Below are 113269 nucleotides of genomic sequence, written 5' to 3'. Positions count from 1 at the left end.
GGGCACGGCGATCACCATCGCGATCAGGTAAAGAGTGGCCTGGAAAAGGAAGGCGTCCATATCGGTCCGGTCAATGAAGGTGCAAGGCCCGGGGCGGGATGCGCGTGCAGCTTAGGCGGGGCGCAGGGGAAATTCCAGCAGCCAACCGGCCTCGCGGCCGGCTGATTTTGCCTCTTTCGACCGGCTGCGTCCGCGGGATCAGCTTTGCTGGATCATCCGCAGCACATGGGTCCGGCCGCCCTTCTGATAGGTCAGCTGCCCCTCGCCGATGCCGGTGACCTGGCCGCCGTCGATCCGGTCGCCGATCTTCACCCGCAACATCCGCCCGTTCGCCAGCCGCACCAGCGCCCGCCGGTTCGACGAGGCGCCATAGACCCCGATCAGGTTGATCTCGCGCAGCGAGATCGCGCCCGAGATGGTGGCCTGCTTGGCGACCGAGGCGGTGGTCGGGATGTTCGGCGCCGCCGCAATGGGTTCGGGCTCGTCCATCTCTTCGGGTTCAACCGGCGCGGGCGCTACGGCCGCCTGCCGGGTTGGGGCGGCGGCAACGGGCGCGGGTTGCGGGGGCGGCGCCGCAGCGGCAATCACCGGCGCGGTGGTGGCGGCCATTGCCAGCGCCGCCTCCACCCCCCGCGAGAAGTCCTGCGGACGGCTGAGCGGCTTGCGAGAGCTGGCGACGGCGCTGGCGGTGGCGCTGGCAAGCGCTTCTTGCAGCGCAGCCTGTTCGGCGGCACGCGCCTCTTCGGCGCTGCGGGCTGCCGCGGCTGCGGCAACCGCGACGGTGCTGGCCGCGCGCGGCTTGAACGCGGCCAGCGCCGGATCGGCGACCAGCGGGGCGGGCAGCGACGCGCCATCTTCGGCGGCGGCGGGCGTGTCGGCCGGTGTCTCGGCGGCGGCCTCCGGCGCGACTGCGGCGGGCACCTCAAGCGAGGCGGGCCGGGGCAGCGGCTTCACACCCGCCAGCGCCGGATCGGGGACAGAGACCGCGGAGCCAGCTTCAGGCGCCGCTGCGCCCTCGGCGACGGCCTCCGCGACCGCCGCCTCGGCCGCTGCCGGGTCGGACTGCGCGGGCGGCACCGCTTCGGCTGCCGCCGCGGCCACGGCCGCGGGCCGCGCGGGCGGCACCAGCGTCGGCGCCCCGGCCACCACGGTCACGCCTTCGGGCGTCAGCGCGCCATCGGGCGTGGCGACGACAAGGCCGTCTTCGCCGAACTGGAAGCCGGTGCCATAAGGCAGCGGCGGCTGCGGCGGCGCGGGCAGCGGGTCGGCCGTCAGGGCGGTGGTGTCGAGCAGCGCCTCGGCACTGCGTTCGGTCACGGCAGGATCGGCGGGGCGGGGCGGCAGGCCCTCCGAGGCGTCGGGCACCGGGCCGCCAGCGGCATCGGCGGGCACCTCGGGTGCGGCGGTGGCGATATCGGCCGCGGCGAGCCCATTGGCCAGCTCACCCGCCGCGCCCACGCCGGCTGCGGCAATCGCGGCAGCAGCGGCGGCATCCGGCGCGGTGCTTCCGGGAACCGGTGCCTCTTGCGGCAACGTCTCTGGCGCGGCCGCCAGATCATCGGCCAGTTGCCCGGCGAGGCCGTCCTCCGGCTCGGTGGGGAGGTCCTCGGGCAGATCGACAGGCAGGTCGACAGGCAGGTCGGTCGGCAGGTCGGTCGGTGCCTCGGCCATCTCGTCGGCGGGCGCCTCCATCGCCTCGAACCCGCCATCGGCGGCGATCTCGGCCTCGGTCATCGCGTCGGCCTCGATGGCATCGACGGTGGGCACGTCCTCAAAATCTGGGGCCACGGCCAGCGACTCGACGGCAGCGGTCCGCGCCGGCGCGGCATCGGCAACCGGCTCCGAGGCCGGGGCCCCGGCGGTGGGCGTGTCCTCCAGCAGGCTCGACCACAGCGCGACCGCCAGCATCAGGAACACCAGCGCCGCCGTCAGCATCAGGCCCAGATAGCGGGGCTTGCCGCGCGCGGGCTTGCCGCGCCGGGCACCGAACACCGTCAGCGCCTCGGCCTCGGAACTGGTGCGGCTGCGCGGCGCGGCGGGGCCGGGGGCCGCCTCGACACGGCGGTTGGCGACACGGGCGTTCTTGGCGGCCTTGGCCATCTTGCCGGCGGCGATCACCGCCTTGCCAAGGCCCGAGGCGTGGGATTTCGCCCGCGTGGCAGGCTCGGTGCGGGCCTCGGCCCGCGGCTCTGCCGCAATCCCAAGCCGCGGCGAGATCACCGAACCGGAGTCGCCCGCCAGCTTGGCCGGGGTGGCTCGGCCGGTCTCGGGCGCCGCGGGGCCAAGGCGCAGACGCGGCCCGGGCATGGCGGGGGCAGGCGACAGCGTCGCCGCCGCGGCAAAGGGGGTGGGCACACCGTCGGCATCCAGCTCGGGCGGCAAGGGGGCAGGCGCGGGCATTGCCGCCTCTGCCTCATCCTCGACGGCAAGGAAGGGGGCTTCCTCGGCATCCTCGGCGCCGGGTTCCCCGGCGGTGGGGGCGAAGGCAGCATCCTCTGCCGCGCCATGAGCGGCCGCGTGTTCATCTTCAAGGCTGATGCCGGCACCGAAGGGTGCGGGCGCCCCGGCTGCGGAGGGCGCTGCGCCCATTTGCGCAGACGCTGCGGGCAGATCCTGTGCCTCGGCGGCCACGCCGGCCAAGGGCCGCTCCGGTTCGTCCTGCGCAGCGACGACCGGCGCGGCAAAGCCGAAGCTGGGCTGGCGCGCAAGGGCCGCCGCGGCCTCGGCCTCGGCCCGCTCGGCGGCCTCACGCTCGCGCCGTTCGGCGCGGGCCCGGCGGCGTTCCTCGCGCGGGTCTGTCGGTTCGGCGGGCGCGACCTCGGGGGCCGGTTCGGCCGCAGCAGCTGCGGGCGGGTCCACCGTCTCGGCCTCGGGCGCCTCGGCCTCGGGCGTCTCGGCCTCAGGTTCGGTCGCCGCCTCAACGATCGGCTCCATCCCTGCGTCGGCGGGCCCGGCCTCGACCGGAGCTTCTGCGGGCATGTCTTCGGCAAGGGGTTCGTCGGCCGCCAGCGGCTCCGCGTCTGCGGCCTCCACGCCGGTCTCTTCAGGCTCAAGGTTCGCCGCGGGCTCGACCTCTGCATCAGGTGCGACTGCGTCAGGCGCGATGTCAGCCTCGGCGCCGCCCGGCAGAACAGCCGCGGCTGCGACGTCAGCCTCGCTGACAGGCGCCTGCGCGACCGTCTCGGCGCTTGTCTCTTCGATCACGGGATCAACTGCGGCAACTATCTCGCTGTCGTCCGTCGCGGGCGCTGCGGCATCGGAAACCGCCTGCTCTGCGGCGGGGGCTTCAGCCGGGGCCGCCTCCTCCACCATCCTCTCGGCCACGCTGGTCGCTGCAAGGCGCGCCAGATCGGCATCCCCGGCAATGCGCACCGGGTCCTGGTCGCGCACCAGCCGCTCGCCCTCGGGGATATAGCTGCGGGCCTTGGCGGTCTGGCCGAAGAACGGCTCGCCGGCAAACGTGCCATCCTCGGGCATCGCCACGAAGGAGACCGGATTGAAGCGATGCTCCTGTGCGAAGGCCTCTGCCTCCTCCAGCGTCTCGCGCGCGACCACGGCCACATTCACCCGCCCGCCGGTGCCCGACCAGTCGAACACCAGATCCTCGGCGGCATAGGGGGTGCGCCCCTCCAGTGCGCGGGCGATCTGCCGGCGGCGGTTGGCGGCATCGGGGCCGGGCGCCTCGACCGCCGTATAGAGGATCTGCGAGGCGGGCAGGATCAGCTTGGTGGTGAAGCCCTGCGGCGCAAGGCCAAGCGCGGTCTTGCGCAGATAGCCAAGCGCCGCCGGCACATCGGGATCGTCCAGCGCCACGGCCCCGACCAGCAGCCAGCCGCGGGATGTGCGGTGCAGCAGGCTGATACCGTCGGGCGAAAGGTTCAGGGCAAAAGCTGGTTTCATTCCATGGCTCTGGCTGGGGGCGAGGCCCGGGAAAGGCGGTGCCGCAGGCGTCCCCTGTCCTACAGCAGGTTTTCGCACATGTGAAGGAAAACACCCCCGGCGCGGCTTGCGATGCGCAGCAACACGCCCAATGTGATGCCAGTCAAACCGGAGGACAGAATGCGCATTTTCAACGTGGTTGCGATGGTCGCGGCGCTTGGCGCGGGGGCCGGTGCCCCGGCGCTGGCACAGGCGGATGAGGGTCACATCACCGTGACCGGCAATGGCAGCGCCGAGGCGGTGCCGGACATGGCCTCCGTCAGCCTGGGCGTGGTGACCGAGGCGGCAACGGCGGCCGAGGCGATGGCGGCAAACTCTGCCGCGCTGGCCGAGGTGATGGCCACCCTGACCGGCGCCGGGATCGAGGCACGGGATATCCAGACCAGCGGCCTGAGCCTGAACCCGGCCTATGAGGACAACTACCAGGGCGGCCCCGAGGGCCCGAAGGTCCGCGGCTTCATCGCGCAGAACAACGTGACCGTCCGGGTGCGGGCGCTGGACAGCCTGGGCGGGGTCCTCGACGCTGCCGTGGGGCAGGGCGCGAACAACCTCCATGGCCTGACCTTCGGCCTGCAGGAGCCGGAGCCGAAGATGGACGACGCCCGCCGCGACGCCATCGCCGATGCCCGCCGCAAGGCCGAGCTTTACGCGCTTGCTGCTGGCGTGACGCTTGGCGAGGTGGTCTCGATCTCGGAGCAGGTCGACTACGGCGTGCCGATGCCCGAGATGCGGGCCGCGAGCTTTGCCAAGGATTCCGGCGTGCCGGTGGCCGAGGGCGAGCTGAGCCTCAACGCCTCCGTCACCGTGGTCTATGAGCTCGACGACACAGACGACTGACCGCAGGCGGCCCGCCTTCCATCCGGAGGGCGGGCCGAATCTCTCAGGCCGTCGCGGCCGTCAGCGCCTGGTCCAGATCGGCGATCAGGTCTTCGACAGTCTCGATGCCGATCGACAGCCGCACCACATTGGGCGCCGCGCCCGCCGCCTGCTGCTGTTCCGGCGTCAGCTGCCGGTGGGTGGTGGAGGCGGAATGGATGACCAGGCTGCGCGTGTCGCCGAGGTTCGCCACATGGCTGAACAGCTGCAGCGCATCGACCAGCTTCACGCAAGCCTCGTACCCGCCCTTCACCGCAAAGGTGAACAGCGCCCCGGCCCCCTTCGGGCAGATCTTTTCCACCCGCGCATTCCACGGCGAGGAGGAAAGGCCTGCATAGGTGACGTAGTCCACCCGCGGGTCCTTCTCCAGCCACTCGGCCACCACCTTGGCATTGGCGACGTGCTTCTCCATCCGCAGGCTCAGCGTCTCGATCCCCATCAGCGTGTAATGCGCCGCCTGCGGGTTCATGGTCATGCCCAGATCGCGGAGGCCAATGGCGATGGAGTGGAAGGTGAAGGCCATCCCGCCAAGCGCCTCGTGGAACTTCAGCCCGTGATAGGCAGGCTCGGGCGCCGACAGCGACGGGAACTTGCCCGAGGCCGACCAGTCGAAGGTGCCCGCATCGACGATCGCGCCGCCGGTGACGGTGCCATTGCCGGTCAGGTATTTCGTGGTCGAATGCACCACCAGCGTCGCGCCATGCTCGATGGGGCGGCACAGGTAGGGGCTGGCAAGGGTGTTGTCGACGATCAGCGGGATGCCCGCCTTGCCCGCAATCGCCGCAATCGCCGGCAGGTCGGTGACATAGCCGCCGGGGTTGGAGATCGATTCGCAGAACACCGCGCGGGTGTCATCGTCGATGGCGGCGGCCACCGCCGCCTCGTCATCGAAATCGACGAAGCGCGCCGACCAGCCGAAGCGTTTGAAGGTCTGGCTGAACTGGGTGATCGTGCCGCCGTAAAGGCGAGTGGAGGCGACGATGTTCAGCCCCGGCCCCATCAGCGGGAACAGCGCCATGATCTGCGCCGCGTGTCCGGACGAGCAGCACACCGCCCCGACCCCGCCCTCCAGCGCCGCGATCCGGTTCGCCAGCGCCGACACGGTCGGGTTGGTCAGGCGCGAGTAGATGTAACCCACCTCCTGCAGCCCGAACAGCCGGGCGGCGTGATCCGCATCGCGGAACACATAGGCGGTGGTCTGGTAGATCGGCACCTGCCGCGCGCCGGTGGCCGGATCGGGCGCGGTGCCCGCGTGAACCTGAAGTGTGTCGAAGCCCTGGGTCATGCCGTCTCTCCTCCCGTGATCCGCGCCGCGGACCGTTCCGGGCGGGAGGCTAGGGGAAGCCGCGGCGGCGCGCAACGGCGGGGGAGGAGCGGACAGAGGGCAGTGCCTGTCCGCCGGGTGGGCGAGCGACCTCGGTTCTAGGCACTTTATGGTTCAACATACCCCCCAGAATTTCTAGGGGCTGACGTCGCAAAGCGCCCGCCCGAGGGGGCGGACGGGCGCTGCCCGGCGGCGCCAAGGCGCCTTGATTCCGGGCAAGAAGCGGGGCTCACACCTCCGGCACGCCCTCCAGCGGCGAGGCGCGGCCGAACAGCCGCGGGATCTCCATCTTGGGGCAGCGATCCTCGACCACCGCCAGCCCGGCGGCGCGGGCGGTCTCGGCGGCGCCTTCATGGGCAATGCCAAGCTGCATCCAGATCGTGCGCAGATGCGGCAGCGCGGCCATCGCCTCCTCCACCACGCCCGGCACGGCATCGGCCTTGCGGAAGATGTCCACCATGTCCACCTCGATCTCGGGCGGAATATCGGCCAGCCGCGCCACCACCGTCTCGCCCAGGAAGCTCTTGCCGGCCTGCCCAGGATTGACCGGGATCACCCGGTAGCCTTGTGCGCGCAGGTACTCGGCGACGTAATGCGAGGGGCGCGACGGGTCGGGCGAGAAGCCCACCACCGCGATCACCTTGGTGGATTGCAGGGTGTCGCGCAGGAACGTGTCGGTCGTTGTCATGTTGGCTCCGGCTGATTGCCCGCCAAGAAAAAAGCGCCCGGACGAAAAAGCCCGGGCGCCAGTGGCGGAACGAGGGACAGTGAAGAGAAACACGACAGTTCCGGTGTCGCCTTCCAAGATTAGATGTAGGAGGGGAAATGTGACGTTAAAGACACGCTCGCGGAGTCGTGATCTTTTCCAGCTTGCGCCCCGGTTGCGTCCGCGGGCGCAGGGCGCCGTCAGCGCTCGCGCAGCTTCTTCCACGCCGCATCGGCCTGCGCGATCAGCCCCGGGTCCTGCGTGATCCGGGCCATCGCCTCGCGGCTTTTGGCCAGGTAGAGCTTGCCCTCGCGGATCACGAACAGGTCGGGATTGCCGGGGCGCGGGTCGCCCGCGATCACCGATTCCGGGCAATGCCCGCCATAGCGCGGCGCATAGGCCGAGGGGTTCATCTCGAAGGCGGACAGGTTGTTGCCGGTCGCAAAGAACCACACCGCCCCCCGCCATTTCAGCGCGTGATCGGCAGAGCCGGCCACGGCGCGGCCATCGGCGAAATAAGCTACCGCATCGCGCCCCGCCAGCGCCACGCCCGAGGCTGAGGCGATCTTGCGCTGGTCTGCGAGCGCCGGGCCAGCGGCACCGGCGCCCAGCAAGGCCACCAGCAACAGCACGGCAGGGTGCAGGGCACGGCGAGGCGCGAGGCGGGGACGCGGCAGCATGACAGGGTTTCCGTTCAGGCGTTCAGGGGCAGGCGTTCAGGGGCAATCGGACAGATTCGGCACTGGCAATCGGCAACACCGGCAGAGCCGCGCTGTGCCGGACAGCCCAGAGAATGCCAGCCTGCCCGGGCCGGGGAAAGCCCACGAAAGCACACCTTAGCGTGTGGCCGCCGCGTAAAGCGCAATCGCCGCGGCATTGGACACGTTCAGCGACCCAAAGCCGCCCGTATAGGGGATCTGCGCCAGCCGGTCGCAGGTGGTCCGGGTCTTCTCGCGCAGCCCCGGCCCCTCGGCTCCCAGCACGAGGCCCACCGGGCGGGTGCCGACCTCTGCCAGCGCCTCTGCCAGCGTCACATCGGCCTCGGCCGCGAGCCCGATCAGGACATAGCCCGCCGCCTGCAACTCCTGCATCGCATCGGCCAGGTTGACGACGCGCAGATAGGGCTGACGCTCCAGCGCGCCGCTGGCGGTCTTGGCCAGTGCGCCGGTTTCCGGCGCGGCATGGCGGGCAGGGGCGATCACCGCCCGCGCGCCGAACACCTCGGCCGACCGCAGCACCGCGCCGACGTTATGCGGATCGGTCACCTGATCGAGCAGTACCACCAGCGGGTTGCCGGGCCCGTCGATGCAGACCTCGGACACCGGGCCCCAGCGCAGCGGCTTCACCTCCAGTGCGGCGCCCTGGTGTACGCTGTCGGGCTGCAGCGGCACCTCGACATCGAACTTGCGGGCATCGACGATCTCGGGCTCGATCCCGGCGGCGGTCACCGCCTCGGCCAGCTTGTCATAGGCGTTCTTGGTCAGCACCAGCCGGATGCGTTCCCGCTCCGGATTGGACAGCGCATCGCGCACCGCGTGCAGGCCGAACAGCCACACGGTTTCCGCCGCGGCCGCCCGGCGGGCGCGTTCCTTGTCAATCACCCAGGTGGGTTTCTTCATGGCGCAAGCCCCGTTCCTATAGGCGTTCCTATCGGCGTTCCGACAGCAGCGGACAATGGCCCGTGCAGCCGCCGCTGGCAAGGCCGAGGCGGGCAGGGCCCCGGGAATCCGCGCGAAAATGCTGCTTGACGCCCCCCGGGCCGTTCGGTATCCCCCCGCCAGCGTCGGGCGACGTGCTGCAAGGTGCGGCAGCGGACTGTAACTCCGCCGGGGAGACCCACGCCTGGTTCGATTCCAGGGTCGCCCACCATTTCCCCGGTTCCGACGCATCCCAGCACGCCAAGGCATCGGTCAAGAAACCCGCGTGACGGGCCCGTGACTGCCTTCCCGTCGCCGCCATCTTCTGCCTATACTGCACTGCAGCAGCGCCTCCGCTGCGCGAGTTCAGTTGGCAACCGGGACCCCAGGCAATGGCCGCACGCAAGCCCAAACCGCGCGCCTTCAACGTTCTGGCTGTGGTCCAGCAGGGGCGGCTGGAATATGAATCCGTGGTGCTGGCCGCCAGTTTCCGCGCGCAGAACGCCGATTTCGCCGGCCGCCTGATCCTGGCAGAGCCGCAGCCGGGGCCGCGCTGGAAATCCGATCCCCGCATCTCCGAGCCGGTGCGCAAGCTGTTGATTTCGCTGGGGGCAGAGATCGTCCCCTTCGAGAACCAACAGTTCGGCCAAAGCTATCCCTATGGCAACAAGATCGAGGCTCTGGCGGCTCTGCCTGCGGATGTGCCCTTCGTGTTTTTCGATACCGACACCATCTTCACCGGGCCGCTGGCCGAGGTGGAATTCGATTTCGACCGCCCCTCGGCCTCGATGCGGCGCGAGGGGACCTGGCCCGAGGTGCCGCTGTATGGCCCGGGCTATGGCGAGATCTGGAAGTCGCTCTATGACCGGTTCGGGCTGGACTACGCCAGCTCGCTGGACCTGAGCCAGCCCGACGAATACTGGGCTCGGTATCTGTATTTCAACGCGGGCTGGTTCTTCTACAAGGATCCGGCGGTGTTCGGGCAGCGGTTCCTTGAGTATGCGGTGGCGATCCGGAATGAGCCGACCGACGCGCTGGCCTCGCAATCGCTGGACCCCTGGCTCGACCAGGTGGCGTTGCCGCTGGTGATCCACGGGCTTGGCGGCGGACGCCCGGGGCCGGGGCTGGCCGGGCTGGATGGCGATGTGACCTGCCATTACCGAACCTTTCCCATGCTTTACGCGCGGGAAACCGACCGTGTGGTCGAGGTGCTGGAACAGGTGACGGCGCCGAATGCGGTGAAGAAGGTGCTGAAGGACTGGGAGCCGATCAAGAAGATCGTCTACCAGGGCAAGGGCGCGAAGGTCCGGGCGATGTTCGACCGCGAGGATTTGCCGCGGCGCGAGGCGATGATCCGCAACCGGATCAAGGCCGAGGGGCTGTGGTTCCGCTGAGGGCGGAAACTTGTGAATTATCAGGGCGTTGTGGATGTTTCTTCACGTGGGAAACTGCGACGGCTTCCGTGAGGAAGATAAGAATTTTTGTTTATTAAGAAAGCTCTACGAGCCGTTCTTCACAAGCGCCCGGCCTTTTCGGCAATCCCCGAAACCCCCTCGCGCCGCTCCAGCTCCGCCATCACCTCCGCCAGCGTCACGTCGCGGGCGGCGAGCATGACCAGCAGGTGGTAGAGCACGTCGGCGGCCTCGGCGGTCAGCTTGGCACGGTCGCCCTTCACCGCCTCGATGATCGCCTCCACCGCTTCCTCGCCGAACTTCTCGGCGCATTTTTCCGGGCCTTTATTCAAGAGCTTGGCGGTCCAGGAGCTGTCCGGGTCCGCGCCCTTGCGGGCCTCGATGGTGGCGGCGAGGCGGGTGAGGGCGGTCATGACAGCCTCATCGGGATGCCGGCGGCGGCCATGTGGGCCTTGGCCTCGCGGATGGTGAAATCGCCGAAATGGAAGATCGAGGCGGCGAGGACGGCGGAGGCGTGGCCCTGGGTGACGCCCTCCACCAGGTGATCCAGCGTGCCGACGCCGCCGGAGGCGATGACGGGGATGGAAACTGCATCGGCGATGGCGCGGGTGAGGGGGAGGTTGAAGCCGGCGCGGGTGCCGTCGCGGTCCATGCTGGTCAGCAGGATTTCCCCGGCGCCCTTGGCGGCGACGGTTTGGGCGAACTCTACCGCATTGATTCCGGTGGGTTTTCTACCCCCGTGGGTGAAGATTTCCCATTGCCCGGGGGCGACGGTCTTGGCGTCGATGGCGACGACGATGCATTGGCTGCCGAAATGGTCGGCGGAGCGGGCGACGACGTCGGGATCGGCCACGGCGGCGGAGTTGAAGCTGACCTTGTCGGCGCCCGCCAGCAGCAGGGCGCGCACGTCTTGCGGCGTGCGCACGCCGCCGCCGACGGTCAGCGGCATGAAGCACTGCTCGGCGGTGCGGGTGACAAGGTCATACATTGTCCCGCGATTCTCGTGGGTTGCGTGGATGTCGAGGAAGCACAGCTCATCCGCGCCGGCGGCGTCATAGGCTTTCGCCGCCTCCACCGGGTCGCCGGCGTCGCGCAGGTCCACGAAGTTCACGCCCTTGACCACACGGCCATCGGCGACGTCAAGGCAGGGGATGATGCGGGTTTTCAGCATGGCGCGGCTCCGGGGCTTGCCTGTTCATAGGAGGCCGGGCGGGGCGATGCAAATGGCATGTGGAAAGCGTATGGAAGCTATACAGATGTCATACATACGAATTGCCGTATCGCCGAAGACGGGGGGCGCTGCCCCCCGGCGGCCGTTGGCCGCTCCCCCCGGGATATTTTTGCCAGCAAGAATGGGAGGGGGGAGTGGCTTTTCAGGCGCGGAGTTCGGCGAGGGCCTGGGGCAGGTCGATGGCGCCGTCATAGAGGGCGCGGCCGGAGATGGCGCCGTTGAGCGGGGCACCGCAGTCGCGCAGGGCGATGAGGTCGGCGAGCGAGGAGACCCCGCCCGAGGCGATGACCGGGATATGCACCGCATGGGCGAGGGCCGCCGTGGCGTCGATGTTCGGGCCGCCCATGGCGCCGTCGCGGTCGATATCGGTGTAGATGATCGCGGCGACGCCGGCATCCTCGAAGCTGCGGGCAAGGTCTGTCACGGTCACGTCGGTTTCCTCGGCCCAACCTTTGGTGGCGACGCGCCCGCCGCGGGCGTCGATGCCGACGGCGATCTTGCCGGGGAAGGCGGTGGCCGCCTCGCGCACCAGCGCCGGGTTTTCCACCGCCACGGTGCCGAGGATCACCCGGGACAGGCCCTTGGTCAGCCAGGCCTCGATCGTCGCCATGTCGCGGATGCCGCCGCCGAGCTGGCAGGGAACTGACACACGGGCCAGGATCGCCTCGACCGCGGCGGCGTTGACCGGCTGGCCGGCGAAGGCGCCGTTGAGGTCCACGAGGTGCAGCCATTCGCAGCCTGCCGCCTCGAAGGCGGCGGCCTGGGCGGCGGGATCGTCGGAAAAGACCGTGGCCTTGTCCATCTCGCCCTTCAGCAACCGGACGCATTGACCGTCTTTGAGGTCGATGGCGGGATAGAGGATCATGGCCGTTTCCTTTGGACGGGGTCGTTGCGCGCCTCTTGCCACAGGCGGGGGGTGATTGCAAAGCGCGGCGGCGGGCCGGACGCGAAGGGGCGGCGGAAAGCCACCGGGGCTGCGGAACGCTACGTCATGCTTGCCGGAACCGGGCCGCGGGGATGATGATCGCGGCAAGGATGAGGACATCCGCGTTTCAGGGAGGAGACGTCATGAGAATTCTGGCCATTGCCGCGGCCTTTGCGTTGGGCGCCACCGCGGCCCTTGCCGATCCGGTCGAGGGGGTCTGGCAGACCGAGGTGGATGACGGCGCCTATGCGCATGTCGCCATCGCGCCCTGCGGGGCGAAGCTGTGCGGGACCATTGCGCGCACCTTCAATGCGGGCGGCGAATATGCCTCGCCCAATGTCGGCAAGCCGATTGTCTGGGACATGGTCGCCAAGGGCGACGGCGCCTATGGCGATGGCAAGATCTGGCAGCCGTCGACCGACAAGGTCTACCGCTCGAAGATGGCGCTGTCGGGCAATACGCTGAAGGTGTCGGGCTGCGTCGGGCCGATCTGCAAGGGCCAGACCTGGAGCCGGGCGAACTGATTTGGCGGAGAGCCGCGCCTGCGCGCGGGGTCAGTCCGGGATCAGGTCTGTATAGACGAAGCCGTCGCGGTGGACGGTTTCGCCAAGGGTAACCGGGATCGGGGCCGAGAACATCGGCCCCGCCACCACGGCGGTGTGGAACTCGCCGCGCTCGCCGCAGGGATCGACGGTGGCGGGCAGGTCGGCCAGCAGGCTTGCGTCGAAGCGGCGCCCGGCAAAGCTGGCATCCAGATGCCGCGGGTCGACGGTGACGAGGCGGGCGTCGATGCCGGCGGCGATCATGTCACGGGCGAGGCTGTGGGTCGGGCGGCCCCAGAGCGGGAAGATCGCCTCGACGCCGAGGGGGCGGAGTTTCTCCTCGCGATAGGCGCGCACGTCTTCGAGGAACAGGTCGCCGAAGACCATGTGGCGGACGCCGAGGGCGGCGACCTGATCCATCGCGGCGGCCATGCGGGATTCGTACTCTTCATTCGAGCAGGGCCAGGGCAGCGGCACCTCGATCAGCGGCAGGCCGAGGGCGTCCGCCTGCCGGGCCAGCAGGGCGGCGCGGGTGCCGTGCATGGCGACGCGGTCGAAGGCCTCGTTGGTGGTGGTCAGCACGGCGACGACATCGGCGAGGCCGAGGCGGCGGGCCTCCAGCAGCGCGAAGGCGCAGTCCTTGCCGGAGGACCAGCTGAGGACCGCCTTGGGCGCGGTCATGGCCGCCAGCCGAGGAAGTTGGCGATCAGCCGCAGGCCGGTGGCCTGGCTCTTCTCGGGGTGGAACTGGGTGCCGACGATATTGGCGCGCCCGACGATGGCGGTGATGGGGCCGGCATAGTCGACATGGGCCAAGAGGTCCGCGGGACCCGCCGTGCGGAAGTGGTAGGAGTGGACGAAATAGGCGTGATCGCCGGTTTCGATGCCTGCCAGCACCGGGTGGGGGGTGTCGATGACCAGGTCGTTCCAGCCCATATGCGGCACCTTCAGCGCCGGATCGGCGGGGGCGATGCGCACGACGTCTCCGTCGATCCAGCCGAAGCCGCTGGTGTCCTGGTATTCGCGGCCCGTGGTCGCCAGCATCTGCATGCCGACGCAGATGCCGAGGAAGGGGCGGGCGCGCTGCGTCACTGCCTCATGGATGGCCTCGAAGAGCCCGGTATGGTCGGTCAGCGCCTGGCGGCAGGCCGGGAAGGCGCCGTCGCCGGGCAGGACGATGCGGTCGGCCTTGGCAACCAAGTCGGGGTCGGAGGTGACGATGACGCGGCCGCCGCCGGTTTCCGCCGCCATGCGCTGGAAGGCTTTTTCGGCGGAGTGCAGGTTGCCGGAGTCGTAATCGACGAGGACGGTCAGATTTTGGGGGGCGAGCATGGTGGCTCCTTGTTCGGGCCTAGAGGGTGCCCTTGGTCGAGGGCAGGGCCCCCGCCATTCGCGGATCGGGTTCCACCGCCTCGCGCAGGGCGCGGGCGACGGATTTGAAGGCGGCCTCGGCGATGTGGTGGCTGTTCATGCCATGCAGGCGGTCCACATGCAGGGTGATGCCGGCATGGGTGGAGAAGCCCTGGAAGAACTCGCGCACCAGTTCGGTATCGAAGCGGCCGACGGTGGCGGTGGGGAAATCCACGTTCCACACGAGATAGGCGCGGCCCGAGAGGTCGAGCGCGGTGCGGATCTGGGTATCGTCCATCGCCAGCAGGAAAGAGCCATAGCGGCGGATGCCGCGCTTGTCGCCCAGGGCGGCGGCGAGGGCCTGGCCGAGGGTGATGCCGACATCCTCCACCGTGTGGTGGTCGTCGATATGCAGGTCGCCCTTGGCGGCGATGGTCAGGTCGATCAGCGAGTGGCGGGCGAGCTGGTCCAGCATGTGGTCGAAGAAGCCGATGCCGGTGGCGTTGTTGTAGGCGCCGGTGCCGTCGAGGTTCACGGTGACCGTGACCTCGGTTTCCGCCGTCTTGCGGGTGATCGTTGCCGTCCGCATCGCTGCCTCCATCATGCTGCTGGGGCCTTATAGGCTGCAGGTGCGGGGCTTGGGAAGGGCAGGTGTCACAAATGCAAATGGCCCCGAAGGGCCAAGTCGCATCCGGCATGGGGTTGCCGGATCACTGGAGCGGGCGAGGCGATTCGAACGCCCGACCCTAACCTTGGCAAGGTTATGCTCTACCCCTGAGCTACGCCCGCACTCCGTGGCGCGTCTGATAGCGCCGGGGCGGGCGGGGCGCAACAGGAATTTTGCAGCTAGAGGCGGGTGATGAGGGCGCGGGCGGCGGCGGGGTTGCGGGCCTTGGCGCCGCTGATGACGTAGAGATAGACGTCGCGGGTGCTGGCCCAGTCCCTGGCCTGCGCGGCCCAGGCGTCCAGCGCCTTGGGGGTGTAGCCGAGGGGGTGGGTGTCCTCGGTGCCCATGATCCGGGCGTAGACGAAATCGGCGGTCGGTTCCTCGATCCGCGGGTAGGGGGAGTCGCCGGCGACGACGAGGGCGACGTTGCGGGCCTTGGCGAGGGCGGCGGCCTCGGCGGCGATGCCGGGGTCCTGGAACGACTCGTGGCGCAGTTCGAGCGCGTGGCGGAGGGGAAGGCCGTCGGCGCTGTCGGGCAGCAGGTGGAGGAAGGCGGCGAGATCCTCGGGGTCGAAGCGCTTGTTCGGGGCGAACTGCCAGTTGATCGGGCCGAGCTTGGTGTGCAGGCGGGTGAGGCCGCTGCCCATGAACCGCTGGATGCTCTCGCCCGCCTCGGCCAGACCCTTGCGGTTGGTGGCGTAGCGGGGGGCCTTGAGGGCGAAGACGAAATCCTCGGGCGCCGCGTCATGCCAGTGCTGGAAGGTCTCGGGCGTCTGGGTGCGGTAGAAGGTGCCGTTGACCTCGAGCGAGGTCAGCTGGCGGCTGGCATGGGCGAGCTCGGCCTTCTGCGGCAGGCCCTCGGGGTAGAAGCTGCCGCGCCAGGGCGCGAAGACCCAGCCGCCGATGCCGATGCGGATGTTGCGGGGGGAGGGGGGCTTGCGCTGCGTCATGGCAGGCAAACGTACCGCCGGGGGCAGGGTTCCGGGCGCGGGGGCCGGAAACGAAAAACGGCCCCCGAAGGAGCCGCTTTTTCACCATCGGAACTGGAGCGGGCGAGGCGATTCGAACGCCCGACCCTAACCTTGGCAAGGTTATGCTCTACCCCTGAGCTACGCCCGCACCGGTTCCGGTGACGGCGGATTTAAGGGCTGACGCGCGGGGCTGCAAGCGGAAAATGCGGGGGGAGGGACAGATTGGCGGGCGCTGCATTGGACGACAGGCCGGGGGGCCGTCTGCCCCCCGGACCCCCCGAGGATATTTGCGAAAGGCAAAGGGGAAGGGGTGAGGAAGATCGGCGCCCCGCCTCGGGCCGGTTGCGCGGTGGAAGCAGGGCGCCTTTGCCTTTGCGGTCATCGGCGTCCCCGCCTGTACCGCCTGCACAGGTTGCAGCGGCGAGGTTAATGGATCGTCAATGCGGCTTTGCCTTTTCCAAATATCCTCGGGGGGCGCGGGGGGCAGACGGCCCCCCGCCCTTTCCACAGGCGCCGCGCTGGCGGGTCAGGTCTCGCCGAGTTCCACCAGCAGGTCCTTTGCGTCGATCTGGGCGCCGGGAACCACATGCACCGCCTTCACCGTGGCGGCGCGGTCGGCATGGATGCCGGTTTCCATCTTCATCGCCTCGATGGTGAGGAGCAGATCGCCGGCATTGACCTTTTGCCCAACACTTACCGCAACCGAGGCGACCGAGCCGGGCATCGGGGCGCCGATATGGGCCGGGTCGCCGTCCTGCGCCTTGGGGCGGGCGGCGGTCTTGGCCTTGACCATGCGGTTCGGCACCTTGATGACGCGCGGCTGGCCGTTCAGCTCGAAGAACACCTTCGCCTCGCCCTCGTCGGTGGTTTCCCCCAGCGTCTGCAGGCGGATTTCCAGGGTCTTGCCGGGGTCGATCTCGACCGAGATCTCCTCGCCGGGGGCCATGCCGTAAAGGTAGGCATGGGTCGGCAGGGTCCGCACCGGGCCATAGGCGATGTGGCGTTTCATGTAGTCCATGAACACCTTGGGATACATCAGGTAGCCGTTCAGATCCTCGTCGTCGATGGGAATGCCGCCCAGATCGGCGGACACTTTGGCGCGCACCGCCTCCAGATCCACCGGGGGCAGGTGCTTGCCGGGGCGCGTCGTCGAGGGCGTCTCGCCCTTCAGCACCTTGGCGGTGATGCCGGCGGGCCAGCCACCCGGAGGCTGGCCGAGATTGCCGCGCAGCATGTCCACCACCGAGTCGGGGAAGGCGACATCGGTGGCCGGATCCTCGACCTGGGCGCGGCTGAGGTTCTGGGCGACCATCATCAGCGCCATGTCACCCACGACCTTCGAGGAGGGCGTGACTTTGACGATATCGCCGAACATCCGGTTCACGTCGGCATAGGTCTGAGCGACCTCGTGCCAGCGGTCCTCGAGGCCAAGGCTGCGGGCCTGCGCCTTGAGGTTGGTGAACTGGCCGCCGGGCATTTCGTGCAGCCAGACTTCCGAGGCGGGAGCTTCCAGCCCGCTCTCGAAGGCGCGATACTGATGGCGCACGCCCTCCCAGTAGTTGGAGATCTCGCGGATGGCGCCGATGTCGAGCCCGGTGTCGCGGTCGGTGTTGCGCAGGGCTTCCACGATAGACCCAAGGCAGGGCTGCGAGGTGCCACCCGAGAAGGCGTCCATCGCGGCATCGACCGCGTCCACGCCCGCCTCGGCGGCCGCAAGGATGGTGGCGCCGGCGATGCCGCTGGTGTCATGGGTGTGGAAATGGATCGGCAGGCCGACCTCTTCCTTCAGCGCCTTGATCAGGATGCGGGCGGCGGCGGGCTTCAGCAGGCCCGCCATGTCCTTCAGCCCCAGCACATGGGCACCGGCGTCCTGCAGCTCTCGCGCCATCGACACGTAATACTTGAGGTCATACTTGGCGCGGGCCGGGTCCAGCAGGTCGCCGGTGTAGCAGATCGAGGCCTCGCAGACCTTCTCCGCCTCGAGCACCGCGTCCATGGCGACGCGCATGTTCTCGACCCAGTTCAGGCTGTCGAAGACGCGGAACACATCGACGCCGGTCTTCGCCGCCTGGGCCACGAAGGATTGCACCACGTTGTCGGGGTAGTTGGTATAGCCGACGCCGTTGGAGGCGCGCAGCAGCATCTGGGTCATCACGTTCGGCATCCGCGCGCGCAGGTCGCGCAGGCGCTGCCAGGGGCATTCCTGCAAGAAGCGGTAGGCCACGTCGAAGGTGGCGCCGCCCCAGCATTCGACGCTGAAGAGCTGCGGCAGGTTGGCGGCATAGGCGGGCGCCACGCGGATCATGTCGATCGAGCGCATCCGGGTGGCCAGCAGCGACTGGTGCCCGTCGCGCATCGTGGTGTCGGTGATCAGCAGCTGAGGCTGGGCCGACAGCCAGTCGGCCACGGCCTTGGGGCCCTGGCTGTCCAGCAGGGTGCGGGTGCCGGGGGCGGGGTCGCCGCGCAGCTTGGGCAGCCGCGGCTTGCGCGCCTCGGCGGGCGGTTTCGGGCGGCCGGCGGTCTCGGGATGCCCGTTGACCGTGATATCGGCGATATAGGTGAGGATCTTGGTGGCGCGGTCGGCGCGGGCGCGGAAGTCGAACAGCTCGGGCGTCGTGTCGATGAACTTGGTGGTGTAGGTGTTGCCGAGGAAGGTCGGGTGTTTCAGCAGGTTGATGACGAAGTCGATATTGGTGCTGACACCGCGGATGCGGAACTCGCGCAGGGCGCGGTCCATGCGGGCGATGGCCTGTTCCGGCGTCTGCGCCCAGGCGGTGACCTTGACCAGCAGCGAATCGTAATAGCGGGTGATGACGCCACCTGCATAGGCCGTGCCGCCGTCGAGCCGGATGCCCATGCCGGTGGCGGACCGGTAGGCGGTGATGCGGCCATAGTCGGGGATGAAGTTGTTCTGCGGGTCTTCGGTGGTGACGCGGCATTGCACGGCATGGCCGCGCAGTTGCACATCGGCCTGGCTGGCAATGCCGGTGGCCTCGGCCAGCGTCTTGCCCTCGGCGATCTTGATCTGGGCCTGCACGATGTCGATGCCGGTCACCTCTTCGGTGACGGTATGTTCGACCTGCACCCGCGGGTTCACCTCGATGAAGTAGAACTGCTGGCTGTCCATATCCATCAGGAACTCGACGGTGCCGGCGCATTCATAGCCGACATGGGCGCAGATCCGGCGGCCAAGCTCGCAGACCTCGGCGCGTTGCGCGTCGGTCAGGTAGGGGGCGGGGGCGCGCTCCACCACCTTCTGGTTGCGGCGCTGGACGGTGCAGTCGCGTTCATAGAGGTGGTAGATCTCGCCATGGCTGTCGCCGAGGATCTGCACCTCGACATGGCGGGCGCGCAGGATCATCTTTTCCAGATAGCCCTCGCCATTGCCGAAGGCGGCCTCGGCCTCGCGCCGGCCCTCGCGGACCTTCTCGATCAGCTCATCCGGGCCGTTCACCGGGCGCATCCCGCGCCCGCCGCCGCCCCAGCTGGCCTTGAGCATGAGGGGATAGCCGACCGCCGCCGCCTCGGCCTTGATCAGGTCGAAATCCTCGCCCAGAACTTCCGTCGCCGGGATCACCGGCACGCCGGCCTCGATGGCGACGCGGCGGGCGCTGGCCTTGTCGCCCAAGGCGCGCATGGTTTCCGCCTTGGGGCCGATGAAGGTGATGCCGGCGGCGACGCAAGCCTCGACGAAATCGGGGTTCTCGGACAGCAGGCCATAGCCGGGATGGATGGCGTCGGCGCCGGATTCCTTCGCCACCCGGATGATCTCGGGGATCGAGAGATAGGCCGCGACCGGGCCCATGCCCTCGCCGATCCGGTAGGCCTCATCCGCCTTGAAGCGGTGCAGGCTCAGCTTGTCCTCTTCGGCGTAGACGGCGACGGTCTTCTTGCCAAGCTCATTGGCGGCGCGCAGCACCCGGATGGCGATCTCGCCGCGGTTGGCGATCAGGATCTTCTTGAACTCTGGCATGGTGTCCCTCCGGGCGCTGCAAAAATAGGCGCGGCATCGGCAAACCATCCAAGATGCCGCGGCGCAGCGCAAGAGCCGCCACGGGGCGCATTGCAAGATTTGCTTGGGGTTCAAGGGGGATATGCAAAGCGGGTAGGCGATTTTCCAGCGGTTGCAAGGCGTTGGGCGGCGCGTCGGGGGCGGGACGACGTGTGCGAACATTCCAAGAACTTGACTTTTCCCCGGCGGCGAAGGGCGCTAGAGTGCGCGCATGAGCCGATTTCTAGAGTGCGCGCATGAGCCGATTTGATGAAGATGATGCCTTCGAAGGCGCCGCCGCCGCTGTTCCGCAGAGCCTGTCACAACGGGCGATGGCGGGGGCTGCGGGTGCGCGCGGCACGGCGTATCTGGATGACCTGAACCCCGCGCAGCGCGAGGCGGCCGAGGCGCTGGATGGCCCGCTGCTGATGCTGGCGGGCGCGGGCACCGGCAAGACCAAGACGCTGATGGCGCGGATCGCCAATCTGGTGGCCTCGGGCCGGGCGCGGCCGAACGAGATTCTGGCGGTGACCTTCACCAACAAGGCGGCGCGCGAGATGCGCGAGCGGCTGGCGAAGCAGCCCTTCCACCTGCTGGAGCCCCTGCGCTGGATGGGCACGTTCCACTCGATCAGTGTCAAGATCCTGCGCCGCCATGCGGAACTGGCAAGCCTCAAGTCGAGTTTCACGATTCTGGATACCGATGACCAGATCCGGCTGATGAAGCAGGTCATCAACGCCGCCAATATCGACGAGAAGCGCTGGCCGGCGCGGCAGCTGGCGGGGATCATCGACGGCTGGAAGAACCGCGCGCTGACGCCGGGCAATGTGCCGAATGCCGAGGCCGCCGCCTTCGGCAATCGCGGGACAGAGCTTTACGCCGCCTATCAGGACCGGCTGCGCAGCCTCAATGCCGTCGATTTCGGCGACCTGCTGCTGCATGTGGTGACGATCTTTCAGGCGCATCCCGACGTGCTGGCCCAGTATCAGCGCTGGCTGCGCTACATCCTCGTCGACGAGTATCAGGATACCAACGTCGCACAGTACCTGTGGCTGCGGCTGCTGGCGCAGGGCCACAAGAACATCTGCTGCGTGGGCGATGACGACCAGTCGATCTATGGCTGGCGCGGGGCCGAGGTGGGCAACATCCTGCGGTTCGAGAAGGATTTTCCGGGCGCCAAGGTGATCCGGCTGGAGCAGAACTACCGCTCCACCCCGCATATCCTTGCCGCCGCCTCCTCGGTGATCGCGCAGAATGCCGGGCGGCTTGGCAAGACGCTGTGGACCGAGGAGCAGGCCGGCGAGAAGGTGCGGCTGATCGGCCACTGGGACGGCGAGGAAGAGGCGCGCTGGATCGGGGAAGAGGCCGAGGCGCTGCAGCGGGGCGGGCGACGGATGCGCGCCGTGTCGCTGAACGGGCAGGCGATCCTGGTGCGCGGCAGCAGCCAGATGCGCGCCTTCGAGGACCGGTTCCTGACCATTGGCCTGCCCTACCGCGTGGTCGGCGGGCCGCGATTCTATGAACGGGCCGAGATCCGCAATGCGATGGCCTATTTCCGGCTGGCGGTCTCGCCCGAGGATGATCTGGCCTTCGAGCGGATCGTGAACACGCCCAAGCGGGGGCTGGGCGACAAGGCGCAGCAGGTGATCCAGATGACCGCGCGCGCCGATGGCACCAGCCTGCTGGAGGGCGCGCGCTATGCGGTGGCCGCGGGCAAGCTGGGCGGCAAGGGCGCGGCGGAATTGCGGCGGTTCGTGGAGAATGTGGACCGCTGGCACAAGGCGATCGCAGCCGCGAGCCCGGCCACGGCGCGCAGCCCGGCGGAGGATGACGATGAGCTGATCGAGCTGGAGGTCGCCTCGGTTCCGCCCGCCCATGACCATTCCCATGTGCGGCTGGCCGAGGAGATCCTGGAGGATTCGGGCTACATCGCCATGTGGCAGAACGACAAGACGCCCGAGGCGGCGGGGCGGCTCGAAAACCTCAAGGAACTGGTCAAGGCGCTGGAGCAGTTCGACAATTTGCAGGGGTTCCTCGAGCACGTGGCGCTGATCCTCGACAACTCGTCCGAGGAGGAATCGGAGAAGATCACCATCATGACCCTGCACGCCGCCAAGGGGCTGGAGTTCCCGGTGGTGTTCCTGCCGGGCTGGGAGGACGGGCTGTTCCCCAGCCAGCGCTCGATGGATGAAAGCGGGCAGAAGGGGCTCGAGGAGGAGCGGCGGCTGGCCTATGTCGGCATCACCCGCGCCGAGGAGCTGTGCACGATTTCCTTTGCGGGCAACCGGCAGGTCTATGGCCGCTGGCAAAGCCAGATGCCCTCGCGCTTCATCGACGAATTGCCCGAGGCGGATGTCGAGGTGCTGACGCCGCCGGGGCTCTATGGCGGCGGCTATGGCGCGGCGGCGGGGTTTGGGAGTTCTTCGGGTGGGTCGTCGGTTGAGGCGCGGGCGGCGAAGGCCGATGTCTACAACTCGCCGGGCTGGCGGCGGCTGCAGGACCGGGCGGGCAATCGCCCCGTCAGCCAGCCGAAGGAATCGCGGCATACGGTGATCGACCTTGATGCCGTGTCGGCCTTCGACGTGGGCGACCGGGTGTTCCACCAGAAGTTCGGCTATGGCCATGTGCAGGAGATCGAGGGCGACAAGCTGGCGGTGGCCTTTGCGACCGGCGTCAAGAAGATCGTCGCGGGATTCGTGGTGGCGGCCTCGGAGGCGGATGATGTGCCGTTCTGACCGGAACTGATGCGCCGCCGCCGGGGTTTCTTCCGCTGAAACGGAAGGAGACCGCGATGACATCCAAGACAACGCGTGACCATGACACGATTCGCAATTGGGCCGAGGCGCGGGGCGGGCGGCCGTCCCGCGTCGAGGGCGACCGCGATGGCGGGCTGCTGCGGCTGGATTTCGGCGAGCCCGAAGAGGCGCTGGAAGAGATCAGCTGGGACGAGTTCTTCAGGATCTTCGACGACCGGGATCTGGAATTCATCTATCAGGATCATCTCGCCTCGGGCGAGGAGAGCCGGTTCAACAGGTTCATCCGCACCGATTGACGAGTCGGATGCAGGCGGCGGCGCGGGTTACACCGGCCGCCGCCTTGCCTTGTCCAGCGCATGGACCAAAAGGCCGGCGATCAGCCCCCAGAACGCCGCGCCGATGCCGAAGACCGCCACGCCCGAGGCGGTGACGATCAGCGTGGTGCCGGCGGCGAAGCGGGTCTCCACCGCGGCAAAGGCCGCACTGGCGGCACCGAGGAACGGCGCGATCAGCGCAAGGCCGGCGATGGTGGCGACGAGGGCCGCGGGCATGGCGCCGATCAGCGTGAGGATCACCGGGCCGAACAGGCCAAGCACCACCCAGATTGCGGCATAGACCAGTCCCACCTTCCAGCGCTGCGCGCGGTCGGGATGGACATCCTCGCCCAGGCAGATCGCGGCGGTGATCGCGGCCATGCTGATGGTATGGGCGCCTGCGAGCGCCGTGAGGGCAGAGAGCCCGCCCGTCACCACCAGCGCCGGGCGCACGGGGGGCGTGTAGCCCGCGGCGCGCAGCACGGCGAATCCGGGCAGGTTTTGCGAGGCCATCGTCACCAGATAGAGAGGCAGGCCGAGACCGATCAGGGCGCCGATGTCGAAATCGGGCGCGATGAAGGTCAGGCGCGGCAGGGTGAAGCTGAGGTCGGGCAGCGCCGCTGCGCCGGGCAGGGCGAAGCTGAGGATCAGGCCCGTTGCCAGCGCGGCCAGCACCGCCTGGGCCGGGCTGAACAGGCGCACCGCCAGGAACACCGCGACCACCGGCAGGATCAGCGCCGGGAGGGCGGCGGCATGGCCCGGCACCTTCAGGCAGAAGGGCAGCAGCACCCCCGCCAGCATCGCGGCGGCCACGGCATCGGGCAGCGCCGCGATCATCCGGCCGAGCGGGCGGAGGGCTCCGGTCAGCGCGATCAGCAGCCCGGCGAAGAGGAAGGCGGCAACGGCCTCGGCCATGCTCAGCCCCTGCGAGGCGGCGACGAGGGCCGCGCCGGGGGTGGACCAAGCCAGCACGATGGGCATCCGCGCGCGCAGGCTGAGGAAGGCGGAGCCGGCGGCCTTGGCAAGGCAGATGGCGAAGATCCACGATCCGGTCTGTTCGGGCGTGGCGCCGACGGCCTGCGCGGCGGCCAGCAGCAGCGCGATGGTGCTGCCATAGCCGACGAGAGCTGCGACCAGCGCCGCCGAAAAGAGGGAAATCCGCATGGTGTTCCGTGCTGCCTGTCGCGTGTTGCGGCGGACTATGCGGCGGGGGTCGGGCGGCGGCAAGGGGTGGTCCCCACGGTAGGCGGGGGAAGGGGGGACTGCTGCTTGGCGACCCGTTTGCATCGCTGTCCTTGGCGAAGGCCATCGCCCTCGCCACCCACCGCCGTCTCCACCCACACGGGCGCTGCCCTCATACGGTCTTAGGTTGCCAGCGGCTCTGGTTGACAGGCACCGCACGGGCGGGGCGAGGCAGTGCCTCGCCTTTTTCCGCCCAAACCGCAGCTCACGAAGCAGAAAAACACTAGCTCGCAGTAAACATGCGTTCAACGCCGATCTGGCGAAGGCCATCGCCTTCGCCACGCACCGCACTCCGCAACTTGCGCCGGACGGGCCCCCAAAGGGCCCGGCCAGCGCCCGCCCCGCCTCTGGCGGGCGCTTCTCGCCGGCCAGGTCGGGCGCTGTCCTCATACAGTCTCGCGATGCCGGCGGCTCTGGGAGAACGGTCCCGCACGGGCGGGGGCGAGGCAGTGCCTCGCCTAATCCCGCCCGAACTGAACGGACCAATGGCAGCGAAGGGTTCGCGGCATACACGTCATCAGCGGCATGAGTGCCGGCAGATACTCCGGTGACATCGGGGATCCTCAAAAACGAACGGCGGCGCCCAGGGAGGAGAAGGGGCACCGCCGTTCTTAACGCCGACCCCAGGGAGGAGGAGGGGGCCTTCGTATCCTGTTTGAAGGGAGCAGTGGCGCCTCAAGGAGGAGGAGGAGGCGCCACTGTCCTTCACAACGTCCAGCCCAGGGAGGAGGAGGGGCCGGCCGTATTCTTGGTGAGGGGAGCGGTGGCGCCTCAGGGAGGAGGAGGAAGCGCCACCGTCCTTCACAACGTCCGGCCCAGGGAGGAGGAGGGGCCGGCCGTATTCAGGTGGGCCCGAAGGCCCGAATTTCGTGGACCCCTGCGGGCCCGATCAAGCATTGGCCCCTGCGGGCCGCGGTTCCAGTTTCGAAGAGCGGCGGCCCCAGGGAGGAGGAGGGGGCCGCCGCCTTCATAACGAGGCCCTCAGGGAGGAGGAGGAGAGCCATCGTATGCCGGATGGACCTTTCGGTCCCGTTAACGCTGTGGGCCGTTGGCCCGGTATCTGGTGCGGCGACCCCAGGGAGGAGGAGGGGGTCGCCGCAGATTTCCGAGACTCAGGGAGGAGGAGGAGCCTCAGGAAAGCGAATTACTTCTCGGTGCCGTAGGCAGCTTCGGCCGCCACACGGGTGATCATCGAGCGGTTGATGCCGAGATCGGCCAGCTCGCGGCCCGAGAGGGCCTGCAGTTCGGACAGGGTCTGCCGGAACACCTTGCGGCGCTGCCGTGCGTCCTGCACGTTCTTGAAGAAAGCAGCGATGCGATCGGCGAAGCCGTGCTCGATGCTGCGGATGTCATTTGCGAAAGCCATGTGCTCTGCCTCAGGTTAGTTCAGGTCAGCGCCTCGTTGCGCCGTTGAGATGAAAATGGACCCTATGCTGCAGCTGCACAATCCCCCTCGGACTCAATGCCGCCATGCGGAAAATGCATATCGCTTGCTGACCTAATATTTAGCGCAAACATGGCATCTGCCGCATTTCACAGCGCTTTGAGGACCGGTTTGGGTGGTTTGGCTTGCCCTTGCTGGCAGGGATGCCACAGTGCCCGCCGAAACGTCCCGGAGGCCGTAAAATGACCGTTACCAAAGACACCGTTCTTGCCGCGCTGGCCCGCATCCGCATGCCCTCGGGCCGCGATCTTGTGGCCGAGGATCTGGTGCGCGCGCTGCTGATCGAGAGCGACTCGCGGGGGGATCAGGTCAGATTCGTGCTCGAGGCGCCGACGCCGGAGGCGGCGCGCGGCATGGAATCGGTGCGGGCGGCGGCCGAGGCGGCGGTGCGGGCGCTGCCGGGGGTAGCTCAGGTGTCGGTGGTGCTGACGGCGCATGGGCCGGCGGCGAAACCTGCCGCCCCCAGCCTGAAGATCGGCGGCCACCCCACGCCGCAGGCCCCGGGGCAGACCGGGCCGCAGCGGGTGGCGGGGATCGACCGCATCCTGGCGATTGCCTCGGGCAAGGGCGGGGTCGGCAAATCCACGGTGTCGTCCAACCTCGCGGTGGCGTTGGCGCGGGCGGGGCGGCGGGTCGGGCTGCTGGATGCCGATATATACGGTCCCTCGCAGCCGCGGATGATGGGCGTCTCCGGCCGCCCGGAATCGCCCGATGGCAAGACCATGATCCCGCTGCACGCGCATGGGGTGACGGTGATGTCGATCGGGCTGCTGCTGAAAGAGGATGAAGCGGTGGTGTGGCGCGGGCCGATGCTGATGGGCGCGCTGCAGCAGCTGCTGGGGCAGGTGGCCTGGGGCGAGCTGGATGTGCTGATCGTCGATCTGCCGCCCGGCACGGGGGATGTGCAGCTGACGCTCTGCCAGCGCACGCATCTGACCGGGGCGGTGGTGGTGTCGACCCCGCAGGACGTGGCGCTGCTGGATGCGCGGCGGGCCATCGACATGTTCGCCAAGCTCAAGACCCCGGTGCTGGGGCTGATCGAGAACATGTCTTCTTATATATGCCCCAGCTGCGGGCATGAGGCGCATATCTTCGGGCATGGCGGGGTGCGGGCCGAGGCGACGAAGCTTGGGTTGCCATTCCTGGGGGAGATTCCGCTGAGCCTTGACGTGCGGCTGGCCGGCGATGCGGGCACCCCGATTGCCGCAGGCGAGGGGCCGATTGCCGAGGCCTATGCCACGCTGGCGCAGCGGCTGATCGACGGCGGGATGGCCTGAACCGGGCCTGAAGGCCGCGCCTGCCGGGATTTCATGGGGCGGGCGCAGGCAGTTTGACAGCATCATGGGAAATCATGGGCGGCGGTCGGGGTTCGGCCGCCGTTTCGAATCACTGGCGCGTGAGTCGCTGTGATATTGGCGGAACATTTCGTGATCATTGCGGCGGGCTCGTTGTGCGACCGCCACAGTCCGGAACAGGCTGCATTTTTTTCGGGAATGGGTGGGGCAGGGCGGGACGCCACTTTGGGTTTCACGATGTCTATATGTGGTGCCCGTGGTTCCATTGCTGCGTATATGCGCCCCGTTTCCGGCTGTGGCCTCTCGCGTCAGGGCGGTCCAGTGCCGCGCTCCCTCCAGCCGGTCCCGGATTTACCTGTTGATTACCATGAATTCCCGTGGCATCCCTGTTCACAAGATGAACACGAGTAAGAGGCACCAAGACCTCAAATCGGCGAAAAGAAGTGCAGGTTTCATACAGGCGCTCGAGTTTATCGAAGACCAAAGAGATCCGGCGCGCGGGCGAGCAGACATCCCCCCAGGTGGCGCGCGTAGCCGGACATAACCCAGTGATGGGACGAGGGGCGGCGGATCGGGCAGTGGCAGCAGCCCGGTCCGCCGTTGTCTTTCCGGACCGGGGCGCAGGCGGGGGCCTGATCCTGGCGCGGAAAGCAGAAACGCGGGCGGTGAAGGAAACCTAAGGTGACGGGGTCGTTCCGGGGAGAATTCAGCCAGAAGGTCGACGGAAAGGGCAGGGTGTCCATTCCGGCGGCATTTCGGCGTCACCTCGAAGACGGCGATCCCGAGTTCCGCGCCCGGCGCGAGGCGCTGCGCGAGGATGACAAGCTCAAGGGCGGCGCCCGCTTCGTCATCGTCTATGGCGATACCCGCCGAGAATTCCTGGAATGCTACACGGTCGACGGCATGGCCGCCCTGGAAGCGCGCATCCTTGCCATCCCGCGCGGCACCCCCAGCCGCCGCGCGCTGGAGCGGGTGTTCATCACCCTGTCCACCGTGGCGGAAATTGACGGCGACGGCCGCATCGTGCTGCCGCAAAAGCTGCGCGAGAAGCTGACGCTTGGCGAAGAAGCCGTCTTTGCCGGCACCGCCGACACCTTCCAGATCTGGCAGCCCGAAGCCTATGACCGCGACGTGGCCGAGAAGGCCGAGGAAGAGATCGAGGGCCTGGCCCCCGGTGTCGATATCGCGGCGCTTCTGGACAGGAACTTCTGAACGATGGCCGCCGAATCCCCCGGCACCTCTGGCCCCGACACCCCGGCACCGCATGTTCCCGTCCTGCTGCGCCCGCTGCTGGCGGCGGTGGCGCCGGTCACGGGCACCTGGCTCGACGGCACCTTCGGCGCTGGCGGCTATGCGCGCGGGCTGCTGGAGGCGGGGGCGGAGTGCGTGATCGGCGTCGACCGCGACCCTTCGGTCTTTGCGATGGCGTCGGAGTGGGCGGAGCCTCTGGGCAGCCGGCTGCGGCTGGTGGAAGGCACCTTCTCGGAAATGGACACGCTTGCCGGTGAGCCTCTGGACGGGGTGGTGCTGGATCTGGGCGTGTCGTCGATGCAGCTTGACCAGGCGGAGCGCGGGTTTTCCTTCATGAAGGACGGCCCTCTGGACATGCGGATGAGCAGCACCGGCACCAGCGCCGCAGATCTGGTGAACGAGGCCGAAGAGGCCGTGCTGGCCGACATCATCTATCACTATGGCGAGGACCGCGCGGCGCGGCGCATCGCCAAGGCCATCGTCCGGGCCCGCGAGGCGGCGCCGATCGCGACGACGCGGGCGCTGGTCGCCATCGTCGAATCCTGCCTGCCGCGCCCCAAGCCGGGGCAGAGCCATCCGGCCACCCGCACCTTCCAGGCGATCCGCATCGCGGTGAATGACGAGTTTGGCCAGCTGATCGAAGGGCTCGAGGCTGCGGAGCGCGCGCTGAAACCCGGCGGGCGGCTGGCGGTCGTCACCTTCCACTCGCTGGAGGACCGGGTGGTGAAGCGCTTCTTGCTCGCCCGTTCCGGCGGCGAGGCGCAGGGCAGCCGCTATGCCCCCGAACGGGTGGACGCAGCGCCGGCCTTCAAGCTGCTGACCCGCCGCGCCGTGGCGCCCGATGACGATGAGCTGGCCCAGAACCCCCGCGCCCGGTCGGCCAAGCTGCGCGTCGCGCAGCGCACCGATGCGCCCGCGGGGCGGCCCGACCGCTCATCCCTCGGCCTGCCGCAACCCGTGCTGGACCCCGCCCCCCGCAGGAAAGGCCACTGACATGCGCAGCCTGTTCTATGTTCTCACCGCGCTGGCCGTCATGGGCCTTGCCTTCTGGGCCTACCGCGAGAATTACCGCACCCAGGCCCGCCTGACCGAGATCGACCGCCTGCAATCGGACATCCGCCACCTGCGCGAAAGCCTGAACGTGCTGAAGGCGGAATGGGCGTACCTGAACCGTCCCGACCGGCTGCGCGAACTGGCCGACATCAACTTCCAGCGGCTGGAGCTGCTGCCACTGACGGCCGAGCAGTTCGGCACCGCGGCCCAAGTGGGCTACCCCGCCGAGCCGCTGCCGCCGATCACCGACCCGGTGGAAACCTTCGGGGCGCTTCCCGAAACAGAGGAGACGACGCCGTGATCCGCACCCCGCTGCGCCCGCTGGCCCGCATCCTGTCCGCCCGTGACCGCGGCGAGAATCCCGACGCGATCGAACGCGAGAACCTGCGCCTGCGGCATGAGGCGATGCGCGACAAGTCCCGCCAGCGCGCCGAGGGGCGGCTGCTGGTCATGGGCCTGCTGTTCTTTTCCGCCTTCACCGTCGTCGGCGCCCGCATGGGCCTGCTGGCCGCGACCGACCCGGTAGAGCCGCGGGCGGCCGCCTCCGGCGCCTCGATCCTGGCGCAACGCGCCGATATCGTGGACCGCGAGGGGCGCATCCTCGCCACAAACCTTGTCACCCACTCCCTTTACGCACAGCCGCAAAGCATGGTGGAGCCGGAACGCGCCGCCGTGGAACTCGCCGCGATCTTCCCCGATCTGGACGCCGAGGACCTGAAGGAAGATTTCACCGGTAGCCGCAAGTTCCTGTGGATCAAGAAGAAGATCAGCCCCGAGCAGATGCAGGCGGTGCATGACATCGGCGATCCGGGCCTGCTGTTCGGCCCGCGCGAGATGCGGATCTATCCCAATGGCGCGCTGGCCGCGCATGTTCTGGGCGGCGCCAGCTTTGGCCGCGAGGGCGTGCATTCGGCCGAGGTGATCGGCACGGCGGGGGTGGAGAAGACCTTCGACGGCTGGCTGCGCGACCCCGGCAATGGCGGGCAGCCGCTGCAACTGTCCATCGACCTCGGCATCCAGGCCACCGTCGAGGAGGTCCTCTATGGCGGCATGAAGCTGATGAACGCCAAGGGCGCCACGGCGATCTTGATGGATATCCATTCGGGCGAGGTGGTGGCCATGGCCTCGCTGCCCGATTTCGACCCCAACACCCGTCCGCAGCCCGCGCTGAAGGGCGATCCGTCTGACAGCCCGCTGTTCAACCGCGCGGTGCAGGGCGTCTATGAACTCGGCTCGACCTTCAAGATCTTCGCCATCGCGCAGGCCATGGACCTGGATCTCGTCAATCCCGAGACCCATATCGCCACCAAATCGCCGATGATCTGGGGCAAGCACCGGATCCGCGACTTCAAGGATTACGGCGCCGAGCTGTCGGTGACCGACATCATCGTCAAATCCTCGAACATCGGCACGGCGCGGGTGGCGCTGATGCTGGGGGCCGAACGGCAGAAGGCCTTCCTCGGCACGCTGGGGCTGCTGGAGCCGACGGCGATCGAGATGGTCGAGGCGCCCACCGGCAAGCCCATCCTGCCGCGCAACTGGCCCGAGATCACCACGATGACCGTGTCCTATGGCCACGGGTTGTCGGCCAGCCCGCTGCATCTGGCGGCGGCCTATGCCTCGGTGCTCAACGGCGGCACCAAGGTCACGCCGACGATCCTGAAATCACCGATGCCCGCGCCGGGGCCGCGCGTCGTGTCGGAAGAAACCTCCAGCATCCTGCGATCCATGCTGCGCGCCGTGGTGACCCGCGGCACCGCCAGCTTTGGCGAGGTGCCGGGCTATGCGGTGGGCGGCAAGACCGGCTCTGCCGACAAGCCCAACCCGCAGGGGGGCTATTACAAGGACCGGCTGATCGCGACCTTCGCGTCGGTCTTCCCGTCGCATGATCCCAAATACGTGATGATCATCACGCTGGACGAGCCGTCCGAGAATTCGGGCAGCGAGCCGCGCCGCACCGCGGGCTGGACCGCAGTGCCGGTCGGCGCCGAGATCATCCGCCGGGTTGCGCCGATGCTGGGGCTGCGGCCCGAGGTTGAACCCCCGGCGCAGCATGGGATAACACTCGTCCGCAACTGACGGGGCGCAAGGCGGCGCCGAACTGATGAGGCTCCGATGGCGCATACCACCAAGACCCTGGCCGAACTGGGCCTGACAGCGCAGGGCGGCGCCGATGCCGCCGTCACCGGCCTGTCGGTGGACAGCCGGCAGACGAAGCCGGGGCATCTGTTCGCCGCCCTGCCGGGCAGCCGGGTGCATGGCGCCGAGTTCATCCAATACGCGCTGCGCATGGGCGCCGGCGCGGTGCTGACCGACCGCGCCGGGGCGGCGATGGCCCGCGACGTGCTGGACGCCAGCCCCGCCGCGCTGATCGTGGCCGAGGACCCGCGCGCCGCGCTGGCCGGCGCCGCGGCGCTGTGGTTCGGCGCGCAGCCGGCGACGGTGGTGGCGATCACCGGCACCAGCGGCAAGACCAGCGTCGCCACCTTCACAAGGCAGATCTGGCAGGCGATGGGGGTGCAGGCGATCAACATCGGCACGATGGGGGTTCTGGGCGATTTCCACGCCCCCCTGCAGCACACCACGCCCGAGCCGATCACCCTGCACCGGCTGCTGGCCGAGGCGGCGGCGGCCGGGATTACCCATGCGGCGATGGAGGCCTCCTCGCACGGGCTCGACCAGCGCCGGCTCGACGGGGTGCGGCTGAAGGCGGCGGGCTTCACCAACTTCAGCCAGGACCATCTCGACTATCACGCGGATTTCGCGGAATATTTCGCGGCCAAGGGCGGGCTATTCAGCCGCATCCTGCCCGCGGGCGCCAGTGCCGTGGTCAACACCGCCGACCAGAGCGGCCTGCAGATGATCGCCGACCATATCGAGGGGCGCGGCCACCGGCTGATGCTGACCGGCCCGACCCCTGCCGCCGACCTGCGCATTATCGCGCAGCGCTTCGATGCCACCGGCCAGGATGTGCGCGTCGGCTGGTTGGGCGAGGACCGGCAGCTGCGGCTGAACCTGATCGGCGGCTTCCAGGCGGAAAACGTGCTGCTGGCGGCGGGCCTGTGCATCGGCTCGGGCAGCCCGCATGAGGAGGTGTTCCGCGCGCTGGCGGGCCTTTCCACCGTGCCCGGCCGGATGCAGCATGTCGCCACGCGGCAGAACGGCGCGACGGTGTTCGTGGATTACTCGCACAAGCCCGGCGCGCTGGCTTCCGCGCTGCAATCGCTGCGCCCGCATGTCATGGGCCGCATCGTCTGCGTCTTTGGCGCGGGCGGCGACCGGGACAAGCTCAAGCGTCCGCTGATGGGCGAGGCGGCGGCGCGCCATGCCGATCTGGTCTATGTCACCGATGACAACCCGCGCAGCGAGGAGCCGGCCACGATCCGGGCCGAGGTGATGGCCGGTTGCCCGAACGCGACCGAAGTGGCCGACCGGGCCGAGGCGATCTTGCGGGGGGTGGACGCGCTCGGGTCGGGGGATGCGCTGCTGATCGCCGGCAAGGGGCATGAGACAGGCCAGATCGTCGGCGACACCGTCTACCCGTTCGACGATGCCGAACAGGCCAGCGTCGCCGTCGCCGCGCTGGAGGGCCGGATTTGACCGCCCTCTGGACCTCGGCCGACGCCGCCGCCGCGACCGACGGCCGCGCCACCCAAGCCTTCGCTGCCACCGGAGTCTCCATCGACACCCGCAGCCTGCAACCGGGCGACCTGTTCGTCGCGCTGACTGACGTCCGCGACGGCCATGACTTCGTCCGCGCCGCGCTGGACAAGGGCGCCGCCGCGGCGCTGGTCAGCCGTATCCCGGACGGTTGCAACGAGAGCGACCCGCTGCTGATCGTGCCGGACGTGCTGGAGGGACTCGCGGCTCTTGGCGCGGCGGGGCGGGCGCGGGGGCAGGCCAAGGTCATCGCCGTCACCGGATCGGTCGGCAAGACCTCGACCAAGGAGATGCTGCGCGCAATCTTGACGGCGCAGGGCCGCGTCCATGCCGCCGAGGCCAGCTACAACAACCACTGGGGCGTGCCGCTGACGCTGGCGCGGATGCCGGTGGACGCCGATTTCGCGGTGATCGAGATCGGGATGAACCATCCCGGCGAAATCGCCCCGCTCGCCCACCTTGCCCGCCCGCATGTGGCGATGATCACCACCGTTGCCGCCGCGCATCTGGAGGCGTTCGACAGCATCGAGGCCATCGCCCGGGAAAAAGCCGCGATCTTCGACGGGCTGGAGCCGGGGGGCACTGCGGTGATCCCGCTTGGGCTGCCGGTCAGCGACATCCTTGCCAAGGCCGCCGCCCGCGCCGGGGCGATCCTGACCTTCGGCCCGGTGCCGGGCGCCGATTTCCGGCTGACCCAGGCGCAAATGACCCCCGATGCCACCATCGTGCAGGCAGACCATGCCGGGCTGCCGCTGCTGTTCAAGGTCCGCACCCCGGGTCGCCATTTCGCGCAGAACGGCCTTGCCGCGCTGGCGGTGGCCGAGGCGGTGGGCGCCGACATCGCCATCGCCGCGCTGGACCTTGGCCTCTGGGCGCCGCCGCTTGGCCGCGGCACGCGGGAACGCATCGTGCTCGACATCGTCGATGACCACCTGTCCTTCGAGCTGATCGACGACGCCTTCAACGCCAACCCCGCCTCGATGGCCGCCGCGCTCGACATGCTTGGCGCCGCGCGCCCCACCGACGGCATCGGCCGCAAGTCCGAAGGCCGCCGCATCGCGGTTCTGGGCGACATGCTGGAACTGGGGCCCGACGAGCTGCGGATGCACTCGGACATCGCCCAACACCCGGCGATGGCCGGCATCAAGCTGGTGCATTGCGTCGGCCCGCGGATGAAGACGCTCTACGACCTTCTGCCCCGCGCGCAGCGCGGCGAGTGGCACGAGACCGCCCCGGCGCTGGCTGCCCGCGCGCATCATCTGGCCGATGCCGGCGATGTCGTGCTGGTCAAGGGATCCAAGGGCATCAAAGTCAGCCTCGTGGTTGACGCGCTGCGCAAACTCGGCCAAGCGGTCGCGCACGACAATCGAGGAACCGAATAAATGCTGTATTGGCTGGCGCAGTTCTCGGACGGCGGCGATATCTTCAACCTGTTTCGCTACATCACCTTCCGGGCTGGTGCTGCCTTTTTCACCGCGCTGATCTTCGGCTTCATCTTTGGCCAGCCGCTGATCAACTTCCTGCGCCGCAAGCAGAAGAAGGGCCAGCCGATCCGCGAGGATGGGCCGCAGACGCACTTTGTGAAAGCCGGCACCCCCACGATGGGCGGCCTGCTGATCCTTTCGGCGCTGCTGGTCTCGACCCTGCTCTGGGCGCGGCTCGACAACCCCTATGTCTGGATCGTGCTGCTGGTCACCTATGCCTTCGGCCTGATCGGCTTTGCCGATGACTATGCCAAGGTCACCAAGCAGACCACCGCGGGCCTGTCCTCGCGCACCCGCTTCCTGATCGGCCTTGTCATCGCGGCGCTGGCCGGCGCGGCGGCGGCCTGGTTCCACCCGGACGACCTGACCGGCAAGCTGGCGCTGCCGTTCCTGAATGAAACGATGCTGAACCTTGGCATCTTCTTCGTGCCGTTCTCGATGGTGGTGATCGTCGGGGCCGCCAATGCCGTGAACCTGACCGACGGGCTCGATGGCCTCGCGATCATGCCGGTGATGATCGCCGCCGGCACGCTGGGGGTGATCGCCTATACCGTGGGCCGCGTCGACTTTGCCGAGTATCTCGGCGTCAACTACGTGCCCGGTACTGGCGAATTGCTGATCTTCGTCGCCGCGCTGATCGGCGGGGGGCTTGGCTTCCTGTGGTACAACGCGCCCCCGGCTGCCGTGTTCATGGGCGATACCGGCAGCCTCGCCCTTGGCGGCGCGCTTGGCGCCATTGCCGTGGTGACCAAGCACGAGATCGTTCTGGCCATCGTCGGCGGCCTCTTCGTGGTCGAGGCGCTGAGCGTCATCATCCAGGTGCTCTACTTCAAGCGCACCGGGCGGCGGGTGTTCCTGATGGCCCCGATCCACCACCATTTCGAAAAGAAAGGCTGGGCAGAGCCTCAGATCGTGATCCGCTTCTGGATCATCTCGCTGATCCTGGCGCTGATCGGCCTCGCCACGCTGAAACTGCGCTGATGCGCCCCACTTCTCTGACGGCGCTTGTGGTGGGCGCGCCTCGCGCGGCCGAGGCGATGGCGCGCGCGCTGGCCGCCGAGGGCGCAGCGGTCACGCTCGGCCTGGCCGTCGTCGGCGCGGTGCCGGGGCTGAAATGCCTGCCGATGGACCTGTCCGACCCGGACAGCTGGTTCCCGCCGGTGCTCGCTGCGGGCGGCTTCGATATCGTGGTGATCGTTGCGGAAGCCGGCGCCGATGCCTCGCTGCTGGAGAGGGGCAGCGATCTGGCGCGGCTGATGGAAACCGCGCTCGCCGCGCCGCTGGACCTGATCCGCCTCTGCGTGCCGCGCTGGCAGGCGCAGGACTGGGGCCGCATCGTGGCGCTGCTGCCACCCCCCGATGCCCCCGGCGCCAGCCCCGTCGCTGCCGCCGCGCTGACCGCGCTGGTGCGCACCCTGCCGCGCGACCTGCCGGCGGGAACCAAGATCAACGCCGCCTTCGCGGGCGATATTGCCGGGGCCCTGCGCCTTGCGCTGCTGCCGGGTGATGGCCCGAACGGCACGGTGCTTCCCGCTGCCGTGTAACGCTGCCGGGCCACCGCCTTGCGCAGCCGCCCGGCATGGGGGCATGGTCCCCCAAACCTAAGACAGGGGCGCAAGATGATTCCGGTTCAAGGATATGACGGGCGCAAGGTCGCCGTTCTCGGCCTCGGCCGCTCGGGCCTCGCCGCTGCGCGGGCGCTGCAGGCGGGCGGCGCCGAGCCGGTGCTGTGGGATGACAGCCCCGAGGCCCGCGCCAAGGCCGAAGCCGAGGGCTTCCCCTGCACCGACCTTGGCCGCGATGCGGCCTGGGAAGGTGTGGTGCTGCTGGTCACCTCGCCCGGCATCCCGCACCTTTATCCCGCGCCGAACCGCCATATCGCCCGCGCGATGGCGCTCGGCGTGCCGGTGGACAATGACATCGGCCTGTTCTTCCGCAGTTGGGCGGTGGAGGAGTGGGAGGATTTCGACCTCGTCCCCAAGGTCGTCGCCGTCACCGGGTCGAACGGCAAGTCCACCACCACCGCCCTCATCCACCACATCTTGCAGGTCATCGGCCGCCCGACCCAGATGGCCGGGAATATCGGCCGCGGCGTGCTGGACATGGAGCCTGCGACGGATGGCGAGGTCGTGGTGCTGGAGCTGTCCAGCTACCAGACCGACCTTGCCCGCGCGCTGACGCCCGATGTCGCGGTCTTCACCAACCTCTCGCCCGACCATCTCGACCGGCATGGCGGCTATGGTGGCTACTTCGCCGCCAAGCGCCGGCTTTTTGCCGAGGGCGGGCCCGACCGCGCGGTGATCGGGGTGGATGAGCCCGAGGGCGTCTATCTCGCCAACCAGATGGCCGAGGGCCCGGCCGATGACCGGGTGATCCGCGTCAGCGCCGGGCAGAAGCTGGAGGGGGAGGGCTGGACCGTCTTCGCCCGCAAGGGCTTCCTCGCCGAATGGCGCAAGGGCAAGCAGGTCGCCTCGATAGACCTGCGCGCCATCCAGGGGCTCCCGGGCGCGCACAATCACCAGAACGCCTGCGCCGCCTATGCCGCCTGCCGCAGCCTCGGCCTGCCGCCGCGGCTGATCGAACAGGCGCTGACCAGCTTTGCCGGGCTGCCGCATCGCAGCCAGACCATCGCCACCAAGGCGGGGGTGCGCTTCGTCAATGACAGCAAGGCCACCAATGTCGACAGTGCTGCCAAGGCGCTGCAGGCCTTCCCGCGCATCCGCTGGATCGCGGGCGGGCTGGGGAAAGACGGCGGCATCGCGGGCCTCGTGCCCTTCCTCGGCTCGGTCACCAAGGCCTACCTCATCGGCCACTCCGCCCGCGACTTCGCGCTGGAGATCGGCGCCACCCCGCATGAGATCTGCGAGACCATGGAACAGGCCGTGACCCGCGCCGCCGCCGAGGCTGAACCGGGCGAGACCGTCCTCCTCGCCCCCGCCGCCGCCAGCTTCGACCAATACCCCAATTTCGAGAAACGCGGCGATCATTTCGCGGCGCTGGTGGCGGCGCTGCCGGATGCCGGCTGATCCCGGCACCCCGGGCGGCATCGCCGGCACCTACCACCGGCAGGCCGCCGCCTTCGACGCCAGTCGCGACCGCAGTCTCTATGAATGCCCCTGGCTCGCCCGCCTGACCGAGGGCCTGCCCCCCGGCGCGCCCGTCCTCGACCTCGGCTGCGGCGCTGGTGAGCCCCTCACCGCCTACCTCGCCGCGCAGGGCTTCACCGTCACCGGCCTCGACGCCTCCGCCCCGATGCTGTCCCTGGCACGGGCCCGCGTCCCGCAAGCGCGGTTCATCGAAGGCGACATGCGGGGCCTCGCCCTCGACACCCCCTTCGCCGCCATCCTCGCCTGGGACAGCTTCTTCCACCTCACCCCCGAGGACCAGCGCGCCCTGATCGCGCGCCTCGCCGCGCATCTCGCTCCCGGCGGCCGCCTGCTGTTCACCTGCGGCCCGGATGCCGGCGAGCCCATTGGCACCGTCGGCGGCGAGCCGGTCTACCACGCCAGCCTCTCCCCCGCAGGCTACGCCGCCGCACTGGAGGGGGCAGGCCTGCTCCCCCGCCTCTTCATCGCCGAAGACCCCGCCACCCAGGGCCGCTCCCTCTGGCTGGCCGAACGCCGCGCCTGACCGCAGGCCCTCTTACCCTTTGCCTTTTCCAAGTATCCTCGGGGGGCACGGGGGGCAGACGGCCCCCCGCCTTTGACAGATGGAGCGGGGCAGAGGGCCCCCGCCCTTGAATATAGGGCGCTACGCCAGCCCCCGCCGCGCCGCCGCCCGCACCGCCGCCGTCAGCGGCACCAGCGGCTCCCCCGCCAGCCGGATCCACTGCCAATGCAAGCCAACGTCCAGCGGCAGGTCCGGCCGCAGCGCCACCAGCCGCCCGGCCCTCAGATGCTCCGCCACCAGCGGCTCGGGGTTCAGCCCCCAGCCGATCCCCAGCAACGCCGCGGTCACGAACCCCTCGCTCGACCCGATCCGGTGGCCGGGCAGGGCAGGGCGCGCGCCCGTGGCCGCCGCTGCCCAATCCGCCTGCAGCCGGTCCTTGGCGTTGAAGATCAGCGCCGGGGCCTGCGCCAGCGCCGCCGCCGTCACGCCGCCCGCAAACCAGCGCGCCACGAAGCCCGGGCTCGCGGTGGCGATGTAGCGCAAGGATCCCAGCGGCTTCGCCTCGCAGCCCTGCACCGGGCCGGGATGGCCCGTCACCGCCGCCATCACTTCGCCCCGGCGCAGCCAGTCGGCGGAATGGTCCTGATCGTCGATCACCAGGTCGAACAGCATCCCCTCCACCGCGGCCAGCGCCGGCAGGAACCAGGTCGCCAGGCTGTCGGCATTGACCGCAATCCGCACGCTGGCCGCCGGCCCCGCCGCGCGGCCCAGATCGCGCGCGAGGCCCTGCTCCAGCAGCCGCAGTTCCTCATGATGCCGCGCCATCCGTGCCCCGGCCGGGGTGGCGCGGGCGGGCTGGCTGCGCTCCACCAGCACCGTGCCCGCCCGCTCCTCCAGCACCCGGATGCGCTGCGAGACGGCGGGGGGCGTCACGTTCAGCGCCGCGGCCGCGGCCTCGAAACTGCCAAGGCGCAGCACGGCGGCGAGGGTGGCGAGATGGGCGGGGTCGAACATAAGAAATCCTAATCTGACGTTAGAAGGATTACCTGTTCTAATCCCGCTGCGCCCGGTAGTCGATCCCTGTCCCAACAGGAGATCCCCATGTTCGTCGCCTATTTCGCCGGCCTGCGCCTCGGCCTCGGCCTGATCGTCGCCATCGGCGCGCAGAATGCCTTCGTGCTGCGGCAGGGGCTGCGGCGCGAGCATGTGCTGGCGACCTGCGCCTTCTGCGCGCTGGCCGATGCGGGGCTGATCGCGCTCGGGGTTGGGGGCTTCGCGCTGGCCTCGGACCGGATGCCCTGGCTCGCCCCCGCGCTGCGCTGGGGCGGGATCGCGTTCCTCATGTGGTACGGCGCGCGGGCCTTCCTGTCGGCCTGGCGCGGCGGGGCGGCGCTGGAGGCGGGGCGGGCCACGCGCGCCACCCTCGGCGCGACCCTTGGCGCGCTGGCGCTGATCACCTTCGCCAACCCACATGTCTGGCTCGACACCGTGGTCCTGCTCGGCGGTATCTCGGCGCAGTTCCCGGGGCGGGAGGCGACATTCGCGGCGGGCGCCATGACCGGATCTGTGCTGTTCTTCTTCTCGCTCGGCTATGGCGCGCGGCTGCTGGCGCCGCTGTTTGCACGGCCAGTGGCCTGGCGGGTACTCGACGCCGTGATCGGCTGCGTGATGTGGTCCATCGCCGCCGGGCTGGCCCTTGGCTGAGGCTTTGGGCTTGCACCCGCCCGGTGCAGCCTGTCAGCTGCCGGAATGACCGCGCCCCCTTCCTCCCGCCCGCTGGCCGGCGTCCTGTGGATGCTTGCCTCGGGCTTCGCCTTCGTCGGCGTCAACGCCACCGTCCGCTACCTTGGCACCGCATTGCCCGCGGCCGAGAGTGCCTTCCTGCGCTTTGCCTTCGGGCTGCTCTTCCTGCTCCCGGTGCTGCTGCCAGCCCTGAAGGCCGGGTTCTCGCCGCTGGTCTGGCGCCTGTTCGCGGCGCGCGGTGCGCTGCACACCGTCGCGGTGATCTTGTGGTTTTACGCCATGGCGCGGCTTCCCGTCGCCGAAGTCACGGCCATCGGTTACCTCAATCCGATCGGCGTGACGATCGGCGCCGCGCTGGTCTTCGGCGAGAAGCTGGCGCTGCGGCGGATCCTGGCGATCTGCGTGGCGATCCTTGGCGCGCTGGTGATCCTGCGCCCGGGGCTGCGAGAGATCGAGCCCGCGCATCTGTCGCAACTCGGTGCCGCCGCCTGCTTCGCCGTCTCCTACCTCTTTGCCAAGCGGCTCAGCGGGTTGGCCTCGGCCACCGCCGTGGTGGCGATGATGTCCCTGACCGTGACCATCGGCCTTGCCCCCATCGCCGCGCTGCACTGGGTGCCGCCGACCGGCGCGCAACTGGCGATCCTGGCCACGACTGCGGCCTTCGCCACCGCTGGCCATTACTGCATGACCCGCGCCTTCGAGGCGGCGCCGCTGACCGTGACCCAGCCGGTGACCTTCCTGCAGCTGCTCTGGGCCGCGATCCTTGGCATGGCGGTGTTCGGCGAGCCGGTGGACCCGTTCGTGATGCTGGGCGGCGGCCTGATCATCGCCGCGATCAGCTACATGACCTGGCGCGAGGCGGTGTTGAAACGCGCCGCGGTGACGCCGGCGGCGAACGCGGCGAAGGGCTGAGCTGCCTTTTGCCCGGAACAAGGCGCTTCAGCGCCGCCGGGCAGCGCCCGTCCGCCCCCTCGGGCGGGCGCTGCCACCGTTCCGCCTAGAACGCCGGTGGAGGTAGGCCGCACCATCAAGTGCCTAGAACGAGCGTGGTACGCCCACCCGGCGGACGGGCGCTGCCCTCTGACCGTGCCTCCTACACCGCGATCAGCCGCCCGATCACGCCTTCCCGCGTCACGCGACCGCCGCCTTCCACCGCCACCGCGTCATGGCTGCGCAGATGGGCCATCACGTCCCGCACCGGCAGGTCCAGCGCCACGACCGGCGCGCCGGGGGCCTCGCCGGGTTCCAGCACATCCTCGGCGGTGAGCACGCCGAGCGGGTTCATATGGGCCACGAAATCGGCCACGTAATCATCGGCCGGGTTGGCGATGATGTCGCGGGCGGTGCCGATCTGCACGATGCGCCCGCCCTCCATCAGCGCGATGCGGTTGCCGAGCTTGAACGCCTCATCCAGATCATGGCTGACGAAGATGATGGTGCGTTTCAGCTTGGCCTGCAGCTCCAGCAGCTCGTCCTGCAACCGGGCGCGGATCAGCGGGTCGAGCGCGGAAAACGGCTCGTCCATCAGCAGGATCGGGGCGTCGGTGGCAAAGGCGCGGGCGAGGCCGACGCGCTGCTGCATCCCGCCCGACAGCTCGCCCACCCGGCGGTCGGCCCAGTCCGACAGGCCGACCAGCGCCAGTTGCTCATCCACCTTCTCGCGCCGCTCGGCGGGCTTCATTCCCCCCAGCTCCAGCCCCAGCCCGACATTGTCGCGCACGCTGCGCCACGGCAGCAGGCCGAATTGCTGGAACACCATCGCCACGCATTCGCGCCGCACCCGCAGCAGATCGGCGGGGGGCGCCGTGACCACATCGCAGTTCCAGTCGCCATCATGGATGATGACGCGGCCGCGGCAGACCGGGTTCAGCCCGTTCACCGCGCGCAGCAGGGTGGACTTGCCAGAGCCGGAGAGGCCCATCAGCACCAGGATCTCGCCCTCGTCCACGGTCAGCGAGCAGTTATGCACCCCCAGCACCTGACCGCTGGCGCGCTGCACTTCGCTGCGGGTCTTGCCCTCATCCATCAGCGGCAGGGCTACATCAGGTTTGTCCCCGAACACGATGGAAACATTGTCGAATTCTACGGCAACGCTCATCTCTTGCGCTCCATCTTCAGCATCCGGTCGAGGATGATCGCCACCACCACGATGATGAACCCCGATTCAAACCCCAGCGAGGTGTTGACCGAGTTCAGCGCCCGCACCACCGGCACGCCAAGCCCGTTGGCCCCTACCATCGCCGCGATCACCACCATCGACAGCGACAGCATGATCGCCTGCGTCAGGCCCGCCATGATCTGCGGCAGGGCCCAGGGCAGTTCCACCTTCCACAGCCGCTGCGTGGGCGTGGCGCCGAAGGCGGTGGCCGCTTCCAGCAGGGCGGGCGGGGTCGAGGAGATCCCCAGCTGCGTCAGCCGGATCGGCGCGGGCAGCACGAAGACCACGGTGGCGATCAGCCCCGGCACCATGCCAAGGCCGAAGAATACGATGGCCGGGATCAGGTAGACGAAGGTCGGAAGGGTCTGCATCAGGTCCAGCACCGGCGACATGCTTTGATAGAGCCGCGGGCGGTGGGCGGCGGCGATGCCGATGGGCACCCCCACACTCATGCACACGAAGCAGGAAAACAGGATCAGCGTCAGGCTCTGCATCGTCTCGTCCCAGTAATCCTGGTTGAGGATGAACAGGAACCCGAGCCCCACCAGCAGGCAGGTCTTCCAGTTGCGCTGCAGCACCCAGGTCAGCGCCACGAAGAGCGCGATCAGGATCAGCGGCGGCGTGCCCTGCAGCACGAACAGCATTCCGTCGATCACCGCTTCCAGCACGGCGGCGACCGCGTCGAACAGCGGGCCGCCATGGGCATTCAGCCAGTCAAAGACGCTTTTAGCCCAGGCGCCTACGGGAATCTTCTGGGTCAGCCAGTCCATCGGGCGCGCGTCTCCGTTGCGGGCGGGTGGGGAACCGGGGCCGTGGGCCCGGAATCAGGCAGATATGCACGACAGGCGGCGCGGCCGGAAATTCGGCGCGCGCCGCCCTCGCCCGTTGCCCTTACAGGCCCATCGCGGCCTTGACGGCGGGAAGGCCCTCGGCGCCGTCCTTGGTGGTGATGCCGGCGAGCCAGCCGTCCAGAACCGCCGGGTTGGCCTTGATCCATTCGGCGACGGCTGCGTCCGGCTCTGCGCCCTCGTCCAGGATCTCGCCCATGATCTGGTTTTCCATTTCCAGCGAGAAGGTCATGTTCTTCAGCAGCGCGCCGATGGCCGGGCATTCCTCGACATAGCCCTTGCGCGCCACGGTCTGCACGATGCCCGCGCCGCCGAAGAAATCCTCGCCGCCGGTCAGGTAGGTCAGGTCGAAATTGGCATTCATCGGGTGCGGGGCCCAGCCAAGGAACACGACGCCCTCCTGATCGGGATAGAACCGCGCGACCTGCGCCAGCATCCCCTGCTCCGAGCTTTCGACGATGTCGAAGCCCTCGAACGGGCCGCCGGCTTCGGTGAGGCTGATCAGGTAGGTGTTGCCCTCGTTGCCGGGCTCAATCCCGTAGATCTTGCCGTCCAGCTCGTCCTTGAACGTGGCGACGTCGGCATAGGTCTTCAGGCCCTTCTCGGCCAGATAGGTCGGCACGGCCAGCGTGTACTGGGTGCCTTCAAGGTTGGTGCCGACGACTTCGATGGCACCCGAGTCGAGATAGGGTTTGATCGCGCCTTCCTGCGCCGGCATCCAGTTGCCGAGGAACACGTCGATGTCACCGGCTTCCAGCGAGGCGAAAGTCACCGGCACCGACAGCACCTTGACGTCCACGCCATAGCCAAGCGCGGTCAGCACCTGTTTGGCGGCCGAGGTGGTGACGGTGATGTCGGTCCAGCCGACATCCGAGAAGGTGACGGTATCGCAGCCCGCCGCCGCGGCCGGGCCGGCGGCAGCAAGGGCGAGGGCCGAAACGGCGAGGGCGGTGGTAACGGTCTTCTTCATCTGGCGCTCCCTGTGCGTCATGGACTTCGGTTCGGGTGTGCCCCGGTTTCTTGATTGACGAGTCAATTAATCCACCCCTAGGATCGGATTGCAACAAATTTCCGGGATAATCATGGCACGCATCGCAGCAGAGCCTCTTCGCCGGGCAGAGATCGTCCAGGCGACAATACAGGAGATCGGGCTGGCGGGAACCCTCGAGGTGACCGTGGCCCAGATCGCCAAGCGCGCCGGCGTGTCGGCGGCGCTGGCCCACCATTACTTCGGGTCCAAGGAGGCGATCTTCCTGGCGGCGATGCGGCATGTGCTGGCGATCTATGGCGCGGAGGTGCGGGGCGCGCTGGCCACCGCGCATGAGCCGCGGGCGCGGATCGAGGCGATCGTGCGGGTGTCCTTTTCCAGCACGAACTTCCGCCGCGAAGTCATTGCGGCATGGCTGAATTTCTACGTTCTGGCCCAGACCATGCCAGAGGCGCGGCGCCTGCTGGAGATCTATCGCCGCCGCCTGCATTCGAACCTGACCCATGACCTGCGCCCGCTGGTCGGCGCGCGGGCCGGGGCGGTGGCAGAGGGGCTGGGGGCGCTGATCGACGGCGTCTACCTGCGCCAGGCGCTGCGCCAGAGGGCCCCCGACCGGCAGGCCGCGGCGCAGCTGGTGATGGGCTGCCTCGAGGCCGAACTTGCACAAGGAATGCCCGCATGACCCGTCCGAACATCCTGGTGGTGATGGTCGATCAGCTGGCCGGGACGTTCTTTCCCGATGGCCCGGCCGACTGGCTCCACGCGCCGAACCTGAAGAAACTGGCGGCGCGGTCGGTGCGATTCGCCAACGCCTACACCGCCTCGCCGCTCTGTGCGCCCGCCCGCGCCTCGTTCATGTCGGGCCAACTGCCGTCGCGCACCGGGGTCTATGACAATGCCGCCGAATTCCGGTCCGACATCCCGACCTTTGCCCATCACCTGCGCCGCGCGGGCTATCTGACCACGCTGTCAGGCAAGATGCATTTCGTCGGCCCCGACCAGTTGCACGGGTTCGAGGAGCGGCTGACCACCGACATCTACCCCGCCGATTTCGGCTGGACGCCGGATTACCGCAAACCCGGTGAGCGGATCGACTGGTGGTACCACAACATGGGGTCGGTCACCGGGGCCGGAGTCGCCGAGATCACCAACCAGCTGGAATATGACGATGACGTCGCCCATCAGGCCAGGGCGAAGATCTACGATCTGTCGCGGGGGCTGGATGCGCGTCCGTGGATGCTGACGGTCAGCTTCACCCATCCGCATGATCCCTATGTCGCCCGCAAGAAATACTGGGACCTTTACGACGGCTGCGAGCATCTGATGCCCGAGGTGGGGCTGATTCCCTATTCCGAACAGGATGCCCATTCCAAACGCATCTTCGACGCCTCGGACTGGCACAAATACGATCTGACGGACGATATGGTGCAACGCTCGCGCCGCGCCTATTTCGCCAATATCTCCTATTGCGACGACAAGATCGGCGAGATCCTGCAGGCGCTGGAGGATACGCGGCAAGAGGCCATCGTGGTCTTTGTCTCCGACCACGGTGACATGCTGGGCGAGCGCGGGCTGTGGTTCAAGATGAACTTCTTCGACGGCTCCTCGCGCGTACCGTTGATGATTGCGGCGCCGGGGATCGCGCCGGGGCTGGTGATGGATCCCGTCTCCACCCTCGATGTGACGCCGACGCTCTGCGATCTGGCGGGGATCTCGATGGCGGAGGTGATGCCCTGGACCGACGGGCAAAGCCTGCTGCCGCTGGCGGGCGGCACGCCGCGTGCCGAAGCGGTGGCGATGGAATACGCCGCCGAGGCCAGCAACGCGCCGCTGGTGTCGCTGCGCAAGGGCCGCTGGAAGCTGAACCTGTGCAAGCTGGACCCTGACCAGCTGTTCGACCTCGAGGCGGACCCGCATGAGCTCAGCAACCTCGCCGAAGACCCGGCTCATGCTGCCACCTTGGCGGAGCTGAAGTTCGCGGCCGCGACCCGCTGGGATCTGGAGCGTTTCGACGCCGATGTCCGCGCCAGCCAGGCCCGCCGCTGGGTGGTGTACGAGGCGCTGCGGCAGGGCGGCTATTACCCCTGGGACTATCAGCCGCTGAAGAAGGCCTCCGAGCAGTACATGCGCAATCACATGGACCTTAACATCCTCGAAGACAGCAAACGCTTTCCCCGCGGCGAGTAGTCGCCGCGGCCACACATTCACGAATTGCCGGAGAGACCCATGACCCTGATCGCCCAACCAACGGCCAGCCACTTCATCGACGGCGCCTATGTCGAGGACAGCGCCGGCGCGGTGATCGACGTGATCTTCCCCGGCACCGGCGAGGTGATCGCCCGGCTGCATGAGGCGACACCCGAGATCGTCGAGGCGGCGCTCGCCTCGGCCACCCGCGCGCAGAAGGACTGGGCCGCCCGTAAGCCGGTGGAGCGGGCCCGCATCCTGCACCGCGCCGCCGCCCTGATCCGCGAGCGGAATGCCGAGCTTTCGGCGCTGGAAACGCTCGATACCGGCAAGCCGATCCAGGAAACGCTGGTGGCCGATGCCAGCTCTGGCGCCGATGCGCTGGAATATTTCGCGGGGCTGGCCCCCACGGTGACCGGCGAGACCATCCCTCTGGGGCGCGACTTCGTCTACACGATCCGCGAGCCGCTGGGCGTCTGCGTCGGCATCGGCGCGTGGAACTACCCCACCCAGATCGCCTGCTGGAAGTCTGCCCCCGCGCTCGCCTTCGGCAATGCGATGGTGTTCAAGCCCTCGGAAACCACGCCGCTGTGCACGCTGAAACTGGCCGAGATCTACATCGAGGCGGGGCTGCCCGCCGGCCTCTTCAACGTGGTGCAGGGCCGCGGCGCGGTGGGCGCGGGGCTGATCACCGATCCGCGCGTCGCCAAGGTCTCACTCACCGGGTCTGTTCCCACGGGGCGCCGCGTCTATGCGGCTGCCGCCGAGGGGATGCGGCATGTGACGATGGAGCTTGGCGGCAAGTCGCCGCTGGTCATCTTCGACGATGCCGATCTGGAAGACGCGGTCGGCGCGGCGATGCTGGGCAATTTCTACTCGGCCGGGCAGGTCTGTTCCAACGGCACCCGGGTGTTCGTGCAGGGTGGCATCAAGGAGCGGTTCCTGGACCGGCTGAAGGTGCGGACCGAGGCGATCGTGCTGGGAGACCCGCGCGAGGAGGCGACGCAGATGGGCCCGCTGGTCAGCGCGGCGCAGCTGGAGAAGGTCGCGGGCCACATCGCCGCCGGGCAGGAGGAGGGCGCCCGGCTGGTGACGGGCGGGGCGCGGGTGCTGCTGAACTCGGGCTATTACATCCAGCCGACGGTCTTCGCGGATGTGACGGATGGGATGTCGATTGCGCGCGAGGAGATCTTCGGGCCGGTGATGGCGGTGCTGGATTTCGGCACCGAGGACGAGGTTCTCGCCCGCGCCAATGCCACCGAATTCGGCCTCGCAGCCGGCGTCTTCACCCGCGACATCGCCCGCGGCCACCGGATGGCGGCGGGGCTGGAAGCCGGCACCTGCTGGATCAACGCCTATAACCTGACGCCCGTTGAGGCGCCCTTCGGCGGGGTCAAGCAATCGGGGGTCGGGCGCGAGAATTCCCGCGCCGCCATCGAGCATTATACGCAAGTGAAGTCGGTTTATGTCGGCATGGGCCCGGTGGACGCGCCCTACTGACGGCCGCAATTCCCGGCGCCGCCGGACAGGAACGATGTTTTTGCCGGTCGGGCTGCGCCCGCCGGAACGAGGGACGACCAGGATGGAAGCGGATTATGTGATCGTGGGCTCTGGCTCGGCCGGATCGGCGGTGGCCTACCGGCTGGCCGGGGCCGGGCACAAGGTGCTGGTGATCGAGCATGGCGGCACCGATGCCGGGCCCTTCATCCAGATGCCGGCGGCGCTGAGCTATCCGATGAACATGGGCATCTATGACTGGGGCCTGAAGTCGGAACCCGAGCCGCATCTGGGCGGCCGCAGCCTTGCCACCCCGCGCGGCAAGGTGGTGGGCGGGTCGTCCTCGATCAACGGCATGGTGTTCGTGCGCGGCAATGCCCGCGACTTCGACACCTGGGCCGAGATGGGCGCGCAGGGTTGGGGCTATGCCGATGTGCTGCCCTATTTCAAGCGGATGGAGACCTGGCACGGCGGCGAGAACGGGGCCGATGCAACCTGGCGCGGCGACAGCGGCCCCCTGCACATCACCCGCGGCCCGCGGTCGAACCCGCTGTTTTCCGCGTTCATCGAGGCGGGCAAGCAGGCGGGGTATGAGCTGACCAGCGATTACAACGGCGAGAAGCAGGAAGGCTTCGGCCCGATGGAGGCGACGATCTGGAAGGGCCGGCGCTGGTCTGCCGCCAACGCCTATCTGCGCCCGGCGCTGAAGACCGGCAACTGCACTCTGGTGCGCGCTTTGGCGCTGCGGGTGGTAATCAAGGACGGCCGCGCGGTGGGGGTCGAGGTGGAGCGCGGCGGCAAGACAGAGGTGATCGGCGCGCGGGCGGAGGTGATCCTGTCGGCCTCCTCCATCAACACGCCCAAACTCCTGATGCTGTCGGGCATCGGCCCGGCGGCGCATCTGGCGGAGCATGGCATCGAGCTGGTCGCCGACCGGCCGGGGGTGGGCGCGAACCTGCAGGACCATCTGGAGGTCTACATGCAGTTCGCCTCGAAACTGCCTGTCACGCTTTACAAATACTGGAACCTGCTCGGCAAGGCGGGCATCGGCGCGCAGTGGCTGTTCACCGGGCGCGGGCTTGGCGCGTCGAACCAGTTCGAAAGCTGCGCCTTCATCCGCTCGGCCCCCGGGGTGGAGTATCCCGACATCCAGTACCACTTCCTGCCCATCGCGGTGCGCTATGACGGCAAGGTCGCGGCGGAAGGCCACGGCTTTCAGGTGCATGTCGGCCCGATGCGCTCGCGCTCGCGCGGCTCCGTCACCCTGCGCTCGGCCGATCCGCGCGCCGCGCCGGTGATCCGCTTCAACTACATGAGCCAGCCCGAGGATTGGGAGGAGTTCCGCCGCTGCGTGCGCCTGACCCGCGAGATCTTCGGGCAGGCGGCCTTTGCGCCTTATGTGAAGCATGAGATCCAGCCGGGCGCGGCGGTGGAGAGTGATGACCAGATCGACCGCTTCATCCGCGAGCACGCCGAAAGCGCCTATCACCCCTGCGGCACGGCGCGGATCGGCGCGGCGAATGACCCGATGGCGGTGGTGGACCCCGAATGCCGGGTGATCGGGGTGGAGGGGCTGCGGGTTGCCGACAGCTCGATCTTCCCCAGCATCACCAATGGCAACCTCAACGCGCCCTCGATCATGACCGGCGAGAAGGCGGCGGACCATATCCTTGGCAAGGGGATGCTGGCGCCCTCCAATGCGGTGCCGTGGCAGAGCCCGGCCTGGCAGGTGGCACAGCGCTAACGCAGCTGCGCCGGGATCAGCCCGCGCAGCGAATTGCCCATCCACAGCCGGGCGCGGGGGAGGTCGGTGAGTTTGAGGACCGCTTCCCGCGCGGCGCCCGTCTCCAGCAGCTCCGCGCGCAGGCAGCCGGGGAGCAGGCCGCAGCGCAGCGGCGGGGTGCAGAGGCCGGTGCCGAGGTCGAAGAAGAGGGTGGTGATGGTGCCCTCGCACAGCTCGCCGTGTTGGTTGGCGTAGATCCATTCGTCCACGCCTGCAGGCAGCGCGGCGCGGTCCCGGTCATAGAGCTGGCGGCGGGTGGTCTTGATGCCGAGCCACGGGTCGGCGGCGTCCAGCCGCGTCTGCGCCAGCGCGACATGCCAGAGGGCGGGGTTCGGCGCGAGCGGGGCGTGGGTGACTTCGGCGCGCCCGTCCTGCGCCAGCGTCAGCCGCACCCGCAGGGGGGCGGGGCCGGTGATGGGGACGAGGGCTTCGGCAATGGCCTCGGGGTCATGGGCAAACCCCAGCCGTGCGGCGCTGCGGGCGAGGCGGTCCAGGTGCCGCTCCAACCGCACAAGGCGCTGCCCGTCCCATCCCAGGGTCTCGATCAGGCGCAGGTCCGGGGTCAGGTCAGACGGGCGAAACGGGCTTTCCACAGCGCCTCCTCCCATTCGCCGTCCGCAGTGCTGTCGGCCACCACGCCGCCGCCGACATTCAGTGTGACCGCGCCGCCCGGATGCAGCACCAGCGTGCGGATCGCCACGTTGAAGGCTGAGGCGCCATCCGGCCCCGCCCAGCCGATCGCCCCGCAATAGGCGCCGCGGGGGGCAGGCTCCAGATCATGGATGATCCGCATCGCCCGGATCTTCGGCGCGCCGGTGATCGACCCGCAGGGGAAGATCGCGCGCAGGATGCCGGCGAGCCCGGTGCCGGGGAGAAGCTGGCCCCGCACCTCGGACACCATCTGATGCACGGTGGCGAAGCTTTCGACCTCAAACAGCTGCGGCACCCGCACCGAGCCGACCCGGCAGATCCGCGACAGGTCATTGCGCATCAGATCGACGATCATCAGGTTCTCGGCCCGGTCCTTCACCGCGCTGCGCAACTCGGCAGCCAGCGCGGCATCCTGCGCAGGATCGGGATGGCGCGGCCTTGTGCCCTTCATCGGCCGCACAGTGATGCCGCCGGCAGCATCGGTGGCGAAGAACGACTCCGGCGAGAGCGAGACCAGCGCCGGCGCCTCGGGCAGCGCCACCACCGCGCCATGCCCCACCGGCTGCACCCGCGACAGCGCGGCATAGAGGCCGAGGGGGGTGCCTTGCGCCTCGGCAGCCAGCGGGAAGGTCAGGTTGACCTGATAACAATCGCCAGCCCGGATCAGCTCCAGCGCGCGGGCGATGGCCTCGGCATGGTCGGCGCGGGAGAGCGTGGGGAGGGGGGCGGTCAGGCGCGCATCGGATGCCTCGGCCTCGGCGCGCGCAAGGGTGCCCGTGGCATCGCGCGGCGCGTCATAGACCCCAAGGTGGACCAGCGGGCCGCCCGGGCTTTGCAGCCCCGCCAGCGCCGGTTCCAGCGCAAAGCCCGCCTCATAGGCCAGCATTCCCGCGACCCAATGCCCCGCCGCCAGCGCCGCCTCGGCCTGCTGCAAGGCGGGCGCGACCTCGGCCGCGCTGCCGGCGCGGATCAGGGCGCTAGGCGCATCGAACAGGGCGGGGCGACCGCCGGGACCATTCTGGAGCAGGATCATCAGGTGCCTTCGGATCCGCGCGACCGGGCGCGGCGGGGCCGACCATCCCCGATGCGCGGAGGCTGCGCAAGCGGGTCTTGGCCGGCGGTCGAGGCTGCGTTCACCATGGCGCCCGTCAGCGCTTGCCCTGCGGGGGCGCGGCTGACAGAAGGGGGCATGTTAACACTTCGTTCACTCTTTGGTCTCGCCCTGCTGACGGCTTTGCTTGCGGGGCCCGCTGGGGCGCAAACCGTGGCGGGCTCGGCGCGGATCATCGATGGCGATACGGTGGAGGTGGAAGGTGTCACGGTCCGCCTCTACGGCATCGACGCGCCGGAGATGTCGCAAAGCTGCACCCGCGAGGGCCGGGCCTGGGCCTGCGGGGCCTGGGCGCGCGATGTGCTGGCGGAGCTCGCCCGTGGCGGGCTGCGCTGCAAGGGCCGAGAGCAGGACCGCTATGGTCGGCTGGTCGCCACCTGCACCGGAGCAGGCGGCGACGTGGCGGCGCAGATGGTGGCGCAGGGCGCGGCCTTCGCGTACCGCCAGTATTCGCTGGACTATGTCGACGCCGAAAAGCGCGCGGCAGTGGCCGGAATCGGGCTGTGGGAGGGCGAGGTGGAGCGGCCGGATGCCTTCCGCGCGGCAGGCCGGGCTCCTGCCCAAGCGGTGCCCGGGGACTGTGCCATCAAGGGCAACATTTCGTCCCGCGGCCGCATCTACCACGTCCCCGGCAGCCGAAGCTGGGCCGACACCCGCATCGACACCGGCGCGGGCGAGCGCTGGTTCTGCACCGAGGCGGAGGCGCAGGCGGCGGGATGGCGCCGGGCGGGCGGATAGGGCGTCAAACTTGATGCGTGTCAATGTGGCGCCCCGATCCGGCGGCTAACCTGTTCTGGACAGACAGGAAAAGGGAGATACCGATGTCGAACACCCCCCATGACGTTTATGAGGATTTTCCGGGTGAAGCCGAGAAGATCCACGCCCTGAAGGCTTCGGACGCGCATTTCGCGCGGATCCTCGAGGAATATCACGAGATCAACCGCGACGTTCACCGCGCCGAAACCAAGATCGAACCGGTGGAACAACTGGTCGAGGTCGAGATGCGCAAGAAGCGCGCGGCGCTGAAGGATGATCTGGCGCGGATGCTGGCAAAGGCCTGATCCGTTGCCGTGAAGGGGCCCCCGGGTGCAAACCGGGGGCCCTTTGCGTTTCAGGCTACCCGGTCAGACGATCTCATAGGGCAGCAGCCCGCGCCGGTCCGGATCCACCCGCAATCGGCGCTCCAGGGGTGGCACGGAGCGTTGGTGGCAGTCTTTCCGCTCGCAGATCCGGCACGAAATGCCGATGGGCTGATAGGCGCGCGGGTTCGAAGGGTCCAGATCGTCGGCATAGACCACCTGCGCGGCATGGCTGACCTCGCATCCCAGCCCGATGGCATAGCGGCGGATCGGCGCGTGGAACGACCCGCCGGGCTTGGACACATCGCGCGCGAGGCTGAGATAGCGCACGCCGTCGGGCGTTTCGGCCAGCTGGCGCAGGAATCGTCCCGGCGTTTCAAACGCCTGATGCACGTTCCACAGCGGGCAGGCGCCGCCAAAGCGTGCAAATTGCAAACGTGTTGCAGAATGGCGCTTGGTGATGGTGCCGGCCTGATCGACGCGGACAAAGTAGAAGGGGATGCCCTTGGCGCCGGGACGTTGCAGGGTGGACAGGCGATGCGCCACCTGCTCGATCGAGGCGCCGAACTGGTCGGCCAGCCGCTCCAGATCATGCCGCGCCTCTTGCGCCGCCTCCAGAAAGGCGCGGTAGGGCAGCAGCGCGGCGCCGGCGAAATAGTTGGCGAGGCCGATCTTGGCGATGGCGCGCGAGGTTTCGGACTGGAAGCGGCCAAGGTCCAGCGTCGCCTCCAACAGATCATTCTGCGTGGTCAGCGCGACCTGATGCAACACCTGGAACCGCTGCGTCGCGGTGGCGGCGCGGGTGGAGATCAACAGCCGGTGGCCGGCCTGCGAGCGAAGCGCATCGACATCGCAAAACTGCAATTCTATGCCCCGGGCGCGCAGCAGCTCCGCCGCGTGAACCATCGGGTCCAAGCGCTTGCCATCCGGGCAGGAAAACCGTTCGGCGGCGCGGTCCACGGCATCAAGGTAATTGTCGCAATAGTGAAAGAAGTCGCGCACCTCCTCCCATGGGCTGGTCAGCGTCGCCGCGTCGTCGCGCCCAAGAGCGTCGTCCAGCGAGGCGAGGCGTTCATGGGTCTGTCGGTAAGCCCGGTGCAGCTCCAGAAACGCCCGAGCCAAGGCCGGGGCATTCGACGCCGCCAGCCGCAGATCGGCCAGCGGCGGCGTTGCATCGGCGAAGACCGGATCGGCCAGCGCCTCGCGCATGTCGCTGACCAGCCGCTCGGCATCCCCCGTCGACAGCTCGGTCACGTCGAGCCCGAATTCGCCCGCCAGCGCCAGCACCACGCCGGCCGAAACCGGGCGGTGATTGTTCTCCATCTGGTTGAGGTAGGGCAGCGACACGCCCAGGCGTTCCGCAAAGATCTTCTGCGTCAGGCCCATCCGTCCGCGCGTCTCGCGGAGCTTGAGCCCCGCGTAGAGTTTCTGCGTCGCCATCCCGTGTCCCCCAGGAGTTTGCGAAACGAGTCATAGCCTTTGCAAACCCCCTCCGGCAAGCCTGCCGGCCAGCGGCAAGACAGCGCGGGGGCGTCAGATCCCGAGCGACTTCTTGCGCTTCATGACCCAGAGAATCGAGGGCACCGACGCGGCCGAAGAGACCAGCATCAGCATCAGCAGCGGGGTCGCGCCACTTTGCACGCTCAGCAGCGCGCCGGCCAGCGCCGCCAGCGCCGCACCGCCGCCGATGGTCATGGTGCCGCCAAGGCCAGAGGCAGTGCCGGCAAGCTCTGGCCGCACCGACATCATCCCGGCATTGGCATTGGGCAGCAGGAGCCCGTTGCCAAGCGCCATGAGACCGACAAAGGGGAAGAAGGTCAGCGGATGGCTGAGTCCGGCCAGATCCAGTGCCAGCGCCGCCCCCAGCGGCAGGGTCGAGACCACGGCGCCGGCCAACACCATCCGCTCTATCCCCAGCCGCACCGAGTAACGGCCGGAGAGGAAATTCCCAAGCGCATAGCCGATGGCGGGCGCGGCGAAGTAATACCCCACGGCGGCCGGGCTGAGACCGAACACCTCGGCCCCGACAAAGGGCGCGCCGCCGATATAGGCGAAGAAGGCGCCCGAGGAAGTGGTGGCCGCCAGCGCATAGCCCCAGAAGCGGCGCGAGGTCAGCAGTTCGGGATAGTGGCGCGCCTGATCGGCAAAGCTGCCGCTGCCGCGCCGCCCGGTCTCGCCCAGATCGGCCCAGACCAGCGCCAGCACCAGCAGGCCGCAGGCACCAAGGGTGATGAAGGTTGCCTGCCAGCCGAACACCTCGTCCAGCGCGCCGCCCGCAATCGGGCCCAGCATCGGTGCCAGCGACATGCCCATAGTGACATAGCCGATCATCGAGGCGGCCTGCGGCCCCGGCACCATGTCGCGCACCACCGCGCGGCTGAGCACGAGGCCGGTGACGACCGAGGCCTGCATCATGCGGAAGCCGAGGAAGACCCCGGCGGTCGGTGCCAGCAGCGTGCCAAGCGTCGCCAGCACGAAGATCGTCAGCGCGCAAAGGATCACCGGGCGGCGGCCGTAACGGTCCGACATCGGGCCGATCAGCAGTTGCACCACCGCCGACACCGCCAGATAGGCCGACACCGACAGCTGCATCACGCTGTACTCCACCCCGAAATCGCGGGCCATTCCGGGCAGCGAGGGCAGGAACATGTTCATGTTCAGCGCGCCAAGGCCCGAGAGCAGGACGAGGGTGGCGATATGGGGCGGAGTGGTCCGGTCAAGGAAGCGCGCGCGGGTCATGGCCGTATCGCTATGCGGTTGCGCGGGGCTTGTCCACGGCGTGCGCCCGGGACAGGGGAATCCGCCGGGCCGTCTGCCCCGCCGTGACGCGAAGAAGCGGGGGCCTCTGCCCCGCCCGAAACGAAGAAGCGGGGGCCTTCTGCCCCGCATGAAACAAGAAGCGGGGGGCCTTCTGCCCCCCGCGGCCCCCCGAGGATACTTGGAAAAGGCAAAGGAGGGGGCGCCGCGCTTGCGGGGAATCAGGCGGCGTGCGTAGCCTTGGCCAAACCGAGGGGGAGGTTCGTACGATGATCGAGGGTGACGTGAGAACGGCAGGGGCGGTGGGGGCCTCGCCGCTGCCCGAGGTGCAGCGGGTAGCGCTGGCCGATATCGGCGCGGTGCTGGCGGCGGGCTGGCGGGATTTCATCCGCGCGCCGCTGTACGGGCTGTTCTTTTCGGCGGTCTATGTGCTTGGCGGCGTGGTGATGTGGCAGGTCTACACCGCGGCGGGGGCGGAGTGGTGGCTGATCCCGGTCTTCGTCGGCTTCCCGCTGCTGGCGCCCTTCGCCGCGACCGGGCTCTATGAGGTCAGCCGGCGGCTGGAGGCGGGGCAGGCGCTGGACTGGCCTGGCGTGCTGGGGGTGGTCTTCGCGCAGCGCCAGCGGCAGGTGCCATCGATGGCGATGCTGATCCTTCTGATGTTCATGTTCTGGGTGTTCGTGGCGCACACGATCTTTGCGCTGTTCATGGGCCTATCGGCGATGACCAATGTGTCCTCCTCCTTCGAGGTGCTGTGGACGGGCAATGGCCTGATCATGCTGGCCGTCGGCAGCGCCGTCGGCGCGGGTTTCGCGGCGGTGCTGTTTTCGGTGACGGCCGGCGGGCTGCCGATGCTGCTGGAGCGTGAGGTGGATTTCGTCTCGGCGATGATCCGCAGCGTGCAGGCGGTGACGGCGAACCTGGCGGTGATGGCGGTCTGGGGTGCGGTGATCGCCGCGCTGCTGTTCGCGGCGATGGTGCCGATGTTCCTGGGGCTGTTCGTGGTGCTGCCGGTGCTGGGGCACGCGACCTGGCACATGTATCGGCGACTGCTGGGGGAGTGAGGGGTCAGGTCAGATCCCGCATCCCCGCCGACGTTTCGATCAGTGCCCGGTATCGCAGCCTTGGGCCCTGGACGATCACCGGCGGGCGATCGATGGCCAATCCGCGCAGCAGCGCCTCGACGGCGTTCGGGTCCGGGTGTTCCAGCGTGAACGAGGCCAGCCGCGCGCCCAGATCGGGGATGGTGGCGATATAGCTGGCGTCGCCCCGGTGGTCGATGATCGAGGGGGCGGCGCCGTCCAGCGGCAGCGAGCCGCCCTTGGGGATGGTGAAGGCGAAGCTTGGGTCCTCGGGCGGCAACGCGACGACCTCGCCGAAGATTGCTCCCTGCGCGGCGGCGACGGCCCCAAGCGCCTCGGTATTGGCGACCCAGCCGCGCAGGCGGCGGCCTTCCTCCCAGTCGGCCCGCACCTGCCTCTGGTCATCCAGCCCGAACCAGCGCGCCCGGCCCGGTGCCGTGCCCTCGGGGTCGAGGGCGACGATCTCCAGATAGACCGACCCGCCAAGTTGCAGACGGTGATTGTGGGTGCCCATGTAGGGATGCCGGCTGCCGAAGGGCAGGTCGAGGCCGAGGCAGTCCCGGACATGCGCTACACCTTCGGCCAAAGTGGGGGCGATCACGGTGAGGTGGTCGAGCTTCAACATGGTGGGAGCCTCCGAAAGCACTTAACAGAAAAGGGCGGCGCCCATTGGCACCGCCCTCGATCTTTTCGGCCGAGGCCCAAAGGGCCCGTCGCGCTTATTCCTGCGGAACCGGCGGGGCCAGTTTCGGGGTCACGCCATTGGCCAGCGGATCGTCCTGCCGCTGCACCGAGCCTTCGAAATGCGCGCCGCTTTCGATGGCGATGGTCTTGTGGATGATGTCACCCTCGACCCGCGCCGAGGAGGTCAGCCGCACCTTGAGCCCGCGCACCCGGCCGACGACGCGGCCGTTGACCACGATGTCATCGGCAACGATCTCGCCGCGGATGGTGGCGCTTTCGCCGACGGTCAGCAGATGGGCGCGGATATCGCCCTCGACCGTGCCTTCGATCTGGATGTCGCCGCTGGTCTTGATGTTGCCGGTGATCAGCAGGTCCGAAGACAGGACCGACGTGGCCGGCTTGACCTTGGGCGTGCTGGGAGGGGTGTAGTCCGACGAAGGGCGGGCCAACGCGGTTTCCGGGGCCTTGGGCTTGTCGGTCTCGGTCCCGGCAGTCTTGGGACCGGGTTCGTTGATCCTGCTTTTAGAAAACATCTCTTCCCGCCTTGATGAACGTCATGGGATTGACTGGTGTGCCGCCGGTGCGCACCTCGTAGTGAAGATGGGTGCCGGTGGAGCGTCCGGAGTTGCCCATATCACCGATCCGGTCCCCGCGCGAGACCCTATCCCCGGCCTTCACGCGGATTTGGGCCATATGGCCATAGCGCGTCTCGATGCCGAACTGGTGCTTGATGGTCACCAGGCGGCCGTAGCCCGACATCCAGCCGGCATGGCTGACGACGCCGTCGGCGGTGGCGTAGATCGGGGAGCCATAGGCGCCGGCGAAGTCGATCCCGGCATGGAGCCGGCCCCAACGCTGGCCGAAGGGCGAGGTGAAGCGGAAGGCCGATTGCAGCGGCATGGCCAGCGGCACACGCTCGGCGGCGATGCGGTAGACGTTGAGCCGGTCGAAGCCTTCCAGCAGCCTTGCGGCGCGGGCCTCTTCGGCGCTGGCGGTGGGGTCATTCTTGGCCGACATGGCGATCGGCGTCCACGGACCGCCCTGGCCCGAATAGCCGCTTTGCACCTGGCTGATCAGATCGTCGGGGTTCAGGCCCGCCGATTTGAACACCTTGTCGAGCGGGTCCATCGAGACGGTGATCGCGTCTTCGAGGGCATTGAAGATCTCGTCATTGCGCTCTTCCATCAGCCGTTTTTCATAGGCGATGGTTTCGGTCTCGGCGCGGCTGGCATCGGCCTCGGCGATCTTGGCGTCGCGTTCGGCTGCAGTCTCGCCAAGCGTGTCGGACAGGATGTCGAGCGTCGCCACCAGATCGCCGGTGCGGGCAAGTCCCGTCGCCTCGACCTCGCCGGCAAGGGCGGCGCTGGCCACCTTCGCCTCGGTGCGGGCGGCGTCGCGCTCGGTCATGGTGCGGCGCAGGGTGGTCTGGATCACGTCGATCCCGGTTTCGAGCTCGCGCCGCCGCTCTTCCGAGTCGAGCAGCGCCGATTGCATGGTCGAGACCTGCTGAAGCGCCACCGCGAAGCGTTCCTGCGCGGCGAGGGCTTCCTCGGCGCGGGCGTCGCGTTCGCGGGCGATGGTGTCGAGCCGGGTTTCATAGACCGATTGCTTGCGGGCGGCCTGATCGCGGGCACTGCCCGAGCCGATCGAATCCATCAGCAGGATCGCGGTGGCGATGATCGTCCAGGCGAGCACGAGCCCGCCCGAGGACAGGACCAGCGCCTGGGTCAGCGGCCGCAGCCGGATGAACCGTGTTTCGGTGTCGGAACGCAGGAACAGGCGTTGTTCCGGCAGGTGGCGCCCAAGCGCCGTGTTGACTCGGTGCAGTATCCGTTTCGGCACGCGCCCTTGTCCTTTATTGCCCTCATCCGAGACGGGGCTTAGCAACCGGGGGGGCGGCAGGGCAATCTTTTTGCGCGGGCGTGGCGGGATTGTCGCAGCTTCCCGCCGGTTTTGGGCGGAATGCCGCCGAAACGTGTAAGTATTCGGTTGATGAGGGGCGTGGGGCGAGGCCGGGGGGCTGTCTGCCCCGCCCCGTGAAGCGAAGAAGCGGGGGGCCTTCTGCCCCCCGCGGCCCCCCGAGGATATTTCCAAAAGGCAAAGGGGAAGGAGGGCACCCTTCGCCGGTCAGTCCGCGTCCTCCGTCAGGGGCCAGTAGAAGTCGGGCGGCAGGCCTGCCTCGGCCCGCTTTTCCTCGTTAAAGGGGGGCTTCAGGGTGCCGTGGAAGTAGCGGCGCACGAGGGTGTGGAACACCTCCTTGGGATCGCTGCCCTCGCGCCCGCAGAGCCAGTTGAACCACTTCGATCCATAGGCGACATGGCCGACCTCTTCGGCGTAGATCACTTGCAGGGCGGCGACGGTTTCCGCCTCGCCTGCCTTGGTGAAGATGTCGATCATCCCCGGGGTCACGTCGAGGCCCCGCGCCTCCAGAACCATCGGCACCACGGCGAGGCGGCCCTGCAGGTCGAGGGCGGTGTCCTCGGCCGCTTGCCACATGCCGGCATGGGCGGGCAGGGCGCCGTAGAAGCTGCCCATCGCCTCCAGCCGGTCGCAAAGCAGGTTGAAGTGCTTGGACTCCTCATCCGCCGCCTTCACCCAGTCATCGTAGAAGCCCATCGGCATCGGGTGGTGGCCGAAGCGGGCGATGATATCCCAGTGCAGGTCCACCGCGTTCAGCTCGATATGCGCGACGGCGTGGAGGAGCGCGATGCGGCCCTCCGGGCTGCCGGTGCGGCGGCGGGGCACGTCGCGGGGCGGCAGCAGGTCGGGCTTCACCGGCCGGGCGGGGCGGGGCGGCGGGCTGGCGGCGCCGATGGGGATAGGGGTGCCGGCGGCGCGCTCGGCAAACCAGCGCGCGGCATGGGCATGGCTGAGCGCGGTCTTGGCGCGGCCCTCGGCGGTGGAGAGGACCTCCACCGCCATTTCGGTCAATGTGGCGGCCGTCACGCCATCCTGCGCGCTCACAGCGCCAGTCTGCGCTTTCTGCGCGCTCACAGCGCCAGTCTGTGGATCCTGCGCGCTCACAGCGCGCGGGCCGCGTCCAGCACCTCGGCCGCATGGCCCGGCACCTTCACCTTACGCCAGATGCGGGCGATGTTGCCGGCGCCGTCGATCAGCACGGTGGTGCGCTCGATGCCCATGTAGGTCTTGCCGTACATGTTCTTCTCGGCCCAGACCCCATAGCGCTCGGCCGTGTCGGCGCCTTCGTCGGAGACGAGGATCACCCCCAGCCCGTGCCTGGCGCAGAACTTGTCATGCGCCTTGACGCTGTCCTTGGACAGGCCGATGACCAGCGTGCCCGCCGCCGCGAACTCCTGCTGCAGGCGCGAGAAATCCAGCGCCTCGGTGGTGCAGCCGGGGGTGTCGTCCTTGGGGTAGAAGTAGAGCACCACCTTTTGCGGGCGCAGGGCCGACAGCGTGACGGTGCCCGTCCCATCGCGCGGCAGGGTGAAATCCGGGGCCGGGGTGCCGGGCTCCAGTGTGGGCTTGGGGGAAGCGGTATCGATCATCTCGCCGTGATCCTTTGCGTGTCTGTTCGACTTCGGGTTTTAATGCAGGCGGGGCAAAGATAAAGGGCAAGCGGACCGGGGCGCGGGGTTTGCGCGTTCGAAGGCTATGGGCGAGGCGGACAGGGGCGGAATGACAGCGGGCGAGGATGAGCTGCGGGACGGGGGAGCGGACCGGCAGACGGCTGCGCTGCCGCCAGAGCCGCGCCGCCGCCGCCGCATCGGCCTTTGGCTGCTGCTGAGCCTGGCGCTGATCGTGGCCGCCTCGGGCTTTGGGGTGATGGCGCTGACCGGGCGGCCGATCCTGCTGCCGGTCTGGGCGGTGGAGCGGATCGAGGCGCGGATCAACCTTGCCATCTCCTCCCCAGAAGGCTCCGCCGCCGGAACACTGAAGCTTGGCGCCGTGGAGCTGCTGGTGGACGAGCGCTTCGTGCCGCGGGTGCGGCTGCGCGGGGTCGAGATCCGCTCGGGCGGGGTGCCGGTGGCGCTGCTGCCCGAACTGCGCGCCAGCTTCTGGCCCAAACCGCTGCTGCGCGGGCGGCTGGAGCCGCGCAGCCTGCGCATTTCGGGGGCGCAGGTGACGCTGCGGCGCGCGCCGGACGGGGCGCTGGACCTTGCGTTCATGCAGGGGGCGGCGGCGGGCGCGCGGCATATCGGATCCCTGCCCGAGGGGCTGGAGGCGCTGGAGCAGGTCTTTGCGCTGCCGGTGCTGGCCGGGATCGCGCGGATCGAGGCGGTTGACCTTGGCATCGTGCTGGACGACCAGCGCGCGGGCCAGCGCTGGATCGTGTCGAATGGCCGGTTGAGCCTGACGCAGGACATTTCCGAGTTGGCGATCGGCCTGTCATTCGAAGTGGCGGGCGAAGTGGCGGGCGAGGGCGAGGAGCCGGCCTCGGCCCAGCTGTCGTTGACCAGCTCCAAGACCGGGCCCGAGGCGAGTTTCGGGGCCACCGTCACCCGCGTTCCCGCCGCCGATCTGGCGGCGCAGGCCCCGGCACTGGCCTGGCTCGCGGTGCTGGATGCGCCGATTTCGGGCGCGTTCCGGTCGGGCGTCGATGCCGAGGGCCGGGTCGGCCAGATGGATGGCACGCTGGAGATCGGCGCCGGGGCGCTGCGGCCGGTGGAAGGCATCCGCCCGGTGGAGTTCGAGGGGGCGAAGCTGTATTTCGGCTATGACCCCGATGAGGCGGTGATCGAGTTCCGCGACATGACGGTGGAAAGCGCCGCGCTGCGGATGCGCGGCACCGCCCGTGCCTGGCTGCAGGGGATGGAGAGCGGCTTCCCGACCGGCCTGGTGGCGCAGGTGGCGCTGTCGGATCTGCGCGCCGATCCGCTGGGGCTGTTCGAGACTCCGGTCGCCTTTCAAAGCGGCGCGATGGACCTGAAGCTGACGCTGGATCCGTTCCAGCTGAACATCGGGCAGTTCGTGCTGGTGGATGAGGGCGGCCGCCGCATCGCCGCCGAGGGCACCGCCAGTGCCGATGCCGCAGGCTGGGAGATGGCGCTGGATGTGGCGCTGGACGCGGTGGCCCATGACCGGCTGATCGCGCTCTGGCCCGTCACGCTCGTGCCGGGGACGCGCCGCTGGATCGCCGAGAATGTGACCACGGGCGAGCTGTTCGACGTGCGCGCCGCCGTGCGCCTGAAGCCGGGGACCGAGCCGCGGATGTCGCTGGACTATGCCTTCCGCGGCGCCGAGGTGCGGGTGCTGAAGACCCTGCCGCCGGTGCAGGATGGCAGCGGCTATGCCACCATCGCGGGCAGTGCGCATACGCTGGTGGTAGACCGCGGCCATGTCGTCGCTCCCAATGGCGAGCCGGTGGACATGGCCGGGTCGGTGATGACGGTGCCCGATATCGAGCAAAAGCCGGCCCCGGTGGAGATCGTGCTGCGCACCGCCTCCACCATCAGCGCCGTGCTGTCGCTGCTGGACGAGCCGCCGTTCCGCCTGATGCAAAGGTCCGGGCGCGGCATCGACATTGCCGAGGGGCAGGCCGAGGCTGTCGCTAGGCTGAAGCTGACACTGGCAGAGCGGGTGCGGCCCGAGGATGTGGACTATGACGTGACCGCCAGGCTGACCGAGCTGCGGTCGGACAAAGTGGTGCCGGGGCGCGAGGTGCAGTCGGAGGGGCTCGATCTGCGGGCGACTCCGCAGGGCATGACACTGTCGGGGCCGGGCACGATTTCGGGCGTGCCGTTCCGCATGTCCTGGCGGCAGGAGTTCGGGCCCGCGCAGCAGGGCCGCTCGCGGCTGGAGGGCACGGTGGAGCTGTCGCCGCGGTTCCTGACGGCCTTTGGCATCGGGCTGCCGGAGGGCATGGTCCGGGGCGAGGGGATCGGGGACATCACCATCGATCTGGCGCCGGATACGCCGCCGGTGTTCCGGCTGCGGTCGGACCTGAACCGCGTGGCGCTGTCGATCCCGGAAATCGGCTGGGCGAAGGACGCGGCGCAGACCGGATCGTTGGACGTTTCGGGCCGCCTCGGCTCCCCGCCCGCGGTCGAGGCGCTGCGGATCGAGGCGGCGGGCCTGTCGGCCAGCGGTTCGGTCTCGCTGCAACCGGGCGGCGCGCTCGAGGCGGTGCGTCTGCCGCAGGTGCAGGTCGGTGGCTGGTTCGACGGCGGGGTGGAGCTGCGCGGGCGCGGGGCGGGGCGCGCGCCTGCCGTGGTCGTCACCGGCGGCAGCGCCGATCTGCGCCGGGCCGAGTTCGGAACCGGCGGGGGCGGGGGCGGGGTTGGCGACAGCCCGCCGATCCAGATCGCGCTGGACCGGCTGACCGTGTCGGAAACCCTGTCGCTGCAGCGGCTGCGCGGCGAGTTCTCGACCCAAGGCGGATTCTCCGGGCGCTTCACCGGGCTGGTCAATGGCGCGGCCGAGGTGTCGGGCACCGTGGCCCCGACGCGCGGCTCGGGCCGCACTGGCGTGCGGCTGCAATCGCAAGATGCGGGCGCGGTCTTCCGCGCCACCGGCATCTTCTCGCGCGCCCGGGGCGGGGTGATGGATCTGGTGCTGACGCCGCGGGGCAGCGGCAAGGGCAGCTATGATGGGCAGGTCGCCGTGCGCGACCTTCGGGTACAGGACGCGCCGGTGCTGGCGGAACTGCTCAGCGCGGTCAGCGTGATCGGCCTGCTGGAGCAACTGGGCGGCGAGGGACTGCTGTTCAACACCGTGGATGCCCGCTTCACCCTGTCGCCCGACCGGGTGGAGATCGTGGAAAGCGCCGCCATGGGCGCCTCGCTTGGTGTGTCGATGTCGGGGGTTTACGGGCTGAAAACGGGGCGGATGGAACTGCGGGGGGTTGTCTCGCCGATCTATCTCGTCAATGCCCTCGGCCAGATCGTCTCGCGCCGGGGCGAGGGGCTGTTCGGCTTCAACTACACCATCTCGGGCACGGCCAAGGCGCCGGCGGTTTCGGTCAACCCGCTGTCGATCCTGACGCCGGGGATCTTCCGCGAGATCTTCCGCAGCGATCCGCCCCGGGTCACGCAGTAAGGATGCATTCGTGAAGCTATCGGATTTCGACTTCCACCTGCCCGAGGCGCTGATCGCCACGCGGCCCGCCAAGCCGCGCTCCTCGGCGCGGCTGTTGCTGGCGGTGGGCGATGACATCGCCGACCGCAGCGTGGCGGACCTGCCCGATATCCTGCGCCCCGGCGACCGGCTGGTGCTGAACAATACGAAGGTGATCCCGGCCCGGCTGAACGGCACCCGCACTAGGCCGGGCGCGCAGGGCGAGGGCGTGGCGAAGATCGAGGTCACGCTGCTCGAGCCCATGCCGGGCGGCGGTTGGTCGGCGCTGGCCAAGCCGCTGCGCAAGCTCAAGCCGGGGGAGACTATACGTTTTTCGGACGCGCTGGCCGCCGAAGTGACGGGGATTGCCGAGGGCCGCCTGACGCTCGCCTTCAACTGCGCCGGCCCGGATTTCGACGCCGCGCTGGCCGAGACCGGCGACATGCCGCTGCCCCCCTATATCGCCGCGCTGCGCGCCCCCGATGCGCAGGACCGCGACGATTACCAGCCCATCTTCGCCCGCCATTCCGGCGCCGTTGCTGCCCCCACCGCCAGCCTGCATTTCGATGCCCCGCTGCTGGAGGCGCTGCGGGCGCGCGGGGTAGAGTTCACGGAAGTCACCCTGCACGTCGGCGCCGGCACCTTCCTGCCGGTGAAGGTGGACGATGTGGCGACGCACAGGATGCATGCCGAATGGGGCGAGGTCACCCCTGCCGCCGCCGCCGCGATCAACGCCACCCGCGCGGCCGGTGGCCGGGTGATCCCCGTCGGCACCACCGCGCTGCGGCTGATCGAAAGCGCGGCGGATGCGGGCGGCGTGCTGCATCCCTGGCAGGGCAGCACCGACATCTTCATCTATCCGGGCTACCGCTTCCGGGTGACGGACGCGCTGATGACCAACTTCCACCTGCCCAAGAGCACGCTGTTGATGCTGGTTTCCGCGCTGATGGGACAGGATCGCATCCGCCGCATTTACGAGCACGCCACAAACAGCGGCTACCGCTTCTTCTCATATGGCGATGCCTCGCTGCTGATGCCCGGCCCGCGGGACGCCGACTGACCCGCCGCCGCTGCATTTGCTTTTCACCCCGCCCTCGCGTAGCTCTGGGGGCCTTCTTGCCAGAGGCTGACGATGTTCGAGGTTCTGCGAAATTCATGGGCGCTGCTGCTTGGCGTGATGCTGTTCATGCTGGGCAACGGCATGCAGGGCACGCTTCTGGGCATCCGCGGCGGCATCGAGGGATTCTCGACCCTGCAGATGTCGGTCGTCATGTCGGCCTATTTCGCCGGCTTCCTGTTCGGCAGCCGGATGACGCCCGAGCTCATCCGCCGTGTCGGCCATGTGCGGGTGTTCGCGGCGCTTGGATCTTTGATCTCGGCGGTGCTGGTGATGTATGCCGTGGCGCCCGACTGGATCGCCTGGACACTGATGCGGGTGGTGATCGGGTTCAGTTTTTCCGGTGTCTACATCACTGCGGAAAGCTGGCTCAACAACGCCTCGACCAACGAGAACCGCGGGCAGGCGCTGTCGGCCTACATGATCGTGCAGATGATCGGCATCATCGCCGCGCAGGGGCTGATGGCCTTTGGCGATCCGTCGGGGTTCATCCTGTTCGTGATCCCCTCGGTGCTGGTGTCGCTGGCCTTCACCCCGATCCTGCTGAGCGCGGGGCAGGCCCCGGCTTTCGAGTCGACCAAGCCGCTGAGCTTCCGCCGGCTGTATGAAGCCTCGCCGCTTGGCTGCGTCGGCATGTTCCTGGTGGGCGGCATCTTCGCCGCGCTCTGGGGCATGGCCTCGGTTTTCGGCACGCAGGCGGGGATGACGGTGCCGCAGATCTCGCTGTTCATCGCGGCGATCTATCTGGGCGGGCTGGTGCTGCAATATCCCATCGGCTGGGCCTCGGACCGGATGGACCGGCGCAAGCTGATCGTGGCGATGACGCTGGTGGCGGCGGCGGTGATGATCGTGCCGGTGCTGGTCGACGTGCCGTTCAGCGTGCTGCTGGTGGTGGCGATGGTGGCAGGGGGCGTGTCCAACCCGCTCTATTCGCTGCTGGTCGCCTATACGAACGACTTTCTGGACAATTCCGACATGGCGGCGGCCTCGGCGGGCCTTCTGTTCATCAACGGCCTTGGCGCCATCGGCGGCCCGCTGCTGACCGGCTGGATCATGGCGCAGATGGGGCCCTCGGGGTTCTTCCTGTATATCGCCGCGCTGATGCTGCTGCTGGCGGCCTATGCCGGCTACCGGATGACGCGGCGCCCCGCGCTGGCGTCCGACCAGACCGGCGCCTTTGCCGCGCTGTCGCCCACCGCCTCGTCGCTGGCGGTGGAGGCCGCGCTTGGCGCCGCGCAAGAGGGTGGCCCGCAGAACCCCGATCCGGGCGGGGAGGCAGAGGCTGCTGCCGAGATCGCGGCCGAGTCGGGCGCGCCCGAGCCGGATCTTACCTCCGATCCCGGGTTTGATCCCGAGCGCCCGACCGGGGAGCCGGAGCGCGGCTGACCGCGGCTCCGGCTCTGGCCATCCCCGCCCCGCTCTGTCAGGCTGGCTCTGCGCAACAGGACGGAGACGGACATGGCAAGCACCCAGGACATTCTCGCCTATTGGGCGGGCATCGGGCCGGCGGGCTGGTATGCGGTGGACCCTGCGCAGGACGCACAGATCCGGGAGGCCTTCCTGCCCGACTGGGAGGCGGCATTGGCCGGGGAGCGCGAGCACTGGGCGGACGGGACCGAGGGCAGCCTTGCCTATCTGATCCTGACCGACCAGTTCCCGCGCAACATGTTCCGCGGCGACGGGCGCAGCTTTGCCACCGATGGACAGGCGCTGGCCGCGGCCCGCATTGCCACCGATGCCGGCTGGGACAGCGGCGTTGCCGAACCGCTGCGGCAGTTCTTCTACCTGCCCTTCATGCATTCCGAGGCGCTTGCCGATCAGGCCCGCTGCCAGGAGCTGGTGGCCGCGCGGATGCCGGAAACCGGCGCCAGCACGCTGCAGCACGCCCGCGCCCATGCGCTGGTGATCGAACGCTTCGGCCGCTTCCCCTATCGCAACGGCGCTTTGGGGCGCGAGACGACCGAGGCCGAGGCGGCGTTTCTGGCCGAGGGCGGCTATGGCGCGGCGCTGCGCGAGGTGCAGGCCGTGGATGGCGCATAAGCCGCATGTGCAGCGGCGTTGAACCGAGTCCAGAAATAGTTTAAGGCCAAACTATCTTCGCAGCAGGAGGAAGACATGGCGGCCCAGACATTCGACATGATCGTGATCGGCGCCGGCCCGGGCGGCTATGTGGCCGCCATCCGCGGCGCGCAGCTGGGGATGAAGGTCGCCATTGTCGAGCGCGAGAGCCTCGGCGGCATCTGCCTCAACTGGGGCTGCATTCCGACCAAGGCGCTGCTGCGCTCGGCCGAGGTGTTCCACCTGATGCACCGCGCCAAGGAATTCGGGCTGAAGGCCGAGGGGATCTCGTTCGACCTTGCCGAGGTGGTGAAACGCTCGCGCGGGGTGGCGAAGCAGCTGTCCTCGGGCATCGCGCACCTGATGAAGAAGAACAAGATCACCGTGTTCATGGGCACGGCGACGATCCCGGCCAAGGGCAAGGTCAGCGTCAAGACCGACAAGGGCACCGAGGATCTGGCGGCGAAATCCATCGTGCTGGCCACTGGCGCGCGCGGCCGCGAGCTGCCGGGGCTGGAGCCGGATGGCGACCTCGTCTGGGGCTACCGCGATGCGCTGGTGGCCAAACGCATGCCGAAGAAGCTGCTGGTGATCGGCTCGGGCGCCATCGGCATCGAATTCGCCAGTTTCTTCAACACGCTTGGCGCCGACACCACGGTGGTCGAGGTGATGGACCGCCTGCTGCCGGTCGAGGATGCCGAGATTGCCGGTTTTGCGAAGAAGCAGTTCGTGAAGCAGGGCATGAAGATCCTGGAAAAGACCACGGTCAAGAAACTGGACCGCACCCCCGGCAAGGGCGTCATCGCGCATCTGGAAAGCGCCGGCAAGACCGAGACCGCCGAGTTCGACACGGTGATTTCTGCCGTCGGCATCGTCGGCAATGTCGAAGGGCTGGGGCTGGAGACGCTTGGCGTGAAGATCGACCGCAGCCATGTGGTGACGGACGAGTTCTGCCGCACCGGCGTCGACGGGCTCTATGCCATCGGCGACATCGCCGGCGCGCCCTGGCTGGCGCACAAGGCCAGCCATGAAGGCGTGATGGTGGCTGAGCTGATCGGCGGCGGCCATCCGCATCCGATCAAGCCGGGCTCCATCGCCGGCTGCACCTATTGCCAGCCGCAGATCGCCAGCGTCGGCATGACCGAGGCCAAGGCGAAAGAGGCGGGGCTGGACATCCGCGTCGGCCGCTTCCCTTTCATCGGCAATGGCAAGGCGATTGCCCTGGGCGAGGCGGAAGGGCTGGTCAAGACCATCTTCGACGCCAAGACCGGCGAGCTGCTGGGGGCCCACATGGTCGGCGCCGAAGTGACCGAGCTGATCCAGGGCTATGTGATCGGCCGCACGCTGGAGACGACCGAGGCGGAACTGATGCAGACGGTGTTCCCGCACCCGACGCTGAGCGAGATGATGCACGAATCGGTGCTGGACGCTTACGGGCGCGCGATCCACTTCTGAGGCAAGGGAGGGGGCCTTCTGCCCCCTCTTGGCCTTCGGCCAATTCACCCCCGAGGATATTTTCGCCAGCAAGAAGCCGGCAGGGTTTTGGGTGCCGTCAGCGTTTGGCCAGCGGGTGATGGTCCATGACCAGCGCGGTCAGGCGTTCGTCGAGCACATGGGTGTAGATCTCTGTCGTGGCGAGGTCGGCATGGCCCAGCATCAGCTGGATCGCGCGCAGGTCGGCGCCGCCTTCCAGCAGATGCGTCGCGAAGGCGTGGCGCAGCACGTGCGGGGTGACGCGGGAGGGGTCGAGCCCGGCGCGCAGGGCGATATCCTTCAAGAGCGTGAAGAAGCCCTGCCGCGTCAGGTGCCCGTCCTTGCCGCGGGCCGGGAACAGGTGGCGCGTGGGCGGGGTGCGTTTCGCCACGCGCGCCGCCTCTTCGGCCGCATCGCGCGCCTTCAGCCAGTCCGCCAGCGCCGCCCGGGCGGGGCCGGACAGTGGCACCAGCCGTTCCTTGCCGCCCTTGCCGCGCACCAGCAGCATCTTCGGATCGCCGCGCGCGGCAGAGACGGGCAGCGTGACCAGCTCCGTCACCCGCATGCCGGTGGCGTAGAGCAGTTCCATCAGGCAGGTGCTGCGCAGGCGGTCCTCGGGGCTCTTGCCGGTCTCGCGCGCGGCGGTCAGCAGGGCGCCGACCTCGGCCTGGGTGAGAGTCGCCGGCAACCGCCGGTCCTTGCCGGGGCCGGAGAGGCGGATGGCGGGGTTGTCCTCGCGCCAGCCTTCCTCATGCGCGAATCGGTACATCTGCCGGATCGAGGCCAGACGGCGGGCGCGGGTTGACTTGGACAGGCCCTCCGCCTCGCAGCGCACCAGATAGTCCTCCACCGCCTCGCGGGGCGCGGCGGCGAAGTGCAGGCCGCGATGCGCAAGGAAGGCGGCGAAATCCTTCAGGTCGCGGCCATAGGCCAGCCTTGTGTTGATGGCGGCATCATGTTCGGCCGCCTGTGCCTCGAGGAAGGCCGAGATCCACATCTCCATCGGCCGGTTGGCGGAGGGATGCGTCACCCCCGCCGCTCCAGCAGCATCAGTTCCAGCGCGGCGCGGCGGGCAGGGGTTTCGAGCCCGGCCTTGCGCAGAGCGGTCAGGCCCGAGGTGACGCGGCGCAGATCGCCGCGCGCGCCTTCGGTCACATCGTCGATCGCCATCAGCAGCGCTTCGCCCAGACGGTTGCCCTCGAACAGCGGCGCATATTCGTCGCTCAACGGGGCGTCTTCGGAAAATCCGGCCCGGATCGCGGCGCCCATCTGGTCTGGCTGCACGAGGCGCGTCACGTCGCCCTTTGCCAGCCCGATCAGGAACGCCTCCACCCCGTCCTGCGGGGCACGCGCGGCGGCGACCGTTTCATAGGCCGGCGACAGCAGGCCGATACGGAAGGCAAGCTGGCCGTCGCGGCCCTTCAGCGGCAGCGCCGCCAGCCGCTCGCCATAAAGCTCGGCGAAGGGCACCTCGAGTTCGGCCTGCACCATCTGCTCCCAGGCGGGGCGCAGCGCTTTGGCGATGGCATCGGCACCGCCCTCTGCCATCGCCGCTTCCAGCGCCTGCACCGCCGCCACCCGGTCCCAGACCCCGCCCGAGGCGGCGGGACCGCGCTCGGTGTAGAGCCCCAAGAGTTGGTTCGGGCCGATGGCGCCCGACCGTGCCAGCCGCTCGCCCGCCTCGATCCTTGTCTTCCAGCCAGAGTTGGAGCGCAGGTCGGATTGCGCGAAGGCCAGCGGCAGGGTGGTGGTGGACATCGGCTGGCCCACCGCCTCCATCAGCCGCAGCACCAGCGGCGAGGGGCGGGCGGGCAGCGGCAGATCCTCGGCGCCGTCGGCGAGTTCCGGGTCGAGGAAGCGGGCCAGCAGGGTGCCGGTTTCCGCGTCGATATGGCCAAGCGCCTCGCCGGTGGACAGGGTCAGCGCCGCGGCGTTCCAGTCGCCGCCGCGGGCAAGGCAGAAGATCCGCGCCGGGAAGGTCGGGGCCACCTGCGGGGTTGCGCGCATCGTCTCGCAGGCGCGGTCCTCCTCGCCGATCAGCAGGGCCACGTCGAACCAGCGGCGGAAGGGTTCCGGCGTGGGGTCATCGGGCAGTTCCAGCAGCGCCAGCGCCGGGTCGAGCGCGCCGAGGTCCAGAAGCTTGTCGACGCGCGCCAGGAACAACTGGCCGCTGCCATCGGCATCGAGCGGCGGGTCGAGTTCCGCAAGCAGCAGCGCATAGAGCAGCGACTGGATCGCCGGCAGCGTATCCGCCCGTTCGGCCCGGATGATGCGGGCAAGATCCAGCGTCGGCGTTTCCCCCCAGAGTGCCTTAGGCAGCCCCGCCCGCTGCGCCGGCGTCAGGCCAAGCGCATCGAGCGTGGTGCCGCCAAGCGGGGTCACGGTGATGGATTCGGGCGCCGCCCCGGTCGAGACCGCGGGCTCTGGTGGCCGTGGGGCGGGCAGGGCGACAGGCGTGGCCGCCACCGATTGCGACAGCCAGTCGATCGCCGACATCGGCGCGTCCTGCGCGGCGGCGGCGCTGCCCAGAAGTGCGGCGAGCCCGGCTGCGATGATGTGCTTAGCTGCCTGCATTCAGCTCCACCGGCTTGCGGGTTTCACTCGGCGCGGGCGTCAGATCGCCCAGATAGGCAAAGCCGATCAGCCCGATGGCCCCAAGCACCGCCAGCACCGCCACCGCCTTCAGAATTCGCCCCATACCGATCTGCCCTTTTCTTGTTCGCCCCGAGTCTGTCCTCCGCGCCATAAGGCGGGGCGGCGCAGGGGCACCATTGGTTTTATATATGGCTTTTCCGCCCTGTTCACGCCATTCAGGGCGGAAAGTTGCCGGGGCCGCGAAATAGCTGCAGGGCCGGCGGGAAAGCGCGGGCGCGCCGCGGACAAACGGGACAAAACGGGGAAAACACTCGCGGTGAAGGCACGGTTGCGCAAGACGGTGGTGCTGGTGGGCATGATGGGCGCGGGCAAGACGGCGGTGGGCAATGCCCTCGCGCGGGCCCTGTCGCTGCCTTTTCTCGACTCGGACGAAGAGATCGAGCGTGCCGCCAACCGCTCGGTGGCCGAGATTTTCGCCCGCGACGGCGAATCGTTCTTCCGCGATAAGGAATCGCAAGTGATCCGCCGGCTGCTGACCGGCAAGCCCTGCGTGCTGTCCACCGGCGGCGGGGCGTTTCTCGCGGAGACCAACCGCAAGGCGATTGCGGAAAAGGGCGTGTCCGTCTGGCTGAAGGCGGATCTGGAGCTGCTGTGGCAGCGGGTGCGGCACAAACCCTCGCGCCCCTTGCTGCGCACGCCGGACCCGAAGGGCACGCTGGCGGCGCTGCTGGAGGCGCGGGCGCCGATCTATGCGCTGGCCGATATGACGGTCGAGGCGCGGGCCGAGTATTCCATCGACGAGATGACGGCGCGGGTGATCGACGCTTTGGCGGCGCATCCGGGGCTGCTGGACAAGGGATGATGCCGATGGGGATGATGCCGATGCCGATGCCGATGCCGATCCAAACCGTGGCCGTCGATCTGGGCGCGCGCAGCTATGAGGTGCGCATCGGTGCCGGCCTCTTGGCGCGCGTGGGGGCCGAGATCGCGCCGCTGCTGCGCCGGCCCCGAGTGGCCGTGCTGACCGATGAGAATGTCGCCGCGCTGCATCTGGACGCGCTGCGCGAGGGGCTTGGCGACATCCAGATGACCGCGCTGGCACTGCCGCCGGGCGAGGGGACCAAGGGCTGGCCGGAGTTTTCGCGCGCCGTCGAATGGCTGCTGGCCGAGAAGGTAGAGCGTCGGGATATCGTCATTGCGCTTGGCGGCGGGGTGATCGGCGATCTGGCCGGGTTCGCCGCTGCCGTACTGCGCCGGGGTGTGCGCTTCGTGCAGATCCCGACCTCGCTGCTGGCGCAGGTGGACAGCTCGGTCGGCGGCAAGACCGGCATCAACTCGCCCCACGGCAAGAACCTGATCGGCGCGTTTCACCAACCCTCACTGGTGCTGGCCGACATCGGCCTGCTGGCGACTCTGCCGCCGCGCGACTTCCTCGCCGGCTATGGCGAGGTGGTGAAATACGGGCTGCTGGGGGATGCTCGATTCTTCGACTGGCTGGAGGCGAACGGGCCGGCGCTGGCGGCGGGGGACGCCGCGCTGCGCCAATACGCCGTGCATCGGTCGGTGGAGATGAAGGCAGCCATCGTCAGCCGGGACGAGACGGAGGAGGGCGAGCGCGCATTGCTGAACCTCGGCCACACCTTCTGCCACGCCCTCGAATCCGCCACCGGCTATGGCCCGCGGCTGCTGCATGGCGAGGGCGTGGCCATCGGCTGCGCGCTGGCCTTCGAGGTCAGCCAGCGGCTTGGCCTGTGCTCGCAAGAGGCGCCGAGCCGGGTGCGCGCCCATCTGCGCGCCATGGGCATGAAGACCGACCTTGCCGATATTGGGGGCGATCTGCCGGATGCCGATGGCCTGCTGGCGCTGATGGCGCAGGACAAGAAGGTGCAGGACGGCAAGCTTCGCTTCATCCTCGCCCGCGGCATCGGTGAGGCCTTTGTGGCGGACGGCGTCGATCTGGGCGTGGTGCGGGGCGTGCTGGCCGAGGGGCTGCGCGGGCGCTGACGCCACGCAGTGCTGCCGCCAAGGAAACCCAAGGCTCCGGTAGCACAAACAATACGCAACCTGCCGCCAACTCATTAAGGGAAGAACGTTTTTCCTTTAGGGTGCTGTCACGGCTATGGCACTTTCTCCCTCTACCCGTTAGTGGCCCGAGGACCTTCAGGCTGCAGCGCGACCTCATGAACTCAAGGTAGGACCAGATGAAGTACCGCCCGGATATTGACGGCCTTAGAACGCTCGCGGTGCTACCCGTTGTGCTGTTTCACGTCGGAGTGCCGGGCTTTCCAGGCGGGTTTGTCGGGGTTGACGTGTTCTTCGTGATCAGCGGATATCTGATCTCGACGATCCTGATCTCGGAGATATCGGCCGGAAAGTTCAGTCTCTCCCGCTTCTACGAACGCCGGATCCGCCGCATCTTCCCCGCATTGCTGGCGATGGTCGCCTTTGTTCTCATCGCCTCTCCGCTCGCGTTGCTGCCGAGCCAGTTCGAGTCGCTGTGGCAGGAGGGGCTCGGTGCGATACTGTTCGTAGCGAATATCGTGTTCTGGTCTCAGGCTGGCTACTTTTCAGCAGATTCGCATGAGAAGCCATTGCTGCACACTTGGTCCTTGGGCGTTGAAGAGCAGTTCTACATTTTCGCGCCACTCGTCCTATGGGCGATACTGTTCTACGTGCCGCGATATGCCCGGGCGATTGTGCTTTTGACCCTTGTGGCATCGCTGGCTCTTTGTGTCGTGGTGACACCTATCAGCCAAAATTCTGCATTCTATATGTTGCCCACCAGGGCATGGGAGCTTCTTGCTGGGACGTTGCTGGCACTTGGCATGCCCGGACGGTTTGCCCACCCCCGCGTCCGTGAGGCCGCCGCGCTGGTGGGTGTGGCGCTTTTGGCCGTCTCTGTATTCACCTTTTCCGACGCCATGGCGTTCCCTGGTATGCTGGCAATCGCGCCGGTACTGGGGGCCGTGCTGCTGATCCATTCGGCAGAGGGGACTGCCGTAGGCGCGGTGCTCTCGCGCACGCCAGTGGTGTTCGTCGGCAAGCTTTCATATTCGCTGTACCTTTGGCATTGGCCGCTGGTCGTATTCGCGCAGGACTGGGGCTGGATGGAGGGCCCCGTGGGGCAGGTAGGGGTGCTGACAGCGTCATTCACCGCAGCCTGGCTTTCATGGCGTTTCGTCGAGGGGCAGACCCGCGACAGACTGGTGCTGCCGACGCCACGCCTCTTGCGCGGTGTAGGCATTACGGCGGCAGCGGTCATTGCGGTCAACCTCGTGTATAGCCAGCTTGACGGCTGGCCTGCGCGCCTCCCGGCTGACTTGCGAGGGTTCGACCTGGCCCGTGAGGATATCAGTCCGCACCGCGACCGCTGTCACATCTCATCAGGGTCACCCGATCCTGCTGCCGCCTGCGTGTTGGGCGATGGGGCCGGGGCCGAAAGCGTTCTGCTTTGGGGCGATAGTCACGGGGTGGAGATATCTCAGGCCTTAGCTGAGCAGGGTGTCCGTACGAGGACCATCACCTACTCCTCATGCCCGCCCGCTCTGGGGAGCGAGCGTGATGATCGTCCGAATTGTCGCGAGCACAATGATCAGGTTCTGGACTATGTGCTCGATCAGCCAGAGGTCGAGAGCGTCATCCTGGTGGCGTACTACAACAACCCTGCGATCTATGCTGGCGTATCGCGCGCTGCAGATGCGCTGCTGGCAGGCGGCAAGGCGGTCTATGTCGTCGGCCCCACGCCCTCGCCCGGAGAAGATGTTCCAACCCGCCTAGCCTCGGGCGGCGCAACAATTTTCGATTTCGCGGGGCCTGAACGGGCCGAGGTCGCCCGGCATTTCGATCCGCGAGTGCGGATCGTTATGCCCTCTGACTTCATGTGTAGCACAGGAACCTGCAGGTTGCTGACGGAGGCTGGTGCGCCGATTCTGTTCGACGGCCATCACCCCAGTATGAGCGGGGCGCGACTTATCGCGGACCATCTTGTTGCGATGTTGCCGCAAGGTTTGGCTGCGCAGAATAACTGACTGGTTCCCTACCGCAGCGCCTTCGTCTGGAACAGCTGCACCCCCAGCCCGCCATGCGGCACCGGGGCGGATGGCGGGGCGAAGGGCAGGCCGGTTGCCTTGGCGAGCGAGGGCTCGCTGGTCACCAGCCCCACCCGCCAGCCGCCGAAGCGGGTCAGCAGCGTCTGGCCAAGCGCGGCGTAAAGGCCGTAGAGCAGGTTCTTGTTGCCGATCCGCGTGCCGTAGGGGGGGTTGACGATCACGAGGCCGGGCTTGCCCTCGGGCGGCATCAGGTCGCTGATCGCATGGGTGGCGAATTGCACGAGGTCGGTCACGCCCGCCCGTTCCGCATTGGCGCGGCTCATCTTGATCGCGCCGGCATCGCGGTCGGCGCCGTAGAAGCGCAGGGCGGGGTGGGGGCGGGCGGCGGGATTGCGCATCCGGTCCCACGCCGCCGGATCGAAGCTCGCCAGCTGCTCGAACGCAAAATGCCGGGTGCGGCCCGGGAGCAGCCCCGCCGCAATCTCGGCCGCCTCGATCACGAAGGTGCCGGACCCGCACATCGGATCGACCACCGGCTCGGTCCCGTCATACCCGCATTGGCGCAGGAACAGCGCCGCCAGCGTCTCGCGCATCGGGGCCTTGTTCACCGCCTCCTTGTGGCCGCGCTTGTGCAGGGACTCGCCCGAGGTATCGACGCTGATCGTGCAAAGGTCATCGTCGATCCGCACCTTCAGCTTGAACTCCGCCTCGGGGGAGATCGCCACCCCCAGCTCCTCGCGCAGCGCGGTCTCGATCCGCTGCGCGGCGGCGCCGGCGTGATAGATGCGCGAGGCCTTGCAGGTGACTTCCACCTTCAGCGGCACATCAGGGCGCAGGATGTCGGCCCACGGGAACTTGCGGGCGCGCTTGTCGAGCTGTGCCAGATGCATCGCCCGGAATGCGCCGATCCGCGCCAGAACCCGGCTGGCGCCGCGGATTTGCAGGTTGGCGCGCCAGACCTCGGGCCAGCCGCCCATGATCGTCACGCCGCCCGGCACGGCCTGCGGGTCGGCAAAGCCCGCCTCGCGCACCTCGTCGCAGAGCAGCGCCTCCAGCCCCGGCGGGGCGACAAGGAAGATCTCGAAATCTGCGGGGGTGGGGGTATCTTCGGTCATTTCGCCCGCATAGCCCGAAACATGGCGCGCAGCGACCGGAATCGTGAGGTGGCGCCGGTGCGGCGCCCCGACAGCTTACCCCCGGCTGCGCCGACGCCCGGCGCGGCCTGCGGCGGCGACCTCCGCCGAGGCGGTGGCAAAATCCTGCCCGGCCTTCACCGCCTCCAGCACCCGCGCGAAGCGGATCCATTCGGTGCCGTTCGGGTCGTGGTTCATCAGGAAGTTGGCGGCGCGGATCGCCTCCATTTCCACCGACCGCACCGGGTTCATGATCGCCGAGGTCATCCCCGCGCCAATCGCCATCGGCAGGAAGGCGGCGTTGATGCCGTGGCGGTTGGGCAGGCCGAAGCTGATGTTGGACGCGCCGCAGGTGGTGTTCACCCCCAGCTCGTCGCGCAGCCGCCGCACCAGCGTGAACACCTGCCGCCCGGCATCGCCAAGCGCGCCGACCGGCATCACCAGCGGATCGACCACGATGTCATGCGCCGGGATGCCGAAATCCGCGGCGCGCTGGACGATCTTGCGGGCCACCGCAAAGCGCACCTCGGGGTCCATCGAAATGCCGGTGTCATCGTTGGAGATCGCCACCACCGGCACATTGTATTTCTTGACCAGCGGCAGCACCAGTTCCAGCCGGTCTTCCTCGCCGGTGACGGAGTTCAGCAACGGCCGGCCCTCGGCGGCGGCGAGGCCAGCCTCCAGCGCGCCGGGGACAGAGCTGTCGATGCAGAGCGGCACGTCCACCAGCCCCTGCACCAGCCGAATCATCGCCTCCATCAGCGGCGGTTCGGTCTCGTTCGGGTTGGGGTTGGAGTTGTAGACGACGCCCGCATTCACATCGAGCACCATCGCCCCGCAGGCCACCTGCTCCAGCGCGTCGCGTTCGACGGTGGAAAAGTCGCCGGCCTCCAGCTCGGCGGCGAGTTTCTTGCGGCCGGTGGGGTTGATGCGCTCACCGATCACGCAGAAGGGTTCGTCAAAGCCGATGGTGACGGTTTTTGTCTTTGATTCAATGGTGGTACGGGTCATTCTTAAACCTCTTTGTGAAGAGCGGGCGCCGTGGCCGCGCCACCATTCTGGGTCGCCCAGTTCGCGTTCGCCCTGATCCCGCCAAGCGGGAAGAAATGCACCGCCTCGATCCCGAAGCCCGGATGCGCGGCCTTATGCGCGGCGAGGTCCGACAGGATCTCGGTCGGCTCGAAGGGCAGCAGCAGCTTGGTCACGTCGCGGGCGCGGCGTTGCAGGACGCGCAGGCTGGGGCCGACGCCGCAGGCGATGGCGAATTTCAGCAGGGTCTGGAGCTTGGCGGGGCCGGCGATGCCGATATGGATCGGCAGGGCGATGCCCTCGGCAGCCAGACGGTCGGCCCAGGCGATGACCGGGGCGGATTCAAAGCAGAACTGGGTGACGATGGCCATTTGCGCATCGGTGCGGTTGGCAAACTCCTGCTTCCAGCGCAGCGCCTGCATCACCATCCGGTCGGAGCCATCGGGGTCGATTTCGCGGTTGCCCTCGGGGTGGCCGGCGACATGGAGGCGGTCGAAGCCGTCGAAGGCGCCGCTCTCCAAGAGCTGCATGGAGCTGTCGAACTCCCCCGCAGGCGTGTTGACGCCGCCGCCCAGAAGCAGCGCCTGCCGCACATCGGCCTCGCCCTTGTAGCGTGCGACCCAATCCGCCAGCGTGGCGGCATCGGGGATGATCCGGGCCGGGAAATGCGGCATCGGCTCATAGCCCTCAAGCCGCAGGCGGCGGGCGGTGGCGACCATCTCGTCGATGGGCGTGCCCTCGATATGGGCGATATAGACGCGGGTGCCGGCGGGCAGCAGGGCGCGGAAATCGTCCACCCCGGCGGCGGTGCGCGGCATCACCTCGAGCGAGTAGCCGGCGAGGAAGGCCTCGAGACCCGAGGGAGCGGGCTTTTCCTCGCGGCGGAAGTTCAGCAAAGCCATGCGCAAGGCCCTCCAGCGGCCGGGGTTCGGGGAGGATGGCGGGGCGTCAGGCCCGGCCATCATTGGCGATCAGCACGCGCAGCCGCGCGTCGTCATACTCGGTGGTGATCCGCGCCAGTTCGGCCTCGGCCGCGGCCTCGTCGGTTTCGGCCTCGAGCGTGTAGGGCTCTGCCTTGCGCCATTCGGCCAGATAGGCGTCGCTGTCGCGGGCGCCGATCTTCATGGCGCAGCGGTCGATGGCCTGCTCGAAGCGTTCCGGCAGCGCCCGTTTCACCCCGCGCCGGCCCTTGCCGACGATGATCTGGGCCGGGATGTCGCGCCAGTAGAGGATGGTGATATCGGGCATGGGATGATTCCTCGTTCTGTCCTCAATAGGCTGCAAAAGGCGGCTTTCAGTGCCGGATTTCGACATTCCGCGGGGGGCTAGCGACAGCAGCGGGGGGCCAGCCCCCCGCGCCCCCCGGCCGGGGAGGGGCGCGCCCCTCCCCGGCGCCCCTCTGCGGATATTTGCGCCAGCAAGAAGCGGCGGGCGCGGAGCCGGGGCTCGCCGCGCGCACATGGGGCTCTGCATAGCTGCGCTTGCGCCCGGGCTTGGCTGGCCTTACCTTGGGGATAACTTGAAATCGGAGGGCGTGACGATGGCGCCCAAGCGTCCCACGGGTGCGGGGGCGCTCCCGGCTCATACGGTCGAGCCCCACGCTACCCATATCCCCGACCCGGCGCAGCTTTATGCGGCGCTGGATCTCGGGACCAACAGTTGTCGCATGTTGATTGCCCGCCCGAAGGGTGCGCAATTCCATGTCGTGGACAGCTTTTCCAAGACGGTCCAGCTGGGCCAGGGGCTGGAGGCCTCGGGCAAGCTGTCGCGTGCCTCGATGGCGCGCACGGTGCAGGCGCTGCAGATCTGCCGGCGCAAGATCGAGCAGCACAAGGTGCTTCACATGCGCCTCGTGGCGACCGAGGCCTGCCGGCGCGCCCGCAATGCCCGAGACTTCATCCGCTATGTGCGGCGCGAGACCGGGTTGCCGCTGGAGATCATCGAACCCGAGGAAGAGGCGCGGCTGGCGGTGATCTCCTGCGCGCCGCTGGTCAGCAAGAAGACCGAGCAGCTGCTGGTCGTGGATATCGGCGGCGGGTCGACGGAACTGGTCTGGATCGACATTTCCGGGGTGCCGGGGCCCGACCGGCCGCGGGCGATCATGCGGCTGTCGGGCGGGTTCCGCAGCGACCCCGCGGCGCTGGAGCCGGCGGCGAAGGTGGTGGACTGGATATCCGTGCCGCTGGGGGTGGCGACGCTGAAAGACCAGTTCCAGGATGTCGAGGACGACGCGGCGCGGTTTGCGCTGATGAGCTGGTATTTCGAGGAAAAGCTGGCAGATTTCTCGCCCTACAATTCCGCCCAGGCGCGCGAGGGGTTCCAGATCATCGGCACCTCGGGCACGGTGACGACCGTCGCGGCCAGCCATCTGGGCCTGCGCCGCTATGACCGCACCAAGGTGGACGGGCTGCGCATGTCCTCGGACCAGATCGACCGGGTGATCCGGGATTATCTGGCGCTGGGCCCCGAGGGGCGCCGGACCGACCCGCGGATCGGGCGCGACCGGCATACGCTGATCATGTCGGGCGCGGCGATCTTGCAGGCGCTGATGCGGATCTGGCCGACCGACAAGCTGTCGGTGGCGGACCGGGGGCTGCGCGAGGGGCTGCTTTATGCGCAGATGTCGGCGGACGGGGTGCTGGAGGAAGGGCCCTACTGAAGGTTGCAGGCGGGGCCTTGGATGCGTATCTGGGCCGATGATGCCGCAAGCAGGGGTTTGCGGGCGGCGAGAGGATGGCGGGAATGGTCAAGACACCGGGTAAATCGGGCGGGGCGAGCGGCGCGGGCGGCAGTGCCTCGGGCCGTGGTCAGCGCGAGCTGAGGGTGCGGGTCAAGTCCGCCAAGGGGCGCAAGCTGTCCTCGACGCTGTGGCTGGAGCGACAGCTGAATGACCCTTATGTGGTGCGCGCCCGCAAGGAAGGCTACCGCGGCCGGGCAGCCTACAAGATCCTGGAACTGGACGATAAATTCCGCTTCCTGGTGCCGGGGGCGCGGGTGGTCGACCTTGGCTGTGCGCCGGGCGGCTGGTGCCAGGTGGCGGTGACCCGGGTCAATGCGCTTGGCGACAGGTCGGGCAAGAAGGTCGGCACGGTTCTGGGCGTCGATCTGCAGGAGATGGAGGCAATTGCCGGGGCCGAGATCCACCAGCTGGATTTCCTCGACGAGGATGCCGATGCGCTGGTCAAGGGCTGGCTGGGCGGGCCGGCGGATGTGGTGATGTCGGACATGGCGGCGGCGAGTTCGGGGCACAAGGGCACCGATCACTTGCGGATCATCGCGCTGTGCGAGGCGGCGGCGCAGTTTGCCTTTGACGTCTTGGAGGAGGGGGGCACTTTTGTTGCCAAAGTGCTGGCCGGGGGCGCCGAGCAGGAGCTGCAGGCGCTGCTGAAGAAGAATTTCCGCAAGGTGGCGAATGTGAAGCCGCCCGCGAGCCGGGCGGACAGTTCCGAGAAGTTCGTTGTGGCGCAGGGGTTTAAGGGGCGCAATGCGGCGCAGGACGAGGGCGATGCCGACCCCGAAGAGTGACCGGCTGCGGCTGGACTGCGCGGATGCGGGGCTGGAGATCGACCTTGCGCGCGGGGTGTTGACGGATCTTTGGTTTTCTCATGCGGGGCGGGTGATACGGCCGTTGCACCGGGCGCATTGGGTCGGGCAGGCGGTGCCTGCGGGGCTTGCGCCGGTGGAGGCGGGGCTGGAGGGGGATTTCCTGTCGGCGCCGTTCGGGCGGGATGACGTGGAGCCGGGCGGGCCGATCCATGGGCCGAGCGCCAATACTGCCTGGCGGGTTCTTTCGGTAAGCGAGGCGCCGGGCGCGGCGGAGGCGGTGCTGGAGCTGGTCGCTCCGGTGCGCGGTGCGCGGATTGTCAAGCATTTGCAACTGGTTGGCGGAGTACCGTTCCTGCGGCAGACGCACCGGATCGAGGGCGGCAGCGGAAGCCTGACGCTGGCGCATCACCCGATGATCCGGTTTGCGGGGCGGGGATGGCTGTCGTTTTCGCCCAAGCGGGCGGCTTTGACGGGGCTGCATGTGGAGCCGGGGCGGCATCGGCTGGTGCCGGGGGCGCGGTCCGAGGATCTGGGCGCGCTGCCGGGGGTGGGCGGGGCGGTGTCGCTGTTTGAGTATCCGCAGGGCGATTGGGCGGCATGTGGAACCCATGCAGAACCCATACATATGTCATATGTAAAGCAGAATGGTCGGGAATTGGGCCCGGCGGGGCCCTTGGGGCATGAGGATTTTCTGACTCTGGTGGAGGCGGCGGGATCCGGGCTCGGCTGGACGGCGGCGCTGCGCGAGGCGGAGGATGATCTGGTGCTGGTGCTGAAGGATCCGGCCGAGCTGCCGGTGACGATGCTGTGGCTGTCCAATGGCGGGCGGGATGCCGCGCCCTGGGACGGGCGGCATCGGGGGGTGCTGGGGATCGAGGATGGCATCACCGCGGGCGATGAGGGCAACCGCGCGGCGGCGGGGGTGAACCGGGTGGCGGCGGAGGGGGCGGCGAGTTGTCTGGCGCTGGCTCCGGGGCGGGTGCATGTGGTGCGGCATCTGCTGGGGGCAGTGCCTCGGCCGGCGGGGTGGACTTTGGTGACGGATGTGCGGGTGGCTGGGGAGAAGCTGGTGCTGACGGGGGCGGGCGGGGAGGTTTCGGTGGCTTATGCGGGGCCGTTCTGACCTCTCCTTTCGTAGGACAGCATGGGCGCGAGGCGTTCTTCTCGCCCCGCCCGTGCGGGACGAATGCCCCCGGAGCCGCTGACGACGCGAGACCGATTGAGGACAGCGCCCGACCTGGCGGGCGAGAAGCGCCCGCCGGGGGCGGGGCGGGCGCTGGCCGGGCCCTTTGGGGGCCCGTCCGATGCAGATGATATGGCGCCGCGTGGCGAAGGCGATGGCCTTCGCCAAGGAGAGCGATGCGGGCGGGGCGTGGCAGTGCCTCACCTATTCCCGCCCAAACAGACCGGGTGGATGGTAGCAATGGGCTTACGGAAACACCCCACACGCCCCCGTTGCAAGATATCCGCTTTGCCCTATCCTTGATCGCCAGAGAACCGACAACGCGGGGAGGCGTTCCGGTGGCAAGGCTTAACCCAGATCCACGGCGTGACCATGCCCAGATCGTGCGCGAAGTGGCGCTGTCTTCGGCTGCGGCGGGGCGGTCGGCCTTTGCGGCCTCGTGGCGGCGGTCCTTGCTGCATCACCATATCGACCCGGCCACGGGGACCGAGCCTGCCCGGCTGACGGAAGCGGAATTGCGGGCGCGGACAGAGGCTTCGGGGCTGCTTGTCTCCATCGCCGGGCCGATCCTCGACCGGCTGGCGCGGGCGGCAGGGGAGGCGGGCTGCGCGGTGATGCTGTCCGATCCCGAGGGGCTGATCCTCGATGAGCGCATCCGCGACGCCGATGCTGAACATTTCCACGCCTCTGGCCTGGCCCCCGGCAGCAACTGGAGCGAATCGGCGGAAGGCACCAATGGCATCGGCACCTGCCTGGCCGAGCGCCGCCCGGTGCTGGTGCTGCGCGACCAGCATTTCCGCGCCCGCAACACCGCGCTGACCTGCATGGGCGCGCCGGTCTTTGGCGCGGGGGCGGAACTGGCGGGGGTGATCGACGTGTCATCCGTGCGCGAGGATCTGGCCGAGGGCTATGCGCGGCTGATCGCGCTGACGGTGCAGGATGCGGCGCAGCGGATCGAGGCGGAGCTGTTCCGCGCGGCCTTTGCCGGGATGCGGATCCTGGCGCCCGATGTGGCGGAGGATGCGGGCGGGCCGTCGCTGCTGGCCATCGACCGGGATGACCTGATCGTCGGGGCCACCCGCGCGGCGCGGCGGAGCCTCGGCGTCGATCCGGCGCTGCTTGGCCGGCTGCCGGCGCGCGACCTGCTGCGCGAGGGGGCCTCGGGGCTGGATGAGGCGATGCGAGGCGAACTGCACCGGGCGCTGGCGCGCAGCGGGGGCAATGTGTCCGCTGCGGCGCGCGAGCTGGGGATCGGACGGGCGACGTTCTACCGGAAGATGAAGACGCTCGGGCTCGGCGACTGACGCCTGCCTGCCGCAAGGGCCGCATTCTGCACCTGCACCTGTCTCACCGCTGAGACACCTGTGCCATGCGCCCGGTGCAGACCGGCTATGCAGCAGAGACCCCAGCCGCCATGCTTCCCCCATCGCCCCGGAGGAGGGGCTTCACCTGGGAGGAACTACCATGGCAAACGATATGCCCGGCGCATTCAAGGGCGTGCAGGTCTCGCCGTTCAAGGCGCGCTACGACAACTTCATCGGCGGCAAATGGGTCGCCCCGGTCAACGGCAAGTATTTCGCCAACGTCACCCCGATCACCGGCGAGAAGATCTGTGACGTGGCGCAATCGGACGCGGCGGATGTGGAACTGGCGCTGGACGCCGCCCATGCCGCGCGCGAAGCCTGGGGCGCGACCTCGGCTGCGCACCGTTCGAACCTGCTGCTGAAGATCGCCGATGTGCTGGAGGCCAATCTGGACCTGCTGGCCGCCGCCGAGACCTGGGACAACGGCAAGCCGATCCGCGAGACGACCTTTGCCGATATCCCGCTGACGGTGGACCATTTCCGCTATTTCGCCGGCGTCCTGCGCAGCCAGGAAGGCTCGATGAGCGAGATCGACAATGACACCATCGCCTATCACTATCACGAGCCGCTTGGCGTGGTCGGGCAGATCATCCCGTGGAACTTCTCGATCCTGATGGCGGCGTGGAAGCTGGCGCCGGCGCTGGCGGCGGGCAACTGCGTGATCCTGAAGCCGGCGGAACAGACCCCGGTGGCGATTCTGGTGCTGGTGGACCTGATCGCGCATCTGCTGCCCGACGGCGTGCTGAACGTCGTCAACGGCATGGGCCCGGATGTGGGCGCGCCGCTGGCACGGTCGAAGCGCATCGCCAAGATCGCCTTCACCGGGTCGACCGAGACCGGCCGCAAGATCATGCAATACGCGACCGAGAACCTGATCCCGGTGACGCTGGAGCTGGGGGGCAAGTCGCCCAACATCTTCTTCAGCGACGTGATGGCCAAGGACGATGCCTTCCTCGACAAGGCGGTCGAAGGCTTCGTGCTCTTCGCCTTCAACCAGGGCGAGGTCTGCACCTGCCCGAGCCGGGCGCTGATTCAGGAAGACATCTATGAGGAGTTCATCGCGCGCTGCATCGCACGGGTGAAGGCGATCAAGCACGGCGACCCGCGTCTGATGGAGACGATGGTCGGCGCGCAGGCGAGCCAGGAGCAGCAGGACAAGATCCTGAGCTACTTCACCATCGGCCGCGAAGAGGGCGCCGAGGTTCTGGTCGGCGGTCAGGCGGCGGCCTTTGGCGGCGACCTGGCGAACGGCTTCTACATCCAGCCGACGATCCTGAAGGGCCACAACAAGATGCGGGTCTTCCAGGAGGAGATCTTCGGCCCGGTGGTGTCGGTGACGACCTTCAAGGACGAGGCCGAGGCGCTGCACCTTGCCAATGACACGATGTATGGCCTTGGCGCCGGCGTGTGGAGCCGCGACATCAACACCTGCTACCGCTTTGGCCGGCATATCCAGGCCGGGCGCGTCTGGGTGAACAACTACCATGCCTATCCGGCCCATGCGGCCTTTGGCGGCTACAAGCAGTCGGGCATCGGGCGCGAGACGCACAAGATGATGCTCGACCATTACCAGCAGACCAAGAACATGCTGGTCAGCTACAGCCCGAACAAGCTCGGGTTCTTCTGAGCATCGGTGGGCGGGGGCCATCCCCCGCCCGCAGTTTGCCAAGAGGCAGGGGCCAGACCCTTCAACGGAGATCACCATGACAAAGATGATGAAAGCCGCGGTTGTCCGCGAATTCGGCGCGCCGCTTGTAATCGAGGACGCCCCGGTCCCCGAGCCCGGCGCCGGGGAGATCCAGGTCAAGATCGAGGCCTGCGGCGTCTGCCATACCGATCTGCACGCCGCCCATGGCGACTGGCCGGTGAAACCCAATCCGCCGTTCATTCCGGGGCATGAGGGTGTTGGCTATGTCTCGGCCGTGGGCCGCGGCGTGACCTCGGTGAAAGAGGGCGACCGGGTGGGGGTGCCCTGGCTCTATACCGCCTGCGGCTTTTGCGAGCATTGCCTGGGCGGCTGGGAGACGCTCTGCGAGAAGCAGTCCAATACCGGCTATTCGGTGAATGGCGGCTTTGCCGATTATGCCATCGCCGATCCGGCCTTTGTCGGGCATCTGCCGGACAACCTTGGCTTTGTCGAGCTGGCGCCGGTGCTCTGCGCCGGGGTCACGGTCTACAAGGGCCTGAAGATGACAGAGACGAAGCCCGGCGACTGGGTGGCGATTTCGGGCATCGGCGGGCTCGGCCATATGGCGGTGCAATATGCCCGCGCGATGGGGCTGCATGTGGCGGCGGTGGATATCGACCCGGCCAAGCTGCGGCTGGCCGAGGAACTGGGCGCCGAGATCACCATCAACGCGATGAACACCGATCCGGGCACCTTCCTGCGCAAGGAGATCGGCGGCGCGCAGGGCGTGCTGGTCACGGCGGTGTCGCGCTCGGCCTTTGCGCAGGCGCTGAAGATGGCGCGGCGCGGCGGCACCATCGTGCTCAACGGCCTGCCGCCGGGGGATTTCCCGCTGCCGATCTTCGACATGGTGCTGGAGGGTATCACGGTGCGCGGGTCCATCGTCGGCACCCGGCTCGACCTGAAGGAAAGCCTTGAATTTGCCGGGCGCGGGCTGGTGCGGGCGCATACCGCAACGGCGCGGATCGAAGAGATCAACGATGTCTTCGCGCGGATGCAGGCCGGCAAGATCGACGGGCGCATCGTGCTGGACATGTCGGCCTGACGCGCCGCGCCGGCCGTGGGCGGGCGCTTGGACTCAGGCGCGCATTAACGAAATGTTTGTAAAGGCTTGGCAGCGTGGCAAGGTGCAGCTGGCGCGATCTTGCGCCGTGCCGGGGGCGGCAATCCCCGTTGGAGTGATTGATGATGACATCCGTTTCGCGCCTTGTGCTTTGGGGCGCCCTTGCGACGCTGGCTGCCGGTCCGGCGCTTGCGCAGGATCTGACCTTCGAGCTGGTCAATGTCAGCGGCTATGACCTGGTGGAATTCTACACCTCGCCCGTCGATGTCGGGGAGTGGGAGGAAGACGTGTTCGGCACCGGCGTGCTGCCCTCGGGCAATTCCGTCGATGTGACGATCGCCGATGGCCGCAGCCAGTGCAGCTATGACCTGCGCTTCGTCTTCGCCGATGGCGATGTCATCGAGGACAGTGCCGATCTGTGCGAGATGGGCAGCTACACGATCGAGTGACGCCCGGGTTTCGGGCGGTACGAGGGCGCCCGGTTCGGGCGGTGTGAGGGTCGCCCACTTCGGGCGCGTATCAGGTTAGGCCCGGTTCGGGCGACAGGCCGGGCGGCGTTGCTGCCCGGTCTGTTCATGTTCGGGGTGGGGCGTTCAGGCCAGACCGGCGGCGCGGCGGGCGAGGGCGACGACATCGCGGCTGAAGGCCGGATCGTCCGGGTCGAGCTCCGCTACCCGGAACCAGCCCGCATCGCTTGCATCATCCGCGGCGACGGGTTCGCCAGCCAGCCAGGAGCAGGCCACCGCGATCAGGATGAAGTGGTGGCGCAGGGCGCCCGCCGCGTCCCGGTCCAGCACGTCGAGCGCGTCGATCACGGCCCCGGCGCTGGCGGTTACGCCGGTTTCCTCGCCAAGCTCGCGCAGGGCGGCCTCGGCAAGGCTCTCGCCCGGGTCGATCTTGCCGCCCGGAAAGCCCCAGAGCCCGGCATCGGGCGGGTTGATCCGGCGCACCAGCAGCACCTCGGGCCCGCGCCGGACCACCGCAATGACGGCGGCAATGGGGCGGATGGGCGCCGTCATCGGGTGCCACGCGGCGCGGCGGTCATCTGCTCTGTCATCGCGGTCCCGTTGCCCTGTGCCCGGCCGCGATCCTGCCGGGTTTCGCCAGTGCCAGCAAGACCGGCCCCGGCGGCCCGGATTGCCGGCCCGCGTGAAGGGGATGTTAGGAAACCCGTCGTAGGCACGGGGAGCACGGCCGGGCATCCACAAACCCCGCCGGACGACCATGACCGGAGAGGCCGATGACCCTGCGCCGCCAGATCCTGCTGTTGCCGCTGCTGCCCGTTGCCATCGTGCTTGCCCTGATGATCGGCGGCATGGTGTATGTCGGCCAGCACAGCCTGTCGCTGACCTACCGGCAGGCGCGCGTCGATGCCCAGGAGGTGTTGCGCAGCGCGCTGGATGCCAAGCTGACCGAGGCGGCCTCGCTGGCCGTGTTCATCTCGAACATGCCCTCGATCCGCAAGGCGGTGGCGGCGCGCGATGACATGGACCTCGAATCGCGCTTCAAGGAGAGTTTCAGCGAGCTGCGCGAGCAGGCGGGGGTGAAGCAGCTGCAGTTCCACATTCCCCCGGCGACCTCGCTGATTCGCCTGCACCAGCTGGACAAGCGCGGCGATGACCTGTCGGAGTATCGCCATATCATTGTCGAGGCGAACCGCAGCGCGCGCGTGCTCACCGGGGTCGAGCGCGGGGCCTTCGGCGTCGGGCTGCGCGGCGTTGCGCCGGTCAGCCATGAGGGCAAGCATGTCGGCACGGTCGAGATCGGCTTCGACATGGACGACGTCTTCCTGAAGAACCTGTCGGCGATGACTGCCAACAATTACGAGTTCTACCTGGTCCCCAATGCGGCGGCGGCAGCGGCCGGCGATGCCGATCCGAGCGGCGTCAAGCGGGTGGCCAGCAGCCATGGCGGCCCGGAATTCCTGACCCCCGAGGTGGTGATGACCGCCCTGTCGGGCAAGGACCATGCGTTCAGGATGGATCTGGACGGCGTCACCCAAGTGGGCAGCGCCTATGTGATGCGGGACTTTTCCGGCGATGCGGTGGGTGTGGTGGTGACGGTGTCGCCCAGCATGCTGGCGACAGAGCTGGCGACGCTGGAGATCACGGTGACGGCGCTGGCGCTGATCGCTTCGTTGACGCTGTCTGGCGGCATCGCCTGGCTGTTCTCCAACCGGCTGATCGCCACCATGGCGCGGCTGAGCCGGGCCACGCGGGAGGTCGCCGAGGGGCGGGCCGATACAGCCATCGAGGGCGCCGAGCGGCGCGACGAGATCGGCGACATGGCCCGCGCGCTGCAGGTGTTCCGCGAGAACCTGGCCGAGACGGCAAGGATGAGCGCGGCGTTGCGCGCCGAGGAAGAGGCGGCGCGCAGGTCCGAGGCAGCCCGCGCGGCGCAGGAGCGCGCAGCACTTGCGGCGCAGGCGCAGGTCGAGGCGGCCGCAGCGCAGCAGCGGCAGCATCTGGAGGCGGAAGAGCGCGAGGCGGCGCGGCGGCGCGCCGAGCGGGCCCGCGCGCAGCTGGAGGAGCAGGAGCGGGTCGTGTCGGCGCTCGCCGCGGGGCTTGAAGCCCTGTCGCGCGGCGATCTGGGCTGCACGCTCGAGGCGGCCTTGCCGGGCGAATACGACAGGCTGCGGGCGCATTTCAACTCTGCCGTGGAGCAGCTGGCGCTGGCGCTGCAACAGATCGGCACCAGCGCCGGGCGGATCGACAGCGAGGCCGGCAAGCTCGCCCAGATCGGCACCACGCTGGCCCAGAGCACCGAGCGCAATGCGGCGGCGCTGGAGGAAACCGCGGCGGCGCTGACCGAGCTGACCGCCTCGGTCTCGTCCGCGGCCGAGGGCGCGGTGGCGGCGCGCGACATGGCGGCGGTGGCGCGCGGCAAGGCGGAAAGCGGCGCGCAGGTGGTGCGCGATGCGGTCGGCGCGATGGCGCAGATCGAGGGCTCTTCGCAGGCGATCTCGCGCATCACCGGGGTGATCGACGACATCGCCTTCCAGACCAACCTGCTGGCTCTGAATGCCGGGGTCGAGGCAGCCCGGGCCGGCGAGGCGGGCCGCGGCTTTGCCGTTGTCGCTTCGGAAGTGCGGGCGCTGGCGCAGCGCTCCTCCGAGGCGGCGCGCGAGATTTCGGGGCTGATCTCCACCTCGAGCACGCAGGTGCAAAGCGGGGTGAAGCTGGTGGGCCAGACCGGCGAGGCGCTGGCGCAGATCGTGGCCTCGGTGCGCGACATCTATGACCGGATGGGCGAGATCGCGGCTTCGGCGGGCGAGCAGGCCAATGGCATCGCCGAGATCAACGGCGTCGTCAGCCAGCTGGACCAGACCACGCAGCGCACCGCGGAAATGTCGGACCAGTCGGCCGCCGCGGGCCGGGCGCTGGCGGCGGAAGGGGGCGAGCTGATCCAGACGGTGCAGCGCTTCCATTTCGGGCCGGCGCAGCACTCCTTGGGCGCGCGTTTTGCGGCGGAGTGAGAGGGGTGCGGAGTGAGAGGGGTGCGGAGTGAGAGGGATGCGGAGTGAGAGGCGGGCCAGCGTAGGAGCGGGCCGGCGCCGGGGGCGATCCGGCCGGGTTGCCTCTGGGCGGACAAGCTGCTGCGCGCGCGACCGGGTCCCCGGCCGCCTGTCGCCGCCTCAACCGGCCTTGGCGGCCTTCTTCAGCGTCTTGGCGTGGTTCGAGATCCAGTCCATCAGCGCCAGCAGCACGCCCGAGATCACGAAGACCAGATGGATGATCACCATCCAGCGGATCTTGTCGGCGCTGTAGGCGCCGACATCCATGAACACCTTCAGCAGGTGGATCCCGGAAATGGCGACGATCGAGGCGACGAGCTTGAGCTTCAGGGTCGAGAAATCGACCTCGCCCTGCCAGTCGGGCCTGTCCACATGGTCGGCCAGGTCCATCCGGCTGACGAAATTCTCGTAGCCCGAGAAGATCACGATCAGAAGCAGGTTGGCGGCGAGGCTGAGGTCGATCAGCGCCAGCGCTCCCAACACCGCATCATCGACGGTGATCACCGGGATCGACAGGGCGAAGCGGACCAGCTCCATCAGGAAGGCGTAGAGCAGGATGATGAGGGCGCCGACCAGCCCCAGATACATCGGCGCCATCAGCCAGCGGCTGGCGAAGAGCCCGCGTTCGAAAAGTCGTTCCATTGCACCCGCATCCTGCCTTGTTGCAGCGCAGCATTACGGCGGAATCGGTGAGCCGTCAAAGGCGATTCCGGCCTGCGTCAGCACGGCGCAGTGCGGGCGGGGGCTGATGCCAGGCGCGGACTGCTGCCGGGCGCGGGGTCGCTCTGCAGCGCGGGGGCACGGAGCGCGCCCCCGCGGCAGATGTCAGGCCTGCGCGGCGACCACGATGATCTCGACCTTGTAGTCGGGCGTGGCGAGCTTCGACTCGCCGGTGGCGCGGGCCGGGGTGGCGCCGGCGGGGGCCCAATCGTCCCAGACCGCGTTCATCTCGGCGAAGGTGGCCATGTCGGCCAGCCAGATCTGGGCGCTGAGGATGCGGGTCTTGTCGGACCCTGCGGCGGCCAGCAGGCGGTCGATCTCGGACAGGACGGTGCGGGTCTGGTCGGTGACGCTCTCGCCCGGGTTGCCGACCTGACCGGCCAGATAGACGAGGCCATTGTGGATGACGGCCTGGCTCATGCGCGGGCCGGATTCGAGGCGGGTGATGTCGGACATGGGGAACTCTCCTGCGTTCGGGATACCGGGGGTTCATAGCCCGGTCGCGGGGCCTCGGCCAGATGGTTTTGCCGCGGCGCGCTGTGCCCGGAACCTGCGGCGGGGCAGCGGGGTTGGACGGAAAGCGAACTGAAAGGCACCCGAAATGACCGATCCGAGCAAGGAAGCCCGCCGCAAGATCCCGCTGGCGTTGATTGCCTGCCTGCTGGCGGCGGCCGTCATTCTGTACGCCTGTTCCTGGAAGGGCGAAGGCACCGACGCCCCGGAGGTCACGACCGAAGGTCTTGCAGCGCCCGATGGTCAGGCCGGGGAGGGAGAGCCGACGCGGCCCGCGGTGCAGGACCAGGTTCCGGGCGGCTGAGCGCGACGACGACGAGAAGGCGAGGACGAGACTGCGGCGACTTGGGTGGCGATGGCTGCCTGGGTCGCCGCATTCTTCAGATCGCGGTGGTCACAACCGCCACCAACAGCGCGAGCATGGCCCCCACCAGCAAGGTCCACCAGAATGTCGAGTGATTGTAGATCGGCGCCTTGGTGTAGCAGTCTCCGCAGCGCGGAGCATTGTAGCGCAGCATGTATCCGCAACGCCGGCATGCGTAGATCCTCCGCGGTGCGGAGGAGTTGGTTTCTGTCATGGGAGGTCCCCTGTCCCGACGAATGTGTCCAAAATACGGCACTCGTAAGCACGTGACGCAAAAGGAATAACTTGGTACGGAATGGCATTCTGCATCGCAGAATTATCCTTGTGGCGCAAGGTTTTTCGGGGTCAGCGCCAGAGTTACGCTAGGTAAGCTGGCCGCCACCTGGCCCTGCCGTTCCGGCCCTGCGATGGGGCAGAGGCGATCGCGGCGAAGCGCGCCGGCCCGTCCCGCAATCAGGACGCGCGAAGGGGGAAATCTGCGGAAGAAGAGATGGAGCGGGTGAAGGGAATCGAACCCTCGTCGTAAGCTTGGGAAGCTTCTGCTCTACCATTGAGCTACACCCGCGACAGCGCCGTAGGTAGCCAAAGCGCCCTTGCGCGTCAAGCCGGTTCGGCGCGCGGCAAGGCGCGGGGGGCCTTGCAGCGCCAAATGCCCGCGATCCGCTGCCGGACCGCGGGCCCGGGGTGGGCCGGAACGCTGGAAGGGAACCGATGAAACTGGCCCGCCAGATCCTGTGGCCCGCGTGCGGCCGGCGCCGGCGCCGTCGCCTGGCACGGGAGAGACATCCCACCCTGCGCAGGCCCCTGCCACCGACCGCAGCCGGCTCCCCCTGCGCCTTGCGGCGCAAGGGGCGGCGGGCTTTACATCGCGGGCAGCAGGACGGTGTCGATCACATGGATCACGCCGTTCGACTGCATGACATCGGCGATGGTGACGTTGGCGACATTGCCCTGACCGTCTTCGATCATGACAGCGCTGCCCATGGTGGTGACGGTGAAGTCACAGCCACCGACGGTGCTGACGGTGTGCGAGCCGCCATCAGCCTGGACCATGCCCATGATCGCCTCGGCGGTCGCATTGGCAGCGACGACGTGGCAGGTCAGGATCTTGGTCAGCTGATCCTTGTTTTCCGGCATCAGCAGGGTTTCGACGGTGCCTGCGGGAAGCTTTTCAAAGGCGGCGTTGGTCGGGGCGAAGACAGTGAACGGGCCCTCGCCTTGCAGCGTTTCCACCAGGCCCGCGGCCTGCACGGCGGCGACCAGCGTGGTGTGGTCGGCCGAGTTCACGGCGTTCTCGACGATGTTCTTGTCCGCGAACATCGCGGCGCCGCCGACCATCGGGTTTTCGGCAAAGGCGGGGGCAGCGACCAGAGCAAGGGTGGCAGCCAGGATACGGGTGGAAATCATCACTAGTCCTCCGAGGTGTTGGGCGGAGGTCGTCCCCGCCCTGACCCTTGCAGTTACGGGAGGGCCGTGGGCGGAGTTGCAGGTGTTGAGATCACGAGCCCGTGATCGTCGCCGTCACCAGGATCGGGCCGGTCGGCTGCCCGGTGGGCGAGCCGCCGAGGGGCTCGAGGCTGACGGCCAGAACCGTGCCCGGCGGGACTTCGGTGGGCGCCGCCAACTCGCCCTCGCGCAGCAGGCCAAGCGGGACCGGGGCGCCGCCCTCGGCGATCACCCAGAACTGGTAGTCCTGGCCCTCGGGGGCGGCGGGGCCGGCGGTGCGGGTGACATGGATCACGCCGAAGCGCGGCTCGAACCTTGCGGCGACGCGCAGGTCGGTGCCCTCGGCCACCAGCTCGGCGATCACGGCATCGGGGATCGGGCGCAGCACCGGCAGCACGGTCAGCACCACGGCGGCGGCAAGGCCGGCGCCGAGGCCGAGCCCGGCGAACAGCGACCAGCGGCCAAGGCGCGAGCGGGGGGCAGGGGCGCCGAAGATCCGCGCCTCGATCTGCGGCCAGAGCGTGCGGGGGGCGCGGACCGGCGCGAAGCCGTCATTGAGCGGGGCGAGGCGGATTTCCCAGTCGGCGATGCGGGCGGCAAAGCGGGCATCGCTGCGCGCCCGGGCCGCCGCTGCGGCCCGGTCAACGCGCGGCAGCGTGCCAAGGACGTATTCCGCCGCCAGCCCGTCATCGCCCTCGTGAATCTCCGCCTCGCCGTTCATCGCCCGATCATGCCTCCAGGCAGTCCTTCAGTTTCATCAGGCCCCGCCGCAGCCAGGACCGCATCGTGTTCACCGGCACCGCGAAACGGGCCGACAGCGCCTCGTAGGACAGCCCATCCAGATAGGCGCCGCGCACCGCCTGCGCCCGGTCTGGTTCCAACTGGCCAAAGCAGTCGGCAATCCGCCGCGCCTCGCTGCTGGCGATGGCGCTTGCCTCGGGCGAGAGGCCCGGGGCGGCAAGCGTCTCCAGCGCCGAGGCATCCTCGGTCCGGGCGGGCCGGGCGCGCAGGCGGTCGATGCAGTGGTTGCGCGTCACCGCGATCATCCAGGTCATGCCACGGGCACGGCCGGCATCATAGCGGTGGGCGCGGGTCCAGATCCGCACGAAAACCTCCTGCAGCGCCTCTTCGGATTCGGCCCTGTTCCCCAACATACGAAGGGCGGTGCCAAAGAGTTTCGCGGATGAGGCGGAATAGAGCTGGCGGAATGCCTCGCGGTCGCCCGAGGCCACGCGCGACAGAAGCGGCGCGAGGGGGTCGGGCTCGGCTGCGCCAGCCCCCGAGGGGCCCTGCCGGTCGCCGGATTGCGGCCGCAGCTCGCTCATGCAGTCCTCCCTCGCCGCGGGCGCGGCTGCGGACAAGGTAGCGGAAGGGCGGGCCGGTGCAAGGTCGGAAGCGGTGGGGAACGGGATGTGCCGAAGGGGGGGCTTCGCGTCGAAACCGTCTTCTTGCCCGGAACAAGGCGCTTCAGCGCCGCCGGGCAGCGCCCGTCCGCCCCCCCGGGCGGGCGCTTTGCAACGTCAGCCCCTAGAAATTCTGGGGGAGATGCTGAACCATAAAGCGCCTAGAACGAGCGTTGTTCGCCCACCCGGCGGACGGGCGCTGCCCTCCACCTGCGTCGGAGGCGCCTGCTCAGCTCCGCCGCCGCCGCCGCCCGCCCTCGCCACCGGAGCCGCCGCTGTTGAAGCTGACATCGGGCAGGGTGACGACCTGCGCCAGTTCCGGGAAGGGGGCGGTGGCGTGCGGGATGGCGTTTGCGGCCACGAAATGCTCCTGGAAGCGCGGCTCGATGGCGGTTTCCACCTTGTGGATGCGCTGCACGGTGGCCTCGATGGCGGCACGGGCGGCGAGGGAACACAGCGCGATGCGCGCGCCGGTGCCTGCTGCATTTCCGGCGGAGGAGACCCTGTCCAGCGGCGCATCGGGGATCATCCCCAGCACCATCGCGTGCTTGGGGCTGATATGGGCGCCAAAGGCCCCGGCCAGCACGATGCGGTCGACCTTGTCCACCCCGATCTCGTCCATCAGCAGCCGCGCCCCGGCATAGAGCGCGGATTTCGCCAGCTGGATGGCGCGGATGTCGCCTTGCGTCACGCTGATCCGGGGGCCGCCCGTCGCACTGGCGTCGTGCAACAGATAGGCGTGCGTGCGCCCGGTCGGTTCGCAACGGTCGGTGCCGGTCTGTTCGGCGGATCCGATCAGGCCGGAGCCATCGACGATGCCCGCCATGCGCATCTCGGCCACCGCCTCGATGATGCCCGATCCGCAGATGCCGGTGATGGCGGTCTGCGCCGTGGCCTCGGCGAAGCCTGCGTCGGTGGACCACAGGTCGGAGCCGATGACGCGGAAGCGCGGCTCTTTCGTCACGAGATCAATCTCCACCCGCTCGATGGCGCCGGGTGCGGCGCGCTGGCCGGCGCTGATCTGCGCGCCCTCGAAGGCCGGGCCGGTGGGCGAGGAACAGGCCAGCACCTGCCGTCGGTCGCCCAGAAGGATTTCGGCATTGGTGCCGACATCGACGATCAGCACCAGATCGTCCGAGGTTTCCGGCGCCTCGGCCAGCGCCACCGCCGCGGCATCGGCGCCGACATGCCCCGCAATCAGCGGCAGCAGATACACCCGCGCGCCGGGGTTCAGCGCGGCCAGCCCCAGATCCGCCGCCCCTAGCGTCAGGCTGCTGGAGGAGGCGAGCGCGAAGGGTGCCTGTCCCAGCTCCACCGGGTCGATCCCCAGCAGCAGGTGGTGCATCACCGGATTGCAGACCACCACGGCCTCGACAATATCGGCGCCGGTCAGCCCCGCCTCGATGGCCAGCGCCGCCGCCAGCCCGTCGATGGCCTCGCGCACCACGCGGGTCATCTCCACGTCGCCGCCGGGGTTCATCATCGCATAGCTGACGCGGCTCATCAGATCCTCGCCAAAGCGGATCTGAGGGTTCATCACGCCTGAAGAGGCCAGCACGCGGCCGTCCGACAGGTCGCACAGATGCGCGGCGATGGTGGTGGAGCCGAGGTCGATGGCGAGCCCGCAGAGCGGCGCCTCGCGGAAGCCGGGCCAGATGTCCACAAGGCGCACCGAGCCATCGGCGCCGCGGTTGACCGCGACCGTGACCTTCCAGTCCCCCTTGCGCAGCGCCGGTTGCAGCTTGCGCAGGATATGCAGGTCGGGGGCCAGGCCGGTCACCTGCCATTGATCCGACAGCGCGGTGCAGAGGCGTTGGAAGTCGCCCGTCGGCTCATCCATGCTCGGCTCGGCCACCTCGACGAAATAGCTGCGGGTGGCGGGGTCCATCACCATCACCCGGTCCGAGGCGGACTTGCGGATCACCTGCCGGTGCAGCTGGCTTTCGGGTGGCACGTCGATGACCACGTCGCTTTGGATATGCGCCTGGCAGCCAAGGCGGCGGCCTTCGATCAGCCCGCGCTTCTGGCGATAGCGTTCCTCGACGGCGTTCCACCCGCTCAGCGCATCCGCCGCGACGGTCAGCCCGTGCTTGGGGAAGGCGCCGGTGCCGGGCGTGATCTGGCATTTGGAGCAGATGCCGCGGCCGCCGCAGACCGAATCGAGATCCACCCCCAGTTGCCGGGCCGCAGCGAGCACAGTGGTGCCCGGGGCAAAGCGCCCGCGCTTGCCCGAGGGGGTGAAGATCACAAGCGCCTCTGTGGCCTCGGTCATGGATGTCTCCGCTGGCTGCCGCCTGCCTGTTCTAAGGCGCGCGGGCTGGGGCGCCATGCCTGTTCGCGGCAGGGCAGGGGCGGGTTGCGGCAACAGGGGGCTTCAGGCGGGGCGGAAGTGCTTGGAGAGCTTCAGCCCCTGGCCCTGATAGTTCGACGCAAGGTCGGCCCCATAAAGCCGGTCCGGCACCGAGGCCATGCGCTCATAGACCAGCCGCCCCACCACCTGCCCATGTTCCAGCACGAAGGGCGCCTCGTGGCAGCGCACCTCCAGCACGCCGCGGCTGCCGACACCGCCGGCGGCGGCATGGCCGAAGCCGGGGTCGAAGAAGCCGGCGTAATGCACCCGGAATTCGCCGACCATCGCCAGATAGGGCGCCATCTCGGCGGCGCATGCGGGGGGGATCGTCACCGCCTCGCGGCTGACGAGGATGTAGAAGGCGCCGGGGTCGAGGATGATGCTGCCATCCTCGGTGCGCACCTCCTCCCAGAAGTCGCGGGGGGTGTAATGGCCGATACGGTCAAGGTCGATGACGCCGGTATGCGGCTTGGCCCGGTAGCCGACGAGGTCGGTGCCTTCGGGGCGCAGGTCAACCGAGAAGCCGAGCCCTTCGGAGATCACCGCCGTGCCGCTGACCAGCGGGTCGGCGGCATGCAGGGCGCGCAGCTCGGCATCGGCCAGCAGCGCCTGGCCTGCGCGGAACCGGATCTGGTTCAGCCGCATCCCGGGCCGCACCAGCACCGAGAAGGAGCGCGGGCAGATCTCGGCGTAGAGCGGGCCGGTATAGCCGGCGGGAATGCGGTCGAACTCCACGCCGCCATCGGTGATGACACGGGTCAGCAGGTCAAGGCGGCCGGTGGAGCTTTTGGCATTGGCGACGGCGGTGATGCCGGCGGGCAGCGCCAGCCGCTCCATCAGCGGCACGACATAGACGCAGCCCTTTTCCAGCACGGCACCATCCGACAGGTCCATCCGGTGCATCTCGAATTCGGCGATGCGGCCCGCGACCGGGCGGTCTTTCCCCGCAAGAAACGAGGCGCGGACGCGGTAGGCGGTCGCCCCGAGGCGCAGGTCAAGGCTGGCGGGTTGCAGCTGCGCCGGGATCACGGCCGGGTCTGCCGCGATGGCGCCCTGGTCGATCAGCGCCTGCAAGGCGGTATCGGGAAGCACTCCGGTCGCGGTCATCACTGCCCCCTCTAGGTGCACGAACGCCCGCCCCCATGCGGGAACGGGCGTTTCGATGTTGGTCGGGCCGGTGAGATTCGAACTCACGACCTTCCGCCCCCCAGACGGACGCGCTAACCAGGCTGCGCCACGGCCCGACGGCGGTGATATAGTGCGAGGCTTGGGCCGGGCGCAAGCGGCAAATCGCGGCAGTGTCACGGGAAATGTCGGCGGGACGGTGCGCCTGTGGCATTGCCGGGGCTCAGCGGCCCCGGCCAGCGCAGTCCCGCCGGGCGCGGATCGCCTCCAGCCGAGCGTGGAGCGCGGCCAGGGCCTTGGCATGGGGGGCAAGCCGGGCAGGGTCGGCGGCGCGCAGGAGGGCGGCCAGCGGGCGGCCCTCGTCCTCTGGGGGCGGCTCCGGCTCTGGCACGGGATGGGCAGCGGGCGGGGCGGGCCTTGGATGCTCGGGTGCGTCCATCAGCGAGAAGAGGCCCGGCGGGTCCCCCGCAGCCCGACGCCGCACCAGCACCCGGGGGCGGGGGGGATCGTCGGGGGAGGTGTCGGGTGCGGGCGCGGGTTCTTCCCTCGGCTCTGCCTCGGTGAGGGGCGGCTCCAGAGCGTCCTCGGCGTCCGGCGCTTTGGGTGCCGCCCCGGAAGGCTGGATGGAGGCGGGCGCCTCGGCCTCCGCGGCGAGATGATCCGGGGAGGGAGTTGCCACTGTCGCCGGATCGGCCTGCAGGGCCTTGTCCGCCTTTGCAAACGCGCCCTGTTCTTCGGGCGAGGGGGCCAGATCGGCCAGACCGCCGAGATCGTCGGTGCCGGATGCCGCCTCGTTCGGGGCGGCGGCGTCCAGCAGCTCCTCCGCATCCGGGATTTTAGCAACCGGCTCTGCCGGCGCGGCTACCGACTTCACCCCGTGGTCGCGCAGCATCTTCTGCACGCCGCGGATCGCCAGCCCGTCATCGTGCAACAGCTTGCGGATGCCGGCCAGCAGCGCGACGTCGGCGGGGCGGTAATAGCGCCGCCCGCCGGCGCGCTTGACCGGGCGCACCTGCGGGAAGCGGCTTTCCCAGAACCGCAGCACATGGGCAGGGGTTTCCAGCATCTCGGAGACTTCGCTGATCGTGCGGAAGGCGGTCACGGATTTGGGGCCCGCGGACCTGTCCGTCGAAGTTCCGCCTTGGCCCGCGGCAGGAGGCCCGGCTTGCGTGGTGTCGGCGGAGTTTTCCATCACGCCCCCTTCGGCCCGGGCGAGGCCGGTCAGTTACGGTTGCCCGCCGCCACGCGATCCTTCATCAGATGCGACGGCCGGAAGGTCAACACACGGCGCGGGCTGATCGGCACTTCATCCCCGGTCTTGGGGTTGCGCCCGACCCGCGCGGCCTTGTCGCGCACCGAGAAGGTGCCGAAGGACGAGATCTTCACCTGCTCGCCCCGCGCCAGCGCATCGGACATGTGCTGCAGCACCGATTCCACCAATTGCGCGGATTCGTTGCGCGACAGCCCCACCTCGCGGAACACCGCCTCGCTCAGATCCATGCGCGTCAGTGTCTTCTCACCCATGCCAGTCCCTCCGATATTTTGCGGCAAGGATGGGGGCGATGGATTTCCGAGTCAATATCAATGACTTGGGGCAGGGTCTTCAACCAGCCCAGAACAGGCCCGCAAGGCCCGGGATCGGGGGAGGAACGGGCGCGGGCCGGCGGGGTTTCGCCGGTGGGAGGAAGGGGGGCCGTCTGCCCCCCTCTTGGCGCGTGCCGCGCCAATTCACCCCCCGAGGATACTTGCAAAAGGCAAAGAGGGGCGGGCCCGCTCTGCTTTGCCTTTCGGAAATATCCTGCGGGGGAGCCCGAAGGGCGTGGGGGGCGCAAAGCCCCCCTTGCGCCGGAAGCAGTCGGCTCACCAGCGCAGGACGACAGATCCCCAGGTGAGGCCGCCGCCGATGGCCTCGGTCACGATCAGGTCGCCTTCGTGGATCTGGCCGCGCTGCTTGCCGACCGACAGCGCCAGAGGGATCGAGGCGGCCGAGGTGTTGCCATGGTCCTGCACGGTGACCACCACGCGTTCCATCGGCACCTGCATGCGCTGCGCGGTGGCGCTGATGATGCGCAGGTTGGCCTGATGCGGGACGATCCAGTCGACATCGCCCGCGGTCAGCCCGGCCTTTTCCAGCGCGAGATGCGCGGTCGAGGCCAGCTTCTCGACCGCATGGCGGAAGACGGCATTGCCCTGCATCCGCAGATGGCCGGCGGTGCCGGTGCTGGACACGCCGCCATCGACATGCAGCAGGTCCTTGTAGCGCCCGTCGGAGTTGAGGTCCGACGACAGGATCCCGCGGTCGGCGGAGGTGCCCGCGCCTTCTTCGGCCTCCAGCACCAGCGCGCCGGCGCCGTCGCCGAACAGCACGCAGGTGCCGCGGTCATCCCAGTCCATGATCCGGCTGAAGGTCTCGGCCCCGATCACCAGCACGCATTTGGCCTGCCCCGACAGGATCATGCCATTGGCATTGGCCAGCGCGAAGACGAAGCCGGCGCAGACCGCCTGCACGTCGAAGGCAAAACCGCGGGTGATGCCAAGCCCGGCCTGCACCATCGTCGCCACCGAGGGGAAGGTGTAGTCGGGGGTGGAGGTGGCCAGCACGATCGCGTCGATGCGGTCTGCATCCATCCCGGCATCGGCGAGGGCCGCCTGCGCGGCGCGGATCGCCAGATCCGAGGTCAGCTGGCCTTCGGCCGCGATATGCCGCCGCTCGATCCCGGTGCGGCTGCGGATCCACTCGTCCGAGGTTTCCAGCCGCTGTTCAAACTCGGCGTTGGGCATGATGCGGTCGGGCAGATAATGCCCGACGCCCCGGACCACGGCGCGCGTCTGTGTCATTCGGTTGTTCCGTTCAAGATGCTTCCCCCCGGAGCCACGGCGCTGCCGCCGCTGCCCGGCGCGGCGGCATCCTGCCGCGCCTGCCCGGCAGAGGCAACCCGCGCCGCAAGCCGGTCCTGAAAGCCCGATTGCGCCAGAAGGAAGGCCAGCTTGATTGCCGCCGACACGCCAAGCGCATCGGCAGAGCCATGCGATTTGACGACGGTGCCGTTGAGGCCGAGGAACACGCCGCCATTCACGCGGCGCGGATCTATGCGCTTTTGCAGGCGCTTGAGCGAGGTCAGCGCCAGCAGCGCCGCGATCTTGGACAGGAAGGTGGCGTTGAACGCCTCCTTCAGGAAATCCGAGATCAGCTTGGCGGTGCCCTCGCCGGTTTTCAGGGCGATGTTGCCGGTGAAGCCATCGGTCACGATCACGTCAACCCGGTCCGAGGGCAGGTCGCCGCCCTCGACGAAGCCGACATAGTCGAAGGCACCGGCCTCGGTCGCCGCGCCGATCAGGTCATGGGCCAGCTTCAGTTCCGCCCGGCCCTTGTGCTCTTCGGTGCCGACATTCAGCAGCCCGACGCGGGGCCGCACCAGCCCCAGCCCGTTGCGGGCATAGGAGGCGCCCATCAGCGCATATTGCAGCAGGTCCTCGGCATCGGCCTTGATGTCGGCGCCGACGTCCAGCATCACGTTGAAGCCTTGGGGATTGCGCGAGGGCCAGAGGCAGGCGATTGCGGGGCGGTTGACGCCGGGCAGCTTGCGCAGGCGGATCATCGACAGCGCCATCAGCGCGCCGGTATTGCCGCAGGACACCGCAACCGTCGCCTCGCCGCGCTTGACGCTTTCGACGGTGGACCACATCGAGGTGCCCTCGCCGTGGCGCATCACCTGGCTGGGCTTGTCGGACATCTTCACCACGCCCTCGGCATGACGAATCTCGCAGCGATCCTGCAGATGGCGGTGGCGCGCCAGAAGCTTGCTCAGCTCCGGTTCCGGGCCATGCACGATGAAAGCGATGTCGGGGTTCTTCTCGGCAGAGCGCACGATGCCGGCGACCACGGCAGCAGCGCCGCGGTCCCCGCCCATTGCATCGACAGAGATCACGATCCGTCCCGGGACGCGCCCGGATGCGGCTCCGCTGGCGGAGCCTGCCTCGGCTTCGGCGGCGCGGACGCTGGTCGTTCCTGTGGGTTGCGACATCATCCGCGGCCAGCGCGCCAAAAGACCGGCTTACGCCGCGTCTTCGTCCAGATCGACCTCGGCAGCCTGCGCCACGACTTCGCGGCTGTCATAGGTGCCACAGGAGGCGCAAACGTGGTGCGGGCGCTTCAGCTCGCCGCAGCTCGGGCATTCGGCAGGGTTCGCGGCGACCAGGGCATCGTGGGCGCGGCGCATGTTGCGGCGGGACCGCGTGACTCGGTTCTGGGGGACAGCCATATCTCGACCTCAGGTTCGAGGGGGCAAGCCCCCGTTTTTGCTTGGGTTTCGCACCGTCATGCCAACTGGCACGGGGGGTGAACCCGTTTCGTGAATGAGGCCGGGAACATACTCGGATTCCCTGCCTGCGCAAGTCTTTTCTGGGTGGGTGTTACCGCGCTGCGCAGGGCGCGTCCAGAGCCCGGTTGAAGGGGGTGGAAGTCCTGTCCCGCACAAATTGCGGGCCTTGGGTTCGGGCGGAAACAGGCGAGGCACTGCCTCGCCCCGCCCGTGCGGCCGGCTCACCCGGTGCCGCTGGCAACACCAGACCCGGGGGGGGGCAGCGCCCGACCTGGTGGGCAGGAAGCGCCCGCCAAGGGCGGGGCGGGCGCTGGCCGGGCCCTTTGGGGGCTCGTCGGGTGCAATGGCATATTGCGGTGCGTGGCGAAGGCGATGGCCTTCGCCAGACATCAGGGCGGCAATATCCCGGCCTGAGGCGCTGCTAGTCAGGTCACTCGTCGTCTTTCTTCTCGCCCTCGCCGCGCTGCTTCAGAAGATCCGCCAGCCCGGCGAAGGGCCGCAGCTTCTCCTCCACGATCGGCTCGGCCCCCGGCGGGGTGCCCTGCACCGCGCCCAGATCGGCCCCCGGCGCGCGGGGGTAGAGCGGCAACGCCAGGGTCAGCGCCTCGGCCATCACCGCGCCGGCGTCGATCACCTGGGGCAGGGGCTCGACGGTGTCATCTTCGGACATCTCGACCTCATCGGCTTCGATCTGCGGCATGTCGGCGAGGTAGCGGCGCTTCACATCCTCGTCGATGCGGGTCTGCACCGGGGCCAGCGTCACGATGCAGGCCTGCACCACGCTGGCGCCCAGTCTCGCAGTCAGCTCCCAGTCATGGCGGCCCTTGGGCACCAGCTCGCCCTTGAAGGTCAGCTTGCGTACCTCCAGCAGGCCCAGATCCGCCGCCAAGGCCGCCAGCGCCTCCGCGTCCAGCGCCAGCGCAAAGCGGGTCGGCTTGCGCGAGGCGAGGTCTGCCACGCGGAAGGCGTGCGACCAGGGCATGTTCGCGGGGGGTGTCATCGGGGATCGGTCTTGCATCGTCGGGTCTCCTCATCAGTCTGTGGCTGCCGTGCCGCACCCCGCAGCGGGGGCCAAGGTCCCCCCAAGTCGCGGGACGGCTTGAAGACAGGGCCATCCTTGTTGTAAGCCGCTTAGGAGGCAAGTGCCGGCATGGCAAGGGCCGGACCTGATGCGGGGTGCAAACCCGGCGGCAGGACCGGGTGCGCCGCGCAGTTGCTACGAACGGGCCGGGAACTGGGCCGGAAGGCGAGGGGCAGGAGCGACATGGTCGGTATCGGACGGATCGTCAGGCGGATGGCGCGCAATCTGTGGCTCGTGCTGGCAATCGGCGCGCTTGCCGCCTGCCAGCCGATCTATCGCAGCCACGGCTATGTGCCCTCGGACAGCGATCTGGCCATGCTGGTCGTGGGTCAGGACACCCGCGACACGGTGGGCGATTTCATCGGCCGCCCGTCTTCGGCCGGGGTGCTGGAGGATGGCGGCTGGTATTACGTCGGCAGCCGCTGGCGCGAGCTTGGCTTGAGAAAGCCGCAGGAGATCAGCCGCGAGGTTGTCGCCATCAGCTTCAACGAAGGCGGCGTCGTGCAGAATATCGAGCGCTTCGGGCTGGAGGATGGCCGCGTCGTCACGCTGTCGCGCCGCGTCACCGACAGCAACATCAAGGGCGTGACCTTCCTTGGCCAGCTTCTGGGCAGCATCGGCAACGTGAACGCGGGCCAGTTCCTCAACTGATCCCGCGTCCCGGTGCCGGGAGGGCTCAGCCCTCTTCCTGTTCGAAGTCCAGCGCCACGCCGTTGATGCAATAGCGCAGGCCCCCTGCTTCGGGCGGGCCATCGGGGAACACATGCCCCAGATGCGCGCCGCAGCTGGAACAGGTCACCTCGGTCCGGCGCATCCCGTGTGTGGTATCGACATGCTCCTCGACCGCCTCGCCCTTCAGCGGCGCGGTGAAGGACGGCCAGCCGCAGCCCGAATCGAACTTCGTGTCCTTGGTGAACAGCGGCTCGCCGCAGCAGGTACACAGGAAGGTGCCGGGCCCGGGCGCAAAGCCCGGATGGCTGAACGGGCGTTCGGTCCCGGCCAGCCGGGTCACGCGGTAGGCACTCTCGGACAGCTGCTCGCGCCATTCTGCATCGGATTTCTGGATTTTGGGGGCCATAGGCTGCCTTTCTTCGCGCGGTTGGGTCAGATGGTGTATATGGGGATTCAAGGGCAGATCCCACAGGCCGGGGCGCTGCCGCGCCAGAAGCCGTGATGGCCGCAGTTGTGAAGGACGCACCAGATGTTGTCGCTGCGCCGGGGCCGCTACCAGGCCCGCTTCGCCGAAACGCCCGAGGATCTGGCCCGCGCGCAAGGATTGCGCTGGCTGGCCTTCGTCGCCAATCGAGGGCTGGCCGGCGAGGCGCCGATGGGCCGCGATGCCGACGCCTTCGATGCGGTCTGCCGTCATGTGCTGGTCGAGGAGGTCCGCTCCGGTACGCTGGTCTGCTGCTTCCGCCTGCTGCCGCTGGCGCGCGGCGACGAGATCGGGCGCAGCTATTCGGCGCAGTTCTACGAGCTGTCGGCCCTGCGCGCTTTCGACGGTCCGATGGTCGAGATGGGCCGCTTCTGCATCCACCCCGCCTGGCACGACCCCGACATCCTGCGCGTCGCCTGGGGCGCGATGACCCGCTATGTCGATGAGGAGGGGGTGGAGATGCTGTTCGGCTGCTCGTCCTTCATGGGCGCCGAGACCGAAGCGCATCTGGATGCGCTCGCCATGCTCAAGGATCGCCACCTGGCCCCCAAGCGCTGGCTGCCGCGGGTGAAGGCGCCCAACGTCTTCCGCTTCGCGCAGCGCCTGCGCCGCCGCAAGCCAGATGCCAAGCGCGCCATGCTGGGGATGCCGCCCCTGCTGCGCACCTATCTGATGATGGGCGGCTGGGTCAGCGATCACGCGGTGGTGGACCGTGACCTGAACACCCTGCATGTGTTCACCGGGCTGGAAATCCGCGCGATCCCGCCGGCGCGGGCGCGGCTGCTGCGGGGGGTGGCGGGCTGAACCCCGCCCGCCTTTGCCTTTTCCAAATATCCCGGGGGAGCCCGCAGGGCGGGGGCAGCGCCCCCTCTTGCGCCCTCAGCCCGAGCAGCTCGCCCCGCCAAGCACGCAGAACTTCGCGCAATGGGGATGGTTCAGCGCCACGGGGCCCGCCGCCCCCGCCAGCGTCGGCCCAAGGTCGAACTCGGCCTCATAGGGCAGCAGGGTGCAGGCGGTGACGGTGGCCGCGTCAGAGCCGCGGCGGCGCACCACCATGCGCGAGGAGGCGCACATCACGCTGTCCGGGCGCTTGTTCAGGATGCCCCAGCAGGCGGTGGTGATTTCCGGCACCTCGGCGGCGGCGTCCATTTCGGGGAAGATCACCAGTTGGGCGGGGTCCGCGGCCAGAATCGGATAGCCCCGCGCGGCGAAGAGGGCGGCGAAGCCCGCCCGCAGCTCGGGCTCCGGCTCGCCCCACAGCTGCCGGCCCGCGACGGACATGGCAAATCCCTCCGCCGACAGCCAGTCCATCCCGGCCAGGGACCGCGCAAAGCTGCCCGCCCCGCGTTCCTCGTCATGGCGGGCGGCGTCGAAATGGTCGAGCGAGATGCGCAGGGTCATCTGGCCGGGATAGGCGCGCTGCAGGTCCAGCAGCGCCGCCTTCACTCCCGGGCGCTGCATCGGCAGCATGGCATTGGTCAGGATCAGCACCCGCAGCCCGCGCGCCAGCGCCGCGCGCGCCATTCCCGGCATCTCGGGGTTCAGGAACGGCTCGCCCCCTGTAAATCCCGCCTCCAGCAGTGGCCAGCCTAGGCCCTCTGCCTCGTCCAGAAACCGCTCCACCTCGGGAACCGTCAGATAGACCAGCCGGTCATTGGCGGGCGAGCTTTCGATGTAGCAATGGCTGCAGGCGATGTTGCACAGGGTGCCGGTGTTGAACCACAGCGTCTCGGCCCGGGTCAGCGCCACGGTGGCGCGCGGCTCTCCGCCTGCTGTCACGGCAGGGTCGCGGAACTTGCCGATATTGGCTGCGGGGCGCGCGGCGAGGTCCATCGCTGTCTCCTGTGGCTTTGGGGCAAGGGTAACCCTGTGCAGATACGGCGGAAACCCGCAATCGGATTGCTGCGTCGCAGTAGGCGGCAGCGCCAAGCGATGCTAGACTTGGCCTGCGCGGCCCGGTAAACAGGCGCCGTTAGCGCTATCAGGGCGGCAGGCCCGGGCCGCACGGCGCGGCCGACACGGCAAGCACAGACGGCAAGCACAGGCAGGGCAGCATGGTTTCTCGCGTCATTCCGGTCGATCCCTTCGACCTCGTCCTGTTCGGGGCGACGGGCGATCTTGCCCGGCGCAAGATCCTGCCGGGGCTCTATCGCCGCTTTCATGACGGGCAGATGCCCGAGGAGGCGCGGATCATCGGCGCCGCCCGGTCCGATCTGAACGACGAGAGCTTTCGCGCGCTGGTGGCCGAGGCGATTGCGGAATTTGTAGGCGGCAAGCGCTCTGATCCCAAGATAATCGAGGCCTTCCTGCAACGGCTCAGCTATGTGCCCGTCGATGCCCGTGGCACCGATGGCTGGCAGCAACTGGCGGAGAAGATGGAGCCAGGGCGCATCCGCGCCTTCTACCTGTCGGTGGCGCCCGCGCTGTTCGGCGATCTGGCCGAACGCCTGCACCAGCATGGCATCGCCGACGCGACCAGCCGCATCGTGCTGGAAAAACCCTTCGGCCGCGATCTGGCCTCGGCCCGCGCGCTGAACGCAACGCTGGCCGCGCATTTTCACGAAAGCCAGATCTATCGGATCGACCATTACCTCGGCAAGGAAACCGTGCAGAACCTGATGGCGGTGCGCTTTGCCAATATCCTGTTCGAGCCGCTGTGGAATTCGCAATACGTCGATCACGTGCAGATCACCGTCGCCGAAACCGTCGGCGTCGGCGGGCGTGGCAGCTATTATGACAAGTCGGGCGCGATGCGCGACATGGTGCAGAATCACCTGATGCAGCTGCTGTGCCTGATCGCGATGGAGCCGCCCTATCACTTCGACCCCGACGCGGTGCGCGATGAAAAGCTGAAGGTGATCCGCGCGCTGGACCCGATCGGCCCCGATGATCTGGTGCGCGGCCAGTACCGGGCCCATCAGGGCGAGCCGGGCTATCTGGAAGATGCCGAGAACCCCGCCAGCCGCACCGAAAGCTATATCGCGCTGCGCGTGCATGTGGCGAACTGGCGCTGGAAAGGCACGCCTTTCTACCTGCGCACCGGCAAGCGGCTTCGGGCCCGCGCGTCGGAAATCGCCATCACCTTCAAGGAACCGCCGCATTCGATCTTTGACGAGGCGGGAGGCGACTGGCGCGAGAACCAGCTGGTGATCCGCCTGCAACCCAACGAGGGCATGAACCTCAAGGTGATGATCAAGGAACCCGGGCCGGGCGGGATGCGTCTGGTTCAGGTGCCGCTGGACATGAGCTTTGCCGAGGCCCTCGGCGAGAATGGGGCCGATATCCCCGATGCCTATGAGCGGCTGATCATGGATGTGATCCGCGGCAACCAGACCCTGTTCATGCGCGGCGATGAGGTGGAGGCCGCCTGGGCCTGGACCGACCCGATCATCGCCGGATGGGAGGCGCGGGGCGACCGCCCGCAAGGCTATGATCCGGGCTCCTCGGGGCCCGAGGATGCGCTGATGCTGCTGCACCGCGACAGCCGGCGCTGGAGGGAGATCAAGGAATGAAATTCGTCGAATACCCCGACCGCGAGGCCATGTTCATGGGATTGGCCGACCGCCTGTCCTCGGAACTGGGCGAGACGCTGCGCATGGAGGACGGCGCCACACTCTGCGTGCCGGGCGGCACCACGCCGGGACCGGTCTTCGACCTCATGTCGGCCTCGCGGCTGGACTGGGAGCGGGTGACGGTGCTGCTGAACGACGAGCGTTGGGTGCCGGAAAGCTCCGAGCGGTCCAACGCCGGGCTGCTGCGCCGTCGGCTGCTGGTGGAGCGGGCGGCGGCGGCGCGCTATCTGCCACTTTATGCGCCGACCGAGACGCCGGAAGAGGCAATCCCGGATCTGGCTGCGGCCATCGAGCCACATCTGCCGATTTCCGTGTTGCTGCTGGGGATGGGCGCCGACCGCCATATCGCCAGCCTCTTCCCCGGCGCCGACCGTCTGGCCGAGGCGCTGGCCGCCGATGCGCCAATCCTGCTGCCGATGCGGGCGGATGCCGCGTGCGAGCCGCGGGTGACCCTGTCGGCAAGGGTGCTTGCAGGCGCGATGCGCATCCATATCCTGATCACCGGAGACGAGAAGCGCGCGGCGCTTGATTCTGCGCGTGCATTGCCGCCCGAGGAAGCGCCCGTCCGGGCGGTCCTTGCCAACGCGACCGTTCACTGGGCCGCCTGAGCCGCCTGAAAATCTGCCGATCGGAGAGAGCATGACCATCTGGGACGAGCTGAAACGCCACCAGGAGGCAGTGAAGGATCGCGCGATCCTTTCGCTGTTCGACGATGCCCGCGCCACGGAGTTTTCCGCCCGCACCGCCTCGGACGGCGGCGAGATGCTGTTGGATTTCTCGAAGACCAATATCGACGCCGAGGCGCTGGCGCTGCTGCTGTCGCTGGCGGGCGGCGTCGAGGCGCGGCGGGACGCGATGTTCTCGGGCGCGAAGATCAACGAGACCGAGGGGCGGGCGGTGCTGCACACGGCGCTGCGGAACTTGTCTGGCAGCGTGAGCGTGGACGGGCAGGACGTGATGCCGGCCCTGCGCGCCACCCATGCGCGGATGCAGGACTTCGCCCGCGATGTGCGCGGGGGCCGCTTCACCGGGCAGGGCGGGGCGATCACCGATGTGGTGAATATCGGCATCGGCGGGTCCGACCTTGGCCCGGTGATGGCGACGCTGGCGCTGGCCCCATACCATGACGGGCCGCGGGTGCATTACGTCTCGAACGTCGATGGCGCGCATATCCATGACGTTTTGAAGGGGCTGAACCGCGAAACGACGCTGGTTCTCATCGCGTCGAAGACCTTCACCACCATCGAGACGATGACCAATGCCGAGACCGCCCGCCGCTGGATGGCGGAAAAGGTCACCGACCCCGCGGCGCAGTTCGCCGCCGTCTCTACCGCCGCCGAGAAGACCGCCGCCTTCGGCATCGCGCCGGAACGGGTGTTCGGCTTCGAGGATTGGGTCGGCGGGCGCTATTCGATGTGGGGGCCGATCGGGCTCGCCGTGATGCTGGCGGTGGGGCCCGAGGAGTTCGACGCCTTCCTTGCCGGCGGTGCCGACATGGACGCGCATTTCCGCACCGCACCCCTGGCGCAGAACCTGCCGGTGCTGCTGGCGCTGGTCGGCATCTGGCACGCGCAGGTCTGCGGCTACACCACCCGCGCGGTGCTGCCCTATGATCAGCGCCTGTCGCGGCTGCCGGCCTATCTGCAGCAGCTGGAAATGGAATCGAATGGCAAGCGCGTGGCGATGGACGGGTCGGACCTGATCCTCGACTCCGGCCCCGTGGTCTGGGGCGAGCCCGGCACCAATGGCCAGCACGCCTTCTACCAGCTGATCCATCAGGGCACCCGGGTCGTGCCTTGCGAGTTCCTGCTGGCCGCGGAAGGCCATGAGCCCGACCTCGCCCACCAGCACCGCCTGCTGATCGCCAACTGCCTCGCGCAATCCGAGGCGCTGTTGCGCGGCCGCTCGCTGGAGGTGGCGCGTGAGATGATGGCGGCGAAGGGCCTGACCGGGCCCGAGCAGGACCGGCAGGCGCGCCACCGGGTGTTCCCCGGCAACCGCCCCTCGACCACGCTGGCCTACCGCAAGCTGACGCCCTTCGTGCTGGGGCAGATCATCGCGCTCTATGAACACCGGGTGTTCGTCGAGGGCGTGATCCTCGGCATCAACTCCTATGACCAATGGGGGGTGGAGCTTGGCAAGGAACTGGCGCTGGCCTTGCAGCCGGTGCTGGAGGGGCAGGCGGACGGCGCGGGCAAGGACGGTTCCACAAGGATGCTGGTGGAGTTCATGCGGGGCCGGTGAAACAGGGGGGGGCGCTGCCCCCTCTTGCGCCTTTGGCGCAATTCACCCCCGGGATATTTCCGCCAGCAAGAAGGGCAAGTTGCTGCTTTGCCTTTTGCAAATATCCTCGGGGGGTCCGGGGGGCAGAAGGCCCCCCGGCTTCCGTCATCGGGGCGGGGCAGAAGGCCCCCCGGCTTCGGTCAGCGCGGCAGGGCCGCAGCTTCGCGGGCCAGCGCTTCGACCTTGTCCCAGTCGCCCGCCATCAGCGCCGCCTTGGGCGCGACCCAGCTGCCGCCGGCGCAGAGCACGTTCGGAAGGCTCAGGTAATCGCCGGCATTGGCCAGGCTGACGCCGCCGGTGGGGCAGAAGCTGACCTGCGGGATCGGGGCGCCAATGGCCTTGAGGGCCGGGGCACCGCCCGAGGCTTCGGCGGGGAAGAACTTCTGCACAGTGAAGCCCCATTCCAGCAGCGCCATCACCTCGGTCGCGGTGGCGGCGCCCGGCAGCAGCGGCAGGCCCTCATCCTCGCAGGCCGCGATCAGCCGGTCGGTGGCGCCGGGCGAGACGCCGAACTGCGCGCCGGCGGCCTTGGCGGCGCGGACATCGGCGGGGGTCAGCAGGGTGCCGGCGCCGACGACGCCGCCCGGCACCTCGGCCATGGCGCGGATCGCGTCCAGCGCCTGCGGGGTGCGCAGCGTCACCTCCAGCGCCGGCAGGCCGCCGGCGATCAGGGCGCGCGCCAGCGGCACGGCATGGGCCAGGTCGTCGATCACCAGCACCGGGATCACCGGGGCCAGCAGGCAGATCTCGCGGGCGCGGGTGCTGCGGTCGGCGGTGTTGTTGTCGGAAGGGGTCATGGTCGGTTCCTAGGGTCAGTCGGCGTTGGGATCAGGGTAGTCGCTGCGGCGGGCCTACACCACCACGGCGGCGCCATCGGTGGCGGCGCCCACGTTGCGGCGGAAGGCCTCGAACAGCTCACGCCCGATGCCGCTGCGGTTGGCGGTGAGGTCTGGGGCAAAGACGGGGCGCGCCTCAAGATCGACGCCGATCACCGACAGTGTGCCGGCCACCGCATCGACGCGCAGTACATCGCCGTCCTGCAACCGGGCGAGGGGGCCGCCCACCGCCGCCTCGGGCGAGACATGGATTGCCGAGGGCACCTTGCCGCTGGCGCCCGACATGCGCCCGTCGGTGACCAGCGCCACCCGCAGCCCGCGATCCTGGAGCACCGCCAGTACAGGGGTCAGCGAGTGCAGTTCCGGCATCCCATTGGCCTGCGGGCCCTGGAAGCGCACGACGACCACGGTGTCGGAGGTGAACTCGCCGGCGCGGAAGGCGGCCTTGACCTGTTCCTGATCCTCGAAGATCCGGGCCGGGGCCTCGATCACCAGCCGTTCCGGGGCTACGGCCGAGGCTTTCATCACCCCGCGGCCGAGGTTGCCGGCCAGCTGCTTGAGCCCGCCGGTCGGCTGGAAGGCTGCGGCGACGGGCCGCAGGATCCTGTCGTTCAGCGTGGTGGCCGGGCCGTCTTCCCAGACCAGGGCGCCGTCCTTCAGCTTGGGCTCGGCGGCATAGCGGGAAAGGCCGTCGCCAGCGATGGTGACCACGTCATCATGCAAGAGGCCAGCGCTCAGCAACTCGCCGATCATGAATCCAAGCCCGCCCGCGGCGTGGAAGTGGTTCACGTCGGCGAGGCCATTGGGATAGACCTTGGCCATCAGCGGCACCACATCGGAAATGGCCGCGAAATCCTCTAGGTCCAGCACGATCCCCGCCGCGCGCGCCATCGCCGGCAGGTGCAGCACCAGGTTGGTGGACCCGCCCGTCGCCATCAGCCCGACAAGGCCGTTCACGAAGGCCTTCTCGTCCAGCACATGGCCTGCGGGGCGGAAGTCGTTGCCAAGGGCGGTGATGGCGGCGGCACGTTCGACGCCGGCGACGGTCAGCGCCTCGCGCAGCGGCGTGTTGGGGTTGACGAAGCTGGAGCCGGGCAGGTGCAGCCCCATGAATTCCATCAGCATCTGGTTGGTATTGGCGGTGCCGTAGAAGGTGCAGGTGCCCGGCCCGTGATAGGAGGCCATCTCGGCCTTCATCAGCTCTTCGCGGCCGATCTCGCCGGTGGCGAATTGCTGGCGGATCTTGGACTTCTCGTCATTGGGAAGGCCCGAGGTCATCGGCCCCGCCGGCAGGAACACCGCCGGGACATGGCCGAAGGTGGCGGCGGCGATGATCAGGCCGGGGACGATCTTGTCGCAGACGCCCAGGTAGATCGCGGCGTCATAGGTGTTGTGCGAGAGCGCCACCCCGGCGGCCAGCGCGATGACGTCGCGCGAGAACAGCGACAGCTCCATCCCGGTCTGGCCTTGGGTCACGCCATCGCACATCGCGGGCACGCCGCCCGCCACCTGGGCGGTGGCGCCGACGGCGCGGGCGGCGGCGCGGATCACCTCGGGGTAGCGCTCATAGGGCTGATGGGCCGAGAGCATGTCATTATAGGCGGTGACGACGCCGATATTGGGGGCGCGGCCGGCGGCCAGTGCGTCCTTGTCCTCGGCCATCGCGGCATAGGCATGGGCCTGGTTGCCGCAGGCGAGATGCGCGCGGGCCGGTCCCGCCTCGGCCGCGCGGGCGATCCGGTCCAGATAGGCGGCGCGGCTGGTCGCCGAGCGGGCGCGGATACGGTCGGTGACGGCGGCAATGGCGGGGTTCAGCGGCATGGTGGGTCTGGCGTCCTGGCTGTTGCGGGCGGGGCGTTGCGGTCCTGTGTGGCCGGTGCGCAGGCGGCGGGCGGCGCAGGGCGCGCCTGCGGTGCCGGCAGCATTCGGGGGCTGGGCCCAGCCTAACGCGGGCCACGGCCCGGGGATACACCGCTAGCGCTAACAGTGCAAGCGCGGGAGGGCGGCAGGCGGTTCTTCGCAAGCGTTGTCGGCACTTGCATCGCGGCTGCGACACTGTTGCCGCACTGTGATCAATCACGCAGATGCACCAGATTTTCCCAAGTTCCGCCGCAATTCAAGGGCAAATTTCCCTCACCGGCGGGACAAGAACCGAGCAGACAGGCCGCCGCGTTTCGGAGTGAGTGAGATGACCAAGTTTCCGAGCCTTGTTGCCCTTGCCGCCGCGCTGGCCTTGAGTGCCTGTGTCGGCAGCGATGTTTCCTCGCGCAGTGCCGCGACGCCGCTGGCGGGCCCGGCCGAGCCGGCGCGCAGCCTGGTGATCGCGCAGCCGCTCTACACCGTGCAGGCGGTGCGGGTGACGGTGCCGCGGACGCTGAAGGTGTCCGAGGCCAATATGTTCTACCCCATCGCCGACATCGTCTGGCGCGGCGATCCGCGCGGCGACCGTCATGCGCAGGTCGAGGCGCTGATGACCGCGGCGCTGACCGAGGGCACGCGCACCATGCGCGTCGGCCCGGCGGTGGTGGTCGAGGTCGATCTACGCCGCTTCCACTCGCTGACCGAGAAGGCGAAGTTCACCACCGGCGGGGTGCATGCGATCCGCTTCGTGCTGACGGTGCGCGATGCGCAGACCGGCGCGGTGCTGGACGGGCCGCGGATGGTGAATGCCGATTTCAAGGCCTGGGGCGGCAAGCGCGCCTTTGAAGCCGAGGCCCGCGGGCTGACCGACAAGGTGCTGATCAGCGAGCAGCTGAAATCGGTGATCCTGCGCGAGCTGTCGGCTCCGGTGGGAAGCGGCGCCCCGGCGCTGGTCTCGCAGGCCCCGCTGCGCCCGGCGGATGTGATGCTGCAGAACTGAGCCTGCGAAGGGGATCCGGGGGCCTCCCGCCTCGGACCCCCTTCCGCGGCGCGCCAGAAACGACTAGAGGAAGGGGATGACCGATCCCCTCACCCCCTCCGCCCTCGATCCTGCCTCCCGTCCCACCGTGCGCCTGCGCCCCAAGGCCGAGGCCCGGGCGATCC

Annotated in this window: 104 protein-coding genes and 5 tRNA genes (2 of these 109 cut by a window edge); 50 read left to right on the top strand and 59 right to left on the bottom strand. The window is 68.7% G+C overall.

From position 1 onward, the window contains the following. Both GVY41_RS12725 and GVY41_RS12720 read right to left on the bottom strand, forming a co-directional pair. Positions 1-60: the 5' portion of a monovalent cation:proton antiporter-2 (CPA2) family protein gene (locus GVY41_RS12725; RefSeq protein ID WP_161346701.1), read on the bottom strand. The gene continues 1803 nt to the left of window position 1, outside the view; only the first 60 of its 1863 coding nucleotides appear in the window; the start codon lies at positions 58-60; its stop codon lies beyond the left edge, outside the window. A gap of 138 nt (positions 61-198) precedes the next feature. Then, the gene (locus GVY41_RS12720; RefSeq protein WP_161346703.1) at positions 199-3900 is read right to left on the bottom strand and encodes a ribonuclease E domain-containing protein; all 3702 of its coding nucleotides are present in this window, start codon (positions 3898-3900) and stop codon (positions 199-201) included. A 159-nt stretch (positions 3901-4059) separates the two neighbouring features. Here GVY41_RS12720 and GVY41_RS12715 point away from each other — a divergent pair, with 159 nt between their 5' ends. Continuing rightward, entirely contained in the window at positions 4060-4776 is a 717-nt protein-coding gene (locus GVY41_RS12715) for an SIMPL domain-containing protein (RefSeq protein WP_229726053.1), read from the top strand. Between the two features lie 43 nt (positions 4777-4819). Here the strand turns inward: GVY41_RS12715 and GVY41_RS12710 are convergent, their stop codons facing one another. From GVY41_RS12710 to rlmB, 4 genes are all read right to left on the bottom strand, one after another. After that, positions 4820-6100 carry an O-acetylhomoserine aminocarboxypropyltransferase/cysteine synthase family protein gene (locus GVY41_RS12710; RefSeq protein WP_161346705.1) on the bottom strand — a complete coding sequence of 427 codons (1281 nt, stop codon included), beginning with the start codon at positions 6098-6100 and terminating at the stop codon, positions 4820-4822. 268 nt (positions 6101-6368) lie between these two features. Next, positions 6369-6827 (bottom strand): CoA-binding protein, encoded by a 459-nt coding sequence (locus GVY41_RS12705; protein ID WP_161346707.1) that lies wholly within the window; start codon positions 6825-6827, stop codon positions 6369-6371. Between the two features lie 218 nt (positions 6828-7045). Further along, on the bottom strand, positions 7046-7525 hold the full coding sequence (locus tag GVY41_RS12700) for a YHS domain-containing (seleno)protein (RefSeq protein WP_161346709.1): 480 nt from the start codon (positions 7523-7525) through the stop codon (positions 7046-7048). Positions 7526-7681: 156 nt separating this feature from the next. Next, complete coding sequence (gene rlmB, locus GVY41_RS12695; protein ID WP_161346711.1) at positions 7682-8464, bottom strand: 23S rRNA (guanosine(2251)-2'-O)-methyltransferase RlmB; 783 nt, start codon at positions 8462-8464, stop codon at positions 7682-7684. Positions 8465-8630: 166 nt separating this feature from the next. On the opposite strand from rlmB, the gene GVY41_RS12690 reads away from it, so the two are divergent. Together GVY41_RS12690 and GVY41_RS12685 are read left to right on the top strand one after the other, a co-directional pair. Continuing rightward, positions 8631-8714, top strand: a tRNA-Tyr gene (locus GVY41_RS12690). Between the two features lie 160 nt (positions 8715-8874). After that, positions 8875-9876, top strand: coding sequence for a hypothetical protein (locus tag GVY41_RS12685; RefSeq protein ID WP_161346713.1), 1002 nt, complete (start codon positions 8875-8877; stop codon positions 9874-9876). A gap of 119 nt (positions 9877-9995) precedes the next feature. Here GVY41_RS12685 and GVY41_RS12680 read toward each other — a convergent pair whose 3' ends face one another. The 3 genes from GVY41_RS12680 to hisA form a co-directional block, all read right to left on the bottom strand. Then, positions 9996-10307 (bottom strand): phosphoribosyl-ATP diphosphatase, encoded by a 312-nt coding sequence (locus tag GVY41_RS12680; RefSeq protein ID WP_161346715.1) that lies wholly within the window; start codon positions 10305-10307, stop codon positions 9996-9998. Next, positions 10304-11065 carry an imidazole glycerol phosphate synthase subunit HisF gene (hisF, locus tag GVY41_RS12675; RefSeq protein ID WP_161346717.1) on the bottom strand — a complete coding sequence of 254 codons (762 nt, stop codon included), beginning with the start codon at positions 11063-11065 and terminating at the stop codon, positions 10304-10306. The genes GVY41_RS12680 and hisF overlap by 4 nt, the downstream gene beginning before the upstream one ends. A 202-nt stretch (positions 11066-11267) precedes the next feature. Then, positions 11268-11990 carry a 1-(5-phosphoribosyl)-5-[(5-phosphoribosylamino)methylideneamino]imidazole-4-carboxamide isomerase gene (gene hisA / locus GVY41_RS12670; protein ID WP_161346719.1) on the bottom strand — a complete coding sequence of 241 codons (723 nt, stop codon included), beginning with the start codon at positions 11988-11990 and terminating at the stop codon, positions 11268-11270. Positions 11991-12193: 203 nt separating this feature from the next. On the opposite strand from hisA, the gene GVY41_RS12665 reads away from it, so the two are divergent. Continuing rightward, positions 12194-12574, top strand: a complete 381-nt coding sequence (locus GVY41_RS12665; protein ID WP_161346721.1) for a DUF2147 domain-containing protein — start codon at positions 12194-12196, stop codon at positions 12572-12574. A 30-nt stretch (positions 12575-12604) separates the two neighbouring features. Here the strand turns inward: GVY41_RS12665 and GVY41_RS12660 are convergent, their stop codons facing one another. The 7 genes from GVY41_RS12660 to GVY41_RS12630 form a co-directional block, all read right to left on the bottom strand. After that, a complete protein-coding gene (locus GVY41_RS12660) occupies positions 12605-13273 on the bottom strand; it encodes an adenine nucleotide alpha hydrolase (RefSeq protein WP_161346723.1) in 669 nt (222 codons plus the stop codon). Next, on the bottom strand, positions 13270-13923 hold the full coding sequence (gene hisH / locus GVY41_RS12655) for an imidazole glycerol phosphate synthase subunit HisH (RefSeq protein ID WP_161346724.1): 654 nt from the start codon (positions 13921-13923) through the stop codon (positions 13270-13272). The genes GVY41_RS12660 and hisH overlap by 4 nt, the downstream gene beginning before the upstream one ends. 19 nt (positions 13924-13942) lie before the next feature. Continuing rightward, positions 13943-14530 carry an imidazoleglycerol-phosphate dehydratase HisB gene (hisB, locus tag GVY41_RS12650; protein WP_161346726.1) on the bottom strand — a complete coding sequence of 196 codons (588 nt, stop codon included), beginning with the start codon at positions 14528-14530 and terminating at the stop codon, positions 13943-13945. A 125-nt stretch (positions 14531-14655) separates the two neighbouring features. Further along, a tRNA-Gly gene (locus GVY41_RS12645) sits at positions 14656-14730 on the bottom strand. A gap of 57 nt (positions 14731-14787) precedes the next feature. Beyond that, complete coding sequence (locus GVY41_RS12640) at positions 14788-15558, bottom strand: DUF72 domain-containing protein (RefSeq protein WP_161346728.1); 771 nt, start codon at positions 15556-15558, stop codon at positions 14788-14790. A gap of 94 nt (positions 15559-15652) precedes the next feature. Continuing rightward, positions 15653-15727 (bottom strand) — tRNA-Gly (locus GVY41_RS12635). Positions 15728-16105: 378 nt separating this feature from the next. Continuing rightward, a complete protein-coding gene (locus tag GVY41_RS12630; RefSeq protein WP_161346729.1) occupies positions 16106-19552 on the bottom strand; it encodes a pyruvate carboxylase in 3447 nt (1148 codons plus the stop codon). 275 nt (positions 19553-19827) lie between these two features. Here GVY41_RS12630 and GVY41_RS12625 point away from each other — a divergent pair, with 275 nt between their 5' ends. Together GVY41_RS12625 and GVY41_RS12620 are read left to right on the top strand one after the other, a co-directional pair. Then, entirely contained in the window at positions 19828-22305 is a 2478-nt protein-coding gene (locus GVY41_RS12625) for an ATP-dependent helicase (RefSeq protein ID WP_161346731.1), read from the top strand. 56 nt (positions 22306-22361) lie between these two features. Then, a complete protein-coding gene (locus tag GVY41_RS12620; protein WP_161346733.1) occupies positions 22362-22622 on the top strand; it encodes a hypothetical protein in 261 nt (86 codons plus the stop codon). A gap of 27 nt (positions 22623-22649) precedes the next feature. Here GVY41_RS12620 and GVY41_RS12615 read toward each other — a convergent pair whose 3' ends face one another. Beyond that, complete coding sequence (locus GVY41_RS12615; protein WP_161346735.1) at positions 22650-23804, bottom strand: benzoate/H(+) symporter BenE family transporter; 1155 nt, start codon at positions 23802-23804, stop codon at positions 22650-22652. 1222 nt (positions 23805-25026) lie between these two features. Beyond that, positions 25027-25248: a DUF1127 domain-containing protein gene (locus GVY41_RS12610; RefSeq protein ID WP_161346737.1), complete on the bottom strand. Its 222-nt coding sequence runs from the start codon at positions 25246-25248 to the stop codon at positions 25027-25029. Positions 25249-25508: 260 nt separating this feature from the next. Here GVY41_RS12610 and GVY41_RS12605 point away from each other — a divergent pair, with 260 nt between their 5' ends. From GVY41_RS12605 to GVY41_RS12555, 11 genes are all read left to right on the top strand, one after another. Then, the gene (locus tag GVY41_RS12605) at positions 25509-26603 is read left to right on the top strand and encodes an Mrp/NBP35 family ATP-binding protein (protein WP_161346739.1); all 1095 of its coding nucleotides are present in this window, start codon (positions 25509-25511) and stop codon (positions 26601-26603) included. Positions 26604-27302: 699 nt separating this feature from the next. Next, on the top strand, positions 27303-27833 hold the full coding sequence (gene mraZ / locus GVY41_RS12600) for a division/cell wall cluster transcriptional repressor MraZ (protein WP_161346741.1): 531 nt from the start codon (positions 27303-27305) through the stop codon (positions 27831-27833). Between the two features lie 3 nt (positions 27834-27836). Next, entirely contained in the window at positions 27837-28865 is a 1029-nt protein-coding gene (gene rsmH, locus GVY41_RS12595) for a 16S rRNA (cytosine(1402)-N(4))-methyltransferase RsmH (protein WP_161346743.1), read from the top strand. A 1-nt stretch (position 28866) separates the two neighbouring features. Continuing rightward, the gene (gene ftsL, locus GVY41_RS12590; protein ID WP_161346745.1) at positions 28867-29226 is read left to right on the top strand and encodes a cell division protein FtsL; all 360 of its coding nucleotides are present in this window, start codon (positions 28867-28869) and stop codon (positions 29224-29226) included. Then, entirely contained in the window at positions 29223-31004 is a 1782-nt protein-coding gene (locus GVY41_RS12585) for a peptidoglycan D,D-transpeptidase FtsI family protein (protein WP_161346747.1), read from the top strand. The genes ftsL and GVY41_RS12585 overlap by 4 nt, the downstream gene beginning before the upstream one ends. 36 nt (positions 31005-31040) lie before the next feature. After that, a complete protein-coding gene (locus tag GVY41_RS12580) occupies positions 31041-32525 on the top strand; it encodes a UDP-N-acetylmuramoyl-L-alanyl-D-glutamate--2,6-diaminopimelate ligase (RefSeq protein ID WP_161346749.1) in 1485 nt (494 codons plus the stop codon). Continuing rightward, the gene (locus tag GVY41_RS12575; protein WP_161346751.1) at positions 32522-33967 is read left to right on the top strand and encodes a UDP-N-acetylmuramoyl-tripeptide--D-alanyl-D-alanine ligase; all 1446 of its coding nucleotides are present in this window, start codon (positions 32522-32524) and stop codon (positions 33965-33967) included. The genes GVY41_RS12580 and GVY41_RS12575 overlap by 4 nt, the downstream gene beginning before the upstream one ends. Beyond that, positions 33968-35050, top strand: coding sequence for a phospho-N-acetylmuramoyl-pentapeptide-transferase (gene mraY, locus GVY41_RS12570; protein WP_161346752.1), 1083 nt, complete (start codon positions 33968-33970; stop codon positions 35048-35050). Continuing rightward, positions 35050-35613, top strand: a complete 564-nt coding sequence (locus tag GVY41_RS12565; protein ID WP_161346754.1) for an SDR family oxidoreductase — start codon at positions 35050-35052, stop codon at positions 35611-35613. Before mraY ends, GVY41_RS12565 begins: the two co-directional genes overlap by 1 nt. Positions 35614-35688: 75 nt before the next feature. After that, positions 35689-37095, top strand: a complete 1407-nt coding sequence (gene murD / locus GVY41_RS12560; protein WP_161346756.1) for a UDP-N-acetylmuramoyl-L-alanine--D-glutamate ligase — start codon at positions 35689-35691, stop codon at positions 37093-37095. Further along, positions 37085-37699 (top strand): class I SAM-dependent methyltransferase, encoded by a 615-nt coding sequence (locus tag GVY41_RS12555; protein ID WP_161346758.1) that lies wholly within the window; start codon positions 37085-37087, stop codon positions 37697-37699. The genes murD and GVY41_RS12555 overlap by 11 nt, the downstream gene beginning before the upstream one ends. 120 nt (positions 37700-37819) lie before the next feature. Here GVY41_RS12555 and GVY41_RS12550 read toward each other — a convergent pair whose 3' ends face one another. After that, positions 37820-38692, bottom strand: a complete 873-nt coding sequence (locus tag GVY41_RS12550) for a LysR family transcriptional regulator ArgP (protein ID WP_161346760.1) — start codon at positions 38690-38692, stop codon at positions 37820-37822. Between the two features lie 87 nt (positions 38693-38779). On the opposite strand from GVY41_RS12550, the gene GVY41_RS12545 reads away from it, so the two are divergent. Together GVY41_RS12545 and GVY41_RS12540 are read left to right on the top strand one after the other, a co-directional pair. Beyond that, a complete protein-coding gene (locus GVY41_RS12545; protein ID WP_161346762.1) occupies positions 38780-39382 on the top strand; it encodes a LysE/ArgO family amino acid transporter in 603 nt (200 codons plus the stop codon). Positions 39383-39427: 45 nt separating this feature from the next. Further along, positions 39428-40333: a DMT family transporter gene (locus GVY41_RS12540; protein WP_229726052.1), complete on the top strand. Its 906-nt coding sequence runs from the start codon at positions 39428-39430 to the stop codon at positions 40331-40333. 181 nt (positions 40334-40514) lie between these two features. On the opposite strand, the gene choV is transcribed toward GVY41_RS12540, so the two are convergent. The 3 genes from choV to choX form a co-directional block, all read right to left on the bottom strand. Beyond that, the gene (gene choV, locus GVY41_RS12535; RefSeq protein ID WP_161346764.1) at positions 40515-41519 is read right to left on the bottom strand and encodes a choline ABC transporter ATP-binding protein; all 1005 of its coding nucleotides are present in this window, start codon (positions 41517-41519) and stop codon (positions 40515-40517) included. Beyond that, positions 41516-42349 (bottom strand): choline ABC transporter permease subunit, encoded by an 834-nt coding sequence (choW, locus tag GVY41_RS12530; protein ID WP_161346766.1) that lies wholly within the window; start codon positions 42347-42349, stop codon positions 41516-41518. The genes choV and choW overlap by 4 nt, the downstream gene beginning before the upstream one ends. A gap of 121 nt (positions 42350-42470) precedes the next feature. After that, positions 42471-43397, bottom strand: coding sequence for a choline ABC transporter substrate-binding protein (gene choX, locus GVY41_RS12525; protein ID WP_161346768.1), 927 nt, complete (start codon positions 43395-43397; stop codon positions 42471-42473). Between the two features lie 112 nt (positions 43398-43509). Here choX and betI point away from each other — a divergent pair, with 112 nt between their 5' ends. The 4 genes from betI (at position 43510) to betA (ending at position 48843) form a co-directional block, all read left to right on the top strand. Next, positions 43510-44097, top strand: a complete 588-nt coding sequence (betI, locus tag GVY41_RS12520) for a choline-binding transcriptional repressor BetI (protein WP_161346770.1) — start codon at positions 43510-43512, stop codon at positions 44095-44097. Next, positions 44094-45602, top strand: a complete 1509-nt coding sequence (gene betC / locus GVY41_RS12515) for a choline-sulfatase (protein WP_161346772.1) — start codon at positions 44094-44096, stop codon at positions 45600-45602. The genes betI and betC overlap by 4 nt, the downstream gene beginning before the upstream one ends. 45 nt (positions 45603-45647) lie before the next feature. Further along, positions 45648-47102, top strand: a complete 1455-nt coding sequence (gene betB / locus GVY41_RS12510; RefSeq protein WP_161347089.1) for a betaine-aldehyde dehydrogenase — start codon at positions 45648-45650, stop codon at positions 47100-47102. 82 nt (positions 47103-47184) lie between these two features. Beyond that, on the top strand, positions 47185-48843 hold the full coding sequence (betA, locus tag GVY41_RS12505) for a choline dehydrogenase (RefSeq protein WP_161346774.1): 1659 nt from the start codon (positions 47185-47187) through the stop codon (positions 48841-48843). On the opposite strand, the gene GVY41_RS12500 is transcribed toward betA, so the two are convergent. Both GVY41_RS12500 and GVY41_RS12495 read right to left on the bottom strand, forming a co-directional pair. Further along, positions 48840-49475 (bottom strand): aminotransferase class IV family protein, encoded by a 636-nt coding sequence (locus GVY41_RS12500; protein ID WP_373283301.1) that lies wholly within the window; start codon positions 49473-49475, stop codon positions 48840-48842. The genes betA and GVY41_RS12500 overlap by 4 nt on opposite strands. Beyond that, positions 49445-50566 carry an aminodeoxychorismate synthase component I gene (locus GVY41_RS12495; protein WP_161346778.1) on the bottom strand — a complete coding sequence of 374 codons (1122 nt, stop codon included), beginning with the start codon at positions 50564-50566 and terminating at the stop codon, positions 49445-49447. The genes GVY41_RS12500 and GVY41_RS12495 overlap by 31 nt, the downstream gene beginning before the upstream one ends. Positions 50567-50722: 156 nt before the next feature. Between GVY41_RS12495 and GVY41_RS12490 the strand changes: the two genes are divergently transcribed. Continuing rightward, a complete protein-coding gene (locus tag GVY41_RS12490; RefSeq protein ID WP_161346780.1) occupies positions 50723-51382 on the top strand; it encodes a thermonuclease family protein in 660 nt (219 codons plus the stop codon). An 83-nt stretch (positions 51383-51465) separates the two neighbouring features. Further along, positions 51466-51705: an HP1242/YdcH family protein gene (locus GVY41_RS12485; protein ID WP_161346782.1), complete on the top strand. Its 240-nt coding sequence runs from the start codon at positions 51466-51468 to the stop codon at positions 51703-51705. Between the two features lie 63 nt (positions 51706-51768). On the opposite strand, the gene GVY41_RS12480 is transcribed toward GVY41_RS12485, so the two are convergent. Further along, positions 51769-53163, bottom strand: a complete 1395-nt coding sequence (locus GVY41_RS12480) for a helix-turn-helix domain-containing protein (RefSeq protein WP_161346784.1) — start codon at positions 53161-53163, stop codon at positions 51769-51771. A gap of 93 nt (positions 53164-53256) precedes the next feature. Continuing rightward, entirely contained in the window at positions 53257-54462 is a 1206-nt protein-coding gene (locus GVY41_RS12475) for a multidrug effflux MFS transporter (protein ID WP_161346786.1), read from the bottom strand. 287 nt (positions 54463-54749) lie between these two features. On the opposite strand from GVY41_RS12475, the gene GVY41_RS12470 reads away from it, so the two are divergent. Then, positions 54750-55544 (top strand): DUF2189 domain-containing protein, encoded by a 795-nt coding sequence (locus GVY41_RS12470; RefSeq protein ID WP_161346787.1) that lies wholly within the window; start codon positions 54750-54752, stop codon positions 55542-55544. A gap of 4 nt (positions 55545-55548) precedes the next feature. Here the strand turns inward: GVY41_RS12470 and GVY41_RS12465 are convergent, their stop codons facing one another. The 5 genes from GVY41_RS12465 to GVY41_RS12445 form a co-directional block, all read right to left on the bottom strand. Then, a complete protein-coding gene (locus GVY41_RS12465) occupies positions 55549-56187 on the bottom strand; it encodes a VOC family protein (RefSeq protein ID WP_161346789.1) in 639 nt (212 codons plus the stop codon). 94 nt (positions 56188-56281) lie between these two features. Further along, on the bottom strand, positions 56282-56779 hold the full coding sequence (locus tag GVY41_RS12460) for a bactofilin family protein (protein ID WP_161346792.1): 498 nt from the start codon (positions 56777-56779) through the stop codon (positions 56282-56284). Next, positions 56769-58088 (bottom strand): M23 family metallopeptidase, encoded by a 1320-nt coding sequence (locus tag GVY41_RS12455; protein ID WP_161346794.1) that lies wholly within the window; start codon positions 58086-58088, stop codon positions 56769-56771. The genes GVY41_RS12460 and GVY41_RS12455 overlap by 11 nt, the downstream gene beginning before the upstream one ends. A gap of 285 nt (positions 58089-58373) precedes the next feature. Next, positions 58374-59168 (bottom strand): ferritin-like domain-containing protein, encoded by a 795-nt coding sequence (locus tag GVY41_RS12450; RefSeq protein WP_161347091.1) that lies wholly within the window; start codon positions 59166-59168, stop codon positions 58374-58376. Between the two features lie 98 nt (positions 59169-59266). Continuing rightward, a complete protein-coding gene (locus GVY41_RS12445) occupies positions 59267-59755 on the bottom strand; it encodes a peroxiredoxin (protein ID WP_161346796.1) in 489 nt (162 codons plus the stop codon). Between the two features lie 130 nt (positions 59756-59885). Here GVY41_RS12445 and GVY41_RS12440 point away from each other — a divergent pair, with 130 nt between their 5' ends. From GVY41_RS12440 to lpdA, 5 genes are all read left to right on the top strand, one after another. Continuing rightward, positions 59886-63245, top strand: coding sequence for an AsmA-like C-terminal region-containing protein (locus GVY41_RS12440; protein WP_161346798.1), 3360 nt, complete (start codon positions 59886-59888; stop codon positions 63243-63245). Positions 63246-63255: 10 nt separating this feature from the next. Beyond that, positions 63256-64323, top strand: a complete 1068-nt coding sequence (gene queA / locus GVY41_RS12435; protein ID WP_161346800.1) for a tRNA preQ1(34) S-adenosylmethionine ribosyltransferase-isomerase QueA — start codon at positions 63256-63258, stop codon at positions 64321-64323. Positions 64324-64395: 72 nt separating this feature from the next. Next, complete coding sequence (locus GVY41_RS12430; protein ID WP_161346802.1) at positions 64396-65766, top strand: MFS transporter; 1371 nt, start codon at positions 64396-64398, stop codon at positions 65764-65766. 72 nt (positions 65767-65838) lie between these two features. Then, positions 65839-66420, top strand: coding sequence for a DUF924 family protein (locus GVY41_RS12425; protein ID WP_161346804.1), 582 nt, complete (start codon positions 65839-65841; stop codon positions 66418-66420). A 75-nt stretch (positions 66421-66495) separates the two neighbouring features. Beyond that, positions 66496-67893: a dihydrolipoyl dehydrogenase gene (gene lpdA, locus GVY41_RS12420; RefSeq protein ID WP_161346806.1), complete on the top strand. Its 1398-nt coding sequence runs from the start codon at positions 66496-66498 to the stop codon at positions 67891-67893. Positions 67894-67990: 97 nt separating this feature from the next. Here the strand turns inward: lpdA and GVY41_RS12415 are convergent, their stop codons facing one another. The 3 genes from GVY41_RS12415 to GVY41_RS20110 are packed head-to-tail and all read right to left on the bottom strand — an operon-like array spanning position 67991 to position 70609. After that, on the bottom strand, positions 67991-68914 hold the full coding sequence (locus tag GVY41_RS12415; protein ID WP_161347093.1) for a tyrosine recombinase: 924 nt from the start codon (positions 68912-68914) through the stop codon (positions 67991-67993). A gap of 23 nt (positions 68915-68937) precedes the next feature. Then, positions 68938-70485 carry a hypothetical protein gene (locus tag GVY41_RS12410; protein ID WP_161346808.1) on the bottom strand — a complete coding sequence of 516 codons (1548 nt, stop codon included), beginning with the start codon at positions 70483-70485 and terminating at the stop codon, positions 68938-68940. Beyond that, positions 70472-70609, bottom strand: a complete 138-nt coding sequence (locus tag GVY41_RS20110) for a hypothetical protein (RefSeq protein WP_163535490.1) — start codon at positions 70607-70609, stop codon at positions 70472-70474. Before GVY41_RS20110 ends, GVY41_RS12410 begins: the two co-directional genes overlap by 14 nt. A gap of 213 nt (positions 70610-70822) precedes the next feature. Here GVY41_RS20110 and GVY41_RS12405 point away from each other — a divergent pair, with 213 nt between their 5' ends. The 3 genes from GVY41_RS12405 to GVY41_RS12395 all read left to right on the top strand — a co-directional run bounded on the left by GVY41_RS12405 (position 70823) and on the right by GVY41_RS12395 (position 74534). Beyond that, positions 70823-71368, top strand: coding sequence for a shikimate kinase (locus GVY41_RS12405; protein ID WP_229726051.1), 546 nt, complete (start codon positions 70823-70825; stop codon positions 71366-71368). Positions 71369-71400: 32 nt separating this feature from the next. After that, positions 71401-72510: a 3-dehydroquinate synthase gene (gene aroB / locus GVY41_RS12400; protein WP_161347097.1), complete on the top strand. Its 1110-nt coding sequence runs from the start codon at positions 71401-71403 to the stop codon at positions 72508-72510. 197 nt (positions 72511-72707) lie between these two features. Next, positions 72708-74534: an acyltransferase family protein gene (locus GVY41_RS12395; protein WP_161346810.1), complete on the top strand. Its 1827-nt coding sequence runs from the start codon at positions 72708-72710 to the stop codon at positions 74532-74534. An 8-nt stretch (positions 74535-74542) separates the two neighbouring features. Here the strand turns inward: GVY41_RS12395 and GVY41_RS12390 are convergent, their stop codons facing one another. The 4 genes from GVY41_RS12390 to GVY41_RS12375 form a co-directional block, all read right to left on the bottom strand. After that, positions 74543-75670, bottom strand: coding sequence for a THUMP domain-containing class I SAM-dependent RNA methyltransferase (locus GVY41_RS12390; RefSeq protein ID WP_161346812.1), 1128 nt, complete (start codon positions 75668-75670; stop codon positions 74543-74545). A 75-nt stretch (positions 75671-75745) separates the two neighbouring features. Next, positions 75746-76699 (bottom strand): methyltetrahydrofolate cobalamin methyltransferase, encoded by a 954-nt coding sequence (locus GVY41_RS12385; RefSeq protein ID WP_161346814.1) that lies wholly within the window; start codon positions 76697-76699, stop codon positions 75746-75748. Between the two features lie 2 nt (positions 76700-76701). Then, positions 76702-77619, bottom strand: coding sequence for a methylenetetrahydrofolate reductase (locus GVY41_RS12380; RefSeq protein WP_161346816.1), 918 nt, complete (start codon positions 77617-77619; stop codon positions 76702-76704). Between the two features lie 46 nt (positions 77620-77665). After that, positions 77666-77965, bottom strand: a complete 300-nt coding sequence (locus GVY41_RS12375; protein WP_161346818.1) for a virulence factor — start codon at positions 77963-77965, stop codon at positions 77666-77668. A 292-nt stretch (positions 77966-78257) separates the two neighbouring features. On the opposite strand from GVY41_RS12375, the gene GVY41_RS12370 reads away from it, so the two are divergent. The 7 genes from GVY41_RS12370 to GVY41_RS12340 all read left to right on the top strand — a co-directional run bounded on the left by GVY41_RS12370 (position 78258) and on the right by GVY41_RS12340 (position 86009). Then, a complete protein-coding gene (locus tag GVY41_RS12370; protein WP_161346820.1) occupies positions 78258-79376 on the top strand; it encodes a Ppx/GppA phosphatase family protein in 1119 nt (372 codons plus the stop codon). Between the two features lie 83 nt (positions 79377-79459). Beyond that, positions 79460-80242 (top strand): RlmE family RNA methyltransferase, encoded by a 783-nt coding sequence (locus GVY41_RS12365; protein ID WP_161346822.1) that lies wholly within the window; start codon positions 79460-79462, stop codon positions 80240-80242. Continuing rightward, a complete protein-coding gene (locus tag GVY41_RS12360; protein WP_161346824.1) occupies positions 80223-81386 on the top strand; it encodes a hypothetical protein in 1164 nt (387 codons plus the stop codon). Before GVY41_RS12365 ends, GVY41_RS12360 begins: the two co-directional genes overlap by 20 nt. A gap of 398 nt (positions 81387-81784) precedes the next feature. After that, positions 81785-82750 carry a GAF domain-containing protein gene (locus GVY41_RS12355; RefSeq protein ID WP_229726050.1) on the top strand — a complete coding sequence of 322 codons (966 nt, stop codon included), beginning with the start codon at positions 81785-81787 and terminating at the stop codon, positions 82748-82750. A gap of 160 nt (positions 82751-82910) precedes the next feature. After that, on the top strand, positions 82911-84437 hold the full coding sequence (gene exaC / locus GVY41_RS12350) for an acetaldehyde dehydrogenase ExaC (protein WP_188816041.1): 1527 nt from the start codon (positions 82911-82913) through the stop codon (positions 84435-84437). Between the two features lie 76 nt (positions 84438-84513). Next, on the top strand, positions 84514-85542 hold the full coding sequence (gene adhP / locus GVY41_RS12345; protein WP_161346828.1) for an alcohol dehydrogenase AdhP: 1029 nt from the start codon (positions 84514-84516) through the stop codon (positions 85540-85542). A 140-nt stretch (positions 85543-85682) separates the two neighbouring features. Next, on the top strand, positions 85683-86009 hold the full coding sequence (locus GVY41_RS12340) for a hypothetical protein (RefSeq protein WP_229726049.1): 327 nt from the start codon (positions 85683-85685) through the stop codon (positions 86007-86009). A gap of 144 nt (positions 86010-86153) precedes the next feature. Here the strand turns inward: GVY41_RS12340 and GVY41_RS12335 are convergent, their stop codons facing one another. Continuing rightward, positions 86154-86579 (bottom strand): NUDIX hydrolase, encoded by a 426-nt coding sequence (locus tag GVY41_RS12335; RefSeq protein WP_161346830.1) that lies wholly within the window; start codon positions 86577-86579, stop codon positions 86154-86156. A 221-nt stretch (positions 86580-86800) separates the two neighbouring features. Between GVY41_RS12335 and GVY41_RS12330 the strand changes: the two genes are divergently transcribed. Next, a complete protein-coding gene (locus tag GVY41_RS12330; RefSeq protein WP_161346832.1) occupies positions 86801-89035 on the top strand; it encodes a methyl-accepting chemotaxis protein in 2235 nt (744 codons plus the stop codon). Between the two features lie 159 nt (positions 89036-89194). On the opposite strand, the gene GVY41_RS12325 is transcribed toward GVY41_RS12330, so the two are convergent. Continuing rightward, positions 89195-89716: a TIGR00645 family protein gene (locus GVY41_RS12325; RefSeq protein WP_161346834.1), complete on the bottom strand. Its 522-nt coding sequence runs from the start codon at positions 89714-89716 to the stop codon at positions 89195-89197. 183 nt (positions 89717-89899) lie between these two features. Further along, entirely contained in the window at positions 89900-90250 is a 351-nt protein-coding gene (locus GVY41_RS12320) for a RidA family protein (protein WP_161346836.1), read from the bottom strand. A 145-nt stretch (positions 90251-90395) separates the two neighbouring features. On the opposite strand from GVY41_RS12320, the gene GVY41_RS12315 reads away from it, so the two are divergent. Further along, positions 90396-90611 carry a hypothetical protein gene (locus GVY41_RS12315; protein ID WP_161346838.1) on the top strand — a complete coding sequence of 72 codons (216 nt, stop codon included), beginning with the start codon at positions 90396-90398 and terminating at the stop codon, positions 90609-90611. Positions 90612-90687: 76 nt separating this feature from the next. Here the strand turns inward: GVY41_RS12315 and GVY41_RS12310 are convergent, their stop codons facing one another. From GVY41_RS12310 to GVY41_RS12245, 14 genes are all read right to left on the bottom strand, one after another. Further along, positions 90688-90885, bottom strand: coding sequence for a hypothetical protein (locus tag GVY41_RS12310; RefSeq protein WP_161346841.1), 198 nt, complete (start codon positions 90883-90885; stop codon positions 90688-90690). 277 nt (positions 90886-91162) lie between these two features. Beyond that, positions 91163-91236: transfer RNA gene (locus tag GVY41_RS12305), tRNA-Gly, on the bottom strand. A 296-nt stretch (positions 91237-91532) separates the two neighbouring features. Then, the gene (locus GVY41_RS12300; RefSeq protein ID WP_161346843.1) at positions 91533-92078 is read right to left on the bottom strand and encodes a fasciclin domain-containing protein; all 546 of its coding nucleotides are present in this window, start codon (positions 92076-92078) and stop codon (positions 91533-91535) included. A 91-nt stretch (positions 92079-92169) separates the two neighbouring features. Next, positions 92170-92838, bottom strand: a complete 669-nt coding sequence (locus GVY41_RS12295) for an anti-sigma factor (protein ID WP_161346845.1) — start codon at positions 92836-92838, stop codon at positions 92170-92172. A 7-nt stretch (positions 92839-92845) separates the two neighbouring features. After that, positions 92846-93442 carry a sigma-70 family RNA polymerase sigma factor gene (locus GVY41_RS12290; protein WP_161346847.1) on the bottom strand — a complete coding sequence of 199 codons (597 nt, stop codon included), beginning with the start codon at positions 93440-93442 and terminating at the stop codon, positions 92846-92848. 307 nt (positions 93443-93749) lie between these two features. Then, positions 93750-95792, bottom strand: coding sequence for an ASKHA domain-containing protein (locus GVY41_RS12285; RefSeq protein ID WP_161346849.1), 2043 nt, complete (start codon positions 95790-95792; stop codon positions 93750-93752). A gap of 102 nt (positions 95793-95894) precedes the next feature. Next, positions 95895-96977 (bottom strand): 2'-deoxycytidine 5'-triphosphate deaminase, encoded by a 1083-nt coding sequence (locus GVY41_RS12280; RefSeq protein ID WP_161346851.1) that lies wholly within the window; start codon positions 96975-96977, stop codon positions 95895-95897. A 59-nt stretch (positions 96978-97036) separates the two neighbouring features. Next, positions 97037-97114 (bottom strand) — tRNA-Pro (locus tag GVY41_RS12275). Between the two features lie 104 nt (positions 97115-97218). Continuing rightward, complete coding sequence (locus tag GVY41_RS20380; protein WP_229726048.1) at positions 97219-98097, bottom strand: MerR family transcriptional regulator; 879 nt, start codon at positions 98095-98097, stop codon at positions 97219-97221. Between the two features lie 119 nt (positions 98098-98216). After that, the gene (gene ihfA, locus GVY41_RS12265; RefSeq protein ID WP_161346853.1) at positions 98217-98519 is read right to left on the bottom strand and encodes an integration host factor subunit alpha; all 303 of its coding nucleotides are present in this window, start codon (positions 98517-98519) and stop codon (positions 98217-98219) included. 336 nt (positions 98520-98855) lie between these two features. Beyond that, positions 98856-99833 carry a beta-ketoacyl-ACP synthase III gene (locus GVY41_RS12260; protein WP_161346855.1) on the bottom strand — a complete coding sequence of 326 codons (978 nt, stop codon included), beginning with the start codon at positions 99831-99833 and terminating at the stop codon, positions 98856-98858. Next, the gene (plsX, locus tag GVY41_RS12255; protein ID WP_161346857.1) at positions 99830-101020 is read right to left on the bottom strand and encodes a phosphate acyltransferase PlsX; all 1191 of its coding nucleotides are present in this window, start codon (positions 101018-101020) and stop codon (positions 99830-99832) included. The genes GVY41_RS12260 and plsX overlap by 4 nt, the downstream gene beginning before the upstream one ends. Before the next feature lie 30 nt (positions 101021-101050). Continuing rightward, positions 101051-101257, bottom strand: a complete 207-nt coding sequence (gene rpmF, locus GVY41_RS12250; RefSeq protein WP_161346859.1) for a 50S ribosomal protein L32 — start codon at positions 101255-101257, stop codon at positions 101051-101053. A gap of 490 nt (positions 101258-101747) precedes the next feature. Beyond that, positions 101748-102335: a YceD family protein gene (locus GVY41_RS12245; RefSeq protein ID WP_161656900.1), complete on the bottom strand. Its 588-nt coding sequence runs from the start codon at positions 102333-102335 to the stop codon at positions 101748-101750. Positions 102336-102581: 246 nt separating this feature from the next. Here GVY41_RS12245 and GVY41_RS12240 point away from each other — a divergent pair, with 246 nt between their 5' ends. Beyond that, entirely contained in the window at positions 102582-103049 is a 468-nt protein-coding gene (locus GVY41_RS12240) for an outer membrane protein assembly factor BamE (RefSeq protein ID WP_229726047.1), read from the top strand. A 25-nt stretch (positions 103050-103074) separates the two neighbouring features. On the opposite strand, the gene msrB is transcribed toward GVY41_RS12240, so the two are convergent. Beyond that, on the bottom strand, positions 103075-103476 hold the full coding sequence (gene msrB, locus GVY41_RS12235) for a peptide-methionine (R)-S-oxide reductase MsrB (protein ID WP_161346861.1): 402 nt from the start codon (positions 103474-103476) through the stop codon (positions 103075-103077). Positions 103477-103599: 123 nt separating this feature from the next. Between msrB and GVY41_RS12230 the strand changes: the two genes are divergently transcribed. Further along, positions 103600-104358: a GNAT family N-acetyltransferase gene (locus GVY41_RS12230; RefSeq protein WP_161346864.1), complete on the top strand. Its 759-nt coding sequence runs from the start codon at positions 103600-103602 to the stop codon at positions 104356-104358. A gap of 75 nt (positions 104359-104433) precedes the next feature. On the opposite strand, the gene GVY41_RS12225 is transcribed toward GVY41_RS12230, so the two are convergent. Beyond that, entirely contained in the window at positions 104434-105387 is a 954-nt protein-coding gene (locus tag GVY41_RS12225) for a radical SAM protein (RefSeq protein ID WP_161346865.1), read from the bottom strand. Between the two features lie 221 nt (positions 105388-105608). Between GVY41_RS12225 and zwf the strand changes: the two genes are divergently transcribed. The 3 genes from zwf to pgi are packed head-to-tail and all read left to right on the top strand — an operon-like array spanning position 105609 to position 109370. Continuing rightward, entirely contained in the window at positions 105609-107066 is a 1458-nt protein-coding gene (zwf, locus tag GVY41_RS12220; protein ID WP_161346868.1) for a glucose-6-phosphate dehydrogenase, read from the top strand. Then, on the top strand, positions 107063-107734 hold the full coding sequence (gene pgl, locus GVY41_RS12215; RefSeq protein WP_161346870.1) for a 6-phosphogluconolactonase: 672 nt from the start codon (positions 107063-107065) through the stop codon (positions 107732-107734). The genes zwf and pgl overlap by 4 nt, the downstream gene beginning before the upstream one ends. 31 nt (positions 107735-107765) lie before the next feature. After that, on the top strand, positions 107766-109370 hold the full coding sequence (pgi, locus tag GVY41_RS12210; protein ID WP_161346872.1) for a glucose-6-phosphate isomerase: 1605 nt from the start codon (positions 107766-107768) through the stop codon (positions 109368-109370). 179 nt (positions 109371-109549) lie between these two features. On the opposite strand, the gene eda is transcribed toward pgi, so the two are convergent. Beyond that, the gene (eda, locus tag GVY41_RS12205) at positions 109550-110206 is read right to left on the bottom strand and encodes a bifunctional 4-hydroxy-2-oxoglutarate aldolase/2-dehydro-3-deoxy-phosphogluconate aldolase (protein ID WP_161346880.1); all 657 of its coding nucleotides are present in this window, start codon (positions 110204-110206) and stop codon (positions 109550-109552) included. A 54-nt stretch (positions 110207-110260) separates the two neighbouring features. Beyond that, positions 110261-112066, bottom strand: coding sequence for a phosphogluconate dehydratase (edd, locus tag GVY41_RS12200; protein ID WP_161346882.1), 1806 nt, complete (start codon positions 112064-112066; stop codon positions 110261-110263). A gap of 367 nt (positions 112067-112433) precedes the next feature. Here edd and GVY41_RS12195 point away from each other — a divergent pair, with 367 nt between their 5' ends. Both GVY41_RS12195 and GVY41_RS12190 read left to right on the top strand, forming a co-directional pair. Beyond that, complete coding sequence (locus GVY41_RS12195; protein ID WP_161346884.1) at positions 112434-113105, top strand: DUF6778 family protein; 672 nt, start codon at positions 112434-112436, stop codon at positions 113103-113105. Positions 113106-113181: 76 nt separating this feature from the next. Then, positions 113182-113269: the beginning of an RSP_2647 family RNA methyltransferase gene (locus tag GVY41_RS12190; protein ID WP_161346886.1), read on the top strand. 1139 nt of this gene lie beyond the right edge of the window; 88 of the gene's 1227 nt are visible here — the first part of the coding sequence; its start codon is at positions 113182-113184; its stop codon lies beyond the right edge, outside the window.

It is taken from the genome of Frigidibacter albus (assembly GCF_009908165.1).
Classification (GTDB): Bacteria; Pseudomonadota; Alphaproteobacteria; order Rhodobacterales; family Rhodobacteraceae; genus Frigidibacter; species Frigidibacter albus.
Note: the sequence above shows the minus strand (reverse complement) of the source record. Positions and strands in the feature narration are given on the sequence as shown.

Coding starts and splice junctions, on each gene's coding strand:
- GVY41_RS12720 (WP_161346703.1), bottom strand. CDS start 3,900: ATGAAACCAGCTTTTGCCCTGAACCTTTCGCCCGACGGTATCAGCCTG.
- GVY41_RS12715 (WP_229726053.1), top strand. CDS start 4,060: ATGCGCATTTTCAACGTGGTTGCGATGGTCGCGGCGCTTGGCGCGGGG.
- GVY41_RS12710 (WP_161346705.1), bottom strand. CDS start 6,100: ATGACCCAGGGCTTCGACACACTTCAGGTTCACGCGGGCACCGCGCCC.
- GVY41_RS12705 (WP_161346707.1), bottom strand. CDS start 6,827: ATGACAACGACCGACACGTTCCTGCGCGACACCCTGCAATCCACCAAG.
- GVY41_RS12700 (WP_161346709.1), bottom strand. CDS start 7,525: ATGCTGCCGCGTCCCCGCCTCGCGCCTCGCCGTGCCCTGCACCCTGCC.
- rlmB (WP_161346711.1), bottom strand. CDS start 8,464: ATGAAGAAACCCACCTGGGTGATTGACAAGGAACGCGCCCGCCGGGCG.
- GVY41_RS12685 (WP_161346713.1), top strand. CDS start 8,875: ATGGCCGCACGCAAGCCCAAACCGCGCGCCTTCAACGTTCTGGCTGTG.
- GVY41_RS12680 (WP_161346715.1), bottom strand. CDS start 10,307: ATGACCGCCCTCACCCGCCTCGCCGCCACCATCGAGGCCCGCAAGGGC.
- hisF (WP_161346717.1), bottom strand. CDS start 11,065: ATGCTGAAAACCCGCATCATCCCCTGCCTTGACGTCGCCGATGGCCGT.
- hisA (WP_161346719.1), bottom strand. CDS start 11,990: ATGATCCTCTATCCCGCCATCGACCTCAAAGACGGTCAATGCGTCCGG.
- GVY41_RS12665 (WP_161346721.1), top strand. CDS start 12,194: ATGAGAATTCTGGCCATTGCCGCGGCCTTTGCGTTGGGCGCCACCGCG.
- GVY41_RS12660 (WP_161346723.1), bottom strand. CDS start 13,273: ATGACCGCGCCCAAGGCGGTCCTCAGCTGGTCCTCCGGCAAGGACTGC.
- hisH (WP_161346724.1), bottom strand. CDS start 13,923: ATGCTCGCCCCCCAAAATCTGACCGTCCTCGTCGATTACGACTCCGGC.
- hisB (WP_161346726.1), bottom strand. CDS start 14,530: ATGCGGACGGCAACGATCACCCGCAAGACGGCGGAAACCGAGGTCACG.
- GVY41_RS12640 (WP_161346728.1), bottom strand. CDS start 15,558: ATGACGCAGCGCAAGCCCCCCTCCCCCCGCAACATCCGCATCGGCATC.
- GVY41_RS12630 (WP_161346729.1), bottom strand. CDS start 19,552: ATGCCAGAGTTCAAGAAGATCCTGATCGCCAACCGCGGCGAGATCGCC.
- GVY41_RS12625 (WP_161346731.1), top strand. CDS start 19,828: ATGAGCCGATTTGATGAAGATGATGCCTTCGAAGGCGCCGCCGCCGCT.
- GVY41_RS12620 (WP_161346733.1), top strand. CDS start 22,362: ATGACATCCAAGACAACGCGTGACCATGACACGATTCGCAATTGGGCC.
- GVY41_RS12615 (WP_161346735.1), bottom strand. CDS start 23,804: ATGCGGATTTCCCTCTTTTCGGCGGCGCTGGTCGCAGCTCTCGTCGGC.
- GVY41_RS12610 (WP_161346737.1), bottom strand. CDS start 25,248: ATGGCTTTCGCAAATGACATCCGCAGCATCGAGCACGGCTTCGCCGAT.
- GVY41_RS12605 (WP_161346739.1), top strand. CDS start 25,509: ATGACCGTTACCAAAGACACCGTTCTTGCCGCGCTGGCCCGCATCCGC.
- rsmH (WP_161346743.1), top strand. CDS start 27,837: ATGGCCGCCGAATCCCCCGGCACCTCTGGCCCCGACACCCCGGCACCG.
- ftsL (WP_161346745.1), top strand. CDS start 28,867: ATGCGCAGCCTGTTCTATGTTCTCACCGCGCTGGCCGTCATGGGCCTT.
- GVY41_RS12580 (WP_161346749.1), top strand. CDS start 31,041: ATGGCGCATACCACCAAGACCCTGGCCGAACTGGGCCTGACAGCGCAG.
- mraY (WP_161346752.1), top strand. CDS start 33,968: ATGCTGTATTGGCTGGCGCAGTTCTCGGACGGCGGCGATATCTTCAAC.
- GVY41_RS12565 (WP_161346754.1), top strand. CDS start 35,050: ATGCGCCCCACTTCTCTGACGGCGCTTGTGGTGGGCGCGCCTCGCGCG.
- murD (WP_161346756.1), top strand. CDS start 35,689: ATGATTCCGGTTCAAGGATATGACGGGCGCAAGGTCGCCGTTCTCGGC.
- GVY41_RS12555 (WP_161346758.1), top strand. CDS start 37,085: ATGCCGGCTGATCCCGGCACCCCGGGCGGCATCGCCGGCACCTACCAC.
- GVY41_RS12550 (WP_161346760.1), bottom strand. CDS start 38,692: ATGTTCGACCCCGCCCATCTCGCCACCCTCGCCGCCGTGCTGCGCCTT.
- GVY41_RS12545 (WP_161346762.1), top strand. CDS start 38,780: ATGTTCGTCGCCTATTTCGCCGGCCTGCGCCTCGGCCTCGGCCTGATC.
- GVY41_RS12540 (WP_229726052.1), top strand. CDS start 39,428: ATGACCGCGCCCCCTTCCTCCCGCCCGCTGGCCGGCGTCCTGTGGATG.
- choV (WP_161346764.1), bottom strand. CDS start 41,519: ATGAGCGTTGCCGTAGAATTCGACAATGTTTCCATCGTGTTCGGGGAC.
- choW (WP_161346766.1), bottom strand. CDS start 42,349: ATGGACTGGCTGACCCAGAAGATTCCCGTAGGCGCCTGGGCTAAAAGC.
- choX (WP_161346768.1), bottom strand. CDS start 43,397: ATGAAGAAGACCGTTACCACCGCCCTCGCCGTTTCGGCCCTCGCCCTT.
- betI (WP_161346770.1), top strand. CDS start 43,510: ATGGCACGCATCGCAGCAGAGCCTCTTCGCCGGGCAGAGATCGTCCAG.
- betC (WP_161346772.1), top strand. CDS start 44,094: ATGACCCGTCCGAACATCCTGGTGGTGATGGTCGATCAGCTGGCCGGG.
- betA (WP_161346774.1), top strand. CDS start 47,185: ATGGAAGCGGATTATGTGATCGTGGGCTCTGGCTCGGCCGGATCGGCG.
- GVY41_RS12495 (WP_161346778.1), bottom strand. CDS start 50,566: ATGATCCTGCTCCAGAATGGTCCCGGCGGTCGCCCCGCCCTGTTCGAT.
- GVY41_RS12490 (WP_161346780.1), top strand. CDS start 50,723: ATGTTAACACTTCGTTCACTCTTTGGTCTCGCCCTGCTGACGGCTTTG.
- GVY41_RS12485 (WP_161346782.1), top strand. CDS start 51,466: ATGTCGAACACCCCCCATGACGTTTATGAGGATTTTCCGGGTGAAGCC.
- GVY41_RS12480 (WP_161346784.1), bottom strand. CDS start 53,163: ATGGCGACGCAGAAACTCTACGCGGGGCTCAAGCTCCGCGAGACGCGC.
- GVY41_RS12475 (WP_161346786.1), bottom strand. CDS start 54,462: ATGACCCGCGCGCGCTTCCTTGACCGGACCACTCCGCCCCATATCGCC.
- GVY41_RS12470 (WP_161346787.1), top strand. CDS start 54,750: ATGATCGAGGGTGACGTGAGAACGGCAGGGGCGGTGGGGGCCTCGCCG.
- GVY41_RS12465 (WP_161346789.1), bottom strand. CDS start 56,187: ATGTTGAAGCTCGACCACCTCACCGTGATCGCCCCCACTTTGGCCGAA.
- GVY41_RS12460 (WP_161346792.1), bottom strand. CDS start 56,779: ATGTTTTCTAAAAGCAGGATCAACGAACCCGGTCCCAAGACTGCCGGG.
- GVY41_RS12450 (WP_161347091.1), bottom strand. CDS start 59,168: ATGGCGGTGGAGGTCCTCTCCACCGCCGAGGGCCGCGCCAAGACCGCG.
- GVY41_RS12445 (WP_161346796.1), bottom strand. CDS start 59,755: ATGATCGATACCGCTTCCCCCAAGCCCACACTGGAGCCCGGCACCCCG.
- GVY41_RS12440 (WP_161346798.1), top strand. CDS start 59,886: ATGACAGCGGGCGAGGATGAGCTGCGGGACGGGGGAGCGGACCGGCAG.
- GVY41_RS12430 (WP_161346802.1), top strand. CDS start 64,396: ATGTTCGAGGTTCTGCGAAATTCATGGGCGCTGCTGCTTGGCGTGATG.
- GVY41_RS12425 (WP_161346804.1), top strand. CDS start 65,839: ATGGCAAGCACCCAGGACATTCTCGCCTATTGGGCGGGCATCGGGCCG.
- lpdA (WP_161346806.1), top strand. CDS start 66,496: ATGGCGGCCCAGACATTCGACATGATCGTGATCGGCGCCGGCCCGGGC.
- GVY41_RS12415 (WP_161347093.1), bottom strand. CDS start 68,914: ATGGAGATGTGGATCTCGGCCTTCCTCGAGGCACAGGCGGCCGAACAT.
- GVY41_RS12410 (WP_161346808.1), bottom strand. CDS start 70,485: ATGCAGGCAGCTAAGCACATCATCGCAGCCGGGCTCGCCGCACTTCTG.
- GVY41_RS20110 (WP_163535490.1), bottom strand. CDS start 70,609: ATGGGGCGAATTCTGAAGGCGGTGGCGGTGCTGGCGGTGCTTGGGGCC.
- aroB (WP_161347097.1), top strand. CDS start 71,401: ATGCCGATCCAAACCGTGGCCGTCGATCTGGGCGCGCGCAGCTATGAG.
- GVY41_RS12395 (WP_161346810.1), top strand. CDS start 72,708: ATGAAGTACCGCCCGGATATTGACGGCCTTAGAACGCTCGCGGTGCTA.
- GVY41_RS12390 (WP_161346812.1), bottom strand. CDS start 75,670: ATGACCGAAGATACCCCCACCCCCGCAGATTTCGAGATCTTCCTTGTC.
- GVY41_RS12385 (WP_161346814.1), bottom strand. CDS start 76,699: ATGACCCGTACCACCATTGAATCAAAGACAAAAACCGTCACCATCGGC.
- GVY41_RS12380 (WP_161346816.1), bottom strand. CDS start 77,619: ATGGCTTTGCTGAACTTCCGCCGCGAGGAAAAGCCCGCTCCCTCGGGT.
- GVY41_RS12375 (WP_161346818.1), bottom strand. CDS start 77,965: ATGCCCGATATCACCATCCTCTACTGGCGCGACATCCCGGCCCAGATC.
- GVY41_RS12370 (WP_161346820.1), top strand. CDS start 78,258: ATGGCGCCCAAGCGTCCCACGGGTGCGGGGGCGCTCCCGGCTCATACG.
- GVY41_RS12365 (WP_161346822.1), top strand. CDS start 79,460: ATGGTCAAGACACCGGGTAAATCGGGCGGGGCGAGCGGCGCGGGCGGC.
- GVY41_RS12360 (WP_161346824.1), top strand. CDS start 80,223: ATGCCGACCCCGAAGAGTGACCGGCTGCGGCTGGACTGCGCGGATGCG.
- exaC (WP_188816041.1), top strand. CDS start 82,911: ATGGCAAACGATATGCCCGGCGCATTCAAGGGCGTGCAGGTCTCGCCG.
- adhP (WP_161346828.1), top strand. CDS start 84,514: ATGACAAAGATGATGAAAGCCGCGGTTGTCCGCGAATTCGGCGCGCCG.
- GVY41_RS12340 (WP_229726049.1), top strand. CDS start 85,683: ATGATGACATCCGTTTCGCGCCTTGTGCTTTGGGGCGCCCTTGCGACG.
- GVY41_RS12335 (WP_161346830.1), bottom strand. CDS start 86,579: ATGACGGCGCCCATCCGCCCCATTGCCGCCGTCATTGCGGTGGTCCGG.
- GVY41_RS12330 (WP_161346832.1), top strand. CDS start 86,801: ATGACCCTGCGCCGCCAGATCCTGCTGTTGCCGCTGCTGCCCGTTGCC.
- GVY41_RS12325 (WP_161346834.1), bottom strand. CDS start 89,716: ATGGAACGACTTTTCGAACGCGGGCTCTTCGCCAGCCGCTGGCTGATG.
- GVY41_RS12320 (WP_161346836.1), bottom strand. CDS start 90,250: ATGTCCGACATCACCCGCCTCGAATCCGGCCCGCGCATGAGCCAGGCC.
- GVY41_RS12315 (WP_161346838.1), top strand. CDS start 90,396: ATGACCGATCCGAGCAAGGAAGCCCGCCGCAAGATCCCGCTGGCGTTG.
- GVY41_RS12310 (WP_161346841.1), bottom strand. CDS start 90,885: ATGACAGAAACCAACTCCTCCGCACCGCGGAGGATCTACGCATGCCGG.
- GVY41_RS12300 (WP_161346843.1), bottom strand. CDS start 92,078: ATGATTTCCACCCGTATCCTGGCTGCCACCCTTGCTCTGGTCGCTGCC.
- GVY41_RS12295 (WP_161346845.1), bottom strand. CDS start 92,838: ATGAACGGCGAGGCGGAGATTCACGAGGGCGATGACGGGCTGGCGGCG.
- GVY41_RS12290 (WP_161346847.1), bottom strand. CDS start 93,442: ATGAGCGAGCTGCGGCCGCAATCCGGCGACCGGCAGGGCCCCTCGGGG.
- GVY41_RS12285 (WP_161346849.1), bottom strand. CDS start 95,792: ATGACCGAGGCCACAGAGGCGCTTGTGATCTTCACCCCCTCGGGCAAG.
- GVY41_RS12280 (WP_161346851.1), bottom strand. CDS start 96,977: ATGACCGCGACCGGAGTGCTTCCCGATACCGCCTTGCAGGCGCTGATC.
- ihfA (WP_161346853.1), bottom strand. CDS start 98,519: ATGGGTGAGAAGACACTGACGCGCATGGATCTGAGCGAGGCGGTGTTC.
- GVY41_RS12260 (WP_161346855.1), bottom strand. CDS start 99,833: ATGACACAGACGCGCGCCGTGGTCCGGGGCGTCGGGCATTATCTGCCC.
- plsX (WP_161346857.1), bottom strand. CDS start 101,020: ATGTCGCAACCCACAGGAACGACCAGCGTCCGCGCCGCCGAAGCCGAG.
- rpmF (WP_161346859.1), bottom strand. CDS start 101,257: ATGGCTGTCCCCCAGAACCGAGTCACGCGGTCCCGCCGCAACATGCGC.
- GVY41_RS12245 (WP_161656900.1), bottom strand. CDS start 102,335: ATGCAAGACCGATCCCCGATGACACCCCCCGCGAACATGCCCTGGTCG.
- GVY41_RS12240 (WP_229726047.1), top strand. CDS start 102,582: ATGGTCGGTATCGGACGGATCGTCAGGCGGATGGCGCGCAATCTGTGG.
- msrB (WP_161346861.1), bottom strand. CDS start 103,476: ATGGCCCCCAAAATCCAGAAATCCGATGCAGAATGGCGCGAGCAGCTG.
- GVY41_RS12230 (WP_161346864.1), top strand. CDS start 103,600: ATGTTGTCGCTGCGCCGGGGCCGCTACCAGGCCCGCTTCGCCGAAACG.
- GVY41_RS12225 (WP_161346865.1), bottom strand. CDS start 105,387: ATGGACCTCGCCGCGCGCCCCGCAGCCAATATCGGCAAGTTCCGCGAC.
- zwf (WP_161346868.1), top strand. CDS start 105,609: ATGGTTTCTCGCGTCATTCCGGTCGATCCCTTCGACCTCGTCCTGTTC.
- pgl (WP_161346870.1), top strand. CDS start 107,063: ATGAAATTCGTCGAATACCCCGACCGCGAGGCCATGTTCATGGGATTG.
- pgi (WP_161346872.1), top strand. CDS start 107,766: ATGACCATCTGGGACGAGCTGAAACGCCACCAGGAGGCAGTGAAGGAT.
- eda (WP_161346880.1), bottom strand. CDS start 110,206: ATGACCCCTTCCGACAACAACACCGCCGACCGCAGCACCCGCGCCCGC.
- edd (WP_161346882.1), bottom strand. CDS start 112,066: ATGCCGCTGAACCCCGCCATTGCCGCCGTCACCGACCGTATCCGCGCC.
- GVY41_RS12195 (WP_161346884.1), top strand. CDS start 112,434: ATGACCAAGTTTCCGAGCCTTGTTGCCCTTGCCGCCGCGCTGGCCTTG.